Annotated in this window: 103 protein-coding genes and 6 pseudogenes (1 of these 109 running past the window's edge); 71 read left to right on the forward strand and 38 right to left on the reverse strand. The window is 55.2% G+C overall.

What is annotated here, in order from left to right:
- Nucleotides 1-129 (reverse strand): annotated as a pseudogene (locus tag ABKW30_RS20765) (EAL domain-containing protein); the annotation flags it as partial.
- A 23-nt stretch (nt 130-152) separates the two neighbouring features.
- Here ABKW30_RS20765 and ABKW30_RS20770 point away from each other — a divergent pair.
- Both ABKW30_RS20770 and ABKW30_RS20775 read left to right on the forward strand, forming a co-directional pair.
- Nucleotides 153-446 (forward strand): type II toxin-antitoxin system HicB family antitoxin, encoded by a 294-nt coding sequence (locus ABKW30_RS20770; RefSeq protein WP_348600835.1) that lies wholly within the window; start codon nt 153-155, stop codon nt 444-446.
- Between the two features lie 240 nt (nt 447-686).
- On the forward strand, nt 687-1,244 hold the full coding sequence (locus ABKW30_RS20775; RefSeq protein ID WP_348601099.1) for a lactate dehydrogenase: 558 nt from the start codon (nt 687-689) through the stop codon (nt 1,242-1,244).
- A gap of 275 nt (nt 1,245-1,519) precedes the next feature.
- On the opposite strand, the gene ABKW30_RS20780 is transcribed toward ABKW30_RS20775, so the two are convergent.
- Together ABKW30_RS20780 and ABKW30_RS20785 are read right to left on the reverse strand one after the other, a co-directional pair.
- The gene (locus tag ABKW30_RS20780; RefSeq protein ID WP_348600836.1) at nt 1,520-2,479 is read right to left on the reverse strand and encodes a 2-dehydropantoate 2-reductase N-terminal domain-containing protein; all 960 of its coding nucleotides are present in this window, start codon (nt 2,477-2,479) and stop codon (nt 1,520-1,522) included.
- Nucleotides 2,480-3,153: 674 nt separating this feature from the next.
- Entirely contained in the window at nt 3,154-4,080 is a 927-nt protein-coding gene (locus tag ABKW30_RS20785) for a LysR substrate-binding domain-containing protein (RefSeq protein WP_348600837.1), read from the reverse strand.
- A gap of 138 nt (nt 4,081-4,218) precedes the next feature.
- On the opposite strand from ABKW30_RS20785, the gene ABKW30_RS20790 reads away from it, so the two are divergent.
- Together ABKW30_RS20790 and ABKW30_RS20795 are read left to right on the forward strand one after the other, a co-directional pair.
- Nucleotides 4,219-5,472: an aromatic ring-hydroxylating dioxygenase subunit alpha gene (locus ABKW30_RS20790; protein ID WP_348600838.1), complete on the forward strand. Its 1,254-nt coding sequence runs from the start codon at nt 4,219-4,221 to the stop codon at nt 5,470-5,472.
- Entirely contained in the window at nt 5,462-6,541 is a 1,080-nt protein-coding gene (locus tag ABKW30_RS20795) for a hybrid-cluster NAD(P)-dependent oxidoreductase (protein ID WP_348600839.1), read from the forward strand. The genes ABKW30_RS20790 and ABKW30_RS20795 overlap by 11 nt, the downstream gene beginning before the upstream one ends.
- Here ABKW30_RS20795 and ABKW30_RS20800 read toward each other — a convergent pair.
- From ABKW30_RS20800 to ABKW30_RS20825, 6 genes are all read right to left on the reverse strand, one after another.
- Nucleotides 6,538-7,197, reverse strand: a complete 660-nt coding sequence (locus ABKW30_RS20800) for a dimethylsulfonioproprionate lyase family protein (RefSeq protein ID WP_348601100.1) — start codon at nt 7,195-7,197, stop codon at nt 6,538-6,540. The two genes, ABKW30_RS20795 and ABKW30_RS20800, sit on opposite strands and share 4 nt — an antisense overlap.
- Nucleotides 7,198-7,441: 244 nt before the next feature.
- Nucleotides 7,442-8,512: a glycine betaine/L-proline ABC transporter ATP-binding protein gene (locus ABKW30_RS20805; protein WP_348600840.1), complete on the reverse strand. Its 1,071-nt coding sequence runs from the start codon at nt 8,510-8,512 to the stop codon at nt 7,442-7,444.
- Complete coding sequence (locus tag ABKW30_RS20810; protein WP_348600841.1) at nt 8,505-9,392, reverse strand: proline/glycine betaine ABC transporter permease; 888 nt, start codon at nt 9,390-9,392, stop codon at nt 8,505-8,507. The genes ABKW30_RS20805 and ABKW30_RS20810 overlap by 8 nt, the downstream gene beginning before the upstream one ends.
- A 110-nt stretch (nt 9,393-9,502) precedes the next feature.
- Nucleotides 9,503-10,507, reverse strand: coding sequence for an ABC transporter substrate-binding protein (locus ABKW30_RS20815; protein WP_348600842.1), 1,005 nt, complete (start codon nt 10,505-10,507; stop codon nt 9,503-9,505).
- A 68-nt stretch (nt 10,508-10,575) separates the two neighbouring features.
- The gene (locus tag ABKW30_RS20820) at nt 10,576-11,370 is read right to left on the reverse strand and encodes a pyrroline-5-carboxylate reductase dimerization domain-containing protein (protein WP_348600843.1); all 795 of its coding nucleotides are present in this window, start codon (nt 11,368-11,370) and stop codon (nt 10,576-10,578) included.
- Nucleotides 11,367-12,011 (reverse strand): TetR/AcrR family transcriptional regulator, encoded by a 645-nt coding sequence (locus tag ABKW30_RS20825; RefSeq protein ID WP_348600844.1) that lies wholly within the window; start codon nt 12,009-12,011, stop codon nt 11,367-11,369. Before ABKW30_RS20825 ends, ABKW30_RS20820 begins: the two co-directional genes overlap by 4 nt.
- A gap of 141 nt (nt 12,012-12,152) precedes the next feature.
- Between ABKW30_RS20825 and ABKW30_RS20830 the strand changes: the two genes are divergently transcribed.
- Nucleotides 12,153-14,189, forward strand: coding sequence for an NADH:flavin oxidoreductase (locus tag ABKW30_RS20830; RefSeq protein WP_348600845.1), 2,037 nt, complete (start codon nt 12,153-12,155; stop codon nt 14,187-14,189).
- A 381-nt stretch (nt 14,190-14,570) separates the two neighbouring features.
- Here the strand turns inward: ABKW30_RS20830 and ABKW30_RS20835 are convergent, their stop codons facing one another.
- On the reverse strand, nt 14,571-15,437 hold the full coding sequence (locus tag ABKW30_RS20835; RefSeq protein WP_348600846.1) for an NmrA/HSCARG family protein: 867 nt from the start codon (nt 15,435-15,437) through the stop codon (nt 14,571-14,573).
- A gap of 91 nt (nt 15,438-15,528) precedes the next feature.
- On the opposite strand from ABKW30_RS20835, the gene ABKW30_RS20840 reads away from it, so the two are divergent.
- Nucleotides 15,529-15,945, forward strand: a complete 417-nt coding sequence (locus ABKW30_RS20840) for a helix-turn-helix domain-containing protein (RefSeq protein WP_348600847.1) — start codon at nt 15,529-15,531, stop codon at nt 15,943-15,945.
- 547 nt (nt 15,946-16,492) lie between these two features.
- Here ABKW30_RS20840 and ABKW30_RS20845 read toward each other — a convergent pair.
- Together ABKW30_RS20845 and ABKW30_RS20850 are read right to left on the reverse strand one after the other, a co-directional pair.
- Nucleotides 16,493-17,275: a DeoR/GlpR family DNA-binding transcription regulator gene (locus tag ABKW30_RS20845; protein ID WP_348600848.1), complete on the reverse strand. Its 783-nt coding sequence runs from the start codon at nt 17,273-17,275 to the stop codon at nt 16,493-16,495.
- Nucleotides 17,276-17,675: 400 nt separating this feature from the next.
- The gene (locus ABKW30_RS20850) at nt 17,676-18,794 is read right to left on the reverse strand and encodes an IS110 family transposase (RefSeq protein WP_348600849.1); all 1,119 of its coding nucleotides are present in this window, start codon (nt 18,792-18,794) and stop codon (nt 17,676-17,678) included.
- Between the two features lie 289 nt (nt 18,795-19,083).
- Here ABKW30_RS20850 and ABKW30_RS20855 point away from each other — a divergent pair, with 289 nt between their 5' ends.
- Together ABKW30_RS20855 and ABKW30_RS20860 are read left to right on the forward strand one after the other, a co-directional pair.
- The gene (locus ABKW30_RS20855) at nt 19,084-20,025 is read left to right on the forward strand and encodes an endonuclease/exonuclease/phosphatase family protein (protein ID WP_348600850.1); all 942 of its coding nucleotides are present in this window, start codon (nt 19,084-19,086) and stop codon (nt 20,023-20,025) included.
- A gap of 150 nt (nt 20,026-20,175) precedes the next feature.
- On the forward strand, nt 20,176-22,770 hold the full coding sequence (locus tag ABKW30_RS20860) for an autotransporter domain-containing protein (protein WP_348600851.1): 2,595 nt from the start codon (nt 20,176-20,178) through the stop codon (nt 22,768-22,770).
- Nucleotides 22,771-23,097: 327 nt separating this feature from the next.
- Here the strand turns inward: ABKW30_RS20860 and ABKW30_RS20865 are convergent, their stop codons facing one another.
- Entirely contained in the window at nt 23,098-23,457 is a 360-nt protein-coding gene (locus ABKW30_RS20865; protein WP_348600852.1) for a nucleotide-binding domain containing protein, read from the reverse strand.
- A gap of 26 nt (nt 23,458-23,483) precedes the next feature.
- Here ABKW30_RS20865 and ABKW30_RS20870 point away from each other — a divergent pair, with 26 nt between their 5' ends.
- The 4 genes from ABKW30_RS20870 (at nt 23,484) to ABKW30_RS20885 (ending at nt 25,502) form a co-directional block, all read left to right on the forward strand.
- The gene (locus tag ABKW30_RS20870) at nt 23,484-23,903 is read left to right on the forward strand and encodes a hypothetical protein (protein WP_348600853.1); all 420 of its coding nucleotides are present in this window, start codon (nt 23,484-23,486) and stop codon (nt 23,901-23,903) included.
- A gap of 263 nt (nt 23,904-24,166) precedes the next feature.
- A complete protein-coding gene (locus ABKW30_RS20875) occupies nt 24,167-24,430 on the forward strand; it encodes a hypothetical protein (RefSeq protein WP_348600854.1) in 264 nt (87 codons plus the stop codon).
- Between the two features lie 9 nt (nt 24,431-24,439).
- Nucleotides 24,440-25,339, forward strand: a complete 900-nt coding sequence (locus ABKW30_RS20880) for a ribokinase (protein ID WP_348600855.1) — start codon at nt 24,440-24,442, stop codon at nt 25,337-25,339.
- A complete protein-coding gene (locus ABKW30_RS20885; protein ID WP_348600856.1) occupies nt 25,329-25,502 on the forward strand; it encodes a hypothetical protein in 174 nt (57 codons plus the stop codon). The genes ABKW30_RS20880 and ABKW30_RS20885 overlap by 11 nt, the downstream gene beginning before the upstream one ends.
- Nucleotides 25,503-25,543: 41 nt before the next feature.
- Here ABKW30_RS20885 and ABKW30_RS20890 read toward each other — a convergent pair whose 3' ends face one another.
- On the reverse strand, nt 25,544-26,434 hold the full coding sequence (locus ABKW30_RS20890; RefSeq protein WP_348600857.1) for a LysR family transcriptional regulator: 891 nt from the start codon (nt 26,432-26,434) through the stop codon (nt 25,544-25,546).
- A 105-nt stretch (nt 26,435-26,539) separates the two neighbouring features.
- On the opposite strand from ABKW30_RS20890, the gene ABKW30_RS20895 reads away from it, so the two are divergent.
- Together ABKW30_RS20895 and ABKW30_RS20900 are read left to right on the forward strand one after the other, a co-directional pair.
- On the forward strand, nt 26,540-27,655 hold the full coding sequence (locus tag ABKW30_RS20895; RefSeq protein WP_348600858.1) for an aldo/keto reductase: 1,116 nt from the start codon (nt 26,540-26,542) through the stop codon (nt 27,653-27,655).
- 28 nt (nt 27,656-27,683) lie between these two features.
- Nucleotides 27,684-27,920, forward strand: a complete 237-nt coding sequence (locus ABKW30_RS20900) for a hypothetical protein (RefSeq protein ID WP_348600859.1) — start codon at nt 27,684-27,686, stop codon at nt 27,918-27,920.
- 223 nt (nt 27,921-28,143) lie between these two features.
- Here ABKW30_RS20900 and ABKW30_RS20905 read toward each other — a convergent pair whose 3' ends face one another.
- A complete protein-coding gene (locus tag ABKW30_RS20905; RefSeq protein ID WP_348600860.1) occupies nt 28,144-29,055 on the reverse strand; it encodes a LysR family transcriptional regulator in 912 nt (303 codons plus the stop codon).
- Between the two features lie 108 nt (nt 29,056-29,163).
- Here ABKW30_RS20905 and ABKW30_RS20910 point away from each other — a divergent pair, with 108 nt between their 5' ends.
- The 4 genes and pseudogenes from ABKW30_RS20910 (at nt 29,164) to ABKW30_RS20925 (ending at nt 33,094) form a co-directional block, all read left to right on the forward strand.
- A complete protein-coding gene (locus tag ABKW30_RS20910; protein ID WP_348600861.1) occupies nt 29,164-29,418 on the forward strand; it encodes an Atu4866 domain-containing protein in 255 nt (84 codons plus the stop codon).
- Between the two features lie 110 nt (nt 29,419-29,528).
- Nucleotides 29,529-31,070 (forward strand): NAD-dependent succinate-semialdehyde dehydrogenase, encoded by a 1,542-nt coding sequence (locus ABKW30_RS20915; RefSeq protein WP_348600862.1) that lies wholly within the window; start codon nt 29,529-29,531, stop codon nt 31,068-31,070.
- On the forward strand, nt 30,967-32,055 hold the full coding sequence (locus tag ABKW30_RS20920) for an MFS transporter (protein WP_348601101.1): 1,089 nt from the start codon (nt 30,967-30,969) through the stop codon (nt 32,053-32,055). The genes ABKW30_RS20915 and ABKW30_RS20920 overlap by 104 nt, the downstream gene beginning before the upstream one ends.
- A gap of 405 nt (nt 32,056-32,460) precedes the next feature.
- Nucleotides 32,461-33,094, forward strand: a pseudogene (locus ABKW30_RS20925) (transposase).
- Here ABKW30_RS20925 and ABKW30_RS20930 read toward each other — a convergent pair.
- A complete protein-coding gene (locus ABKW30_RS20930) occupies nt 33,095-33,958 on the reverse strand; it encodes a LysR family transcriptional regulator (RefSeq protein ID WP_348600863.1) in 864 nt (287 codons plus the stop codon).
- Between the two features lie 253 nt (nt 33,959-34,211).
- Here ABKW30_RS20930 and ABKW30_RS20935 point away from each other — a divergent pair, with 253 nt between their 5' ends.
- Together ABKW30_RS20935 and ABKW30_RS20940 are read left to right on the forward strand one after the other, a co-directional pair.
- Complete coding sequence (locus ABKW30_RS20935) at nt 34,212-34,763, forward strand: amidohydrolase family protein (protein WP_348600864.1); 552 nt, start codon at nt 34,212-34,214, stop codon at nt 34,761-34,763.
- A 346-nt stretch (nt 34,764-35,109) separates the two neighbouring features.
- Nucleotides 35,110-36,585 carry an alginate export family protein gene (locus ABKW30_RS20940; RefSeq protein WP_348601102.1) on the forward strand — a complete coding sequence of 492 codons (1,476 nt, stop codon included), beginning with the start codon at nt 35,110-35,112 and terminating at the stop codon, nt 36,583-36,585.
- On the opposite strand, the pseudogene ABKW30_RS20945 reads toward ABKW30_RS20940, so the two are convergent.
- Nucleotides 36,577-37,392 (reverse strand): annotated as a pseudogene (locus ABKW30_RS20945) (aspartate/glutamate racemase family protein). The gene ABKW30_RS20940 and the pseudogene ABKW30_RS20945 sit on opposite strands and share 9 nt — an antisense overlap.
- Nucleotides 37,393-37,515: 123 nt before the next feature.
- On the opposite strand from ABKW30_RS20945, the gene ABKW30_RS20950 reads away from it, so the two are divergent.
- From ABKW30_RS20950 to ABKW30_RS20965, 4 genes are all read left to right on the forward strand, one after another.
- Nucleotides 37,516-38,106 carry a TetR/AcrR family transcriptional regulator gene (locus ABKW30_RS20950; protein ID WP_348600865.1) on the forward strand — a complete coding sequence of 197 codons (591 nt, stop codon included), beginning with the start codon at nt 37,516-37,518 and terminating at the stop codon, nt 38,104-38,106.
- 72 nt (nt 38,107-38,178) lie between these two features.
- Nucleotides 38,179-38,808 carry a hypothetical protein gene (locus ABKW30_RS20955; protein ID WP_348600866.1) on the forward strand — a complete coding sequence of 210 codons (630 nt, stop codon included), beginning with the start codon at nt 38,179-38,181 and terminating at the stop codon, nt 38,806-38,808.
- Between the two features lie 105 nt (nt 38,809-38,913).
- Nucleotides 38,914-39,768 carry a cytochrome b/b6 domain-containing protein gene (locus ABKW30_RS20960; protein WP_348600867.1) on the forward strand — a complete coding sequence of 285 codons (855 nt, stop codon included), beginning with the start codon at nt 38,914-38,916 and terminating at the stop codon, nt 39,766-39,768.
- Nucleotides 39,765-40,541, forward strand: coding sequence for a molybdopterin-binding protein (locus tag ABKW30_RS20965; RefSeq protein WP_348600868.1), 777 nt, complete (start codon nt 39,765-39,767; stop codon nt 40,539-40,541). The genes ABKW30_RS20960 and ABKW30_RS20965 overlap by 4 nt, the downstream gene beginning before the upstream one ends.
- Nucleotides 40,542-41,338: 797 nt before the next feature.
- Here the strand turns inward: ABKW30_RS20965 and ABKW30_RS20970 are convergent.
- The gene (locus ABKW30_RS20970; protein WP_348600869.1) at nt 41,339-42,427 is read right to left on the reverse strand and encodes a preprotein translocase subunit SecY; all 1,089 of its coding nucleotides are present in this window, start codon (nt 42,425-42,427) and stop codon (nt 41,339-41,341) included.
- Between the two features lie 288 nt (nt 42,428-42,715).
- Entirely contained in the window at nt 42,716-43,615 is a 900-nt protein-coding gene (locus tag ABKW30_RS20975; protein WP_348601103.1) for a LysR family transcriptional regulator, read from the reverse strand.
- Nucleotides 43,616-44,132: 517 nt separating this feature from the next.
- On the opposite strand from ABKW30_RS20975, the gene ABKW30_RS20980 reads away from it, so the two are divergent.
- The 6 genes from ABKW30_RS20980 (at nt 44,133) to ABKW30_RS21005 (ending at nt 50,149) form a co-directional block, all read left to right on the forward strand.
- A complete protein-coding gene (locus tag ABKW30_RS20980) occupies nt 44,133-44,384 on the forward strand; it encodes a DUF1427 family protein (RefSeq protein ID WP_348600870.1) in 252 nt (83 codons plus the stop codon).
- 43 nt (nt 44,385-44,427) lie between these two features.
- Nucleotides 44,428-45,117 (forward strand): hydrolase, encoded by a 690-nt coding sequence (locus tag ABKW30_RS20985; protein WP_348600871.1) that lies wholly within the window; start codon nt 44,428-44,430, stop codon nt 45,115-45,117.
- Nucleotides 45,118-45,223: 106 nt separating this feature from the next.
- Nucleotides 45,224-45,694 (forward strand): DoxX family protein, encoded by a 471-nt coding sequence (locus ABKW30_RS20990; protein ID WP_348600872.1) that lies wholly within the window; start codon nt 45,224-45,226, stop codon nt 45,692-45,694.
- 63 nt (nt 45,695-45,757) lie between these two features.
- The gene (locus tag ABKW30_RS20995) at nt 45,758-47,698 is read left to right on the forward strand and encodes an amidohydrolase (RefSeq protein ID WP_348600873.1); all 1,941 of its coding nucleotides are present in this window, start codon (nt 45,758-45,760) and stop codon (nt 47,696-47,698) included.
- Nucleotides 47,699-47,801: 103 nt separating this feature from the next.
- Nucleotides 47,802-49,394, forward strand: a complete 1,593-nt coding sequence (locus ABKW30_RS21000; RefSeq protein WP_348600875.1) for an MFS transporter — start codon at nt 47,802-47,804, stop codon at nt 49,392-49,394.
- Between the two features lie 485 nt (nt 49,395-49,879).
- Nucleotides 49,880-50,149, forward strand: a complete 270-nt coding sequence (locus ABKW30_RS21005; protein WP_348600877.1) for a hypothetical protein — start codon at nt 49,880-49,882, stop codon at nt 50,147-50,149.
- Nucleotides 50,150-50,153: 4 nt separating this feature from the next.
- Here the strand turns inward: ABKW30_RS21005 and ABKW30_RS21010 are convergent, their stop codons facing one another.
- From ABKW30_RS21010 to ABKW30_RS21050, 9 genes are all read right to left on the reverse strand, one after another.
- Nucleotides 50,154-51,587, reverse strand: a complete 1,434-nt coding sequence (locus ABKW30_RS21010; protein ID WP_348600878.1) for an MFS transporter — start codon at nt 51,585-51,587, stop codon at nt 50,154-50,156.
- Nucleotides 51,588-51,697: 110 nt separating this feature from the next.
- The gene (locus ABKW30_RS21015) at nt 51,698-52,726 is read right to left on the reverse strand and encodes an aliphatic sulfonate ABC transporter substrate-binding protein (protein WP_348600879.1); all 1,029 of its coding nucleotides are present in this window, start codon (nt 52,724-52,726) and stop codon (nt 51,698-51,700) included.
- A gap of 36 nt (nt 52,727-52,762) precedes the next feature.
- Nucleotides 52,763-53,635, reverse strand: a complete 873-nt coding sequence (locus ABKW30_RS21020) for an ABC transporter permease (RefSeq protein WP_348600881.1) — start codon at nt 53,633-53,635, stop codon at nt 52,763-52,765.
- Nucleotides 53,636-53,656: 21 nt separating this feature from the next.
- Nucleotides 53,657-54,493, reverse strand: coding sequence for an ABC transporter ATP-binding protein (locus ABKW30_RS21025; protein WP_348600882.1), 837 nt, complete (start codon nt 54,491-54,493; stop codon nt 53,657-53,659).
- Between the two features lie 11 nt (nt 54,494-54,504).
- Complete coding sequence (locus ABKW30_RS21030; protein ID WP_348600883.1) at nt 54,505-54,834, reverse strand: ferredoxin family protein; 330 nt, start codon at nt 54,832-54,834, stop codon at nt 54,505-54,507.
- A complete protein-coding gene (locus ABKW30_RS21035) occupies nt 54,831-56,462 on the reverse strand; it encodes an FAD-binding protein (protein WP_348600884.1) in 1,632 nt (543 codons plus the stop codon). The genes ABKW30_RS21030 and ABKW30_RS21035 overlap by 4 nt, the downstream gene beginning before the upstream one ends.
- Nucleotides 56,463-56,533: 71 nt before the next feature.
- Nucleotides 56,534-57,121: a thioredoxin family protein gene (locus ABKW30_RS21040; protein WP_348600885.1), complete on the reverse strand. Its 588-nt coding sequence runs from the start codon at nt 57,119-57,121 to the stop codon at nt 56,534-56,536.
- Between the two features lie 663 nt (nt 57,122-57,784).
- A complete protein-coding gene (locus tag ABKW30_RS21045) occupies nt 57,785-59,161 on the reverse strand; it encodes a sulfatase-like hydrolase/transferase (protein WP_348600886.1) in 1,377 nt (458 codons plus the stop codon).
- Nucleotides 59,162-59,209: 48 nt separating this feature from the next.
- Nucleotides 59,210-60,151, reverse strand: a complete 942-nt coding sequence (locus tag ABKW30_RS21050; protein WP_348600887.1) for a LysR family transcriptional regulator — start codon at nt 60,149-60,151, stop codon at nt 59,210-59,212.
- Between the two features lie 160 nt (nt 60,152-60,311).
- Here ABKW30_RS21050 and ABKW30_RS21055 point away from each other — a divergent pair, with 160 nt between their 5' ends.
- The 11 genes from ABKW30_RS21055 (at nt 60,312) to ABKW30_RS21105 (ending at nt 71,442) form a co-directional block, all read left to right on the forward strand.
- Complete coding sequence (locus ABKW30_RS21055) at nt 60,312-61,667, forward strand: extracellular solute-binding protein (protein WP_348600889.1); 1,356 nt, start codon at nt 60,312-60,314, stop codon at nt 61,665-61,667.
- A 10-nt stretch (nt 61,668-61,677) separates the two neighbouring features.
- Nucleotides 61,678-62,595: a sugar ABC transporter permease gene (locus tag ABKW30_RS21060; RefSeq protein ID WP_348600890.1), complete on the forward strand. Its 918-nt coding sequence runs from the start codon at nt 61,678-61,680 to the stop codon at nt 62,593-62,595.
- Nucleotides 62,595-63,425, forward strand: a complete 831-nt coding sequence (locus tag ABKW30_RS21065; protein WP_348600891.1) for a carbohydrate ABC transporter permease — start codon at nt 62,595-62,597, stop codon at nt 63,423-63,425. Before ABKW30_RS21060 ends, ABKW30_RS21065 begins: the two co-directional genes overlap by 1 nt.
- A gap of 36 nt (nt 63,426-63,461) precedes the next feature.
- Nucleotides 63,462-64,949, forward strand: a complete 1,488-nt coding sequence (locus ABKW30_RS21070) for a sulfatase (protein ID WP_348600892.1) — start codon at nt 63,462-63,464, stop codon at nt 64,947-64,949.
- 131 nt (nt 64,950-65,080) lie between these two features.
- Nucleotides 65,081-65,527: a BA14K family protein gene (locus ABKW30_RS21075; protein WP_348600893.1), complete on the forward strand. Its 447-nt coding sequence runs from the start codon at nt 65,081-65,083 to the stop codon at nt 65,525-65,527.
- Between the two features lie 492 nt (nt 65,528-66,019).
- The gene (locus ABKW30_RS21080; protein ID WP_348600894.1) at nt 66,020-66,907 is read left to right on the forward strand and encodes an ABC transporter ATP-binding protein; all 888 of its coding nucleotides are present in this window, start codon (nt 66,020-66,022) and stop codon (nt 66,905-66,907) included.
- A complete protein-coding gene (locus ABKW30_RS21085) occupies nt 66,904-67,938 on the forward strand; it encodes an ABC transporter substrate-binding protein (protein ID WP_348600895.1) in 1,035 nt (344 codons plus the stop codon). The genes ABKW30_RS21080 and ABKW30_RS21085 overlap by 4 nt, the downstream gene beginning before the upstream one ends.
- A complete protein-coding gene (locus tag ABKW30_RS21090) occupies nt 67,938-68,813 on the forward strand; it encodes an ABC transporter permease (protein ID WP_348600896.1) in 876 nt (291 codons plus the stop codon). The genes ABKW30_RS21085 and ABKW30_RS21090 overlap by 1 nt, the downstream gene beginning before the upstream one ends.
- 33 nt (nt 68,814-68,846) lie before the next feature.
- Complete coding sequence (locus tag ABKW30_RS21095; protein ID WP_348600897.1) at nt 68,847-70,187, forward strand: LLM class flavin-dependent oxidoreductase; 1,341 nt, start codon at nt 68,847-68,849, stop codon at nt 70,185-70,187.
- Nucleotides 70,188-70,257: 70 nt separating this feature from the next.
- A complete protein-coding gene (locus ABKW30_RS21100; RefSeq protein WP_348600898.1) occupies nt 70,258-70,425 on the forward strand; it encodes a hypothetical protein in 168 nt (55 codons plus the stop codon).
- A 174-nt stretch (nt 70,426-70,599) separates the two neighbouring features.
- On the forward strand, nt 70,600-71,442 hold the full coding sequence (locus ABKW30_RS21105) for an aldo/keto reductase (RefSeq protein WP_348600899.1): 843 nt from the start codon (nt 70,600-70,602) through the stop codon (nt 71,440-71,442).
- Between the two features lie 238 nt (nt 71,443-71,680).
- Here ABKW30_RS21105 and ABKW30_RS21110 read toward each other — a convergent pair whose 3' ends face one another.
- Nucleotides 71,681-71,872, reverse strand: a complete 192-nt coding sequence (locus ABKW30_RS21110; RefSeq protein WP_348600900.1) for a hypothetical protein — start codon at nt 71,870-71,872, stop codon at nt 71,681-71,683.
- A gap of 407 nt (nt 71,873-72,279) precedes the next feature.
- Here ABKW30_RS21110 and ABKW30_RS21115 point away from each other — a divergent pair, with 407 nt between their 5' ends.
- From ABKW30_RS21115 to ABKW30_RS21135, 5 genes and pseudogenes are all read left to right on the forward strand, one after another.
- On the forward strand, nt 72,280-72,750 hold the full coding sequence (locus ABKW30_RS21115; protein ID WP_348600901.1) for a mobile mystery protein A: 471 nt from the start codon (nt 72,280-72,282) through the stop codon (nt 72,748-72,750).
- Nucleotides 72,747-73,340, forward strand: coding sequence for a mobile mystery protein B (locus ABKW30_RS21120; RefSeq protein WP_348600903.1), 594 nt, complete (start codon nt 72,747-72,749; stop codon nt 73,338-73,340). The genes ABKW30_RS21115 and ABKW30_RS21120 overlap by 4 nt, the downstream gene beginning before the upstream one ends.
- A 411-nt stretch (nt 73,341-73,751) precedes the next feature.
- Nucleotides 73,752-74,819 (forward strand): IS110 family transposase, encoded by a 1,068-nt coding sequence (locus tag ABKW30_RS21125; RefSeq protein WP_348600904.1) that lies wholly within the window; start codon nt 73,752-73,754, stop codon nt 74,817-74,819.
- 223 nt (nt 74,820-75,042) lie between these two features.
- Nucleotides 75,043-76,065: pseudogene (locus ABKW30_RS21130) on the forward strand (IS110 family transposase); the annotation flags it as partial.
- Between the two features lie 27 nt (nt 76,066-76,092).
- Nucleotides 76,093-76,344, forward strand: a pseudogene (locus ABKW30_RS21135) (GntR family transcriptional regulator); the annotation flags it as partial.
- A 37-nt stretch (nt 76,345-76,381) separates the two neighbouring features.
- On the opposite strand, the pseudogene ABKW30_RS21140 reads toward ABKW30_RS21135, so the two are convergent.
- From ABKW30_RS21140 to ABKW30_RS21150, 3 genes and pseudogenes are all read right to left on the reverse strand, one after another.
- Nucleotides 76,382-76,827 (reverse strand): annotated as a pseudogene (locus ABKW30_RS21140) (transposase); the annotation flags it as partial.
- A gap of 113 nt (nt 76,828-76,940) precedes the next feature.
- A complete protein-coding gene (locus ABKW30_RS21145) occupies nt 76,941-77,471 on the reverse strand; it encodes a GNAT family N-acetyltransferase (protein ID WP_348600905.1) in 531 nt (176 codons plus the stop codon).
- Between the two features lie 2 nt (nt 77,472-77,473).
- Nucleotides 77,474-77,749 (reverse strand): DUF1778 domain-containing protein, encoded by a 276-nt coding sequence (locus ABKW30_RS21150; RefSeq protein WP_348600906.1) that lies wholly within the window; start codon nt 77,747-77,749, stop codon nt 77,474-77,476.
- A 1,442-nt stretch (nt 77,750-79,191) separates the two neighbouring features.
- On the opposite strand from ABKW30_RS21150, the gene ABKW30_RS21155 reads away from it, so the two are divergent.
- The 11 genes from ABKW30_RS21155 to ABKW30_RS21205 all read left to right on the forward strand — a co-directional run bounded on the left by ABKW30_RS21155 (nt 79,192) and on the right by ABKW30_RS21205 (nt 90,552).
- Nucleotides 79,192-80,412, forward strand: coding sequence for an MHYT domain-containing protein (locus tag ABKW30_RS21155; RefSeq protein ID WP_348601104.1), 1,221 nt, complete (start codon nt 79,192-79,194; stop codon nt 80,410-80,412).
- A gap of 173 nt (nt 80,413-80,585) precedes the next feature.
- Entirely contained in the window at nt 80,586-81,449 is an 864-nt protein-coding gene (locus tag ABKW30_RS21160) for a xanthine dehydrogenase family protein subunit M (protein WP_348600907.1), read from the forward strand.
- Between the two features lie 12 nt (nt 81,450-81,461).
- Nucleotides 81,462-81,974, forward strand: a complete 513-nt coding sequence (locus ABKW30_RS21165; protein WP_348600908.1) for a (2Fe-2S)-binding protein — start codon at nt 81,462-81,464, stop codon at nt 81,972-81,974.
- Nucleotides 81,971-84,400, forward strand: coding sequence for an aerobic carbon-monoxide dehydrogenase large subunit (locus ABKW30_RS21170; RefSeq protein ID WP_348600909.1), 2,430 nt, complete (start codon nt 81,971-81,973; stop codon nt 84,398-84,400). The genes ABKW30_RS21165 and ABKW30_RS21170 overlap by 4 nt, the downstream gene beginning before the upstream one ends.
- The gene (locus ABKW30_RS21175) at nt 84,401-85,291 is read left to right on the forward strand and encodes a MoxR family ATPase (protein ID WP_348600910.1); all 891 of its coding nucleotides are present in this window, start codon (nt 84,401-84,403) and stop codon (nt 85,289-85,291) included.
- The gene (locus ABKW30_RS21180) at nt 85,288-86,496 is read left to right on the forward strand and encodes a VWA domain-containing protein (RefSeq protein WP_348600911.1); all 1,209 of its coding nucleotides are present in this window, start codon (nt 85,288-85,290) and stop codon (nt 86,494-86,496) included. Before ABKW30_RS21175 ends, ABKW30_RS21180 begins: the two co-directional genes overlap by 4 nt.
- Before the next feature lie 11 nt (nt 86,497-86,507).
- A complete protein-coding gene (locus ABKW30_RS21185) occupies nt 86,508-87,356 on the forward strand; it encodes an XdhC family protein (RefSeq protein ID WP_348600912.1) in 849 nt (282 codons plus the stop codon).
- Entirely contained in the window at nt 87,353-87,823 is a 471-nt protein-coding gene (locus ABKW30_RS21190; RefSeq protein ID WP_348601105.1) for a carbon monoxide dehydrogenase subunit G, read from the forward strand. Before ABKW30_RS21185 ends, ABKW30_RS21190 begins: the two co-directional genes overlap by 4 nt.
- A gap of 67 nt (nt 87,824-87,890) precedes the next feature.
- Nucleotides 87,891-88,229, forward strand: a complete 339-nt coding sequence (locus ABKW30_RS21195) for an XdhC family protein (RefSeq protein ID WP_348600913.1) — start codon at nt 87,891-87,893, stop codon at nt 88,227-88,229.
- Nucleotides 88,230-88,234: 5 nt separating this feature from the next.
- Nucleotides 88,235-88,945, forward strand: a complete 711-nt coding sequence (locus ABKW30_RS21200; protein WP_348600914.1) for an XdhC family protein — start codon at nt 88,235-88,237, stop codon at nt 88,943-88,945.
- Nucleotides 88,942-90,552 (forward strand): molybdopterin-binding/glycosyltransferase family 2 protein, encoded by a 1,611-nt coding sequence (locus ABKW30_RS21205; protein ID WP_348600915.1) that lies wholly within the window; start codon nt 88,942-88,944, stop codon nt 90,550-90,552. Before ABKW30_RS21200 ends, ABKW30_RS21205 begins: the two co-directional genes overlap by 4 nt.
- Before the next feature lie 45 nt (nt 90,553-90,597).
- Here ABKW30_RS21205 and ABKW30_RS21210 read toward each other — a convergent pair whose 3' ends face one another.
- Entirely contained in the window at nt 90,598-93,495 is a 2,898-nt protein-coding gene (locus tag ABKW30_RS21210; RefSeq protein ID WP_348600916.1) for a Tn3 family transposase, read from the reverse strand.
- Between the two features lie 95 nt (nt 93,496-93,590).
- On the opposite strand from ABKW30_RS21210, the gene ABKW30_RS21215 reads away from it, so the two are divergent.
- The 3 genes from ABKW30_RS21215 to ABKW30_RS21225 all read left to right on the forward strand — a co-directional run bounded on the left by ABKW30_RS21215 (nt 93,591) and on the right by ABKW30_RS21225 (nt 99,655).
- On the forward strand, nt 93,591-94,202 hold the full coding sequence (locus ABKW30_RS21215) for a recombinase family protein (protein WP_348600917.1): 612 nt from the start codon (nt 93,591-93,593) through the stop codon (nt 94,200-94,202).
- Nucleotides 94,203-94,398: 196 nt separating this feature from the next.
- Nucleotides 94,399-95,367, forward strand: a complete 969-nt coding sequence (locus tag ABKW30_RS21220) for a GAF domain-containing protein (protein WP_348600918.1) — start codon at nt 94,399-94,401, stop codon at nt 95,365-95,367.
- A 283-nt stretch (nt 95,368-95,650) separates the two neighbouring features.
- Nucleotides 95,651-99,655 (forward strand): autotransporter domain-containing protein, encoded by a 4,005-nt coding sequence (locus ABKW30_RS21225; RefSeq protein WP_348600919.1) that lies wholly within the window; start codon nt 95,651-95,653, stop codon nt 99,653-99,655.
- A gap of 346 nt (nt 99,656-100,001) precedes the next feature.
- Here ABKW30_RS21225 and ABKW30_RS21230 read toward each other — a convergent pair whose 3' ends face one another.
- Nucleotides 100,002-100,232: a hypothetical protein gene (locus tag ABKW30_RS21230; RefSeq protein WP_348600920.1), complete on the reverse strand. Its 231-nt coding sequence runs from the start codon at nt 100,230-100,232 to the stop codon at nt 100,002-100,004.
- A gap of 30 nt (nt 100,233-100,262) precedes the next feature.
- Entirely contained in the window at nt 100,263-101,147 is an 885-nt protein-coding gene (locus tag ABKW30_RS21235; RefSeq protein WP_348600921.1) for a LysR family transcriptional regulator, read from the reverse strand.
- 105 nt (nt 101,148-101,252) lie between these two features.
- Here ABKW30_RS21235 and ABKW30_RS21240 point away from each other — a divergent pair, with 105 nt between their 5' ends.
- Together ABKW30_RS21240 and ABKW30_RS21245 are read left to right on the forward strand one after the other, a co-directional pair.
- The gene (locus ABKW30_RS21240) at nt 101,253-102,143 is read left to right on the forward strand and encodes an NmrA/HSCARG family protein (RefSeq protein WP_348600922.1); all 891 of its coding nucleotides are present in this window, start codon (nt 101,253-101,255) and stop codon (nt 102,141-102,143) included.
- Between the two features lie 5 nt (nt 102,144-102,148).
- Nucleotides 102,149-102,397 (forward strand): DUF2798 domain-containing protein, encoded by a 249-nt coding sequence (locus tag ABKW30_RS21245; RefSeq protein ID WP_348600923.1) that lies wholly within the window; start codon nt 102,149-102,151, stop codon nt 102,395-102,397.
- A gap of 219 nt (nt 102,398-102,616) precedes the next feature.
- Here the strand turns inward: ABKW30_RS21245 and ABKW30_RS21250 are convergent, their stop codons facing one another.
- Nucleotides 102,617-103,531: a LysR substrate-binding domain-containing protein gene (locus ABKW30_RS21250; protein WP_348600924.1), complete on the reverse strand. Its 915-nt coding sequence runs from the start codon at nt 103,529-103,531 to the stop codon at nt 102,617-102,619.
- A gap of 126 nt (nt 103,532-103,657) precedes the next feature.
- On the opposite strand from ABKW30_RS21250, the gene ABKW30_RS21255 reads away from it, so the two are divergent.
- The 3 genes from ABKW30_RS21255 to ABKW30_RS21265 all read left to right on the forward strand — a co-directional run bounded on the left by ABKW30_RS21255 (nt 103,658) and on the right by ABKW30_RS21265 (nt 107,238).
- Complete coding sequence (locus ABKW30_RS21255) at nt 103,658-104,818, forward strand: FAD-dependent monooxygenase (protein WP_348600925.1); 1,161 nt, start codon at nt 103,658-103,660, stop codon at nt 104,816-104,818.
- Nucleotides 104,775-105,695 carry an alpha/beta fold hydrolase gene (locus tag ABKW30_RS21260; RefSeq protein WP_348600926.1) on the forward strand — a complete coding sequence of 307 codons (921 nt, stop codon included), beginning with the start codon at nt 104,775-104,777 and terminating at the stop codon, nt 105,693-105,695. Before ABKW30_RS21255 ends, ABKW30_RS21260 begins: the two co-directional genes overlap by 44 nt.
- An 85-nt stretch (nt 105,696-105,780) precedes the next feature.
- Nucleotides 105,781-107,238 (forward strand): MFS transporter, encoded by a 1,458-nt coding sequence (locus ABKW30_RS21265; protein ID WP_348600927.1) that lies wholly within the window; start codon nt 105,781-105,783, stop codon nt 107,236-107,238.
- Nucleotides 107,239-108,234: 996 nt separating this feature from the next.
- Here ABKW30_RS21265 and ABKW30_RS21270 read toward each other — a convergent pair.
- Both ABKW30_RS21270 and ABKW30_RS21275 read right to left on the reverse strand, forming a co-directional pair.
- Entirely contained in the window at nt 108,235-108,717 is a 483-nt protein-coding gene (locus ABKW30_RS21270; RefSeq protein WP_348600928.1) for a DUF4143 domain-containing protein, read from the reverse strand.
- A complete protein-coding gene (locus ABKW30_RS21275) occupies nt 108,714-108,947 on the reverse strand; it encodes a hypothetical protein (RefSeq protein WP_348600929.1) in 234 nt (77 codons plus the stop codon). Before ABKW30_RS21275 ends, ABKW30_RS21270 begins: the two co-directional genes overlap by 4 nt.
- A gap of 220 nt (nt 108,948-109,167) precedes the next feature.
- On the opposite strand from ABKW30_RS21275, the gene ABKW30_RS21280 reads away from it, so the two are divergent.
- From ABKW30_RS21280 to ABKW30_RS21305, 6 genes are all read left to right on the forward strand, one after another.
- On the forward strand, nt 109,168-110,208 hold the full coding sequence (locus ABKW30_RS21280; RefSeq protein ID WP_348600930.1) for a LacI family DNA-binding transcriptional regulator: 1,041 nt from the start codon (nt 109,168-109,170) through the stop codon (nt 110,206-110,208).
- A 628-nt stretch (nt 110,209-110,836) separates the two neighbouring features.
- Nucleotides 110,837-112,051, forward strand: coding sequence for a CaiB/BaiF CoA-transferase family protein (locus tag ABKW30_RS21285; protein ID WP_348600931.1), 1,215 nt, complete (start codon nt 110,837-110,839; stop codon nt 112,049-112,051).
- Nucleotides 112,051-112,869 carry a 3-ketoacyl-ACP reductase gene (locus ABKW30_RS21290; protein ID WP_348600932.1) on the forward strand — a complete coding sequence of 273 codons (819 nt, stop codon included), beginning with the start codon at nt 112,051-112,053 and terminating at the stop codon, nt 112,867-112,869. Before ABKW30_RS21285 ends, ABKW30_RS21290 begins: the two co-directional genes overlap by 1 nt.
- Before the next feature lie 94 nt (nt 112,870-112,963).
- Nucleotides 112,964-113,920: a dihydrodipicolinate synthase family protein gene (locus ABKW30_RS21295; RefSeq protein WP_348600933.1), complete on the forward strand. Its 957-nt coding sequence runs from the start codon at nt 112,964-112,966 to the stop codon at nt 113,918-113,920.
- A 31-nt stretch (nt 113,921-113,951) separates the two neighbouring features.
- On the forward strand, nt 113,952-114,758 hold the full coding sequence (locus tag ABKW30_RS21300) for an enoyl-CoA hydratase-related protein (protein WP_348600934.1): 807 nt from the start codon (nt 113,952-113,954) through the stop codon (nt 114,756-114,758).
- Between the two features lie 252 nt (nt 114,759-115,010).
- Nucleotides 115,011-115,343, forward strand: partial view of a transporter substrate-binding domain-containing protein gene (locus tag ABKW30_RS21305; RefSeq protein WP_348600935.1) — the start only. It continues 453 nt past the right edge of the window; the window shows 333 of its 786 coding nt (coding positions 1-333); it begins with the start codon at nt 115,011-115,013; the stop codon falls past the right edge of the window.

Genomic DNA, 115,343 nt, shown 5'->3' on the forward strand with positions numbered 1-115,343 from the left:
TCCGGTTTCTTCGGCCAAGGGGATAAACTCGTTCGGAAGAACGAGCCCAAGCACTGGATGTTGCCAACGCACCAGCGCTTCCACTGCGAATATCCGTCCGGATTTCAGGTGTATCTGTGGCTGATAATGAGCATGATGGCATATAAAGGTTAATGTTCTTCGGTCGGATTGCGGCTATTTCCGATATGATCGGTTTTCATGGACAAAGCGTTGTAGAACTCAAGCAGGCTTTTCATGAGGCCGTTGATGATTACATTGCAACTTGTGCCGAGATTGGCAAAGAACCTCAGAAGCCATACTCGGGCAAAATGATGTTTCGTGTCCGCCCGGAAACACATCGCCGCGCAGCTGTTGCTGCTGAGCTTTCCGGCAAGAGCCTAAATCAATGGGCGGAAGAAACACTTCAGGAAGCTGCAGAACACTACGAAACCAGAATGCGAACGTAGTTTCTAATACTGTTTCTCTGTCCTCCAAAGAGATTTGGAAGCCCGGCCCTGCGCCGGGTTTTCTTTTAGGTCTGCCCTTGCCCTTCTCGGCGACGGTGCCGAAATGCCGTAAAAAGGATTGTAGAATTCCAGGAACCGATTGGATTCGATGGAAAGTCCGCCATTACCGGCATTTTCAAAGGAACGTTTATCAGCCCGTTTTGGTTTGACCAACACCGACTCAAAACGGGTAATGATGGTATCGAGGAAGCGCGCACCTATCTCGCATCCCGTTTTCCATCGCAGTATGGCGGCTATTTCGAATGTACAAAAAAGGAAGGCAAGGCGGCTTTCCTCAATCGCTTCGCGGTCGGCGGCTCGATCGTGCGCTATCGCTCGATCCACCCGAAGACGGTTGAGGACATCGTTGCGCTTGACGTCGCTCTACCGCGCAATACCATCGACTGGTTCGAAAGTCTACCGTCCGACATTGCCCAGAAAATTGACTTCACGATGTATTGCGGACATTTCTTTTGCCATGTCATGTACCAGGAATATCTGGTCAAAAAGGGCGAGAATTGTGACACCGTGAAGGACGCAATCCTGTCTCTTCTCAAGGCGCGCGGCGCGGAGTATCCGGCCGAGCACAATGTCGGCCATCAGTACGAGGCTGTCGACAGCCTGAAGAATTTCTATCGCAAACTCGATCCAACCAATTCCTTCAACCCGGGAATCGGCAAGACGTCGCTGCAACTAGATTGGAAGGACGCACGACACTATACCGGGGAGCAAGGAAATTCTCAGCCCTCCAGTTTGTGAATCAGGGCTATCACCTTGTTTGAATTAAGGCGCGGAGGGTGCCGCTCCGGTTCTCAGGCGAGTTGCATGCACGCGGGAAACCCATTACGAATGGGCTGTGGCGGAACCCGTTTTTCGAGCCCGAAAGATAGATTTCGGCTGCTTTACTTTGCGCAGGATCCTGCAACCGCAGTCGCGGACCCCCTTATTCGTGGCCGGTTTGGGGGAAACCCGTGGATGGATACCGGCAACCAATTTCGAGGTTTATCACCGCACATTCGGCTGCAACTTTTGTCCTACTTTTGGCAAAGTTCTTCGAGTACCTGCATATTCTTTGCGGACTTCGGGCTCAATTGACCATTGGCAAGTTTTTCAGACATGGTGCAAAGCGCGGAGTTGTAGGGGGTATCAATATTATGAAGACGCCCCAAAAGGACGATCTCTCCATTGAGATAGTTTGTTTCGAGAGAACCGGTTCCACGAACTAAACTCTGCAGCGTGGAGGAGCCTATTCGTTCCTGCCCAGGAATTGTGGTCATGTTCATCTCGCTGCGGGCCGATGCATCAGAGGCATCCCATTCTATGCCGGCAGCCAACAGAACGCCTTCGGCTTCAGCGCGTACCTTCGCGTAGAATTGTGTTTCTGTTGGCGTATCAAATGCTGCGTCAATAATGTTGTGTAGATTGGCGAGCAGTTTTCGATACTTGCTTTTCATCACGTTGCTTCTGGCATTTGCCACGAAGCCAGAGGAATTGAGAACGTGACACAAACTTTCCACCGCTACATCAATGCCTCCGGGGAAACGTCCAATATCAAAGATTCCGGTTTTGGGAACACAATAGGCTGCGACTTCACCGGGCCTTTCGAAATCAGCCGGCAGCATAACTGTGACCCCATAGACATTCTTAAAAAAACGAAGTGCAGCGGGTTCATTGGCTACGCCGTTCTGAAAACAAAATATGGGCTGATCGACAACGCCGGCGGACTTGAGCTGAGATAGCGCCTGCGCTGTATCCTGGCCTTTCATCGCCAAAAGTACGATGTCGCCGCCGTTGAAAGTAATTTCCGCTGGATCGGCGTGTACTGGGAAAGTCGCTGTCTTCCTTCCATCCGGTCTGAGCAGGACGAGGCCAGATCGACGTACGGCTTCGAATTGTGCGCCTCGGGCGATGCCAATGATTGAATGTCCCGCCAAGCTTAGTTGAGCAGCGACAACACCGCCAATTGCTCCCAGTCCAAAGACGATAATTCGCATTTGATGTCCTTGATATCGATGATTGTTTTGGTGGCATTATTGTATCGCCAAGGTCAGTACGCCGACTCACGATACCCGGGAAATGATTAGTGGCATTTAACAACGATATCAAACTTGAGGCCGACGACCACGAAAAATTCGTAATGTTGGGCTTTGCCTCAGTTTAATTTCCCCGGTAACTGCTTTGACCGAATTTCTGAATTCACTTCCCTGTGTCGCGTGATATGCGCTCAAACTGGAGCTTCGGAGCAATTTCTTTACTGGAATGTTTCAAAGACGCTGTCGGAATGAAAGTTTGAGGCAAATTTGCCCTCGCACTCCGGCCGCAAGGGTACTAAATGCCCATACACATGGGACATCGGCATCGGTTTTCCGTAAGGGGTAGGGACGCCTTTAGGTGGGCTGTGGAGATCATCCTTCACCACCCAGCTAAGTCACCAATGCTTCGCCTGTGAAGGAGTTACGTCATATTCAATCCGTGTGAAGCCCCAGCACATCCACCATCCCTACCGTGTGTGCACCTTGGTTGCAACCTGCGGCAGCGCTTCCACCATGAATGGTTCTATGACCGGAAAGACCGCCCGATACGGGGAGACAAGTGATTTTTGCCCTGTCGAGACTAAGAATAGTGGCTACCTGACGGTTCGCCAGTGCGTTTTCTAACCTCTTTCCCATTATCCAGATGATCTTGCAGTCGTTTGCTGCGATGCAATATTCAGCCATTCAAGAAATAATCTTGCGGCTTCCTTGTTATGTTGTCTCGTCGGAACGACAACGAAGTAAGCCCCGCGGGGTTTGATTGCAGCGTTTGTCAGACGAACCAGCCGCCCTTGCTTTAACAAATCTTCTACAAGATGTGTCCAGCCCAGCGCGATTCCCTGACCGTTCAGTGCGGCATAAATAGCTTCGGTGTAAAAGCTGCAACGGAATCCCGGCGTCTTTTTGGGAACCACGACGGAAAAGGCTGACAGCCACTCGTTCCAGCCAGTCCACATTGGATCGTCAGTCTCGTTGGAGATAAGGGGGCATGACACCAGATCTGCAGGCATGTTAATACGACCGGCCGTTCGTGCGTACTCAGGGCTACATACGGGGAATACTTCGTCTTCAAACAGCGCTTCTGCATGTCCATCCGGCCACATGCCGTTGCCGAATCTGATCGCGACATCCACCTCTCCCCGTTTAAGGTTTGGCATATCGTCCTGCGTAACGATGCGCAGATTGATATGGGGATGGGATCGCGAAAACTGTGAGATTCTCGGCACAAGCCAGAAATGTGTAAATGCGACTGTCGCGGAGATCGTCAATTCGGTGCTCGCCCCGTCCTTGCGGAGATCTGCAATGGTTTCAGCGACAAGGTTGAATGCGTCGCTGGTGGCCGCGGAAAGCGCTTTGCCTTTTTCCGTTAATGCCACCCGTCGGTGCAGCCGCGTAAAAAGAGGGCAGCCGAGGTCCTGCTCAAGGAGGTGTATCTGACGACTGACGGCGGCTTGGGTGACGCCGATTTCCTCAGCAGCTCGCGTAAAGCTTAGTAACCGTGACGCGGCTTCGAATACCGTAAGTGCCGTCAATGGGGGTAGCTGTCTTCTCAAGCTTTTCACGGTCTCTCCAGGTCGCAAACCGGCAGATCAACGGCGCGATCTTTGCATTACTTGCAGTAATGTCAAGTGTGCACATTTGTGCAGTTGTCATATTGCCAGGAACTGCAATTCTTTAGACAACCATCATGAGGCAGGATTATGCTAAACAGGCTACAATCATCAATCTCGTCCCTGCTCGACGCTCGCATCAAGGGACACTCTCTTCCAGCCGGGCTTTACACGCGCGAAGACGTATTTCACGCGGATCTGGATGTTTTCTTTGCCAATCAATGGATCTACGTTGGACTGGAGTGCGATGTTCCGGAGGCCGGCGATGCTGTAGTCATTGATGTAGGCACCACCAGCCTGATCCTGCTGAGGGATGATGACGATGAAATTCGGGTCGTTCGCAACGTATGCCGACATCGCGGCGCACGGCTGCTGGACGCAGGGCCAACTGTGGTATCCAAACTGGTTTGTTCCTATCATCAATGGACTTACGAGCTTTCGGGGGAACTGAGCTACGCCCCACATATGGGCAAGGATTTTGATAAAAGCTGCCGAAGCCTCAAGGCTGTAAATTTCAAGTCGATTGGCGGTCTGATCTATGTTTGTCTTGCCGAGAACGCTCCTCCAGACATAGAACGGCTTAAGGAAATTATGGAGGAGCGCCTCGCACCCTATGACATCCGTAACGCCAAGGTCGCACATCAAGTGGACGTCATCGAGAAGGGCAACTGGAAACTCACGATAGAAAACAATCGAGAGTGCTACCACTGCTCGGCAAACCACCCTGAGTTGTGTGTATCGTTTGTCGATCTTGATTTCGGTTACGATCCCGAAAGTCTAAGTCCGGAGGATCGGGACGAGGCGGAAGCGCATGTTGCAATGTATAGCGAGCGTATCAAAAGTTGGGAAGCCGATGGGTTTCCATCATCCGCCATCGAACAGGTAAAAAACTGTAATACCAATTTTCGCACCCAGCGTCTCATCATTGCAGGGGCGGGCGAATCTCAGACCGAAGATGCAACCGCCGCATCGTCCCGATTTCTTGGACAGGTCACGCGAAGTGATCTGGGAGACATTCATCTTTGGGGACACAACAGTTGGAACCACTTCATGGGTGACCACGCTGTGACAGCAATTGTAATACCTCTGTCTGCGGATGCGACATTGGTTCGCACGAAGTGGCTTGTCCATAAAGACGCGGTCGAAGGCGTTGATTATGATCTCGGAAAGCTCACACACGTATGGGTAGAAACGACAAATCAGGACGCTGAACTTGTTGCCCGTGCTCACGCCGGCGTTCAGGATTCTGCTTATGAGCCTGGTGTATACTCAAAGTTCAGCGAAGGCGCTCTCGATGACTTTGCGAGCTGGTACGTTGATCGGATGCGTGCCCATGGGTATTGATCTGCTCGTCGAAGCGATGCCGACGGCGGCTGGGTTTTGGGACCCGGAAACTGACGAGGAGCTCCTTTGTGTTGACGTCCATGATGAAACGCCCGACGTGAAAAGTTTTACCTTCGTTTCGCCCGCGCGGAAACAATTTGACTTTCGCGCCGGACAATATTTCAAATTCGAGCCAGGCCTCGACAATGAAGACGACGGGCGGTGCTACAGTATATCGTCCTCTCCGCTGCGCAAGAATGCGATCACCATCACGGTAAAGCGTGTTCCGGGTGGAAAGGTGTCGAACTGGCTGCACGACAATCTGATCCCCAATATGGTGGTTCGTGCATCGGGACCGCTGGGACGCTTCATCCGGCCGGTAGCCCAAAAGTTTCTGTTTCTGTCGGGTGGCTCCGGAATAACGCCAGTCATGTCCATGGCTCGGGAACTTGCTGACACAGTAGCGTCGACAGATGTTGTCTTCGTGCATGCGGGAAGAAGTCCGAAAGACCTCATATTCCGCGATGAGGCTGCAGAACTCGCTCGACGCACGAGAGGTTTCAGACTTGTACTGCTTCCGGAAGACATAGAAAACGAGCTTTGTTGGCCAGGTATATCTGGCCGGATATCCAGGGAGTTTCTGTCCCTGGCAGCACCGGATATCGCTGATCGCATTGTCATGTGCTGCGGACCTGCACCTTTCATGGCAGTCGCGAGAAATATCAGCGCCGAACTGGGTGTCTCGCTATCCAACTACTACGAAGAAAGCTTCGATGCCGCACTCGTCGATGAGTTTGCAATGCCACTTTCCGAAGCTATCGAAACGAAATCGTTCCGCGTGGAGTTTTCAAAACAGGGAAAATCTGTCGAAGTTCGCGCGGATCAGACTGTTCTTTCCTGCGCTAAAAAATCAAGTGTCAGAATCCCTTCTTCCTGTGCCAACGGCATCTGCGGAACCTGCAAGTCCAGGCTCCTGAGTGGAGCAGTCGACATGAAACACGAGGGAGGGATCAGGCAAAGGGAGATTGACGCCGGTTTCTTCCTGCCGTGCTGCTCCAAACCGTTAAGCGATCTGGTCATCGAACGCTAGCTTACATTTGTCAGCACGAGATAACGTTGTTCGCCCCAGTCGCGCCTTTCTCGATGTTGAGCCTGATCAGGAAGAAGTGCCCATAAGGTAAACAGAGGCTTATCGCCCGACCGCATGGCGTGCTTTATGCCGGCTGGATTATAGAACGATCCCCCAATGCCCGGGGAAAACCAAATTTCTTCTTGCATGAATTCTCCTTCGGATAAGGCAAGATAGGTTTCTTCCGGGGCGTGGTCGTGATCGGGATAACGCACATGCGGTGCCAACAGGCTGACACCGAGCCAAAGGTCGCCGCGGTCTTCGACACCGTCGGGTCCTGCAATCATCGCGTTGGCGTGTCCCATAAGGAAGTTCTTACTCGCGGAATTGTCGTACGTGGAACGCCAGTTCCAGTGTAGTGACGGTTCGATCGCCCGGAACCGCGTAACGACGGACCGGAGTACTGTGTGTTCGGTTTCCACGGCCAGAGCGTCATCAAGGTATCGGGTGCAAACCGGAAGGCGTTTGCCGGACCTTGTTCCCCTTGCTCCGGCAACTTCCAGTAAAGCGAAAATACGCAAGATTGAATCACGCGAGCGTAGATCTTTCGCAAAACGGTCGAACGCCACGAACGTCGCGTCCAGAAAGAGTTGCAGAGCCTCGGTTCTTTCCATAATAATAATTTCCCTTAATCCATGCGAGATGCTCCGCATGAGGTATTTTGCCAAAACGGGCAGAGTGACGTGTGCCATTCGAGATGATGCAAACAGGTCAATCATCGTTGAATGTGTCCAGCGCTCGGGAAAACGCGGCATTTCAAACACTGTAGAAATGTTGCGCACAAGCAGCTTGTTGTAAGACTCCGTTGCAATGGATACCAAACCGCACGACTAATGGAAGCGCTCTCATGTGTCGTATGATTTATTCGGCGGCTGCAGCGGTCAGATGACTGATCGGAGTAACCATAGCTTGAATGAGATTGTTCATGCTCAGCACGCCGACCGATTTCCCATTCTCGTCGACGACTGTAGCATATTGCTGATTGGCGTCAGTCATTGTTTTGGCGGCTTCTTCAAGGGTGGTGCCGCTGGCAACCGTTACATTTCCCGCATCTGCTGGTGCACCGGATTTTGTCGCAATGGTATCAACCATGATGACGCGTCCACGGTTCACTTCTTTTACGAAGCTCGAGATATATTCATCAGCGGGCTGCAGGACGATATCCTGTCCGGTTCCCTGCTGGACAACCTCGCCGTCGCGGAGAATTGCGATCCGATCACCAAGGCGCAGTGCTTCATCGAGATCATGTGTAATAAAAACAACTGTCTTTTTGATTTCCTTTTGGAGATCAAGAAGCACGGTCTGCATATCCATGCGGATCAAGGGATCGAGCGCTGAGAATGCTTCATCCATAAGAAGGATCGGCGCATCGTTTGTTAGTGCACGAGCAAGTCCAACACGCTGTTGCATGCCGCCTGAGAGCTGATTCGGATAGTTATCTTCGAAGCCCTTGAGGCCAACACGTTCAATCCAGCGGCGTGCTTGCTCTTCCTGCTTTTCGCGGGAAAGCCCCTGAATTTCCAGGCCATAGACCGTGTTGTCGAGCACTGTTCGGTGAGGCAGGAGTGCAAACTTCTGGAAGACCATTGCAGTCTTGTGCCGACGAAACTGGCGCAAGTCACTCTCGTTCATCTGGCAGACATCGGTGCCGTCAATGATGACTTCGCCTGCCGTCGGATCAATCAGGCGGTTGATATGCCGGATGAGGGTAGATTTACCAGAACCCGATAGCCCCATGACAACCTGAATTCCACCCGCGGGCATATCAATATTGATATCACGTAGACCAAGCACATGGTGATGCTTTTCATTGAGCTCGGTCTTGGTCATACCTTTCTTCACTGCTTCGACGTAAGCAGATCCGCGCTGGCCAAAAATCTTGTAAAGATTCTTGATCTTGATGCCTGCGCCTTGAACGTTTTGATCAGCCATGGACGACCTCCTGATGCTTTTGAAGACGCTTGCCATAGGCCTGACTAACGCGGTCGAAAATTATGGCGATGCCAACGATGGCAAGGCCGTTGAAGAGACCAAGGGAGAAGAACTGACCATTGACTGAACGGAGCACCGGTTGCCCCAGTCCCTGTACGCCGATCATGGAGGCGATAACTACCATTGCCAATGCCATCATGATCGTCTGATTGATGCCCGCCATAATCGTTGGAAGGGCGAGGGGAATCTGGACATTTTTCAATCGTTGCCAGCTGGATGAGCCGAACGCATCGGCTGCTTCAAGGACGTCCTTGTCGACTAGCCGGATACCCAGGTTGGTCAGACGTATCATCGGTGGAATAGCGTATATAACGACGGCAATAAGACCCGGTACCTTGCCAATGCCCAGCAGCATGACAACCGGGATGAGATAAACAAAGCTTGGCATCGTCTGCATCACGTCAAGGATTGGATTGACAATCCGCTGAAATCCATCCGAGCGGGCCATGATAATGCCGATGGGAATGCCGACAACAATCGAGACTACCGTGCCGACAAAGATCATCGCGATGGTTTTCATCGCGTCACTCCACATGTCGAAATAACCGATCAGGAGTAGTGTAACTATGGTGCCGGCAACGATTTTCCAGTTGCGGCTGGCAATCCAGGCGATCCCGGCAATAAGAAGAACCATAATGGGCCATGGCGTGCCTGTCATGAACCTCTCTGCCTGAATCAGAAAGTACTGCAAGGGCTGAAAGAATGATTCAATGATGTCGCCATATTCTCGCGTGAAAGCCTTGAAGCCTTCGTCCATGGCTTTCTTAAGGTTGCGTAGCGTCTCATCATTCATATTCGGGAATGAGTAGAACCAATCCATGCGTTGGTACCCCCTTCTAAAGTTATTCCAAGGGCAGAGTTCTTGAATGATCCAGGCAGTCAACAAACGAAGTGGAATACGGCGAAACGCTGTTTCGCCGTATGTGCCAATTATTGGATGGCGGCTTTTACCTTTTCGGCGGCCTCCGGAGAAACCCACTTGGTCCAGGTTGCCTCGTTGTTCTTCAGGTAGTACTTGGCACCATCTTCGCCGGTTGCCTGATTGTCGACCATCCAAGCAAGCAGTTTGTTGAATTCCTCGGTTGAAAGCTGCCGCTTGTTTAAATAATCCAGCGCCGGGCCCGCGCTGTCAGCAAATTTCTTGGTGACAACGGTAAAAATATCAGATTTGGACCATGCGTTAGGCTTCGGATCCGGGCAATCGGCAATGACGTTGCAACGGTTCCATTCCTTTTCGTCCCATGCAACGCCGTTATCAAGCTTGACCATTGGGTATTTGCCGAGAATTGCTGTCGGCCCCCAGTAGTAACCGAGCCAAGGCTCCTTGCGTTCGTAGGCTTTGGCGATTGAACCATCTAGACCAGCGGCGGAGCCTGTATCGACAAGCGTGAAGCCATTCTTGTCGCCTTCATAGGCCTTGTAGAAGTTGGTCGTCGTAATCTGGCAAGCCCAGCCCGACGGGCAATTGTAAACAGCGCCTTTTTTCGGGTCTTCCGGTGACGGGAAAAGTTCAGGGTGTTTCATTGCATCAGCAACGGTTTTGATCTCCGGATGAGCCTCGGCAAAATACTTGGGCACCCACCAGCTTTCAGTGCCGCCCTCAGTAATGGCCGGGGCTGCATAAACCAGCTTGCCTTCCTTCACTGCCTTTTCGAGAGGCTCGCGAACAGTGTTGAGCCAGCCTTCCGGTGCAATGTCAGGCTGGCCCTTCTCGATCATTGACGTGAAGGTTGGTACTGTATCGCCAGCGACCAATTCTGCATCGCAGCCATAACCTTCCCCAAGAACAATTTTATCGAGATTGGCCAAGGCTTCGGCTGAGGCCCAGTTCATGTTTGCGATGGTAACTGTACCGCATTCCGCGGCGCTGGCGAATGATGCTCCTCCCAGCAGGCCGAGCATCAGGCTTGTGGACGCAATTAATATTTTCTTCATTCTCGTTCCCTTTTTTGCGGTCTCCAAATATCGAGCGGGGGGTGCCGCGGACACCCGCTCGCCGTCTTTCAGGGAGTCTCTCCCATGCTCACCGATTTTCTGAACGCTGCCTGCAATCCCTCTGCGATCGCGTCATCGAAACCTGCAGTGCGCATATGCTCGATGGCCGCTGCGGTCGTACCGCGGTAACTTAGAAATGCTTCCACAATTTCGTTGGGGCATTGATCTCCGTGCTCAAGAAGCCGTCCAGCGCCCAGCAGTACGGTGGTGACGCCACGTCGGGCGATATCGTTCGGCAATCCATGGGCGACGGCGTCCTTCATCATTGCTGCTGCCAATAAAGCCGGGAATGCAGGGCCAGAACCCGTTAGTCCCGTAAGATAGTCGATATCATTCTCACGCTCGACCTCGTCTTGCGTTCCGCATGCATTGAAGATCGCCCGGACGATCGCGCGATCTCCCTCGCCGACACCAACTGAACCGATCCAGGGCGTATAGGACCTTCTGACTTTGGCTGCAGCGTTTGGCAGAGTTCGCACCACTCGATCTGTCTTGTGTCGCTCGGACAGCGCAGACAATCGTATTCCCGCCATCACCGAAATAACAAGCTTTCCCTTGGTGTGGACTGAAAGGGCAGTCCAATCTTGCGGGCGCACACACAGCACGACCACATCGGCACGCTCAACAAGTGCTTGATTGTCGCTCGTCCAAAAAGCATCCGGAAACTGTCCTGATTGCTGACTACGATACGACAACGAGAGAGATGAAGAAGTGGTCAGGCCGGCTTCGAGAATCGATTCAGCGATAGCTCCACCGAGCCATCCAGCTCCGCCAACAATGCCAATCCGCAGTGGTCCTTTCATTTCACTGGCCTGTGCAACGGTTTATAGCTGTGCCTTGAAAAGAAGCGATCAAGTTCTCTTTGCTGGGGAACCTCGCCGGTGTAAACTGCGATGTACTCGGGGATACGCTTCATCCGTGTGGCGAGATCTTCGTCGGACTGCATGGAGATATAACCGATCTGCACCAAATAGGCCGTTCGCGCGCGCACATCGGCGGTCATTTCCGAATGGCCGAAACGCATGTTCATCTGTTTTAGCGCTTCAAGGCGCACCTGATCAGCCAATTGAACCTCATCGAGAATTTCAGGTGACTGCAGGGCCCAACTGCGTACTGCAAATTCGAATTTGGCATCGAAGAGGTCCTTGTTCAGCCAGCAATCAAAAACATTCAGCATAGCTTCTGCCAAGGTTTCTGCATAAGCTTGCGATTGCTTGACAATATTTCCCGTGTTCTTCTTACGCCATCTCGCAACGAGAACGGCGAGCAATTCCTCACGATCCCGAAAGAACCAGTAGAAACTCGTGCGCGATAGACCAAGCTTTTTCGCAAGCGATAGAATTTTTACTGAATCCACGCCTGATTCCAGCAAGGAATAGTAGGCCGCCTCCAGCCAACCTTCCTGTGAGCCACGCCAGCCGGTATCGTTAACAGTCTGATCCATGAAATATCTCCTAACAAAAAGCAAGGAGCTGCACAACTAAAATGTACACATATGTCAATGAGAAAAACAGTAATGTTCTTTTTATTGACATATGTGTACATTTGGCATTTGTATTGATGTTTCTAATCCCGAGGCAGGCATATGTCGAACGATCCCCTTCTTCAGCCCTACCAACTCAAGCACCTGAAGCTCCGCAATCGAATTATCGTAACTTCCCACGAGCCGGCTTATCCGGAAGACGGGATGCCTAAGGAACGGTACCTTGCCTATACCGTCGAGCGGGCAAAAGGTGGCGTTGCCCTCACCATGACAGCAGGGTCCGCGGCGGTATCGAGGGATAGCCCCCCGGTTTTCAACAACCTCCTTGCCTACAAAGATGAAATCGTTCCATGGATCAGGAAGATGACTGATGCGGTTCACGACGAAGGTGCAGCGATCATGATCCAGCTGACCCATCTAGGGCGACGTACGCGCTGGGATAAGGCTGATTGGCTTCCCGTGGTTGCTCCGTCGCATCATCGCGAGGCTTCACATCGCGCATTTCCAAAGAAGATTGAAGACTGGGATATCGAGCGCATTATCAAGGACTTTGCCGACGCCGCGGAGCGCATGAAGGCTGGTGGTGTGGATGGTGTCGAGCTAGAGGCTTATGGTCATCTCATCGACCAGTTCACCTCTCCGCTCACAAATGAACTGGATGGGCCATATGGAGGCTCACTTGAGAACCGCATGCGTTTCTGTTTCGACGTGTTCAAGGCAATGCGGCAGCGGGTCGGCGACGATTTCATCTTGGGTGTGCGCTATACAGCCGATGAGCGTCTGTCAGGTGGAACTGGTAAGGCAGAAGGCATCGAAATATCGATGCGACTCAAGGAAAGCGGCCTGATTGACTATTTGAATGTAATCCGCGGCCATATTGACACAGATGCGGGTCTGACTGACGTGATCCCGATCCAGGGTATGGCAAATGCGCCACATCTTGATTTTGCGGGCGAGATACGCGCATCCACAAACTTTCCGGTTTTCCACGCGGCGAAGATTCCGGACGTTGCAACCGCCCGCCATGCGATCGCAACCGGAAAGGTCGACATGGTCGGAATGACACGCGCGCACTTGGCGGATCCGCATCTCGTTCGAAAAATCATTGAAAAACGTGAAGACGACATCCGACCTTGCGTTGGCGCGAACTATTGTCTCGATCGCATCTACCAAGGAGGAGCAGCGTACTGTATTCATAACGCAGCAACAGGTCGCGAACTGACCATGCCGCATATCGTCAAAAAGGCGAAGGTTCGCAAAAAAGTCGTCATCGTAGGAGCGGGTCCTGCGGGTCTTGAAGCTGCGCGAGTGGCAGGTGAACGGGGCCACGAAATCGTGGTGTTCGAGGCGGCGGGGCATCCTGGCGGCCAGATCAGGCTAACCGCGCAAAGTGATCGCCGCCGTGAAATGATCAGTATTATTGACTGGCGAATGAGCCAGTGCGAGAAGCTGGGAGTGACGTTCAATTTCAACACTTGGGCAGAAGCAGACCAAGTGCGTGCCGAATACCCCGACGTCGTCATTATTGCTACAGGCGGCATACCGCATACCGAGGTTCTTTCAAAAGGTAACGAACTGGTCGTCGCGGCTTGGGACATTATTTCCGGCGACGTGAAACCTGGTACGAATGTTCTTGTTTTTGACGATGCTGGCGATCATGCCGGTCTCCAGGCTGCGGAATTTTTAGCCAGGGCCGGAGCCAAGGTCGAGATCATGACGCCGGATCGATCGTTCGCGCCGGAGGTTATGGCAATGAACCTTGTACCTTATATGCGTTCCCTGCAAAAGCTCGACGTGACTTTTACTGTCACCTACCGGCTGGAGTCGGCAGAGAAGAGGGGTAATCAAATTGTCGCTCATGTCGGGAGTGATTACGGTGGCGTCAACAAGCAGCGGATGGTCGACCAGATCGTTGTTAATCATGGAACGATCCCGCTGGACGACATCTATTTTATGCTCAAGCCGCTCGCCAGAAACCTCGGGGAGATATCGCACGACCAGCTTCTCTCCGGCAAACCTCAATCAGTTACTCGGAACCCGGAAGGCAAGTTTCAACTGTTCCGCATTGGCGATGCGGTGGCTGCACGCAATACGCATGCCGCTATCTATGAGGGCCTGAGGATTGCGAAAGATATCTGACTTTAGTTTGTCGACTGCTTACCTTACATTTCACAAAGTGCTGTTATAACCGACATGCGCAAACTATGGTGCCGGTTCAGATAGAAGTTTGGTCTGGCGTCCGGCTGGTGGTTGCACCAATGTGCATGCTGCGGATTTGGCCGCGGTTTACAAGTCTTTGGATGAGGCTAGGCTTCGATGTGGTGCCGATCCTGGATCTTTCGCGAGTGGAGAAAGAAGATGGCCACCATACGATCGACAATGGCCGAAAATATCCTCGCACTACGGGCATGCTGCACGGCCGATCAAAGCTCTGCCGATTCTGTTGAATGATGCACCACTTGATGAAGATTTTTCATCGACCCGGCTGCAGGTTGTTACTTCGAAACTCTACGCGGTTCTTCACCAGTAAAGAGCGCTGCATCCGCTTGCAGCAAGCCAGGACCTGAATGAAACGATCTCCGGGTTGATTTCACGCATGGCATTCAGATCGACATGTTTCGCAAGCGGACCCTGGTCCAGGCTGGCAGCCAGTTGCCCGAGATCAGGATTGGACGCCAAAAGCTCATCCGGAAAGCGCATATAAGTGATAGGACGACCAGCGGCTTCGGAGAAGATGACTTCCAGTTCGCGACCGGTCACTGTATCGCTCGCGATCTTCAAGGTCTGACCACCGAACCGCTTCTTATCGGCAAAGATTGCTGCAACAAACTTTCCAATATCCTCGACAGCAACGAGCTGCATCGACTGGTCCAGTTTTAGAAAAAATGTGTACCGATCCTCTTCTAGACCAAATCCGGGTCTCACCAGCATCTCCATAAAGATCATCGGCCTGACAATAGTGGCAGTCACGGGCAAACTCCGGACGTACGCCTCAATGCGGGACTTGGCGTCGAAGCGTGCAACGCCAGTCGGCTTCTCCCCGGCGCTGGCACCTGAGGAATACACGAAATGTTCTATGCCAGTTTCGGTGGCCAGATCTGCGATCATACACCCGAGGCATACTTCTTCTTCTTCGGCTAAACTGCCGGGCAGAACGCTGAAGACGCCATGGGTACCCTTCATGGCGGCACGGATTACGTCCATGTCTGCGAACGAGCCTCGCACAAGCTCGACGCCCGCATTGCGGAGGGTATTGGACTTTGATGTAGCAGGATCACGCACCAGCGCGCGCACTGGCCACTGCGCACGCAGCAGTGCGTTGACAACAGATCCACCCTGTTGTCCGGTAGCGCCGAAGACCAGTATCGGAAGTTTATCATTGGACATTGGATTACCCTCGTGTTGAACAAGGGTTATCCATATATAATGATCTGCATGCTGCCGGAAGACAGCACATTTTCCAGCCTCAGGCACAAGGATGATACCCTTGGACAAACTGATAAATCGCCAATCCAACAATGAAGAAACCACGGCCGGCCGCCAATTCAAACCGTCTCCATCAAATGGCATTTGCGCCCGGCTTGGCGATAAATGGACTGTCCAGGTCCTCTGGCGTCTCTCGCTCGCAAATGAACGCCGTCTTCGCTTTTCGGCGCTCAAGGGCGAGATTGATGGGATTACCCAGCGCATGCTGACGCTTACGTTGCGAAATCTGGAACGGGATGGTCTCGTAGTGCGTCATTACTTTCCCGAGGTGCCGCCGCGGGTCGAATATGAAGTGACGGAGATGGGTGCAGACATGTTGCGTGCCCTTGAGGGCCTAAATTTTTGGATCAGGGACAACTTGCCCCGTGTCGAGAAGCATCGCCGAGCTTATGACTTGGCAGTTAAATAAAAGAGCCCGCTAACTGCCGCAGCATTCTTCTTCACCCGCGCTTCTTTGCCAGGCAATTGGCGACCCGAAGGTTGATAGATACTTGGGGAGATCGAAGACAAGGCTGTTTGAGTTTCTGGTTTCCTGAGCGCAGGTTCTTGCGTTACCTTCCGCTGGTTGTCCAACCGGGGTTTCTGAAAAGTTGAGCGGCTCGCGGTCTCAACCGGCCAACTCTTCTCTTGTCTAATGCACAGGAATGGGATCGTGATTCGAATGCGCCGTGAGTATGAAGATTGGGCCGCGATCCTGCTTATATTCCGCGGACTGAACGGATAAGTACACGCGAGGAATTAACGCGTTTCAGATGGTTTGATATTCCCACGCTACTATTATGGTGCAGAAACATTTTGTACGAGGTCAATATTACCAAGTAATTCGGCTGAAGCGAAAGCGAACAATATCTCTCGATAATGCAGACAGGGCCTATCCCATGAAATGCGGATCGATGGCTCATCTACCAATGGCGCGGTATAATTCAGTTCATTTTTTTCAGGTTGTTTGATGGAAATCATCCAGTCGGAATATGGACGTCCAGGTCATTTTTACTGAAAATTGGGTGGAATTCTTCAGGTGGCATGCGCTCACACACAATCATATCGACGTCCTTGACAGAACCCAGCTGCACCATGCCTGTGTGGCCGAACTTGGAGTGGTCGACAGCAAGAATAGTCTTTGCCGATTGTGCCATCGCAGCCCGAACGGTCGAAACTTCTCCGGGTTCATCATCGCCCATATTGCCGTCAGTGTCCACGCCGCTGACCGAGACGATTGCATAATCGAATTTGAAACGTTTGATGAAGTCGGGCGTATTCTCGCCATACACACCGCTATCGCCAGGACGGACAAACCCGCCCGGAATGGCAACAACGAAATCAGCATTATTGCAAAGAATATTTGCTGATCGCAGGCTATAGGTCAAAACCCGCAGTCTCGCGTGGCCGGAAAGAGCTGCAGCAACCGCTTCACAAGTCGTCCCGGTATCCAGAAACAGGGAAGCATCCTCGGGAATGAGCCTTGCCGTGACCTGAGCGATTTTCTCTTTGGCAAGCGCATTGTCAACGCGTCTCTGCTGCAGCGTAGACAATGAGATGGACCGGGCAATCGTCATGCCTCCATGCAGGCGGCGCGCATGGCCGCCTTGTTCGAGTGCAATAATGTCACGACGCGCAGTCTGCGCATTCACACCGTAAAGCTCGACGATGTCCTCAAGTGACAAATAGGAGTTTGCCTCGAGACGTCGCAGGAGGTCTCTCTGCCGCCGCTCCTTCTTGCCATCTGCAATGTCGTGCATGTTCCATCAGGCCTTCGTTTCTCGATTCTTGCATTTTCTCACGTCTGCATATCGGGAGCAAATTCCCAATCCTTTAGCGCTATTACTCTTATGTTCGTTTGCAAGCTCTTTAGTCGAGACTCTTTCCTTTCCGGCCTTGAGGACGAAAGCACATACGTGAAGCCGTTGAACAAAGGAGGAGACAGGGCATTTTGACGACGGTTGGCACACTCTTATGCGCGGGTTGGTTACCGCATTTCCGTATGTTCGTCTGGGTCTGCCTCTGTCTAAAATCGGGCATGGATTTCTCCGCCACATAGTAATGTCGAGGATTCCCCACCGGAGCCCTGCCTCCATCTTTGTCCAACAGCAGATGTTTCGATGTTCGGGTTATGCGGCTCTTTCCAAGTGCATGTTAGGGTTAGCTTTTTGCTGTGGGCGCGACCTCCTGTCCGATTGCCCACAGGAATGCTGCCATTTCCCGAGCAATGGCGGTGACCGTGACGACCTTCGGCTTGCCCGCTGCCATCAACTTTCGATAGCGCGCGCAAAGCCGTATCTGTCCTTTCCAGGCAATCTCGCGCACAGTCCTCGGCAGGCCCTCCAGCCGCGTCTGGATCGTCGGACTTACACGCGCCGGAAAGCGATATGTCCAAGCACCTTCGATGAGCACTCTTCTGGCCCTTGCGTTGCCTGCCTTGGTGATCCCTGAACGTTTGACCCGTTCGCCCGTTGAGCTTTCCGATGGCACCAGACCGAGATACGCCATCAACTGACCAGGATTATCAAAGCGCCTGACATCACCGATCTCGACCACGAACGTGACTGCTGTCATGAACGCAACGCCGCGCATTGCTTGATAGGCGGCCACGACCGGGGCCATCGACCAAGTTGCCGCGGTCTCCACCACCAACTTGGTCAGCCTATCCAAACGCATGCCGGCATCCTCGATGGCCTGACAATATTCCGCCAACAGGATTTGATGGGTGGGATGATCGAATGCCTGGCATGCCAGCCATCTTGTATGGGCGCGCGACCATGGCGTGCGCCCGGTATAGATCCGACCGTGTCGCAGTAGAAAAGACTGAAGTTGCTGACGTGCCTGTTTCAAGGCGTCGTTGGCAGCCTCGCGAGCCCGCACCAGATCGCGGATCGCCTCATGGCCTTCATCCGGAACCCAGACCGCGGTCAGCTCGCCCGCGCGATGCAGGCGCGCCAGGCTTACGGCATCCCGGCGGTTTGTCTTCACTCGGTCGCCCGCACGCTTGGGAACCAGCGACGGTGCCACGACCACGCATTCATGCCCCAGTTCGACAATCTGGCGATAAAGACCGTAACCCGTCGGACCGGCCTCGTAGCAAAAGTGAAGCTTGGCTCCGCGCTTTGAAAGTTTGTTGACCATCGATGCCACCGACGCCGGATCAGAGGAGATGTCACCGAAAAACCGCACCTCGCCATTGCGCAGTCCATCCGCAACCGCCACCGAAATCTTCAGCTTGGACGTATCCAAGCCGATGAAAATTACGCTATCTTCTTTCATGGTTCGCCCTCGCTAAGCGTGGGGCTCGGCTCCGGCCTATCCAGAGCAACCCCCGAATTCAGCTTACCGCGGGGGCGGGCCACCTTCTTCCACGAACATACGGTCTAATTTTGTTGACATGAATTTAAAGCTGCGCACTAAATGTCATATTACTTACATTTAATGCCCCTAATCTCCCATAATCCAAACCATAAGGGGAGCGGATGTGAAGGCAGTCCGATAAGGAACGTCTGCATCATTTCGCTACCTGCATCGCTACCTCCAACATTTTGCAGAGAAGAGTCGACAGATGGCGTCAGGAAACACCAATCGCAGCGGAAGACGAATTCTAGGTTTGAGCAGCCGTTTATTGTGTGGGGTGGCACTTGCAGGATCGGTGGTGGCGCCGGGCCGAGCTGCCGATAGAGATGACTTGCGCATCATGACGCTCAACATCTGGAACAAGTTCAAACAGAACCCGGAAGTGACAGCTGACTTCATGGCCGCTGCCAATTTCGATGTGCTCGGGATGCAGGAAATCAACGGCAGCCGGTATGTTACCGATATACCGGGATTTCTCAGCCAGGCAGGGCGTGGCACCTATGGAAACATACAGGTTGGCGATGTCGGTATCATTTCCCGCTTGCCCGGCACCTACGGGACCATCAATCTGGGTGGAGGAATTACAACCCAGGGTCGCTATGTCAGCTATACACAAGTTGATGCCAAGGCTTCCCGTCCCGGAACCTTGATTGGCACCGTTCACCTTGACTATGGCGATGCCGCGACGCAGCGCGTCAAGGAGGCCAAGGCGCTCAATAATTGGGCTGGCTCCATCAAGCAGCCGGTTATTCTTCTCGGCGATTTCAATGCCGGCGATGTTTCCGAACGGGGCCTGCACCATATCGAAGCCCAGATCAGACTTATTCAGAATGTCAGCGGCAATAGTTTTTACCGTGATCTTGCGTGGGACTATATTCGTGATGGCAACGAAGCCACTTTACGGTCGGTTATTCAGGACGCCTATCCCGGGCGAAATATCGATGATCTGTCCTGGAAGGAATGGGGTGATGCGCTCGACGCGGCCCGCAAGGCAGGTAAGGACGTCGGACTGAAGGAAGAAACCTATCCGGTCGCCAATAACATCCCGAATACGATGAATGTGCTGAAGAAGCAGTACATGATGCTCCAGACCGATGCCGGCCGTGAAAGTTTCAAGCCGCACGATCTGAATGATGGCAGTGGAACATGACCGTCAGCAGGTGAAGACGCCACCAATACCTGGCCAAGCTGGGATCGCGCGAAGATTGACCACTTCCTCGTCTCGCGTCCGTTCGGAAAATGGTACACGATCGTTGACGACCCGGACAATCCCTATACGGGCGTTATCAAAGATGTCTACGTGACGACGCCGGATGGAACGAAGGCACCAATATCCGACCATGAGCCCGTAGCCCATGACTTTCGCTGGGTCGGACCTCAACTCCAGACATATGCGGATGGCGACACGGAAAAGACGCGGCTCATATGGGGCAGGGATGCCCACAACTTCGACGAGCACAACAAGGAATTCCACCTGACGCGCAACAACAATCGCAACGATCTGTATCTCGGCCAGATAGCCGACACGGATGGCAATCCCACACTGGCGGGCCTGACGCTTGAGGAAAAGAAAACACTCCTCGATTGCAAGAGCAGCGACGGCCGGTTTCAGCAGGCAATCAAGGATTACTGCATCGATGATCATTCGTTCATCGGTGAAACACTCGTTACAGATGGCGGCACAATCATTGTCGACGAGGATGCGGCCCTGGGTGGAAGCGCAGCCGCGCTGCGGCTTGCCAATGGTGGACTGAAGGTCGAGGGGCTGGCCATGGGCAGCCTCGACCGGAAAGTCATGCTCGATCAGGCGGGATGGATCGATGTCGCCGGGTCCGGCAGCACTGTATCGGCTTATCAGGGCGTGACTGGAGCGGGCAGCCTGACCAAGAAAGGTGCCGGTACGCTGGTCTTTTCGGCTGCCAATAACTACGCCGGGGGAACATTTGTCGATGCAGGCGTGCTCCGAACGGCAGTTGCGGGCGGCTTTGTCGACAATACCATCTATTCGGTCGACGGTGGCACGCTCGACCTGAACGGATTTGATCTGACGGCCTCGGTACTTTCCGGCAAGGGCGGCACTGTGCAGCTTGGTAAAGGAACGCTTACGGTAAACCAGAGTGTCAACACGCGCTATGATGGTGCTGTCAAGGGAACCGGCGGCCTGACAAAATTCGGTGCCGGTGGTCTCGTTCTCAATGGACAGAACCGCTTCAGCGGCGCAACACTGGTTAAGGAAGGCACCTTGATCGTTGGTGACAGCGATCATCCGGAAGCCAGCCTTGCAGGTGCTGTCACACTTGACGAGGGCACTACACTTGGCGGTATAGGCACGCTTGGCGGTCTGACGGTTCGTGCTGGTGCAATCCTGTCGCCGGGTAACTCGATAGGAACCTTGAACATCAATGGCAATCTGACGATTGACAGCGGTTCCGTCTATGCGTTGGAAATTGCCGGCAATGGCACAAGCGATATTGCCAATGTCAGCGGTGTTGCAAACATCAACGGCGGTGATGTGGCTGTTGCTGCCCTTGATCCGGAAACCAGTTATCAAAATGGTAAAAACTATACAATCCTGACAGCACAAGGTGGCGTCAACGGTGCGTTCACCAGCGCGATAACGCAATCAGCTTTTCTAGATCTTGATCTGCTCCACAGCGAAAAAGACGTTAAACTGAAGATCGGCCTCAAGGGGATGGAACCGGAACTGCCGGTCGTTGAACCAGAGCCAGAGCCCGAACCCCCGGTGGTTGAGCCGGAACCGGAAACGCCGGTTGTTTTTGAGACAACAGCGATTTCGGATAACCAGATTGCAACAGCAAGGGCGCTTGATACACTTGCACAATCCGGTCCTTCGCTTGCTTTGTACAACAAGCTGCTGGTTCTCGGCGAGGCCGATTCGCGCATTGCTTATGATGCGCTATCGGGGGAAATTCATGCCTCCTTGAAAGGCGCGCTGACCGACGAAAGCCATTTTACGCGCGATGCTGTCAATGACCGCATTCGCTCGGCTTTCGGCGATGCCGGATCTCCATCCTTCCCGGTTCTCGCCTATGGGCCGGACGGCGCACAAACAGCTCCGGCCGATACGGATCGGTTTGCCGCATGGGGCAGAGCATACGGGGCGTGGGGATCCAGTGATGGTAATAGCAACATTGTAAAGCTTGAGCGCGATGCAGGTGGTTTCTTTATCGGCGGGGATGCACCTGTCGGCGATATATGGCGAATTGGCGTTTTGGCTGGCTATGGCAACTCGTCGTTTGACGCCGACGGACGTTCATCATCTGCCGATATAGACAACTACACGGTGGCGGCCTATGCCGGTGCCAAGGTGAGTGATATTGGCCTGCGTTTCGGTGCTGCTCATAGCTGGCATCGTATCGACATCTCAAGAAACATCGAATTTGCCGGCTTTGCCGATCATGTTTCGTCATCTTATGATGCGCGATCAGTGCAGGTTTTCGGCGAAGCCAGCTACACTGTCCACACCGGAAGAACTACCCTCGAACCCTTCGCCGGGATTGCGTATATCAACCTTCGCACTGATGGTTATGACGAAGACGGAATTGCCGGACTTCACGGCGATGGCAATACCACCGACGTAACTTACACAACACTCGGTCTTCGTGCTTCCACCGCAGTTGAACTCGGCAGCATGACCGGCTCCCTGAACGGGATGCTCGGCTGGCGGCATGCTTTTGGTGATACCGAACCGCTTGCAACGCATGCGTTCAATGGCTCCAACGCCTTTGCGGTTACAGGAACTCCGATCGATGAAGACACACGCTTGTCGAAGCCGGGTTTGACTGGAATATCAGCAGTGCGACCAAGCTCGGTGTTTCCTATCAGGGGCAGATCGGCAACAATACCCGGCAACATGGCTTCAACGCGAAACTAGGGGTGGCATTCTGACGGTCGCGAATGGTTTAGAATATTGTGTTAATACATTGAAATCATTTCGGACTTTGCAAGGGCCCTGGACTCACAAAGAGGCCGGTATTACTATCGACTACAGTGCTGCGTAGCCTGGTGAGGACGTTGGCAAAGTTCACGGTTATGCTGACCGAACAAATCAGACCCTATGTGTGAACGATGGGTACTTTCGTGCCTGGACAATCTGCCACGACTGTGCACTTCGCATCGAGCTGTTTTGCATGGCATCAACAATCCAGTTCCGAGGCACGGTTTCCTGTGTTTGGCATCGGTTGGAAAACCGACACCATTGTCACTCACTGACATTGCCCATGTCGCATTTTCGGAGCGATAGCGACCGTAATATTGCCGTCTCGGTGTCCGGGAAATGCCTGTTTGAGCGCGTTAATGACGAGTTCCGTGACGGTAAGGCCAAGGCTACGCCAGGATCGATTTCCAGTCCCACCTGCATGCTTGCGATCTTCAGCGCTTCGACAATCGCGCCCAAAGTTTCACTGCCGCCAACGACGAGGCGCTTGGTGCCGGTGTTGGCAAGATTGTCGGCGATCCCGGCGAAGATTGCTCGATCCTGGCAGTTTCGGCCTCTCGGCCGAAACGCGTGTGTGCCTTCGAAACGGGCCTGTGGTTCCGTGGTCGAACAGATGATCGGCACTTGGCCGCTGGTTGCGGATCCATGCGGTGGCGCGCTCGACGTTCATCTTGTCAGCCATCAGATTGCCCGGGTTAATGGCGAGCGAGAGATCGGCTGGAGGCAGTGGAGCAGGAACCGCTCAACACTATGGCGTGACCCTGCGCAACGGGCAGCGGGACAGCCTTGGCCGCAAGTCTACCGTGAGCCCGGAAATTTGCTGGCAAGCCCCGGGCGATACCGGAGCCGCCTGTGACCAGCTTGTGGTCGGCAATGGCTGCGCCGATCGCCAGAAGATCGCTGTTATCGATTGCGGCGGTTATGCGTTACCAGCCGGCAAAATCATTCGATGCGCGCTGATTTACCTTCTCCGAAATGCCACCGAACCCAATGCAGAATCTCTGGCCATAGTTCAGGAAAAGCGGTTGAGATTGGCGCACCATATCGTTGAACAACAATTTCTTCAGTGATGCCGCTCTCGATCCAGGTGCCACCCCGGTTAAGAAGGTTAGAGATCAAGGGCTGGATTCTATCAATAGCTCGCGCAAACTTCGCTTCTTGCGTTTTACCGCATTCGAACTCCATCCACGACCAGATCAAGTTCCTCACCGACAAGTTGGAGTAGGCCGGCAAGACCGCGCCCTATTATCATGCCGAATCGCGGCCGCAGCTCGTGGAGCGGGAGGCGACACACCGCGCCACCGCCCATGCCGAACTGGCCGATGTGCCCGTCATGATCGTTCATGTCCCGGAGAAGGGTACCATCGCGATCGGGTCGGATGCCGATCTCACGCTATGGGATCCGGAGCGGAAGGTGACCCTGACGCAGTCGCTCATGTATCACGGCAGCGACCATACGCCGTATGAAGGTATCGAGGTGACCGGCTGGCCTGTGACGACAATCTTGCGGGGACAGATCATCTTCGATGATGGTCAGCCAGCCGTCACAAAGGGATTTGGTCAATTCATGACGCGCCAGGTCACGGGTCGTCTATAGGTGGGTTGCATGATCGTCGTGCTCGGGTCGGTTAACATCGACATTTGCCTTGAGGTCGAAAGCCTCCCGCGTGCTGGCGAAACCATCCATGCTCGCGACCGGGGTTACTCCGGCGGGGGCAAGGGTGCCAACCAGGTTCTCGCGGCAAAGCGTGGGGGTGCCGAGGTTGCATTCTTCGGCGCCGTAGGGTCCGACCGCCACGCCGAGGAGGCGCTTTGCGACATTGTCGAAGCCGGTATCCCGATTTCGGACATCGCAGTCGTCCAGGAGGAAACCGGATCAGCAAACATCTATGTCGATCGGCACGGAGAAAACTGCATCGTCGTGGTGGCAGGAGCGAACGGACTTGTCGGCGCCGACGCGGTGGCGGCGGCGGTAAAAAGGGCAAGCGACGGATTTCTGGTCTTGCAACAGGAAATACCGTTTGCCACGACGCACCACGCCCTGAAACGTGCGCGGGCAAGTGGCACGAGGACAATTCTCAACGTCTCTCCTTTTGACAAAACGTCTGCTGAATTGTCGCGGCTCGCCGATATCGTGATTGCGAACCAGCACGAATGGTCACAACTGAGCGGTGGCGCCGAGACTTGTGCTGCAATGCAGGAATGGAGCCGCCGTCATCGACAGACAATCGTCGTGACAAAAGGGGCAGGCGGCGTCGCCGTAGCCTCGCCATCGGAATATTTCGAAGTCGCTGCACCAACCATCCAGCCAATAGATACGGTCGGCGCGGTCGACACTTTCTGTGGATATTTGGCAGCGGAGCTGGATCGTGGCGGATCGCTTCGTGAGGCTACTGAAATTGCCGTAACAGCGGCCAGCATCGCATGTCTGAAGGCTGGCGCGCAGGCGTCCATTTCTGTCAAACATGAAGTCCTCAATGCACGGGAACAGCATCATGCCAGCTAGTTTCGGATCGCCGCTGCGCGCTGATTTCACGCCACACAAGGCAGAGCGCCGCCACCGCTTCTTTGATGGCGATAGCTCGGAAAGAAGCGAAAATATGGAGGCTGAGAGACGAGAGTCTATCGCGAACTCGACACTCTTTTCATCGCGTTCCGCAATGCTGTAGGTGCAATGGACGTTTCGCGAAGGCGAGGGCGGATTGCCTGGTTATCTGATGCGAAGGGCAGCGATGAGTGCTCGCAGGGCAGGCGGCGATTGCCGTCTGCTTGGGTGGTACAGGTGAAAACCTGGGAACGCTGGACACCAATCCGCTAAAACCTGCACCAACGCTCCGGTGGCGATTTCCCCCGCAACATCCTGCTCCATCATGTAGCCGAGCCCAACACCGGCTCGCACAGCGGCAGCTGGCAACTCGCCATCGTTGACGATCAGCGGGCCTCGCGTCCTGATCTTGATCTCCTTGCCGTCCTTTTCGAATTCCCACGGCAAGAGGCCGCCCGATGTTGTCAGCCGATAGCCTATGCAAGCATGATGGTCGAGGTCGTGTGGGGTCCGGGGCTTTGGATGCCGCTCGAAGTAAGATGGTGCGCCGACGACGACTGTCCTGAGGTCGGGGCCGAGCTTGATAGCGATCATGTCTTTGCTGACAGTATCCCCGAGCCTTATTCCGCCATCGAAACCGGCAGCGACGATATCGGTCAGGCGATCGTCGATATTGACTTCGACCTGAACGTCCGGGTGAGCGAGCAGAAAGGCTGGCAGCTTTGGCAGGAGGACCTTTCGTGCAGCATAGGCAAAGGTTGTGATACGGACAGTGCCGGATGGATTGTTGCGCCATTCGGCAAGCGCCTCAAGGCCTCCCTCGATGCCCGATAAGGCAGGGTTGAGTGATTGCAGCAAACGCTCGCCAGGCTCGGTGGGGGCGACGCTGCGCGTCGTGCGCGCCAAAAGCCGCACTCCAAGCCGCTCCTCGAGCCCCCGCATCGCATGACTCAGCCCGGACGGCGACATGCCGAGGACGGCGGCAGCGCGCGTAAAGCTGCGCTCCCGGGCCACTGTGGCAAATGCAAGAAGATCGTTCAGATCGCTGCGCTCCATTGCTGCATCGTGCTCACAACTGCATGCAGCGTGCAAGCATTATTCCTGCGCCAGAGCGTTGCTACATCAGGGCGAGGACAGCCGCCACAAAGGAAGGAAAAGCCCATGACTTTCACAGCCTATCGGACACTTGGAAAATCAGGCCTCATTGTCAGTCCCCTCGCGCTCGGCACCATGACCTTTGGCGCGGGTCGTTGGGGTGCGAACGAACAGACGTCGCGTGCGTTGTTTGATGCCTATGTCGACATGGGAGGCAATTTCATCGACACTGCGGATATCTATTCGGGTGGCGAGAGCGAGCGGATGCTCGGGACTTTCCTCGCTGACAGCAAGTCGCGTGACCGCCTGGTAGTTGCCACGAAGGCCGGCTTTCCACGCGAACAGGGAATACCGTTGTCGGGAGGGAACGGAGCAAAGAACATCCGGCTCGCCATCGAAAGATCGCTTCAGCGGCTGAAGACCGACTATATCGACATGTACTGGATGCATGTCTGGGATCGTACGACGCCGGCGGAAGAGGTTCTCCAGACGCTGACGGATGCGGTGCGGGCCGGAAAGATTCTGCACTATGGCTTTTCCAATACGCCGGCATGGTATGTAGCAAAGATTGCGACACTGGCCGCAGTTCACGGTTTGCCTGGACCAATCGGACTTCAATATGCCTATTCACTGATCGACCGTGGCGTTGAACTCGACCTTGTTCCTGCCGGACAGGAATTCGGCCTCGGGCTCGTGCCGTGGGGGCCGCTCGCTGCCGGCTTGCTGACCGGCAAGTATGGACGGGAAAAATTGTCCGATGCCGGCCGTGCGACCGGTCTGCCGGACAAAGGCTCCGAGGTGGGCGACGGCGCTGGCGGCGGACGGTTGAACGGCGACAATCCGTACGGCGGAATGCTGTTTACCGAGCGAAATTTCGATGTTGTCGATGCACTGAAGCAGGTTGCTGCCGAGGTCGGGCGTTCGCCGGCTGAGGTGGCCCTTGCCTGGGTCGCCAATCGCCCCGGCGTTTCGTCCGTGCTGATTGGCGCAAGCCGGGTTGAACAGCTCACGCAAAACGTTGCTTCGCTGGACATCCGACTCACCGAGGCGCAGCAGACGGCATTGGAACGCGCAACGGCCTTGCCATTGCTCAACCCCTATTTCATTTTCAATCTGCCTACGAGCCGACTGTTCGGCGGCCAGCACGTCAGCGCCTGGGGTGGGCCAGCCCCAACCGCTTGATGCTTGCAAAAACCTGGCGCCGGCCCTGATGGCAGATCGTCGATGGCCGCCAGGCAGGATGCATACCATCACAGAGGCCGTCGGTATCGGCCTTGCACTATCGGCGCGCGTGGATCAACGCCCGGGACCTCAAGGCTTTTCGGTAGAAACCGGCCGCTGGGCGAATATGGCGTGGGATCAGGTCGAGGAAGGCATTCAATTGCCGGGCAGGCGGGTTGACCGCTTTGGCAATGACGCTGAGCGTCCAGGAAATATTGGCATCTGAAACAGGAACAAGCCCAAGGTCCCGCTCATTTCTCCTGATCAGCTCGGGAGGCAACAAGGTCACGCCGAGGCCGTGGGCGACATAGTCTGGAACCGTGGTCAGATCGGCTACCTCAACCACCACTGCCCGCGTGAGCGATTGCTGAGCGAATGCTTCGTCAATGACGGCGCGTTGCCCAAAGCCAACAGGCTGACTGTGGCTCCAGCTCCGCCGCCAACAAGCATCATCGATCGTTTTGCATTGACTTGCTCCTGATGTTTGCCCGTACCTGCTCTCTAAAATTTCGCGTGACGACGGAATGATCGTCGGGATGAGTCGCAAGGGCGAGCCGGGCACGTGGCGCGTCCCCGACGAGCGGCAGGAAGACTACTCCCGGTACGTTGACGTTGGACAAGGGGGCAGGGACGATGGAAACGCCGAGCTCGACCGCGACCAGGTTTGCAATCGAGGTGATCTGCGGCGAGACCTGTCCGATGATCGGGTCGAAACCGACCCGTCGACAAGCGTCAATGATCTCGTCATATAGATCAGGTCCGAGCGCGCGGGAATGCAGGACCAGAGGCTCATCCTTCAACGCGTTGAGGGGGATCGCGTATTCGCTCGCGAGTCTGTGCCCAGAGGGGACCACCACCATCATCGCGTCCTCTGGCAGGGAAGTAACAGTCAGTCCTTCCGGCGCCTTGGGTCCTGGACGGATGAAGATGGCGTCGATCGAGCGATGCCTCAACTGTTCCAGCAACTGCACCGTGTTGAGTTCAACAAGCGTCAGTTCGACCCTTGGATAAGCGCGTCGAAACGATCGTATGATTTTGGGGACCGCGTCGTTGAATGCCGCTGATCCCGTAAACCCTACCCTCAACCGCCCGGATTCGCCGGCGGCCCCCCGCAGCGCCATCTTCTTCGCATATTCGATTTGTCCGAAGACAACCTGCACCTCGGACAGGAATGCCTCGCCCGCCTCGGTCAGCGCGGCGCCTCGTGGCAGCCGGCGAAAAAGCTGCGCGCCGACGTCTTCTTCCAGGTCCTTTATCTGGCTGCTGAGCGGAGGTTGGGCAATTCCGACCCTCTCGGCCGCCCGGCGGAAATTACCTTCCTCCGCCACGGCAATGAAGTAGCGCAGGTGCCTCAGCTCCATCGAGCATCTCCTCCTAACTGATACATAAGGGATATCACAATAAACATACGATATATTGGAAGTGTTTTAGATCGAGGCGCATATTCCGGTCAACAGAAAGGATTGGACATGCACACGACAGATAGCAAAGCCTCACATCCTTTTGTCGGTATGTGGGTTACGGAGGATGGCTACATCCGCCAGGAATTGCTGCCCAACGGACGCTACGACGAAGCACGCGGCAGCAAGAAGAACGCTTACCAAGGGCGTTACGAAATCACCGGCAATCACATCGAATACTGGGACGATACCGGCTTCACGGCAGACGGCGAGTTTGTCGATGACGTCCTGCACCATGTCGGAATGCGATTTCACCGCGAGTAATACCGGCTCCAAACCCGTCGAGCTGGCTTCAGCTCACCCTTAAACCCGAGGCAATATGCGGACCGGAGGTCGGCCGATGCTTCGGGTCAACTCCAGAAAGAGAGATTATAATGATCAAGGTATATAACCCTGCGGACGGCAGCCTTGTTGGCGAAGTTCCTCATCATTCCGTTGACGAAGTAAAAGCTGCAATCGACCGCACCTGCGAGGCTTTCCCGGCATGGTCTCGCAAGCTTGCAAAGGAACGCGGTGACCTGCTGCGTCGCTGGTTCGAACTGGTGCGAGACGACAAGCGTGGGTTCGCAGAAATCATGGTCAAGGAGAACGGCAAATGCCTCCCGGAAGCCATGGGCGAGATCGACTACGGCCTCGGCTTCATCGAATGGTATGCCGAGGAAGCCAAGCGCGTGTACGGCGACACGATCCCCTCACATGCGAGCAACGCGGCGGTGCTGGTGGTAAAGGAGCCGGCTGGTCCGACTGCGTCGATCACACCGTGGAATTTCCCGTTCATGATGATTGCCCGCAAGATCGCAACCGCACTGGCGGCCGGGTGCACGATGATCATCAAGCCGTCCGAAGAAACCCCGCTTACCGCCTACAAACTGCTTGAATACGCTCGCAAGGCCGGTATTCCGGAAGGTGTCTTCGAGATGGTCACCGGCGACCCGCGCGAAATCGGACCGCTGTTCACGGGCGACGATCGCATCCGCAAGATCTCGTTCACCGGCTCTACCGCCGTCGGCAAGCTGCTGGCAGAAGCCAGTGGCAAGCACCTGAAGAAGATGACGCTCGAACTGGGCGGCAACGCGCCGTTCATCGTCTTTGACGATGCGCACTTCGACGATGCTGTTGCCGGCGTCGTTGCCGCCAAGCTGAGAAACTCGGGGCAGGTGTGCATTTCGCCGAACCGTATCTACGTCCACGACAGCATCTACGACAGGTTTGTTGCAGCGGTCACGGAACGGGTTACCAGGATCCGCGTTGACCAGGGCCTGCAGGATGAGTTCGTTGTCGGACCGCTCGTCAACAAGATCGGCTTCGACAAGGTCGCTGGCCTGGTGGAAGAGGCAAAGGCTGCAGGTGCACGTGTTGTGCTTGGCGGCAAGGCCCACGGGAAGGGCGGCCTGTTCTACGAGCCGACGATCCTGGCTGAAGTCACGGACGAGATGAAGGTGGCGCAGACGGAAATCTTTGGACCGGTCTTCCCGATCTATCGCTTCGAAAGCGAAGACGAAGTGGTTCGTCGTGCCAACAGCTCCGAGTACGGCCTTGTGGCTTATGCCTACACCAAAGACCTTGCCCGGGCCTTCCGTCTGTCGCGCAATATCGAGGCCGGCATGGTCATCCTGAACTCTCCATCCGTCGGAACCGCTTCCGTGCCGTTTGGCGGTGTCAAGCACTCCGGCTTCGGCCGCGAGGGTAGCTATCATGGCATCGAGGAATATGTCGAGGTCAAATACGTCCTGATGGCAAGTGCTGGCCATGGCCGTAACCACGGGCGTGACGATTGCGAATGTCTATTACTGCCAACCGATCCTGTCGCAGATCCGCGACTCCCTTCTGCTCACCGATGCACAAATCGGCAACCTTCCGGTGTTGACCCAGGTGGGCGTCGGTCTTGGCCTCCTTTTCCTGGCGCCTTTGGGTGACATGATCGACAGAAAGAAGCTGGTGATCTGCCTTGAGCTTTTTCTCATACTGGCGTTGATCGGCATGTCAGTCTCCAGCAATCTGACCGCCATCTATGTCGCGAGCTTCGCGATTGGCATATTCGCGGTAGCGGTGCAGATCGTCGTACCGATGGCAGCCTCGATGGCGACACCCGAAACAAAAGGGAAGGTCGTCGGAACCATCTTCACAGGGACCTTGACCGGCATTCTCCTGTCGCGGATCGTCAGCGGATATCTCGCCGATTGGCTCGGCTGGCGCGGGGTCTATGGCTCGTCGGCAGCGCTCGCACTACTTGTCACTCTGCTCATCCACGCGGTCTTTCCAAGCCAGCCCGGCAAACACAAGGGCAGCTACGGCGCCCTTATGGTTTCGACGCTCTCCCAGTTTTCCCGCTTCGCAAAGCTTCGACGGCTCTCCTTCCTGGGGGCGCTCGTATTCGGCGCCTTCTGCTCATTCTGGACGACCCTGACGTTTCATCTCAGCACAGCGCCGTTCTCGTTTAATAGCAGCCAGATTGGTCTGTTTGGCTTCGTTGCGATCGCAGGAACCCTTGTTGCTCCCATCTTCGGACGGCTGGCGGATCGCACTAGTCCTGAACGCATGCAGACACTGACGATTCTCATCATCATTCTTGGTGTCTTGTGCGGCAAGTGGTGGCAGCACTCCACTATCGCCCTTGTTGCCGCAACCCTTCTTCTGGACATCGGCGTGCAGGCAACCCAGGTCAACAATCTTGCGCAGATCTACAAACTCGACGAGACCGCCCACAGCCGCATCAACACAGTCTTCATGGTCATTTTTTTCATCGGCGGCGCGATTGGATCCTACTGCGGTGTCTGGGCCTGGCGTGTCGGCGGGTGGCCTCTCGTTAGCAATCAGCTGCTGGTCTTCGGCGTGGTCGCACTGCTGGTTTCGATTCTCAACCTGTCCGCATCGCGAGACCGCGCTGTCGCGCGCACCTAAGCACACAGAGCCTTATGGCGCCGGCAGGCGTCGTCGTTTTGCCTCGACCTCGCCCGGACGGAAGCGGACGATCATTTGGGAGAAGACACCGTTGTGGATGGCGAGGCGGTGAACGAGACGCCTTCGTTAAGCTGTTCGTGACCAGAGACCGGAAGGGGGGCACTGCCTTTTTGAAAAGCGTTGCCCGTCCGGACGGACGGTGGATTTCGTTGCCTGTTCCTGGGTGAACCAATCTGGAAATGCCGGATAGCTTACGATCACCTGGTCAAGATGATCGATGGGCCGCAAGCGTCCACGGGGGACATTGTCTGGGGCCAGGACTGTTAATTTCGTTTAAGATGTGATTCAGAGCCTCCGTTGAAGGAGATTCTGACGGGTGATTTATTCCTGCCCAGCGAGCGCCAGATGGCTCGAATATCTCCGCATTTTCCGCTTTTCTCATGGAGTTGCGCAAGTGGACGACCGGCGCGTCGTCAGTGACATCGTCTATGCAATCCGCAATGGCCTGCAGTGTTGGGATGCACCTTCGCAGTATGAGGCCCATAAGACACTCTACAACCGCTTTATTCGCCGGAGCCGACTCGGCATGTTCGACAGGATTTCGCCGCTTTGGCCAGCGAAGGCCACCAGCCCGAATGCATCATGATAGATGCAACACATCTGAAGGTCACCGCACCGCAGCCAGCCTTCTAAAAAAGGATATTCTCCGTCGTATGGGCCGAACCAGGGACGGGCTGAACTCGAACATCATGCCGTCTGCGATGGTGACGGCCGACCGATCATCATGCTGCTCTCCGAAGGCCAGATGAGCGACCACAACGACAGCACCTGATTCCGCGAAGAGCTCGTCGCCAGGGAAATCGAGCCGCCGGAAGAAACTATACGTCTATGACAAAGCTTTCCATCGTCGCAGACCACAGGTCAAGAACCTATTCACCAACCCTAAGGATTGGAGGCGCATCGCAACACGCTATGCCGATTTGCCCGCACCTTCTTCTCGGCAATCTGCATCGCAGCTTCGGTCATCTTCTGGCCGTGATTAACGAGTTCCAAATCTTTCGATAAGCATCTCGGTGAGGGTTCGCACTTTTCGAGAGGGATACCGGCCGGGCGGTCTCACGACGAAAATGCCGGCTGGCGGAATCGGATGGCGCGTCATGATTGGCACCAGTGCACCCGAATAAATATGGTCCGCGACAAGCGGTTCTGGCAGATAGGCGACTCCATCCAGAGCGGCCGCTACGAGGGACATTGCGTTATCAGCTATGAAGCGCCCCTGGGGACGCACCGTGACAATCTCGTCGCCATCCATGAATTGCCACTTCTCTGCGTCCCGCATAACGACTTGGTGATTCACAATTTCGTCCGGTGTTTCGGGGGCACCGTGAGCCTCGATGTAGGCAGGACTCGCAACCAGCTTGCCAAAGATTGGTCCGATACGTCTTGCGACGAGGTTCGAGTCCGACAGATGCCCCAGCCAAATTGCGCAATCAAAACCCTCTCCCACGAGATCTACGAAGCGATCAGTATAGGACGAAAGGATTTGTAGTTGCGGGTGTCGGCTAGCCATCCGGGAGAGGACGGGAGCAAAATAGGTCGGACCAAATGACAGTGGCGCGGCTACACGCAAGCGGCCTCGAAGCTCTCCGGCGGGCAGCATCGATTCGCGCACCACATCCAAGTCAGCAGAAACCCGTGCTGCGTAATCTCTGAAAATACAACCTGCTTCCGTGAGCGCTATACCACGGGTCGTCCTTGCAAATAGCTGTGCGCCGAGTTTCGCCTCAAGCCTGGTGATCCGCCGACTGACCATCGACTTGGAGATGCCCAGTCGCAGCGCAGCAGACGATACTCCGCCCGCATCAGCAACTTCGACAAATATTCTTAGATCCTCAAGTTCCACAAAGCGTTCCTTATTTTGCAACACGGCTTCACACGACAGAGGACTACCAAGGCAAAGAAGAGAATGACAACTTCGCTGCGGCTGACTCTCCCATGAGGGCATCCTTGCAACCTGCCTCACGAACCGCCAATATAGGATGTATTCCATAATCTTTCCAACAGCTTCAACTCATTTCCTCGTCCATTGTATGCATCCGTAAGGCGCCGGCTTGCGCATGACCGCAATTCGTAAAAATCATTCGAACGAGGGTAAAATGATCAGAAAAATATTCATCGCGTTTGTGACAAGTTTTTCTTTCTCTGCAGTTCAGGCACAAACGACGCAGGAACAGTCCGGCGCTGATCTAATCGTTTTCAACGCAAAAATCTTCACCGCCAGCCAAGCTCAACCCGAAGCTTCGGCTTTGGCGGTCAAGCAAGGCCGCATTTATTCCGTCGGTTCTGATGTGGACATTCTCGGTCTGAAGGATTCCAAAACCGAGATTATTGATGCTCGCAGCCGCAGACTCATCTCCCGCGCTGAGGCGCTGAAACTGTTCACCAGTGGGGCAGCCTGGTTCATGAATGCAGAAGCCGAGCTGGGCATAATCGCCCCCGGAAATCTGGCAGACTTCGCCGTTCTCGACAGGGATTACTTCGCCGTGCCGGAAGATCAGATCAAATCCATCTCTTCTGTGCTCACTGTCATGGACGGAAAGGTAGTGCTTGGTGCGCAGGACTATAGCGCTCTATCGCCAAGACTGCCCGAGATCCTTCCGGCTTGGTCACCCGTAAAATACTTCGGCAGCTATCATGGGGAAAAATGAACCCGGCGGAAAGGTTTTCTCCGCTTTCCCCAATAGTTTCGTTGAAGAAGCATGTTGGACTCCGCATCCGCCGCATGGCCGTATCCTGCTGCGGCGGGAGCACCATCACCTGAATGTAGAATCAGCAGTTGATCGAGTTGCGAGGGCCGGTGGCCAAAAACTCTTGATGTTCAGAAGTAGAGTTGATGAGGTCTTGGAAGAGGCGTCTCGAAAAGTCACGCTGTGTCCAGCCTCGTCATCTCGTCTCAAACGCCCTCATACTTCGCCGTACCAGCGACAGATGGCTGCGATCACTCTTGGAAAGCTGACGCAGGATGTGGGCATGGGCCGAAGGCTGAAAGGTAAGATGATTGACCGACAGGGATGTGCCGCCTCGCGTCGTTCAATAGCGCTTAGTCTTCAGTCCGCATCCAAGGCCCGGGCACTCCTGCTTTCGCTTGTCGCCCTTGTCTTTGCTCAATGGGACTACCGACCAGCCCTGGCAGATGATTTTCGCTTGAAGCAGGAGAGGCCGTCGATAGAGGCCGACCGGTCGCGGGAGGACTGGTCGCTTCTCGCGGATCCGAAATTGAAGACTGAACCGCTGGACAGTCTCAAATACATTCCGTTGTTTTCCTCCAATCCCAACAGCTACATCTCGCTCGGGCTCAATCTACGCGAAATCTTCGAAGTCAGTGATGCGCCGGCTTTTGGAACCGTGCGTGCGAACCCCAGAGACTCCTACTGGTTACAGCGCGCGCAGTTCCATATTGATGCCCACCTGAATGAAAATTGGCAATTGTTCACGCAGTTCGAGGATGTGCGTGCGTTCGACAAGACAGTGGTCGGCCCTAACGACGCAAACCGGTTTGATCTTCGGCAAGCATTCATCGGCTATACGCAGGAGACTGAGGCCGGAACGTTCAGGGCAAGGGTCGGCCGCCAAGACTTTGCGTTTGACCTGGAGCGGTTCGTTTCGACTCGCGATGGGCCGAATGTCCGCCAGTCGTTCGATGCTGTCTGGGCAGGGTGGGAGACGGATGCATGGCGCTTCTATGGTCTTGTTAGCCGGCCTGTTCAGTATCGCGATGACCGCCCTTTCGATGATCGATCGACCGGCGATGCAATGTTCAGCGGGGCCCGCGTGGAGCGGCAACTTTCGCCGACGATCGAGGCCTCCACCTATTACGCGCTTTATCAGCGCAAGGACGCCACTTTTCTCTCCGCGTCGGGTGAGGAGGACAGGCATATCCTCAATATCCGGACGGCCGGCAAATATGCGGGTTTCGACTGGGATGCGGAAGCGATGGGACAGGTTGGCAAGGTCGGCTCAGCCAACATTTTGGCTTGGGCCGTCGGTGCGAGGACTGGTTACACCTTCGAGAAGCTCACCTGGTTGCCGCGGATCGGTATGCAGTTCGACCTGGCGTCCGGCGACCGGGACGCAAGTGATGGCACGCTTGGCACCTTCAACCCACTGTTTCCGAACGGCTTCTATTTCTCGCTTGGCGGCCATACCGGATATGCGAACCTCATTCACCTCAAGCCGTCGATTACCGTCCAGCCGACAGAAGACCTGACCCTATTGGCCGGGGGCGGATTGCTTTGGCGGCAGACAACACAGGACGCGGTCTACACCCTGCCAAGCATACCCGTCGCTGGCACGGCGGGTAAGGGGACGACATGGACCGGAGGCTATTTGCAGGTCAGGGCGGACTACCGCTTCAATCCCAATCTCACGGGGTCGCTGGAGGCTGTTCATTACCAGGTCGGCTCGGCGCTTCGCGACGCCGGAGGCCGTGACAGCAACTATGTTCGAGCGGAATTGAAATACTCATGGTAGCAGATGCACAGCCATACGCACCAATGCCGGCCTTCCATCGTGCGAAACCTCTTTTCTCGTTAGAAACCACCCATTCCACATCAAGTCCACCGACGTGTTTTGAGTCCTGTGCGCGGAGAAGGTTTTTGCCTTCCTCTGATTGAGCAACATCCCGACCTCCGTGCAGCCGAGAATCAGGCAATCCGCGCCGCGGTCAACAAGGCGTTGGGCGATGGCGACAAAGGCAGCCTCGCTCTCCCTGGTGACAACATCGCAGCAAAGTTCCTCGTAGATAATACGATGCGTTTCGGCCCGGTCGGTTGTTTCCGGTATGATCGGCGTAGGGCCGGCGGCCACGAGCCGCTCAATTTAGAAAGATTGCTCCATCGTGAAGGCAGTTGCCATGAGCCCCTGCGAGCGCAAGCCTTGCTGATGGATGCGGGCGACGGTGGCGTCGGCAATGTGCAACAATGGAATGGAAACGCCCTGCATCATCTGATCGGCGAGTTTGTGCATTGTGTTCGTCGCGAGGATCATGAAATCTGCTTTCCCGCGTTCAAGAGCTCTTGCCTCCCGGTTCAGAATCTCGCCGACCCGTTCCCACTTGCCCGCCACCTGCAAGGCTTCGATTTCCGCAAAATCAAGAGAGCGAATGAGCAGTTCAGGAGAATGCAACCCACCCGGACGCTCCGGGGTCCGGTTGCAATGCTCGCGATAGTAAATTTGTGTAGAAGCGGCGGACATGCCTCCAAGGATTCCGATTGTTTTCATGGGCCTGCTTTCAAGGTGCTCGCTGCCGCAAATATCCCGCACTATACCCTTCTTCATGTTACCTCATATTGCATGGCGCGTGTAGCATCCACCGGAGCACCGATGCCTTCGGCAAAACCCAACGCGATACGTTCGACAAATTCAGCTTGACAATCTCCCTACTGGAAGGTAGATACGTGTATGGGCAATCTTTTGACGAAATCCGACGAAATCCTGGCCTGTGCCCGAACACTGATCATGAACGGTGGATACAATGGCTTTAGCTACGCCGATATTGCGAACGTCGTCAAGATTCGCAAGGCCAGCATTCATCATCATTTCCCGACCAAGACCGATCTGGTCCGTACGCTCGTAACGCGTTACCGGGAAGACGCCGAAGCGACGGTCGCCGTTCTGGGTGAGAACGTGCAGGACCCTTTCGAGGTTCTTAAAGTTTATGCGGGTCATTGGGCGAGCTGTATTGAGGATGCAAGCAGGCCGTTTTGCGTCTGTGCTATGCTTGCGAGTGAAACCCCAGCGTTGGCACCGGAGGTCGCGGTAGAGGTGAAAGCTTTTTTCCGCTTCCTGTCGACGTGGCTGACCTCCGTCATGGAGCGCGGTGCCAGGGAAGGCTCCTTAAGCCTTTCAAGCGAACCTGCCGTCGAGGCTGACGCATTCATGGCATCGGTGCATGGAGCGATGCTTTCGGCGCGGGCCTACGGAACCCCTGAAGTATTCGGCACCATCCTGGCGCCCACCTTGCAACGGCTGTCTCCAACCGTCGCTCAATAACGCCTTTGGGGCCGAACCAACGGTCCCGAAGGCATAAACATTCGTTCAGTAACTACCAACTAGTAGGAAGACATGATGAAGAATATTCTCTTTGCACTGCTTATCGGGGTCTCCGGCATTTCCTCTGCGGTCGTGATTGCGGCACCGGCTCACGCCGAAGAGGTCAGGGGCGAACGGATCAATGTCAGGGGCAGCATCGTCAATTACAGCGGATCTACACTCAAGGTGAAAACCCGTGAAGGCGAGACCCTCGATATCAGCCTTGCTGACGGCTGGCAGGTCTCCAGCGTTGCAAAGGCACAAGTGACGGATATCAAACCCGGTGACTTTGTCGGCATTGCGTCCCTGCCTAAGGAAGGTGGCGGTGACGGTGCGCTTGAAGTGCTTATCTTGCCGCCGGCTTTGAAGGGCGCGGGTGAGGGCAACTACAGCTGGGACCTCAAGCCGGACAGCAGCATGACCAATGCGACAGTCGCGGACGCGGTCAAGGATGTCGACGGCCGGACCGTTACAGTCTCCTATCATGGCAAGGAAAAGAAGATTTCCATTCCCGATGGCACGCCCGTCGTGACCCTTGCCCCGGCGATCAAGGACGATCTGCTTCCTGAGGCCGTCGTCTTCATCCCCGCCGAGAAAACTGCGACCGGCCCCGTTGCCCGACAGGTTCTTGTCGGGAAAAATGGCGTGGTTCCGCCCATGTGACCACGTTGTGCCGGTCGGATTCGGGTACCCCCTCCGACCGACCGGCGACTACTTGAAAAAGCTGCCGACGTGAAGCTGATGGATGACAGGACGAAGGATGCCGTGATGAATGAGCATGCAAGCGATAACGATGTTCGATATTCCCGGACGATATTCATACGGCGTCACTCCCTGGTGGCGCGGCTCACCCACTGGCTAAACGCGCTTTGCCTGAGCTTCCTTCTGCTGAGCGGGCTGCAGATATTCAACGCCCATCCCGAGCTCTATTGGGGGCATTATGGCGCAGACGGCGATCCTGCCATCTTGACGATTGGCTCTGAGGGACGAGCAGGCGGGACGCTTGGCTTCGTGCGTGTTGCTGGTGTCGAATTCGAAACGACCGGCGTGCTTGGCGTTTCGGAAATCGATGGTCAGGCGACTGCGCGGGCCTTTCCCGCCTGGGCGACCATTCCTTCATTTCAGGATCTCGCGGCAGGGCGTCGCTGGCATTTCTTTTTTGCCTGGTTGTTTGTCCTCAATGGTCTTCTTTATTTTGGCTTCAGTGTAATTAGCGGCCACCTAAAAAGAGACCTGGCGCCAAAGGTCGAGGAGCTTTCACCGCGCCACCTTTGGCATGAAATCATTGATCATGCACGCCTCCGGTTTCCCGAAGGCGAAAAGGCCAAACGCTACAATGCTTTGCAAAAGCTGACATATCTTGCTGTCATCGGTGTTCTCCTGCCGCTGATGGTCGTGACCGGCCTGACAATGTCACCCGGGATCGATGCTGTCTTTCCCTGGCTGGTCGATGTCTTCGGCGGACGGCAATCAGCACGAACGATCCACTTCATAACAGCATCGCTCCTCGTGCTCTTCGTCATCATTCATATAGCAATGGTCGTGCTGTCAGGGACCTGGAACAATATCCGGTCAATGATCACCGGCCGCTATGCCGTCAAAGAAACGGGATCGAATTCATGAGCCGCTTTCTCACCCGTCGCCGGTTTTTGATCGGCAGCACGCTCGGCGCCAGTGCCTTTACCCTTGCCGGTTGTGATGTGCTTGATCAGAATCCCGACGTTACCAAGGTTATTCACTCGGCAGAGAAACTGACGATGAAGGCTCAGCGTTTGCTTCAAGGGCGAGATGCCCTGGCGCGTGAGTTTTCCGAAGCGGATATCTCGCCGTCTTTTCGGGTCAACGGTACAAGTGCTCCTGACAGTGAAGAATATGCTGAACTTGTCGAGGGCAAGTTCGCGAGCTGGCAGCTGAAGATTGACGGTCTTGTCGACCGACCACTCCAGATATCGCTTGCGGACATCAGGAAGCTGTCGGCGCGGACGCAGATCACCCGCCATGACTGCGTCGAAGGGTGGAGTGCGATCGGCAAGTGGACGGGTGTGCCCCTGGGGACGCTCCTCAAAGCCGTCGGGCTTCGGCCGACAGCCAGGTTTGCGGTCTTTCACTGTGCTGATGAACTGGAAAAGACGCTCGACGGGAGCGGCCGCTACTACGAAAGCATCGATCTGATCGATGCGTTTCACCCGCAAACTATCCTTGCGTATCAGTTGAACGGACAGGATCTCGGCGTCGGTCACGGCGCCCCTCTGCGGCTCAGGGTCGAACGGCAGCTCGGTTACAAGCAGGCCAAATACATCATGCGGATTGAGATCGTCGACGACTTTACCGGGTTGTGGGGTGGAAACGGTGGCTTCTGGGAAGACCGCGGATACGAGTGGTACGCGGGTATCTGAGGCTAAAGCGCTCTTGAGCTCGGGCGTCGATATTCCGGAGACAGGTGATCGCGAACCGGATTTGAATCTTCAATACACGGAATGCCGAGTGGCCAGCGCCTGGAATGGAGACCCGAGTAGAGGTTTTATGAGCAGACGCAGACCAGACAGGATCGCCGGCCTCGGCGAAGGCGCCGTCAAACCCGGCAAGTATGTGCCAGACAAGTTCGATTCCGACGGATCCGGATGGCGAATGAGTTGCGGCCAGGCAATCGTAAAGACACGGCGAGCGGACACGGCAAAGTCAGAACGGGACTTATCGTCAGATTGCAACCGGATACGCGAACATGCTGACGGGACCGATGGACACGTCAGTCCTGTTGCTCGAAGCTGCTGCGCAAGAATAGTGTTTGAAGCCCCCAGTGAAGTTCACAATCCTGTCGTACAGGTCCGAGAGAAAACAACCGTACCATTTGCTTGCGGAGCAAGCTGATCAATTGCTTCGTGATTACGGTCATGAGTCCAGGATTGTCGATGCCAGACACCAACCCCTCAATCTTTCGATGACCTGAATGTGTATCAAGACGAGAATTTCGAGCTTCTTTACAATGCTGTTAAAAAATCCAATGGCCAATTCATAGGCGGGTCGCTCCATGCGATTGTTGGATCATGAACACCGTCAATACGCAACGCAATGACGATAAATCTTGCCATGAAGCTTTTCTGTTTATGGACGATCCAAAAAGATTTGCGGATCGACCAGGCCCTGAATCTCAATCGTAACGTCCTGATAGCGGATGCAGTCCAGCAACCGGTTACTACATTGCCACCGTCTCCGGTAGCACTCGCCCTCGTGCCAGCGTGTTTCGGAGCGCCAGCATCACCACAACACAGGCGATAAGCGTTCCACCATCCGGGATTCCTGACAAAGGGAGAACCCGATTCAAAACGCCCATCCCCAGGCAGACGACCGCCTGAACTCCAGCCACCGCCAGCAGAATTGATTTGATGTCGCCTCGTCGCACTGCCTCAATCCGATCGAGGGCGAACAGCCGATAATAGCCAAGCACGAAAAGCGGAATGAGTAGGGTGCTCAGTACAAGGGCTGCTGCATCCATGAACCATGGTGCGTTGGAGAACAGTTCGGGAGCGAGGACAAAAAATACAGCGACGAGATAGCTTCCGATAATATTGGCCAGAAACGGCGGCCACAGCAAAACCGCCGATGATATCTGCAGGTCTGACTTACGAGGACTATAGCTTCGCGAAAGCAACATACATGCAAGAACAGTCATGGCAATTGCAACCGTAACTGAAACGCAAACAACCAGCGATTCCAAAACGGAGATTGCGCCGGAACGCATCAGTTCAACCAATGTAACCACTTCATGCGGTAGTGCTCCAAGCATTGGTATGGTCAAGAGCAACCAGACACCATTTCCCATACCGGGAAGGCGCACGATATCAGCCAGCCAGATCATCACTGCGGAAGCGCCGATAAACGATGCAATCCCTGCGACCAACACGCTTGCAGAGCCATCCAAGATCGCCATCGAGGTTAGTGCCCTTATCATGCCGTACCCTTGAATGGCGGTAAGAGTAAGCACGAGTATTTTGACAATGAGGCTCATCCTTGAAGAGCCCGCAAAGGACGCTTGCCATTTTGCTAAGGAGGGAACGATGAGTTTTGCGATCTCCATATAGGCAAGAATGGTAAAAAGGGGAAATGCTCCCAGCGCAAAGATCGAGAACCGCGCCATGGCTTGATTTGGCGAATAGGAAATTTGTTTAGACAGGACATGGAGGTCGATGCCGGGTACAGGAATTCGGGAGCCAAGCAAAATGGCGATGAACGCCAACGCAATCCGGGCCCATGGTGGGTTCAGCATTCCTGTTGATTGCGGCACTCAACAACCCTATCGTTTACTGTAAAGCCTTCATTTGCGTATGCTCCTGAAAACCCGAAGATGCACCTTATAGCAAGAACCGCACAGTGGACCAGGAATCGATGCAACAGCCCACGAGTTACAGAGGCGGGAATTTACCGGGAATGCCATCATGACCGTCGATTGATGGCAGCAGGCAGGCAGAAGCGGGCCGGCCAGAACCGCATCTCGCCCATCAATCGGCTCATTCAAAGCTGCCTCAAAGCCATGAGTCAGAACTGGATTCTCGCTCGAGCCTGGCCTCAAGCGCTAAACCAGCGCAGTAACAAGCCTTGGAATTTCACGCTCAAAAAAATTCGAGAAGGCTGCAATTCGTGGCGGCAGCTTCTGATAGGGCGGATAGTAAAGCGTCAGCCACAATTGGGGCGGCTTCCATTCGGACAAGACAGGTACCAGTCGGCCGCTCCTCAAACATTCAGCAACAATGAACTCCGGCAGCAGCGCTACCCCCAAGCCATCGGCTGCCATATTGGCCAGAACATCACCATTGTTCGAGCTGACAGCCCGGCCAGCAAGTATGTTGACGCTGACATGTCCATCCGAAAGCTGCCAACTTTCACGGCGACTCTCAAAATTATAGCCAAGGCAGGCATCAGCAGGTAATTTGTTCGGATGATTGACGGAAGCACAGGCGCTCCCCGGAGCCGCGACGAGGATACGGTTGATCTGACAGATTTTCCTCCAGATTGTAAATTTGTTTGATGGCGGCTCAGAAATTCGGATCGCAAGATCGAATTCTTCACCAACCATGTCGAGCAGCTGGTCGGTCAGCGAAATCTCGATATCAATCTTCGGATAAGACTCGCGAAAACTGCCCATAATTTGCGGTAATACACGTTGGCCGAACGACATTGGCGCATTAATGCGCAACCTTCCCTCATCAGCCTTGTGCGCATTGTTCAGCTCTGTAAGAGCACTCTCAAGTGCTTGCATAGCCGGCTCAATCCTTGCCGCGAAGACGGCACCATCGGATGTAGGCGAAACCTGTCGGGTAGTCCTGACAAAGAGCTGCACTCCGAGTTCGCTTTCCAGCGCAGCAATGATCCGTGTGACTGCAGCAGGTGTCATGTCAAGTTCGCGCGCGACCTGCGCGAAGTTGCGTTTTTCTGTCGCGAGCAAGAAGGTCCTGAGGGCTCTGAGTTCACTCAACGCCATAATTACAACCCTCGCAATAGACATCAGAGGTTTCACGCAATTATTGACAATTATAACCTTTGACCCCTGGAGGGCAACAGCATTCTCATAGGAGCAGCTCATCGAAGCTATCAATTTCCCATCCAGTGAACGCAACAGTCCAGCGGGCGTGTTGAACACAATGAGGATCAGTATTTCGCTTAGCCGAAACTACCCCCAAACAATCAATCGCTTGCCATAATTACGAATTTCACAATTCAGTATAAACACTTTATGCAATTATCAATAATTATAACCTGCGATATATAGGGGCGGTGAGAAACGTCAGGCGGCCGCCTGGGCTATGGAAAATTAATTCCATTGCCCAGTCAGACCAAAGGCTCGCACCCCGAAACCTCAATCGGGACGGATGAGTGCCACCCCGTTCTTGAGGATTTGCCGATTCTCACAGCTCGGGCCCAAACGACCCGGTCCATAAATTCTAGCCTGCGAAGCTTGAACGTCTTCAGGAATTTCTACGAGAGACCAAACCATGACCCAGCTTCAACCCTATATCATCTCACTTGTCGTCGGCCTCGGCATCGGTGTGATCTATGGCTTTGTTTCAGTCCGGTCGCCGGCACCTCCGATCATCGCTTTGCTCGGACTTCTCGGCATGCTCGCAGGCGAAGCCACGGTCCAGTGGCTGAAAGGCCATACGAACATTGTGCAGGCGTGTCTGCATGAAAAATCCTTCGCACTGAGTGCCTCTGACAAGACATCCAGTAAAAGCGATGCGGCCTGAGGCACATCATTTGCTTTTCTAAAAACCCTGCAGGAGAATCCCAATGTCCGGTAAACTTGGAGTACTAACCCCCCAAAACAGCCAGCTCATCTTCATCGATCAGCAGCCGCAGATGGCATTCGGCGTTCAGTCGATCGATCGGCAGGTCTTGAAGAACAATGTCGTAGGACTCGCCAAGGCGGCGAAAGTGTTCAATATACCAACAACCATCACCACTGTGGAAACGGAAAGCTTTTCCGGCCACACTTTTCCCGAGTTACTCGCGGTGTTTCCCGAGGCTCCCCTGCTCGAACGTACCTCGATGAACTCCTGGGATGATCTCAAAGTGCGAGAGGCTCTGGCCGTCAACGCAACTGAGGGACGCAAGAAAATCGTCGTCTCGGGCCTCTGGACCGAGGTGTGCAACAATACTTTTGCTCTTTCCTGCCTGGCCGACACCGATTACGAGATCTACATGGTGGCCGATGCTTCCGGCGGCACCTCGGCCGATGCGCATAAATACGCCATGGACCGTATGGTACAGGTGGGCGTTGTTCCCATGACCTGGCAGCAGGTTCTTCTGGAATGGCAGCGTGACTGGTCACGACGCGACACATACGACGCCGTTCTGCAAATCGTGAAGGAGCATTCCGGTGCCTATGGCATGGGTGCCGATTATGCATACACCATGGTGCATAAGGCTTCCGAGCGCGTAACGCATGGCCCCGTCCTCGCCCCCAAACCTGCAATCTGACCTCCACCACGGGATGGCTGATTCGGCGATGATATCGGACCAGCCGTCAGACCTGCGCGATGGTTGAGCAGAAGTCCGGGTGCTCTTGACTTAGGGAACTGGTTCAATGTTACTGAAAATTGAAAAGCATAGCCCTGCTTCAAAGATAATGCGCTTTGTCGCATATCTTGGCCTTTGTGCGGCTTACCTGCAAGGTGGCCTGGTCAAGCTCAGCGATTTTCCTGGCGCTATCGCTGAGATGACGCATTTCGGCTTGACGCCACCCCCACTGTTTGCCGTTCTGGTTATTGTCTTTGAGATTGTAGCTTCCGTGATGATCCTCACCGGATTTTTGCGTTGGCTCGCAGCACTTGCCCTTGGCGGCTTCACTCTCCTTGCAACGCTAATCGCATTACGGTTCTGGGAAATGCCCGCCGGACACGAGAGATTCATGGCCGCCAATTCCTTCTTCGAACATCTCGGTCTGGTTGGTGGTTTCATACTCATCGCCTGGCTCGACCTGACTGAAAAAACGTCTCACACCGTCAAGCAAAACCAAAGGAGATGGCATGACGCAGATCCGACGGGTCACTCGTAGTTTGAAGCCCACAGTTCACCAGCCTTTCCAGGCTCCGCGCAGTGCGGTCATATAGGAGGCACCATGGCCCAGACCACCCGCCGACAAATCATCGTAGGTGCAGCAGCAGCAACCCTCTTTTCATCAAGCCGGTCGCGCGCAAAGGAGAATGCAGTGCCTGTTAACGATCTGATCATCGTCAACGCCAGGGTGACGACCCTTGACCAGCAGAACCCGTCCGCAGAGGCAATCGCTATTCGGGACGGGCGATTCCTGATCGTAGGCAACGAGCCCGAGGTCCGTGCCGCTGCGCCGGATGCGAAGATTATCGATGTCAAAGGACGCCGTATCATTCCAGGTCTCATCGACAGCCACACCCACATCATTCGTGGCGGGCTGAACTATAATATGGAGCTGCGCTGGGACGGTGTGCCGAGCCTTTCCGACGCCATGACGATGCTCAAGGCTCAGGTCGACCGCACGCCCGCGCCGCAATGGGTGCGCGTTGTGGGCGGCTTCACCGAGCACCAATTCGCGGAAAAACGCCTGCCGACCCTGGATGAAATCAATGTTATAGCGCCCGACACGCCCGTTTTTATTATGCATCTTTACGACCGTGCATTGCTCAACGCGGCAGCGCTACGTGTTGTCGGCTACACGAAGGACACTCCCAATCCGCCCGGTGGCGAGATCGTTCGCGACGCCGCCGGCAATCCTGCCGGCCTCCTCCTGGCGCAGCCAAACGCCTCGATTCTTTACTCGACGTTGGCCAAAGGGCCATCGCTGCCCCCCGAGTACCAGATCAATTCGACGCGACACTTCATGCGTGAGCTCAACGCGCTCGGCGTGACAAGCGTGGTCGACGCTGGCGGCGGCTTCCAGAACTATCCAGACGATTACCAGATCATCGAGAAGCTGCATGCCGATGGCGAGATGACGGTGCGCATCAGCTATAACCTGTTCACCCAGAAGCCCAAGGAAGAGCTTGCGGATTTCTCCTCATGGGTGAAGCAGGTTTCCCCGGGCCAGGGTGACGACATCTACCGTCATAACGGCGCCGGCGAGATGTTGGTTTATTCTGCCGCCGATTTCGAGGATTTCCGCGTCGAACGACCCGAGATGCCGTCGAATATGGAAGCTGATCTCGAACCGGTTGTCCGCCTCCTGGCGGAGAATCGCTGGCCATGGCGACTGCACGCCACCTACAACGAAACAATCGATCGCGCGCTGGACGTGTTCGAGAAGGTCAACCGCGACGTCCCGCTGCAGGGCATCAACTGGTTCTTCGACCACGCCGAGACAATCAGCGACCGCAATATTGATCGGATCGCCGCGCTCGGCGGCGGCATAGCCGTACAGCATCGCATGGCGTTTCAGGGTGAGTATTTTGTTGACCGATATGGCGCGAAAGCCGCCGAACGTACACCGCCGATCCGCCGCATGATGGAAGCCGGCGTGCCCGTGGGTGCCGGGACCGACGCAACCCGCGTGGCTAGCTACAATCCTTGGGTTTCGCTCTCCTGGCTGGTCACCTCGAAGACCATTGGAGGTCTTACGCTTTATCCGCAGCATGCGCGCCTCGACCGCGAGACAGCATTGCGGTTATGGACTGAAGCCAATACCTGGTTCTCTAATGAACAGGGGAAGAAGGGACAGGTCAAGGCAGGGCAACTTGCCGATCTTGCCGTGCTTTCCGACGACTATTTCTCAGTGCCGGAAAGCGACATCGTCCACCTGCGGTCCGTCCTCACTGTTCTCGGAGGCAAGGTCGTGCATGGCGAAGGCGACTACTCACCGCTCGCGCCAAACCTTCCCGCGGCGATGCCGGACTGGTCGCCGGTCGCAACCGTCGGCGGTTATTACAAGACCAGGGAGGCTCGTGCAAAGCTGACGCTCAATTGCGGTTGTGCCAACAACTGCGCGGTGCATGGGCATGACCATGCCGCGGCTGTTGGAGCGCAAGTACCGGCTTCCGATACGCGCACATTCTGGGGGGCGCTTGGATGCGGCTGCTGGGCGGTCTGACACTGACCGTTTAAAGACACAACATGATGCGCGCCGACTGGCCTGCGACGCGCCATAAAACCCTTTAGAACTTTGTCTGCCAGGGGTGGACGAAAGGAGTATCGTGACCGAGGCACGACAGGAGAATATAAACAACACACGGGGCCCGCTGAGCTTCCGGGTCTTCCGGGCGTTATGGATCGCGACAATCGTGTCCAATGTCGGCACGTGGATGCATGACGTCGGAGCGGGCTGGCTGATGACCTCGCTGTCGCCAAGCCCGCTGCTCGTAGCACTCGTTCAGACGGCAACGACGCTGCCGATGTTCCTGCTTGCCCTTCCTGCCGGCGCGCTGGCAGACATCGTTGACCGGCGCAAAATGTTGCTTGCAGCTCAAGTACTTGGCTTGCTTGCTGCTGCCGCACTCGCGATCCTGACCCTGCAGGGGCTTACAACGCCGGAAGTTCTGCTGGCCTCGACCTTTGTGCTCGGCGTCGCTGCGGCACTCAGCTCTCCCGTGTTTCAAGCGATCGTACCAGAACTGGTGGACAAACAGGCTCTGCCGGACGCTATCGCATTGAACAGTCTTGGGGTAAACATTTCCCGGGCAATCGGGCCAGCGCTCGGTGGTATCATCGTCGCTTTTGCCGGAACACCGGCCGTCTTCGCTTTGAACGCGATTTCTGTTGTGGCAGTGCTGGCAGTGCTGTTCTTCTGGAAGCGCCCTCAAACCACTCACAGCCTACCGCCAGAGCATTTCTTCGGTGCGTTGAAGGCAGGCTACCGTTATACCCGCCATTCCCCTGCAATGCGTCTCGTTCTCATCCGGGCAGTAGGCTTCTTCCTGTTCGGAAGCGCGCTCTGGGGGATGCTGCCGCTGGTCGGTCGGCGCGGGCTTGGACTTGACGCAGCCGGCTACGGAGCCCTTCTCGGATCTATGGGAGTGGGAGCGGTGCTTGGCGCAATCCTGCTAAAGCAGTTGCGGAAGAGGATTTCCGCCAACGCAATATCCATCGGCGCGACCTTGCTCTTTGCGCTGGCCACACTGGCACTTGCCCTCGTTCCCAGTATCTGGATTGCCGGATCGGTCATGTTCCTGGCGGGCCTCGCATGGATTGGGATGTTGACCTCACTGAACGTCGCGGCCCAAATGGCCTCACCGGGATGGGTGAAAGCGCGGGCGCTTGCCGTATACCTGCTTGTCATGCAAGGTGGAATGACCGGTGGCAGCCTTCTATGGGGCACCCTTGCCAGCAGCACAAGCGTCAAAACCGCACTGACGGTCGCAGCCATCGGACAGGCCGCGGCTTTGATCCTCGCTTTGCGATGGCGTTTGCCGCAGGACTTGTCGACCGATCTGGCGCCATCAAACCACTGGGCGGAACCCGTCGTGTCGGTTCAGCCGGCGGACGACCGTGGTCCGGTCCTCATCGAGATCGAATATGAAGTCGAGCCTGCAAGGCTTGCGGAATTTGTGAAAGCCCTGCGGCTCTTCCGTTCCCAACGATATCGCGATGGCGCCATCCGTTGGGATGTATGGGAGGATGTCGCTGAGCCGGGTCGAGTTATCGAAAGCTTTGTCGTCGAGAGCTGGATCGAGCATCAGCGCCAACATGCAAGGGTAACACATGCTGATCAGCTCGATCAGCAAACACTTCATAAATTCCATAGAGGCGGAAAGCCTCCCGTCGTGCGGCATTTTCTGAGGTCACTGTGATCAACCGGACATGATCGCAGATGGACATCCCGCCGTACTTCGTGTTGCCGATATTGGGCTCTGAGCGCACTCCGGAAACCGTGCAGTCAGGTCGCCTTTTGAAGAGGAACGGTTCGAGAAGCTCTTGCGCCAGTTCTGCTCCGAGCCCCTTTCGGCAGGCTTGTGGACATGATGTGGAGTCCAATCCGCGTATCACCATACCGGCCCCCGCCATGTTGTGGCTGCACCCTGGAGGTCTCAAACGTGTACCCACCCGATCATTCGTTCACGCCGTCAAAAAAGTCCTTGCATGAACTGGGCATCCATACATGACCCGCCTGTTCTTTATGGTTAGGGTCTTGCCCCGGACCAAAGTTATCACTTGGTAGTCAATGGGGGCAAAAATTGTCTCACCAGAACATTCACATTCGAAGATGCCATCCACACTCCTCTCGATGAATGCGACTGGCAAACAGAGAAGCCTGCCCTGGAAGCATGGGGGCGATATGACGATCAACTTCGACCGTGTAATGGATAGTGTGCGGGTTGAAGGTGGTATCGCGATCGCTGAACCGGACGAACAACTACCCGGAGCGCTGTCTTTGGATCAAAGTGGGCGTGCATTGGAGTTCCAACCGAGTAACCCATGGCGCATTGGATCATATGAAGTACGGTTTTCCAAGCGCCTGGAGAGGACGCGAGCGGCAACAGGCCTGCCGAAGCGTTGGATAAAACTCACGGGCTTTAAGTTCAGCACTGAATTTTGGGGCTTTTGATTGATCAAACCTTGAGTACATGCCCGGAAACCTCTGCGCCGGCGTTGCTTTCCAGTCTGAGGAACCTCAGTGCAGATACCACGCCGATAAAACCCATAATGAAAAAGGCCGTCCGGAAATCTGTCAGGGACGTCGTGAGATTGCCATGAACAACCTGCGACAGGTTCAGAACGAAAGCGGAGAGGGCGACCCCCAGCAGCATCGACATCTGCTGCAGCATGCTTGAAAGCGTTGAAGCCGAACTGCGCAGCCCGGCATTGATGTCAGCGAAGGTCAATGTGTTCAGCGCAGTAAACTGCATCGACCGCGATAGACCGGCGACAAGCAAAAGTCCAAACGTTGCAAACTCAGGTGTGGTTGCAGACAATAACGAACATGCAGCGAGCGACAGGGATGCTATCAGCCCGTTGAAGCAGAGGATGGAGCGGAAGCCAAAACGACGCAAGAGCGGCGTGGTAACGACTTTCATGCCGAGATTGCCAGCGAAATATACGAGGATGAAAGTTCCCGTCTTGATGGCACTGAAGCCAAATCCTACCTGAAACAGCAGAGGCAGCAAAAATGGGGCGGAGTTTATCGACACTCGACCTGCTGTTCCAGCCGTGGCGGTAGCGAGAGCGAATGTCCGGATACCAAAAACCGACAGGTCAAGCAGTGGGTATCTCGTCCCAAGCAAGTGTCGTGCCGCTAACACCGATAGCGTTCCACCTGCAACCAGCATGACACTGGCGATGTATGGTTCGCGCATACCATGAGCAAAGGACTCCAGACTGGAAAGGAGCAGAGCCAGCCCTGCCGCCGAGAGCGCAAAACCTTTCCGGTCAAACTTTGTGGCAGACGCATCCCGATAGTCCGGCACGAACTTCAACATCAGCAAAATACCAATTACGCCAAGCGGAATGTTGATGAAAAAGTTCCAGTGCCAGCTGAACCACGTAGTGATGAAACTCCCAAGAACCGGGCCAATGACAGGTGCGAAGAGCGCTGGCCAGGTAATCAGGGCGATGGCGGATACGAGCTCGGATTTTTCAGCGTTGCGAAGTACAATCATGCGGCCAACCGGAGTCATGAGGGCGCTGCCGATACCCTGAACTGCCCGTGCGCCGACGAATTGCCATAGGTTGTCCGACAGGCCGCACGCAAGCGAAGCTATCGTGAAAATGCCGATCGCTGTAATAAACACATTGCGCGAGCCGTAACGATCGCCAAGCCAACCTGACAAGGGAATGAACACCGCCATCGACAGCATATAAATCGTGATGCCGACACTCATCGCTACTGGTTCCACGCCAAACGACAGCGCCATTTGGGGCAAGGAAGTCGTAATTATCGTCCCATCAAGCATCTGCATGAAAAACGCTACCGCAACGACGAGGGCAACAAGGCGAGGTTGTCGCGTTGCGGCGGTGTTTGCGCCCTCCGAAAGTGTCGTTGTCATTTCATAGCCTCAATGCATCCGTGCTGCATGGCCATGAATTTACGTGGCCCATGAAAGTATGTCGGGCCCGTAACTCGGGCCCGGGAATTGTTTTGTCAATTCATAACGGTCTATTGGTTTGCGTCGGCTTCTTTATAGGCGGCATCAAGATAGCTCGTATTGACCCATTTGCTGTAGTCGATGGTACCTTTCAGCAGCTTTGCCTCCGCCATAAATTTTTCTTCTTCCTTCAGCGAATTCAGCGCTTCGTCCGTAATTTTTGGATCCTGATAGAACAAGCCGTCCTGATAGGTCTTTCGCACGGATTTCTCAGATGATTTGGTCTCGTCGACAAAAATCTTGATTGTTTCGTCAGGATGCGCATCTGCCCAACGTGAAATCTGGATATCAACCTTCAACAGACGCTGGACGAGATCAGGATATTTTGCAGCAAAGGGTCCATTTACCGAAATGACGTTTGGAACGGCCCATTCAGGATGTTCGGATCCATCCAGTAAAATGCGCGCCTGACCCGTATCTACCAATTTGGCCGCCGTACTGTCTGTCTCTACGATTGCGTCGATGTCTCCACGAAGCAACGCGGGACCAGATGCCTCGAAGGGGAGGTTCAAAGACTCGACGTCGTCTGTCTTCAGACCTGCGGCCTTCAGGGCTTTGCTGAAGTTCGAATGGCGGACTGTCCCGGCGAGGTACGCAACCTTTTTGCCTTTGAGATCCCCAACGGTCTTCAGAGGTGAATTCGTTGGAACAATAATGGCCGATCCGCCACTTTTGACAAAACTGGAAAGACCGATGAGCTTTACGTCAGCGCCGGAGGCCGCGACCCGCAGGGCCGGGTTGTTGCCGGTGTAGGTAAATTCAATTGCACCCGTTGCGAGGGCAGTTGTTGCTTCGGAGCCGCCACCGGTAAAGGTGACCAGATCGATTTTGATGCCGTCCCTGGCAAATTCTTTCTCCAGCCAGCCGTCATGCTGGGCCAGAATGAATTTCAAATGTCCGGGGGCCGTGCTGCCGATACGGATTACGTCGGGCTTATCCTGTGCAATGGCAGGAAAAGTCAAACTCGCCAATCCCACCGCGGAAGCCGCAATGGCCCTGATGAGAGTTCGGCGCAGAACGCCATTGATTGAGTTTGTCATGATGGTTCCTTCGTTGGCGTGTTAAAGAAATAAAAATCAGTGGGTTGATGTGTCGGATTGGCCTTTCCAGGCGGTCGCCCAGCGTTCGAACCACACAAGGAGATAGTTCACGATCAAGCCGATCAGGGTCATGGTGAGAATGCCCGCATACATGTCGCCGGTTTCCATCATCAGCTGTGATTGCTGGATGAGAAAGCCAAGGCCGGATTTTGCGGCCAGCATCTCAGCGCCAATGACTGCAAAGATGGATGATTTCACAGCCAACCGTGCGCCCGCGACGATGGATGGAATGCTTGCCGGGAGGATCACTTTCCTGAACAGATCGAAGTCGGACGTGCCCATCGAGCGTGCGGCTTTCAAGAGCAGGGGATCAACAGCTTTGACGCCGCTGATCGTATTCACCAGAAGGAAGAACACGGAAGAGTAGAATGTGATTGCGATCTTGGAGGCCTCGCCTATGCCAAGCAAGAGAATAAAAACTGGCAGCAGTGCAAATTGTGAAGTGTTGCGAAGGGTCTGCACCAGCAGATCGGATACTTTCTCGAAGAGCGAATATCGCCCCATCAAAAAACCCAGCGGAACGGCCACAATCGTTGCCAGCCCAAAGCCGATTGCTGCCCGTTGAAGACTGATGCCGATATGTTTTGCCAGGACGCCGCTTTCGGCCAATCCTATCCAGGAGCGGCAAACATCGCTGAGCGGCGGAAAGAATATCGGGTTCAGCCAGCCAAGTCGTGGCGCAATTTCCCAAAGCAGGAAGAACAGCGCAAGCAAGGGTAGTCCATAGCTGAAAGTGCCGTCTCCGCGCGAAATTTTCTGCTTTCTGACAGTTCGCACCGGAGCAGAGGGGGGCCGTTTTTCGGGTGCAAGCCTGATGCCGATGCCAGGTTTTTCGCTGATGTAGGCCATTTTTTCCTGTTCCCTCGTTCATTAACTGGCATAGGCCGGTGACAACGCCCAGTCCTTTTGTGCCTTGTTGACTTCGTCCTTCAACGCTTCCCAAACCCGGGCACGATGCGCATTGAATTCAGCGCTTGACCGGATATCGCCGTCGCGGGGCCTTGGCAGATCGATGTCAATGATCTCTTTCACCGTGCCAGGCCGTGCCGTCATCACAACGATGCGATCTGCCAGATAGATTGCCTCGTCGATGGAGTGGGTAACAAAGATCACGGTGGTATTGATCTTTTCCCAGATCTTCAAAAGTTCGCTCTGCAGTATCTCTCGAGTCTGCGCATCGAGAGCCGCAAACGGTTCATCCATGAGCAGTACTTCGGGATTACTCGCCAGAGCGCGCGCGATTGCCACGCGCTGCTGCATTCCACCAGAGAGCTGGTTGGGGTAGCGATCCTCAAAACCTGAAAGACCAAACAAGGCCAAAAAGTAACGGGCGCGATCGGTGCGTTCACGCTTGGACACGCCTTTTACTTCCAACGCATATTCGATATTCGACAGCGCTGTGCGCCACGGGAAGAGCGCGTACTGCTGGAAAACATAGCCCGTCTTTGGATCGGGCTTGGTGATGGTGGTACCATCCAGTTGCACAACGCCCTTTGTTGCTTGCGTCAGTCCGCCAATAATATCGAGCAACACTGACTTGCCACTGCCGCTCGGGCCGACGAGTGTAATGAACTCGCCCTTGCGGATGTTCAGATCGACACCGTCAAGAACGGTAACCCGGTCAGTCTCTAGTCCATCGACAGCAACATATTGACCCGGCTTGAGCTGGAATGTCTTCCTGATGTCTGAAACAACGATACGGTCCATGTCTTTCTCCTTCAGACGGCCGCGACACGTATGCGGTGTGTCGGATCATTTTCGGTTCCACCGGCCTTGCCGCGCTTCCACCCCAGCGCCCGTGCATAGCTTCCAAATAAATTGCGCTGCTCAACTTCCGCCTCGGTGATCGAAAGTGGTCCGTCTGCCCGATGCGCGACATACAGTGCATCGGCAGGGCAATAGATTTCGCACAGATAGCAGGTCTGGCAATCATCCTGCCGGGCGATGATCGGTGCGGAATCCGAGACAGCGTCGAACACGTTAGCCGGACAGATTTTCACGCATATATCGCACTCAATGCAGCGGGTTTCAGAGATGATCTCGATCATGACGCGATCCCCTCGCGCCCCGGTTCGGACCGACTGATGCTGAGATTGTCCACGCCTCCAACAATGATCCGGCGTGCAAATGATAAATCATTACCCGGACGGTCCAGGCGCCTGTGCATGCCGCGGCTTTCATCCCGGGCAAGAGCAGAGGCAACCGACCACCGCGCAGAGGCTGCGATCGATGCTGCTTCCCGACTGCGCACGCGCTCCGGGCCATCTGCGTAAAGGTGCTGGCGGACATCCTGCCAAAGGTTTTCCAGACGCTCGCCACTGGTTTGCAAAGTTGTACCTTGTCTAAAATAATTCTTCTCAAGCGGAATGACTTCGGCGCGAACAGCATCGATAATATCAGCGCTCCGCAGATCACGGCGCGCATTGCCGGAAGGTCGCAATCCGGCTTCCCCCAATGGTTTTGATACGGAACGAAAAGCTTTCCGGGCGGATTTGCGTGAATGAGTGGCTGCGCCTTTTCCGGACCACCAGCCACTGGCAATCGCCCATGAAGAATTGACCGCACCTCCGCCTGAAACCGCGCCTGTCATGTTCTCCCGGCTTGCTGCATCTCCGGCAACGTAAAGCCCCGGTACTCCTGTACCACAATCAGATGTGGCAAGCATGATGCCCCCCGTGCCACGCACTGTGCCTTCTGCCCGTAGCGTTATGCGAAACAAATCCTTGAACGGATCGATGCCAGCTCGGTCGTGGGGCACGAAACAATTGGGCTGGCCGCGGCGTAGCCAGTCCTGCAGAGCGGACTCAGCTTGATCCAGACGGGCATATACAGGGCCTTCGATCAGGGCTTTCGCTATATCTTTTTCTCGTTCTCCAATTCCATTGGAGACCTGGTCGCCATTGGCATCCAGCAGCGGCGACCCGTCTTCCCGATAGAAGGTAGCCCATCGATAGGGAAGTCCCTTGTTAAGCGATGTTTCAAACGGGGCAAGCGTGTATTTGCCCGTGAATTCCATGCCGGAAAGATTTGCGCCGGCCTCCGCGGCCATGAGATAGCCATCGCCGGTCAAGCCGGTCGCCCCAAGAATGCGTTCGTGGAAGGCGCAGCCTCCTGTCGCAAGAACGACTGCCTTGGCCTCGACACTCCAATTGCGGTTGCGTTGCCGGTCAACACCGCTTGCTCCTGTGACGGCATCTCCGTCTGACAGGAGCTCAAGCGCCGGGTGGTGATCAAGGACAGTGACGCCAGCCTTCAATACCCTCCTGCGCATGAAACGCATGTAATCTGGACCACGAAGATTGGCGATGTAAAGCTGACCATCATCTTCATGCGGAAAGAGATAACCCCATTCGGACAACTTCAACAGATTGTCATAGGCCTGATCAACACAGCGAAGCATCCAGCGTTGATCTGCCAGACCGCCGGTTCGCTGCCAGCGACGCTCGACGGCCTGACCGCGGTTCTCACCAGGCGGCACACACCATGTTCCTGTATTGGATGGAGCGGTTGCACCGCTTGTCCCAAGGTATCCCTTATCGGCAAGGATTACACGTGCGCCGTCCTCGGCTGCCGCCAGCGCAGCCCAGGCGCCGGATGGTCCACCGCCCAGCACCAGCACATCAGCCTGCAGCTGCAGCGGATCGCTGCTCGCCGATTTTACCAGATTGGGTGACATGAGAATTCCAATAATTTGACGCGGCCAGCCTTGCCTGGTCGCCAATCCTGCCGCGTCATGCCAGACAGCGCTCAGGCGGCATTCGAAAGCGAGGAGGGCTGGTTGCCTTCGATCCATTTGATGTTGCAGCCGATTGATGCAACCTGGTTCGGCAAAGGTGCTTTTCCTGACAGGACTGCGTCTGCTGCCGCTCTCAGATCCGCGCCCGTTACGGGCTTGCCATTTCCCGGGCGGGCATCATCGAACTGACCATGATAAACCAGACGACGGTCCGCATCGAAGAGAAAGAGGTCTGGGGTGCATGCCGCCCCATAAGCTTTCGCAACCTCCTGTGACCCGTCTTTCAGATAAGGGAAGGAATAGCCAAAATTTGCCACTTCCTCGCCAATGCGCGCGACGGATTCCTCTGGATGATTGTCAGCGTCATTGCTGTTTATGGCAATGATCTGCAGTCCTTGCGGTGCGTAATCGCGTCCAAACTGTGCCAGTGCGTCACGGATGAGAACAACGAATGGGCATCGGTTTGAAATGAAGGCGACAAGAAGTGCCGGCTTCTGCGCAAAGCTGGAGAGCTCGACAATGTGGCCTTTGGAGTCAGGCAGTTTGAAATCAGCTGCTTGTGTCCCAAGCACGATCCGGTTCGATTCTGTTTTAGGCATGCAAGCCTCCCAGTTGAATGTGAAAATTGCTGACGGGGCTCGAATGCGAGCCAGCGTTGCAATACACTACTCAACCGGTAGAGAATTGGGAGGAATGATTTTCTTGTATTCGTACAAGTTATGGTCGCATAGTCCAATTCAAGGAGAATAGTTGAAATAGCTGGCAGCGCGTGAAGGAGTTTTCGAGACCAAGCGGGCAAGGAGGCCAATCCGAGGAGCACCTCCGCGCTTCGTCAATCAAGCAATACTTTACTTTCATTGATGCGGGTTAACATCAGAGCTCGATGGCAGCCGATTGATTTCGCAAAAGCGGCATTGACCGACGGTTTGGCGCTTCCATACCGACCCGATGAAAACATAATACAAAGCTCACTACTAAACAGACCTGGCGCAGTTTATGCTGGTCCCTGAACCTGAAACCGATGTTCCCATGCGCGAGAACTTCGGCACGATGCGGCATTTCAGACAGCGTTGTATGTACAACTCGCGGACCTCGTCAGCGGCTGGCCGACAATGCTCTCCAGGTTGCAAAGCATGCGGTGCTTTGGCTTGCCGAGGTAGAGGAGCCACGGCAGAATCAATCGTAGATCAAACCCCTGCCTGAAAAATGACATCGGCGCGGCAAGCCGGTAGAAGAACTTGATCTTCAGTGGCGACTGCCAACTATTCCAAGGGGTCTATTTCTCGCTCGCGATCGACGGCATCAATCAGATCGGTGGCATTCAAACGATATTGTCTGGGAAAGCGTGGCCTGGCATCCCGGATTTCAGGAACGTGCCCGTCTTCGATTTCACCAATCCATCGCAGCAGCCGATTTTTCAAATCATCTGCAACTTCGCGAAAGGAGGTCAACCCGACAAGATTAACCATCTCGTACGGGTCGTTATCGAGATCGTAGAGATAATGCTCCCGGTAAATATCTGAACGCGGCTGGTCCTTGTCATATTCGGAGGTGACCCCATATTTCCAGCGTTGCGTTCGCAATGCCCTGCCTGTTTCGGTTTCCGATATCTGGAAGAAAACATCGTCACGCCAGGGAGCTCTGTGATCGCGAATAACCGGAATAACCGACTTGCCGGTCATAACTCCAGGTATCTCAAGACCGGCGGCGTCAATGAGAGTCGGTGCAACGTCAACTGTTGAAAACAGCGCACGCACCTGGCCTCCGCCCATAAATCCGGGACCCGTAATCATCGTCGGAACGCGTACGGCGCTTTCGTGACAGGAACGCTTGTATTCGCTGTTACGCGTCTTGAAATGACATGCGTGATCGGACGTAAACATGACGATGGTGTCATCAAGCAGATCCAGACTTTTCAATGCGTCGACAAGCCGGCCGAACGCTTCATCGAGCCGTTTCACCATCCCGTAATAACCGCCGAGATGCCACGTGCTCGTGCCTTTGAGCGTTGCAAGATCTGGTGGAGTCCACAAATTGGCATCCATAGCTTCACGATATCCGTCAGGAGCAGGGTAGGCATCAGTGTGATTTTGGTGGTGCGGCTCCAGGAAGGAGACAAAAAGAAAGAATGGATCATCCGAATTTTCGTCGCAGTACCGAATTGCAGCGTCAGTCAGCGCGTCAACCCTGTAGCCCGGCAGCTTCTTCTTTCGGTCGTCGACGTCGTAAACAACAGTGTCGTACGCGTCTGAAGTAAACTCCAGAAGGTTTGCGGCCAGCCAGCTCTGATAGCCGCCGCGCTCTTCCCTGGGCACCGGATCAGACCCACCCAGGTGCCACTTGCCGATGTAACCGGTTTTGTAGCCGTTTCGAGCGAAAACCCTGGCCATCGTCTCGGCATTGTCCGCCAGCGGGATGCCGTTGCGGAATACGCCGGTTTGTGTCGCGAACTGCCCCGTCTGCATCGAGGAGCGGGCCGGCCCACAAAGCGGTTGGCTGGTAAAGGAGTGGTAAAGGTGTGTTCCGGATAGGGCAAGGCGATCGAAATTGGGGGTGAGTCCCATCGGGTTGCCGTGAACACCCGTTGTGTCGTGGCGTTGCTGATCGGTAAAAAATACGATGACATTTGGCTTGCGCATGAGTGTATCACTTTCAATTTTGGCAGAACCATAGAAACTTCAGTCCGTTCAGGGAAATGACTTTCGGGCCGCTTTGTCATTACCTTCCGGAATACCGGGAGACGCATAGCTCGCCAGTTCCGGCAGCAGATCAAGCGCACGACGCATAATCGGGAACTCCCGGGAAGATTGTCGATACCACGCGCCGGATGGAAACGACCAGATAGGCGATGCCAGACGCAAAGGCACGAGATCGAATTGCGAGGCGACCTTCGTCAAGGAAAGAGGCGCAGCGGTAAGATAATCAGTTCCGCTGACGATCCGGAAGCTCGCGGCCAGCGCCTCGACTTCCATGGCGATTTCCGGCGGTGCGAGACAGCTATCGCTGAGATATGTCGATAGTCTCGATACAATCATGGCATCGCGGCGATAAATGACCCATCTTCGGTTGGCCAGGTCGAAGGGGTGGATACCATCTGACCGCGCCAATGGATCGTGCCGCCAGCAATAGGGTACAATCTCCACATTCATAATTTCGGCGGTTTCGATGCCTTCGGGTGGCCGGTCATGCAGTGCACCGAGCATCAAATCAACCTTCCCGGCAACAAGGCGGGGAAGCGTGAGCCCTGCTACATTGAAATCGAGGCGCAGCTTTGTTTCCGGAAACTCTTTGCTTAAATGCCTGGTAAGGTCCGGCGCGATTTCCATATGAAATGCCGCGCCCGCGCCAATGGAAAACCGAGACACCGAGCCAGTCACCATAGAACGAATCTCTTCGCGCGACTGGCGGTAGTGCAGGTCAATGCTTCTCGCACGTTCCTGGAGCTTTGCGCCTGCGCGTGTCAGCACCATGCCGCGCGACGTTCGCTGGAAGAAGGGGGTGCCGTACTCTCTTTCAAGGCGGCGGATGATTTTCGTCAAAGCGGGCTGGGTCAGGCCCACACGGCTGGCAGCGGATGTCAGATTGCCCTCTTCGGCGACCGCCAGGAAAACAATCAGGTTTTTCTCCACGATATTCCTCCAGGTTATAGGAAAAGAGAGATAGCATGCAGTTTGAGGCTGACAAGCGACATGCGTTTCCTTTCATTGCTCGGTAATAGAAAAGTTTTTCTTTCAAGATGACCGTTTTGTCCATTTACTCTGCCGGAAACAATTCCATGTGGAGGAAGCGATGAGCCTGAAGCAATTTAGCCTTGGTCTGGCGGTCAGCGCAGGAATGATCTGCGCATCTCAGGCGAGTGCCCAGGAAAGCTTCCTGGACGTGGGTGAACAAGAGCCCATCACGATCCTGATCAATGCATCGCCATGGTATAAAGGTTTCGAGAGTGTTGTCGCGCTTTACGAAGAGCAGACAGGCAACAAAGTTGAGCTTGAAGTGACCCCTTTCGATGGAATGCTCGAAAAAACCCGTTCGGCAGTACGTGGAAGTGGCGCAAGCCCCTATGACCTTGTGAACATCAACGGTAGCTCCACCGTGGAATTTTACCAGGGTGGCTTTCTGCAGCCGTTGAATGAGATCGATCCGGAATTCAAAGTGCCGAGCGAAGTCTATGCCTATGGCGATAGCGGCTGCTGGGACGACGCCAGGAAGTTCCGGACTTGCGCCTCAGGCAAGCTCATGGGGTTCTCACCCAATGGCAATGTGCAGCTTTATTATTATCGCGCGGATGTTTTTCAGGAGAAGGGGTTGAAAGTACCTGCAACATTCGATGACGTGCTTGCAAACTGCAAGGTTCTTCAAGACCCCCCCCAAACCTATGGGTACCTGCAGCGAGGCGAAAAGGGCGATGGCATCTATTACGATTGGATGGCCTATCTTCTGGGTTACGGTGGCAGGATCGAGGCCGATGCAGCGAACGGCGATTACACCGTGACCATCAACAGCCCGGAAGCAAAAGCAGCACTCGACAAGTACATCGAGGTTGCCAAAGCCTGTGGTCCGGAGAATTACGCCTCACTGGGCCAGGGAGATCTCATTCAATTGATGCAGACCGGCAAAGGCCAGCAGGCCCATGCAGTCGTGGCTGCTTTTCCGAACTTCGATAACCCGCAGAAATCAGCGGTGGTGGGTAAGATCAATGCTGCGGTGTTGCCCAAGGCAAATGCTGAAGCCAGGCCCGGGGTGGCCATCGGCAACTGGGTTTTATCAGTACCCGGGAATGCGTCTGATTCCGGTAAAAAGGGCGCGCTCGCATTCTCCAAATGGTTCCTGACCTACAAGGCGCAATACGCTTACGCAGAAGCTGGTGGTATTCCTGTCCGCGAAGATGTGTTTTCATCCGATCTTAAGGATAGACCGGAGTTCCGCTGGATGCCTGCTTACCAGGAGGAAATCAAATACGGTCAGCAGATGCTCGGTTATGCGGAAGGTCCAGCGGTCAATCAGGTGCTCGGATTGCGTCTGAACCAGGCTTTGATCGGTGAGTTGAGTTCCGCAGCCGCGCTCAACCGGGCCGCGAAGGATATCGAGGCGCTCTTCGGCAAAAGCGGGCGTAAGACAGGCTCATTACCCCCGCTCGCCGAATAGCCCGACATTGATGGCTACGCCAGTTCCGTCCACAAATCGTCAGCGGCCGGTTTCGGATTTTATCGACCGCCACTTTCTTTGGCTTGCGCTTGCTCCGGCAGCACTTTTCCTGATCGCGCTCACTGTTTACCCGTTTGTCAGTCTTGTCTGGATGTCACTTTCGACGATCACCTTTGATCGTGCTGCCGAGATTTGGCAATTCACCCCTTTGGCGAATTTTCGCGAGCTGGTCGATGATGATCTTTTCAGGATTGCCTTGTGGAATACGGTCAGGTTTGCGGTGGCAGGCGTTATTGCTGAAGTCGTATTAGGGCTGGCCCTTGCTATCCTGGTATCTTCGGTAGGAAGACTGAAAGGCATTCTGCGCACAATACTCATAATACCGATCCTTATGCCTCCCGTCGCAATCGGCTCGATGTGGAAACTGATGTACAGTCTGGACTTCGGGGTCTTGAACCAGGCCATCACTGCGCTTGGTCTGGCACCGGTCAACTGGCTGGGATCGACATCGCTCGCGCTGATATCGGTCATTATCGTAGATATCTGGCACTGGACGCCGTTCGTTTTCCTGATCCTGTTTGCCGCCGTCGAAGCAATCCCTGCGGATATTATGGAAGCTGCACGCATGGACGGTGCACGCAATCGGTCTGTTGTTTTCCGGATTATCATCCCTTTGGTGTGGCCGACGATAATCGTTGCGCTCTTCTTCCGTGCGATCCTGGCATTCAAGGTGTTCGACCAGATATTCCTTTTAACCTCCGGTGGTCCGGGGACATCAACGGAAGTGGTCAGTCTTCACCTTTACAAAGTCTATTTCCAGCAGAATGAACTCGGTTACGGGTCGATGTTATCTCTCGCCATTATCGCCGCTACGGTTTCCTTTTTATGGGTAAGCCATCGCGCCAGCCGTATGCTGGAAGCACGCTGATGCTGGATCTTCGAGGTTCAAACAAGGTGATCGGGTTCGCTTTTTTGGGCCTGGGTGTGTTCATAATTATCTTTCCGTTCTTTTGGGTTTTCCTTCAGTCTCTCAAATACGAGATCAACATATTGCAGGGGTCGTGGGTCTTTGAACCGACGGCCTTCAACTACTCCGATGTTCTTTATTCCAGGCGTTCGGACTTTCCCTCCAATCTGTGGAACAGTCTGGTCGTTGCAACGGCATCGACCATGGGCGTGCTCCTGATTGGCACACTCGCAGCATATTCACTCGTACATTTCAAATCGAGGGCGCTGATCACAAGGATCTTCCTTGGATGGACTTTGATCTTCAACATGATCCCGCCGCTGACGCTGGTTGGCCCATGGTATCTGATTTTCAGAAACGTTGGACTTTCCGAAACACTGAGCGCTGTTGTCCTTACGCATATCGCCCTTAATCTTCCGATGACGATCTGGATGATGATGGTCTATTTCAGGGAGATTCCCCGGGAGATCGAAGAGGCTGCGCTCATCGATGGCTGCCGAAGGCACGACATCTTCCTGAGAATAGCCTTGCCGCTGGCCGTGCCAGGTTTGATCGCCGCGGGTGTACTGGCCTTCGTCTTTTCCTGGAATGAGTTTGCGGTCGCCCTTACGCTGACAGGTCGTCACACGGCTACTGTTCCGGTGGCAATTTCCCGGTTCGCCCAGCAGTATGAAGTACAGTATGGCCAGATGGCCGCGGCCTCCATCCTGTCGACTGTTCCGGCTTTGGTCATGATGTTCTTCGGACAACGCTTCATCGTGCGAGGTCTCACCGCCGGGGCAGTCAAATAGTCCTGGTCTTTGTCGGAAAGAATTGGCAGGTATGCTTTGAAAACCGTATTCGTTCTCTTTGACTCCCTCAACCGGCACATGCTTGGGGCCTATGGCGGTACCCGGATACCAACACCCAATTTTGACAGGTTGGCCGCTCGCACAAGTGTCTATGAGAAACACTACGTCGGTTCGCTGCCTTGCATGCCTGCAAGGCGTGATCTCCTGACCGGTCGCCTCACATTCCTGCACCGCAGCTGGGGTCCCCTCGAACCGTTCGACAACGCCTTTCCGGAATTGCTGAAGACAAAGGGAGTGCACTCGCACCTCATTACCGACCATTACCACTATTGGGAGGATGGCGGCGCGACATACCACAACCGCTACAGCACGTTCGACTTTATTCGCGGCCAGGAAAGCGATCCCTGGAAGGCGATGGTACAACCGCATTGGGAACGACTACGTGAAAAGTATCATCACAATCAGACAGCCAGCGGTCCGATCAGCAAATACAACCCTTACATGATCAATCGCGAATTCATCAAAAGGGAAGAGGACTTCCCGTCGGTCCAGTGCTTTGCACGCGGACTAGAGTTCCTTGATCTCAATCGAGACGCCGATAATTGGTTACTGCAGATTGAAACCTTCGATCCGCATGAGCCTTTTTTCGCGCCGGAGCGGTTCAAGGAACCCTTCAAGACCGCGTGGAATGGTCCCATCCGTGACTGGCCGAGATATGGCCGCCTGGATGAATTGCCGGAGGAAGCGGATGAGCTGCGTGCGAACTATTACGCGATTGTCTCTCTTTGCGATTTCCTGTTGGGCCAGCTGCTTGATTATTTTGATGAAAATAATCTTTGGAAGGATACCGCACTCGTTGTCACGACGGATCACGGGTTCCTGCTTGGAGAGCATGATTTTTGGGCCAAGAACCGCATGAACATGTACGAGGAGATCGTGCATATTCCGCTTTTCGTCCACGATCCCCGTAACCCCGGTGCACGCCGGATAACGCGCCTGACCCAGGCGATCGATGTGGCTCCGACTTTCCTCGACCTTTATGGAGTTGAGCCACCGTCAGAAATACAGGGTAGCTCCCTGCTTCTTCAACAAGACACGGAAGCACTGTTGTTCGGATATTTTGGAGGTGCCGTGAATGTGACGGACGGACACTTTACGTATCACAGGTTCCCGATTGACATCGAAACGCAGGAAATTTTTCAGTACACGCTGATGCCTGCCCACATAACGCAACCGTTTACCCCTGAGGAGCTTGCTGCGTCGACGTTGTCCCCTCCGTTCGGCTGGACGAAAAGCGCTCCGCTCTTGAAAGTACCGGTTACGAAGCGCTCCCCTATGTACGCAAACTATGGTCCAGGAGCGCTGCTGGAAAAAGAGAACCGTCTCTATGACCTGCACATTGATCCGGGCCAGAATACACCGTTGAAAGACCTCGTAACAGAACGGGACATGATCCGCCACATGCAAAAGCTGATGAGGGCAAATGAAGCCCCTCCGGAAGCATTCGAGCGACTGGACATCTAGCTCTGTGTCAGCCGGCCTCATCGATCAAGCCAGGCACATGTGATCGTACCTGGTCGTGGTGGAGAGGAGCTTGGGTTCAGCACGTCTTTGTGATGGCAAGCGCAGGAACGAATACGGCGGTACGATGTTCAATGACTGACGCACTTTCAAAAGGAAATACGATGAAATTTCTCGCCATCATTCTGCTTTCGATAACGACAGCATTCTCAAGTTATACACCGGCGCTTGCTCTTCCCATGAACGGTTCGGGCCTTCAAAATCAAAAGTCAACCAATCTGTTCGAAATACGTGATCGTCGCGAATTCCGTCGCAATAATAATCGGCGTGCAGACCGTCATCACAAGAGATGGAGAGGCGATCGAGATCACCGGCGATATGGACGTGACCGGCGTCACCGTAATAATGCCGGCGCAATTATTGGCGGGCTGGCAGCAGGCGCGATTATTGGAGGAGTTTTGAGCTCGCAAGCAAATTCAAATAACTCCCACGTGCAAAATTGCTATGACCGTTATCGTTCATATCGAGCTTCAGACAACACATATCAGCCAACAAACGGACCGCGCCGTCAGTGTAATTAGAGAACCGGCTTCCGGAACAGTTTACAGCTATCATAAGCCGTTTTAGCGGGCAGTTTGCGATCGGGCCTTTCCTCGCCCGATCAGGCTGTCGAGTATTTTCATGCTGTCTGGTGTTGCCCGGCCGGAGATGGTTATCCAGCTATCCCAAAGCCGTCGCGGAGACATGCAGTTTTTCAGGCCCCCGAGGGCTGCTTTCATTGCAGTCAGCGCTATCGGACTGCTTGCAGTTTTATAATTCCTTCGATTGGCACCCGATGCCGGAACAAAAATATCCCCATCACGATAACCTGTTGGTCAGGGTGACCGGCCAACATCACTCATCCTGGCGTCCTGGCTTAAGCACGACGCAATATTGAATGCCCGCTACCCCCTTCCAGGCGAGCAGTATTTCTTCATTCAAGATGAAATTTAGAACCAACATGCTATCCAAACCCTACAGAATGGGTCGAGTATACATCCCGTCAAATACTTGTGGAAAGTGGAGCGCAGAAGATGCCTTTGGAAGCGGTTGCCCGACATGTTCCCAAGATCGAAGTTCGGATTGGGCAGCACAGTTTTCCCGTCAGAAACTCCAAATCCGGGTTAATTGAGGAGTTCACCGCGATACAGGACCTGCATCTGAAAGTTCAGGCAGGCGAGTTCCTGACCATCGTTGGCCCTAGTGGTTGTGGTAAAACAACGCTGCTGGATATCATGGCTGGACTTTCCACAGTTACTGACGGCTACGTTAGTATCGATGGCGTCAAATCCAGGGGCCCCAGCCTCTCACGCGGTATCGTATTTCAGCAGTATGCACTCCTGCCGTGGCGAACAGCCTTGGCTAACGTAGAATTTTCCCTTGAAGCCAAAGGCGGATTGAGCCGAAGCGAACGGCAAAGCCGAGCGCTTGCTTGCCTTTCCCTGGTCGGGTTGGATGGCTTTGAAACACGGTATCCGCATGAATTGTCTGGCGGCATGAAGCAGCGCGTTGCTATCGCCCGCAGTCTTGTTTACGAGCCCGACATTTTACTGATGGATGAGCCGTTTGGTGCACTCGATGCCCAAACAAGAGAACTCTTGCAAGATGAGTTGGTGGACCTGTGGAAGCGCACAGGCAAGACCATTGTATTCATAACTCATTCTATCGACGAGGCAGTGCGGCTCGGAGAGCGTGTCGCAGTCATGCGTTCCAAACCAGGTAGCATCGAGACAGTCATTGATATCGATTTGCCGCAAATCGTTTCAGGCAATGAAGTCCGTGCTCACCCAAGTTTTTCGAAGTACCGGAATGACATCTGGTCGCTGCTGCGTACTGACGATGCGAAATCTGAACACGTACGAAATCCAATCCCGATGCGGCGTCAGTCCGTGTCTCAATCGACGAGGAGTTTCATCCAATGATCTTGCAGCGACTTATCGGTTATTGTGCACTGATACTGATAACCACCATCGCGACTTATCCCGTTCTGGCTGAGAACCAGATTGGATTGGAGGTCGAATCCATTCGCTATCAGTCAAGTACGGGTTCTGACATCAGCCCATTGGAGTTGGCAGACGCCCTGGGCTATTTGAAGCCCCTGAAATTGGAGCGGGTAGGGGACGTTCAGGGAGGTCCGGCTGCCCTTCAGGCAACGGCTACCGGACAAAGTGATATTGCCGCAGCGTTCAATGGCGCTGTTCTAAATATCGTGGCGGCGGGAGCGCCGCTTACTGCAGTGGTCAGTTGGCGGGGGACGAACGAACTGACTACTCCGGGTCTGTATGCCCTTGATAACGGAGAGATCAACTCCGCCCGGGATCTCATAGGCAAGAAAATCGGCGTCAATACACTGGGGGCAAACCAGGAGGCGGTAGCCGATATATATCTTGCCAAAGGTGGCTTGACTCAAGACGAAATAAAACAGGTTACCTTTGTACCGCTGCCTACGCCCAACGTTGAGCAGTCGCTGCGCAACAAGCAGATAAGCGCTGCCAGTTTGGGCTTCACATTTCGCGACGCCGCTTTGGCGCGCGGAGGCATCAAGGCTCTTACCCGAAACGTCGATCTCATCGGTGTCTATAGCGACAATACCGGGGTAATGCGCAATGACTTCGTAGCGAAGAATCCAAACGCAACCCGACATCTCGTTGCCGGTATCGCGAAGGCGATAGCCTGGACGCAGGAGCGCGAAAAGAACAGGCGTGAAGAAGTCATTGACGTCTACACCAAATATCTTGAGCGCGAAGGCCGCGGGGGGCAGGCAGCGCCGCTGAAGTACTGGCAAAGCCTTGGCATCGCCACGGAAGGCGGCTGGATAAAAAAGAGCGATTTCGAAATGTGGGTTGCCTGGTTGGACTCTCGTGGTGAAGTGGATGCAAAATCCATAGACCTGTCCAAAATCTACACTAACCAGTTCAATCCCTATTCTGCCGAAGGAAAGGGAACCCAATAATGTCCGTTGGTACCTACGATCACGCGCGAACAACGCGATCTGCTTTGAAAACAGGTAAATCCGTACGCTCGTTACCCAGGCTGGACAACGCATTGCGGCAAAGCAAACTCGGCAAGAGCGTTTTATCTTCTGTCTGGCGATCTGCATCGCTTGTTGCAGTATTCGCTACATGGGAGTTTCTGCCGCGCTTCGGGCTCGTCGATCAAGTCTGGTTCCCACCGTTGAGCCAGGTGATTGCAGTGATATGGCAAATGCTTCTCAGCGGAGAGCTGCAAAGCCATATTCTCGGGAGCCTGTCCCGCTCCGTGACAGGTTTTGCGCTGGCTGTTCTCCTTGCTGTTCCGCTTGGTCTCTCCATTGGCTGGTATCCGCATGTGCGGTCATTTCTAACTCCCGCACTCGAGTTCTTCAGAAACACCTCGGCGCTGGCACTGCTTCCGGTCTTCATCCTGTTCCTCGGAATAGGAGAGTCATCCAAAATCGGAATTGTCATGTTCGCTTGCTTCTTTCCTATCCTGCTTAACACGATTAGCGGTGTTGTCACGGTAGACCCTCTTCTCATCAAATCGGCGAGATCCCTCAATCTTCCAGCGCACAAAATATTTTTGAAGATTGTTTTGCCATCATCGGTTCCGTCTGTCTTTACAGGCTTTCGGCTCGCGGCCCAAAGTTCAATTCTGGTTCTGATTGCAGCCGAAATGGTCGGGGCAACCCGGGGCCTCGGCTATTTAATAAACTACGCCCAGTTTAACTTTCTAATCCCCAAAATGTACGCAGGGATATTGACGATCGCTTGCCTGGGTCTGGCAATAAACTACCTGCTGGTCTGGTCCGAGCGTCGGTTATCGCGCTGGCGGATTCCCGTTTCCGGCTAATCAACGACATCCTCAACCCAGAAAGGAATGAAAATGGCCAAGCGTCCAAGACAGCTGCATTTCAATGCTCATGTATCGACCGGAGGCAATCATGAGGGAGCGTGGCGACATCCCAAATCCGACAAGGTTGAACTGACAACGCTTGCCTATCAAAAGAAAGTTGCAGCTATCGCTGAACGGGGAAAGCTTGACGCGGTATTTTACGGAGACTCGCCGTCGCTGTCTTCAAATGTCAAGCTGCGGCCGGTAGAACAATTCGACCCCATTGCCTTGCACGGCGCACTCAGTGCCGTGACAACTCATATTGGCCTGGCCGCAACAGTGTCCACTTCCTTCAACGAGCCCTACAATGTCGCTCGAAAGATTGCTTCGCTCGACCGGCTGAGCGGTGGCCGTGTGGGCTGGAATATAGTGACAACCAGCAGTGCTGATGCCGCACGCAACTTTGGACTTGACGATGTAACCGCGCACCAGGAGCGTTACCGTCGAGCCGAGGAATTCGTGCAGGTGGTCAAAAAGCTGTGGGGATCATGGGAAGAGGATGCCATTCTGCACGACCGCGACAAAGGCATTTATGTCGATCCTGAGAAAATCCACAAGATCCTGCACGATGGGGAATTCTTCAAGGTGCAGGGACCGCTTAACGTACCGCCATCACCGCAAGGACGCCCTGTGCTTATTCAGGCTGGCTCATCTGATACCGGGGTCGACTTCGCTGCGCGCCATGCCGAGATTGTGTTCACTGCGCAACGAACCCTTCAGGAGGGGCAGGCCTTTTACAACAAGTTGAAAAAGAAAATTGCCGAGAATGGCCGTGATCCTGAAGAGGTGAAAATAGTCGTTGGACTCAGCCCTGTAATCGGCAGCACCGAAGCGGAGGCCAAACGACTGGCCCAGGAACTCGATGAACTCCTCAATCCGGAATACGGACTGAGGCAACTGGCCAATGTTAGCGGTGTCGATTTGACTTCGTTTCCCCTCGACGGACCCTTTCCATTTGGCGCTTTCCCGGATGTGACGACCATTGAAGGACACCGCAGCCGATCTGCTTTGGTGCTTGAGTTGGCTCGTCGCGAGAATCTGACCCTTCGGGGCGTTCTGCAACGTTTGGCTGGCGCCAGGGGTCATCAAACAATTGTTGGCAGTGCGGAGCAGGTAGCGGATCGAATTGAAAACTGGTTCAATCACCGTGCCGCGGATGGTTTCAACTTTATGCCTGCATATCTTCCCGGAGGACTTGAGGACTTCGTGGACGAGGTCATTCCGATCTTGCAGAAACGTGGCCTGTTCCGTCGAGAATACGAAGGATCAACATTGCGAGATCATTATGACCTCCAACGCCCGGAAGCTGCATCAAAACGGATAGCAGCCTGAACCGGATACGGCCCCGTTCAGTGCCAAGGGCCCTTCAGTTCTTCATGAAGGGCCTTATGGGTACAATCTGATGTTTCCGCTGCTTCCTAAAGACCGGTTGAATTTCATTGACAAGGTGGTTCCGGAATTTCAGAGGCGTGGGCTGTTCAGGGCAGAGTACGAATCGGGCACGCTACGTGACCGTCCGGAGCTGGCACGTCCGGAAAATTCCTTCTCCCGTCCGCCCGTCGCTGGCTGACTGATTGTAACCCGGCGTTGAGAATGATTACCGGGCAATTCAATACTGGAACGCAATACAATCTGAACTGTGTCGCTGCCGCAATCATCGAGTTGTTCTGTTTGGTTCAACGGCGAGGTGATATGGATCAAAGATTGCTGTAGGATCGTGTCTTTCTGGCAAGAGTGATGCATTATGAAAAATATACCCACAATCAAGCTGTCCTCCGGGTTCAATGTACCCAACCTCGGACAGGGTACATGGTATATGGGCGAAGATGCCCGGGACCGACGCGCGGAAGCAGACGCTTTGAGAGTTGGAATTGATCTCGGAATGAGCCTTATCGACACGGCAGAAATGTATGCGAGCGGCGGCGCTGAAGAAGTCGTGGCGCAAGCAATACAAGGACAGCGCAACAATGTCTTTTTAGTCAGCAAGGTTTTACCATCCAATGCCTCGACCGATGGCACCATAAAAGCCTGCGAGGAAAGCCTTCGCCGGTTGCAGACCGATGTCATTGATCTCTATCTTTTGCATTGGCGCGGCGGCTATCCCCTGGATGAAACAGTCGCTGCCTTTGAAGCGTTGATCAAAGCGGGCAAAATCCGCAGCTGGGGCGTAAGTAACTTCGATGTTGATGACATGGAAGAACTGGCGACCGTCGCAGGAGGTTCCGCTGTTGGCGTCAACCAAGTTCTCTACAACCTGAAACGGCGGGGCCCCGAGCTGGCATTGATGCCATGGTGCTCAGCGCGAAATATTCCCATAATGGCTTACTCGCCAATCGAGCAGGGGAGATTGTTGAACTCCCCGGCGTTAGCGAGCATAGCGCGGGAGCTGGAAACAACTGCAGCGTCCGTGGCGCTTGCATGGGTGTTAAACCAAAAGGGCGTCATCGCCATTCCAAAATCCAGTAACCCGGACCACATTCGCCACAACCGGAACGCCGCAGATATTAAATTGACATCAAGCCAGCTGGATGCGCTGAACAACGCGTTCGAGCCTCCCGATCGTATTTTACCGCTGGAAATGCTGTGACCTTATTTTCAACGCGTAACTACAAACCATTCAGCACGTTACAACACGAATGCATTTGACGAACAGCAGAAACAGCGGGCCATTGCTTCATTCGCGCGACATTCAGCTTTTTTAAACTATTTCTTTGAACGCGCGGAAAGAACTGAAGCTGAGAAGATCGGATGTTCGTATTGCATACGCCTTTTTAAGTCGATTGGGGTCGTAAAAACGCTGAGTTTATTATCTCACAAGCTGGCAATCAGTTTCGGGAAGGGTCGCTTTCAGCGCTTGTCACGGATGCCCCTTCGAACTTATTGCGTGTTTTGTCCGGCCCAAACTGAGCTCCGGTTGTCTGGCCCGAGGATTTATGCCTGTCTATGCTGCGTTCCCGCGTGACAGCAATCGCGGCCAGGATTCCAACATCGCGGATACCCTGGTCGAAGAAAGTCATGACTGTTCGTGCAAGCCGGTCGCTGTGTTCGTGATTCTTGTGATGGCGTCTAAGCGAGTGCGATACCAGCATGTGTGCTTCGTGCATAAGCAACCAGTCTTCGGAGGTATATTGTGTAGCTTTGCGTCGGCGCAATTCTGCGAACTCTGAAATTGACTGACTGCAAGGATGTGTTTTTGATCGACGCTCGGAATGACAACAAGCCTTCCGGCTCGAAAGCATAGCAACTGGAGTTCCAGTTCTGCACTATGTGAGTCTCACTTGCAGATATCGCCCATGCCGGAGCAGCGTCAATGTACCTATTGACAAAAAACCGGAGCAGTAAACCAATATATTGACATTAAGCGATATTTTGTATAGAAAAATATTGACTATAAGACAATATTGTCAATATATTGGTTTACATAATGAACGTAAAAGCAACTGCAGCCAGGCAATATCGAGCGATCGTCGATCGCGCCGCCGTATCGATCGGGAAGCAGGCAAACCTGCCAGGTGAGGGGTGGATTGCAACTGCTCGCAAAGCACTCGGCATGTCTGCTGCGCAACTCGCGCGCCGGCTTGGTGTCACGCGCTCTCGCATTTCGCAAGCCGAACAGGCGGAACTTTCCGGGGGCGTGACGCTAAAGACGATGCACGCGACCGCACAGGCAATGGGATGCCGCTTTGTCTATGCGATTGTGCCAATTGACGGGCGCATCGAGGACATAATCGTGGCGCAGGCCCGCAAAAAAGCTCAAGCTCTCGTCGGGAAGGCAAGCGGCCATATGGCGCTGGAACTCCAGTCCTTGCCGGAGGAGAAAAACAGGGCCGAGGTGGAGAGGATCACCGATGACCTTGTCCGCACCATGTCGGCCGATTTCTGGACTAGTAAATGATTGTCGTCGCAGACGAACCCGACCGCGCAACGCCACTTCATCCAGATGAGTTGGACGGACTAAGATTCAAGCACATCACAACGCGGGGTGAATTGGACGAACTGGAACAGGTCAATATCGAAAGCGGTCTTGCCTGGCTCAACCGACGCCGCAAGACGGACATGCTGACGGAGCAGTTCATGCGAACGCTTCACCGTCAGATGTTCGGTGACGTATGGAAATGGGCGGGCCAGTTTCGCCAAACCGAAAAAAATATCGGGATTGATCCAGTTCAGATCGCAGTACAGCTTAAGATGCTGCTTGATGATGCTCGTTATTGGGCTGACAATCACACATTTGCGCCCCTGGAAGCAAGTGCTCGCTTTCACCATCGGCTAGTCCAGATCCACCCTTTTGCAAACGGAAATGGTCGGCATGCCCGGATTGCCGCCGACACTTACATAGCGGACCGTTTTGAACATGCACCAATCGACTGGACGGCTGGTCACGATCTTCAACACACCAACGATCGCCGCAATGCCTATATCGCAGCACTAAGAGCTGCTGACGCGGGCAATTACGAACCGCTGCTTGCATTCGTGAGTGCGTAGGCGGAAAGCGTCATAAACAGTCTGCCTCTAGACATGCCGGTGTAGCGTAGTTGAGTCTGACGCCAACGCTTGTGCCGTCGTGGTTTGAGGCATTGTAGACATTCAGGCTACAATCTGAATTGATAGAAAATCGGCCATTATCGGCATTTTCAAACATGGGTAATCGCGGCGCGATCGTCCCAGGTCAGTTATGCAATGATGGCTGGTAATGGTGGTTGCCCCCGATAAGATGGAAATACGGGCTCACGATTAGCACCGGGCCCAAACATCAAACGGAGATGGCATGAAAGAGGCGGCGCCCGTTGAGAGAACGGATTACTGAGATGCAAATCATGATCGAGGGACAGCCACACCTCCAGCTTCGGCTTATCCTGTTGGGGTTTTGCAGATCTCAACAAGGGAGTTGGAAGCATGACTGCCTGTTATGATTACCATATCGGCGTCGACTACCACAAATCTTACAGCCACCTGGTGATTCAGGACAGCAGCGGCAAGACGCTCCGATCCGGCCGGGTGAAGAACGACCGCCAGTCGCTGGGCGGGTTCCTGGAACGGTATCGCGAGAACTCGCATTCTGTTGTCGAGGCAACGCGCAACTGGATGGTGATGTACGACTGGCTCGACGACATTTGTGATGATGTCGTTCTCGCCCATCCGTTGAAGGTCAAGGCGATCGCCGACGCCAGGATCAAGACCGACAAGATCGATGCCACGGTGCTGGCGCATCTGCTGCGGGCTGATCTGGTGCCGGAAGCCCGGGCACCAACCGAGAGGTCGCGAGACCTTCGCGTCGCGCTGCGTGAGCGGATGTTTTACGTGCGGTTGCGCACGATGACGAAGAACCGGATCGTCACGGTGTTTGATCGTTATCCGGAGCAGACAGCACAGTTGAAGAATCTCGGCGATCTGTTCGGCAAGGCCGGCCGCATCCAGCTTGCCGAAGTGAACGTCTCGGACATTGACCGTATCCAGATCGATCGCGGCCTCGAGTTCATCGGCGACATCAATGAATGGATCAAGCAGTCGGAATCAACGATCCGGGCGATGACAAAAGCCAACACCAATGTGAAGCGGTTGAAGACGATCCCCGGCATCGGCAAGTTCGTCGCCCGATTGATCGATGCGGAGATTAACGACGTCAGCCGCTTCCGCAATGCAAAAAAGCTTGCCGCCTATGCCGGGCTTGTGCCCTCGACTTATTCCTCCGGCGGCAAGTCCTGGCATGGCAAGATCATCAAGCAAGGCAACAAGTGGCTGCGCTGGGCTTTCGTGGAAGCTGTCGCGCCGGCCATCGCTACCGATCCGCAGCTTCGAGCTCAATACGACCAACTGAAGATCAGAGGAACAAACAAGGCGCGGGTTGCCATCACGCGCAAGCTTTTGACGATTGCCTTCCAGATCCTGCGTGACCAGCGCGCTTATGAGCCGCGCGACACCAGCACCACGGAAGGCGCGTCGACGATATCCCGGTTGTCCTGATGGTTGTCTGGCGAGCCCGGCAGGACCGGGCTGCGCTCCAAGGGAGAATGGGGAAGCCGGGAGCCGAACGCCACTCTGTGACCGAAGCCGAGAGGCATCAGGATCACGAACTGGAGAATGGTTCGAGAACCGAAGGACATCTTTGTCCTGCGGAAGTGAGACGTTTAACCGATCGGCCAAAATGCCGGTCAAATAACAACTGAACCCAAGGAAAAGCCCGCAAATGCTGGTGTTTTACCCCTTGTATTCTTTCATTTTAGGCAACCATGTCGAATATATAGGGCTTGATGTTTCATTGAAAGAGACCGCCATCTCGATCCGAAAGGACGGGAGGCGGATCTGGCGCGGCAAGTGCCCCTCTGAGCCAGAAATTTTGGCGCAGATGATCCGCAAACACGCCCCGCACGCCAAGCGCGTTGTATTCGAGACAGGGCCGTTGTCGACATGGTTCTGCGCTAACAGCCGAAGGGGTTCCAGCAATCTGCATCGAAGCGCGGCACCCGCAAAAGGTTCCTGGACGAGACGCTCGACAAGACCGACGCCAATGACGCGGATGGCTTGGCCCATTCAGCCGAAGCTGGGTTCTGCAAGGCCGTCCGGGTGAAGGCTTTCGATAGCATACTGACGCGCACACTGGTGGCGGCTCGCAATCAGCTTTTGACTATCTCGACCCAGCTCAGCAATCAAATCCGGGGCCTGATGAAGACATTCGGTCTTATTGTCCCGAAAGGGAAAGGTCGGATATTTGATGGGAACATCAGGCAATTGCTGCGGTCTGGGAAAGATCATATTGCCTCTGCTCGAGGCATGGCGCGACACACGCAGGCGCGCCGACGATCTTGATCGGCAGTTGCTCGCAGCGGCGCGGGAGAGCCAGGAGACGAAGCTTTTGATGACGATCCCGGGGATCGGCGCCGTCACCGCCATCTCGTATGTCGCAGCGATCGAAGATCCGGAAAACTTCAAAACGTCGCGCTCGGTTGGCGCTTGGCCAGGGCTGACAACGCGGCGGTACCAGTCCGGCGAAGTCGATTATGACGGCCACATCTCACGCAGAGGCGACAACCATCTGCGGGGCTTGCTTTATGAAGCAGCGACGGTACTCCTTACAAGAACCAGTGCCAGAAACGAAAACAGTCTCAGGAGCTGGGGACTTAAACTGCGTTAGCGGCTGGGCTTCAAGCACGCCGCAGTGGCAGTCGCCCGAAAACTCGCCGTTATCATGCATAGCATGCTCAAGACGGGGGAAGTGTTCAACGCATTGGCTGGTGCTACGAAACTGCGGCAGGATCACATCGCGGAGGAATTTGGCGCAAGCCACGTGCCGGTCCGTAAAGCGTTCCGCAAACTGGAAGCATAGGGACTGGCGGTCAGCGAATTCCGCCGCGGTGTGCGCGTCGCTTCCTTTGATCTGAAGGAGGGACTTGCGCTTCGCCACGCTGCCCTACATCTGACGTCCTCAATTCTTGACGCGGCTGAAGAGGCAACTGTTGCCGGGGACAAATCGCGCGACGTGCGCTCCTGGTAGGAGGCAAACCGGCGGTTTCACCGGTTGATCCTTGCCATTGGCCAACGCCGTAAATCTTCATTCCAGTGCTATCAACGATAACATGAAGGGGCTCATTGTCTGCGTTCACCTTGTCATGACGCGTTGCCTCGCAAACCACGAGTTTAGTACAGCGTCGGCTTAGTGTCGTATGATCAGGCACAGGCAGATCAATGTTGAGTAACTTCAACAACGACGTCATCAAACCTTCGGTCTGGCGCAAAGGCTGATTGAGAACGATACCGCATATCAGGGTCGTTTCGATGGCCGGATCGGAATAACGCCGTTGGCCCCACGCGTCTTGCGTCGTGGTGCAGACCAGCCAGAAATCGCTACATCGCTGATCCAGAAGGTGATGCTGCCACGCCGACGCAAGCCTGCTTCATACTCTGCCCAATTTGTGACTTTGAACTTCTGCCTGGGTATCCGGTGACGACGAGCTGCATTGTATTTGAAAGGCATGGCCGTGATCCAAAATCAGAACAAGCCCGCAGCTTACAAACCAATTCTATAAGATTATTAAACCCGAAAAGGCATTCGTGCACCAACGTCGCGTTACTCGCCTCGTATGTTCATTACGCTATTTTGTCTTCGGACGGCATCGCTTCCCGCATCGATGCCATTATTCCTTGTGTCGGCAGAAGGAGCGTTCCTTCGATTCCCTTGGCGTCCAAAAAACCAAATTTCCGGTAGAAAGTCTCTGATTCCTTATCAAGGGCATGTACCATCACAGCTCTGAATGCTACTGCTTGGGCAGCTGAAACAACGCTCAAAAGCGCATTTTTGAGAAGCGCCGCCCCCAAACCTTGGCCTTGATGCTTTTCATCGACCGCAAGTCGCGCCAGAAGAGCTACGGGAATCTGGGCTGGTGCTTGTTTCCCCTTTACTTGCCGGGGAGTGTCGTTTCGGCTTATCATTCCCGCACAAAGAGAGTGATAGCCGACGACCTCATTATTTTCGTCGGCGATCACAAACGTTCGTGAATAACCTTGCTGTTGGTTGTAAAGAGCCATGTCACGCAACCAATCATCCAGCATCGGTTTCCCGCTTGAAAAGCCATCTAACATGTGGTCTTCAGCTAAGGGCGCAGGCTTGCGATATGGCACGTTTAGTCAATCCAACCGATATTACTCTTGAAGAGCTTGACCAACTCTTTGTTGGGTTTACCGTCTTTGGAAAGAAGTTCGTTAACATTGTCAAAAACCCTCGCATCGACGCCAATAAAACGTTGATCGAGCAGTTCCTTTTGCGCAGAATAGACGGCAGCCTCAGTCATAAACGCAGTGAGCGATTTGCCACAGATTTCGGCCGCTCTACTGATCGTATCATGAGCATCTGCATCCATGCGCAGATTAATTTTCTCGGTCTTTTTCAAAGCTGACATTTTACACCTCCACCAATCAAATCTATCTCAATTTGAAAGGGATCATTCCTTCTACAGGCTCTGTAGATAGTCTCATGTATGGACAATGTAAAGACAATCTAATAAATTTATCATGTAGACAATGGATGTTTTTGAAAAAAGCTTATTAAAAACAAATGCTTCAAACGAACTCCAACTTTAGGATATGTACGGCACTATTGAGCGCAACGACCTGTATCCTTGGAAAGCCAGCGTGAGTAGATGCTCCCGCGCGCTTCGCAAGCCTCAAACCGACTCGACGCCTCTCTCCATTTAAGGATTTGATCGATTTCCGATTAATGATCAAGCAAGCTTCAACATGTCTCTCTTCATCGTATTGAGCCTGAGAGTAACCAACGGAGCCCGCTCAAATCAAAACGACCATTAGTTCCTCGTTGTTGGCGGTGGCTCGGCACTTTCGTTTCGGCGAAGCGAACGGGCCATCAGAGTTGCCCGCTGTTGAACTCAGAACGTTGCCGTCTTCCACGTAGTCGGACTTCTCGCTCGTAGCCAGGCAAGAACAAGAACTGCTCGAAATCGTACGCTCTTATGACCAACATGGTGGGCAAGGTCGCATAGGCTCGCCACATCGAGGACATTGTTCCATTCATTCGCCTCCCATGGTGTCGGCAAGATGGAATACCTTCAATCGATGAGGCAAAAGCATATCGAACGGGTTTGACCTCGCCTGAGGGAGTCCTGCTCACGGTAATCCCGCGCGAATTAATCGGATTCAAAGTAGAATTTTCTCGGCAGTATGATCGAGGAGATGGCATGAATGGTGGGTGAGCGGCCAAGGGGCCTGATACTGTTATAGTATTGGGTAAGGCGGACAGGTTTCAGGTTGCATCTGCATTTCAGGGCTGTTGACCCTGTCGAGGAGATTACCCGTCGCCTGTTTCCGAACGACCATCTTGGGCCCCGGTGTCGATCTTCATAGCAACAGTTTTGCCGCCTGCCGTCTCGATCCGGATGGTGCGGAAACCTTGGCAACTTATCAGTTGGCGGAAGTTGACCTTGACCATTTCCGCGCGAGCCTGTCACCGGACGATGAAATCGCCGTAGAGGCGACCGGTAACAGTGCCTGGTTCCGCGAGCAGGTGCTCGGCCCGGTCAAGGTATTGAATTATAAAAATGCACACCACACAATCCTCATGGATGCTTTCATGTCTGGGTGGACCGCCCGATTGCAACAGGAAAGCATCGCCGTTCACAGCATCTTCACATCAAAGTATTCCAAGCCTTGTGATTCCGACGCTCACAGGATGCACGAAAGGGCACCGCTTTTGAGTAACGTTTGTCCAGAAGACTGCAACAATCTCAGTCTTTCCAGACCATGCGTTGTCAAGACCCGTCAAGTGCATGTAAAATGCGCCGCAGGGAGAAGGCGCGTCCGGGAGGAAATAGGCGTGCCCATACTTCAGATGTTCGCAGGACATAATCCATATCTCGTTGTGCTGTCGGTGGCCGTAGCTATTCTCGGCGGCTATACAGGCTTTGGCATCGCCACCAGGCTCCGCGGCACGCAGAGTATCAATCGACGCAAACTGCTTGCCTGGGCAGCTGGCTTCCTCGCGATCGGCATCTGGACGATGCATTTCATTGGCATGCTGGCGGCGCCAATTCCTGATGGCGCTACCTATCTCGTTCTTCCAACGATCATTTCGTTCCTTATCTGCGCGTTGGTTGTCGGCATATCCCTGTTCTTTGTCAGCATAGGTGAGCCGTCAGAAGTGCGTGTGACAGCTTCGGCGCTGCTTTTGGGCGTTGGGATCGTGTCGATGCATTATGTCGGCATGCACGGACTGGCAGGTGACTTTCACATAGAGCACAAGCCGGCCATCATATGGCTTGCATCTCTTGTCGCAGTTGGTACCGCTTATGGGGGCTTGAAAATCTTTCTTGCACAACACGTCGGTTCGCGTCTGGCGCTCAGCGCGGTTGCCTTCGGGGTCGCGGTGTCGGGCATGCACTATACAGCCATGTACGGCATGCGCTTCCGGTCTGTTACGGGTTTGCCTCACCATTCGGCGGATGGGCTCTCGGCTTCCCCGCAGGCGCTCGCACTGATCGTGTCTCTCCTTTGTTTTCTCATAATCGCCGGTTTCCTGCTTTTCCTGGTTCCTGAAACGAGGACGCACATTCGCCCCGCGCTTCCTGAAGCTGCCGTGGCCCGGATGTTCGGTCCAACTCTAGCGGCAGAGGAGGTCGACATCGTACCGGGAGCGATCTCGATCAAAGGTCAAAGGCCGCTGCCACTTGCTGGACTGGGTCAACCGCGTCCGGGGCCCGCCCTGCGCATTCCGGTCGAAGGCGCTGATGGCGTGCATTTCGTCGAAACGGCCGATGTTAGAAGCATAAACGCCGACGCACATTATACCATGGTGCACGATGGAACCCGCGAGCGGATGTCACCGTGGTCGATCTCCGAAGCAGAATCCCACCTTGATCCGGCGTTCTTCCTACGCGTCCATCGCAGCCACATTATCGCGATTTCACATGTCGCCTTCGTGCGTAAAGAAGGTGAGGGAGCCGTTGTTGAACTGGATGGGTCAGCGCCGCACCTGGTCCCTGTGAGCCGTGCCAAGTCCGCGGAACTCAGGGCCCGTCTCGGTCTCACGCGCCGACGCGCCCAACAAAGCTGACTGCTGCCAGGTCAGGATTGCTGACACAGTTCGTGTTCAGAAACCCGCCTTTTGTGCACGAATCTGACTTTTGTGAGACTTGTTGAGCGGTCCGCTTGCACAATGCGCCTGGCCTGGACAGCCTCCATCCAACATCCATGCCTGCACGTAGGAAAAAGGATGAAGGAGGAACCATGATACCCGGTCCTTTTACCTATCATCGCCCATCTTCGGTGTCCGACGCCATCAAACTGCTGGTCGACCTTGGGGATGAAGCGCGGCCGCTTGCCGGCGGCCACAGCCTCATTCCGATGATGAAGCTCCGGCTGGCAACACCCGAACATTTGATCGACCTTCAAGGCGTTGACGGACTGAAAGGCATCACCCGCGAAGACGATAATATCGTAATCGGCGCGATGACCACGCAGCACGATCTACTTGCCTCCGAAGTCATTGCCAGCTGGCTGCCCGTCCTGCGCGAAACCGCGCTTCTGATTGCCGATCCGCAAATTCGTTATCGAGGTACGATCGGTGGTAATGTTGCAAACGGCGATCCCGGCAATGACATGCCAGCCCTGATGATGATGCTTGGCGCAAGCTACCGGCTCGAAGGACCTGACGGCGTTCGAAACGAAGCAGCAACCGACTTCTACCAGGGTGCCTATTTCACGTCACTGGAGCCTGGTGAAATCCTGACTGCCGTCTCGGTGCCCGTACCAGCGACGGGTCACGGCTACGCTTACGAGAAATTGAAGCGCAAGATTGGGGACTATGCGACGGCGGCAGCGGCCGTGATTCTGACAATGGAGAGCTGCAAGGTCGTGACCTGCGCGATCGGTCTTACCAATCTTTCGGAAACGCCTTTGCTTGCCGAAAAGGCCGCAGAGGCGGTGATTGGCACCAGCCTCGATGAGGCAGCACTCAGAAATGCAGCGGCACTGGCTGAAGAAATTATGTTGCCGGCCGCCGATGGGCGTGGCCCGATCGAATATCGAAAAAGCGTTGGCGGCATCATGGTCATGCGCGCGTTGAAGCGAGCCGCTGCGAGGGTTGGATGAGGAGAAGAACCAATGGCAACCCAGGCTAAAAAAACCCAGGTGAGCATGACAGTGAACGGCGAACCAGTTGAAGGTTTCGTCGAGCCGCGCACGCTGCTTGTCCATTTCATCCGCGAGAACCTGTCACTCACCGGAACACATATCGGCTGCGAGACGACGCACTGCGGTGCCTGCACCATCGACCTCAATGGATTGTCAGTGAAGAGTTGCACCATCTTCGCCGTACAGGCCGACGATTCGGAAATTACCACTGTCGAAGGCATGGCTAACGCCGACGGCACCCTTTCTGCCCTTCAGGAAGGATTTCGGCAGATGCATGGGCTACAATGTGGCTTTTGTACACCAGGCATGATCATGCGAGGCCACCGGTTGCTTCAGGAAAACCCCAATCCGACCGAGGAGGAAATCCGCTTCGGTATTGCCGGCAATCTTTGTCGTTGCACCGGCTACCAGAACATTGTCAGGGCGATCCAATATGCCGCCGCCAAGATCAATGGCGTCGACTTTCAGGAGGCTGCGGAATGAACGACATGGCTCCCACGCGCGAACAACGCGAAGCGAAACTGGAAGGTATGGGTTGCAAGCGAAAGCGTGTCGAGGATATCCGCTTCACGCAAGGCAAGGGGCAGTATGTCGACGATGTGAAGCTGCCGGGTATGCTGCATGGCGACTTCGTGCGCTCTCCCTATGCCCATGCGCGTGTGAAGTCGATCAACACAGAGAAGGCGCTAAAGGTGCCGGGCGTGCTCGCCGTCCTGACCGCACAGGACCTGAAGGGCGTGAATCTCGCCTGGATGCCCACGCTCGCGGGCGACGTGCAGATGGTGCTGGCCGACGGCAAGGTGCTGTTTCAGAACCAGGAGGTTGCATTCGTCGTCGCCACCGACCGCTATACTGCCGACGACGGCATCAACGCTGTCGAAGTCGAGTACGAACAGCTGGAGCCACAGATCGACCCGTTCACGGCAATGGATCCCGGGGCACCTGTTCTGCGCGAAGACCTTGCCGGCAAGACTTCCGGCGCACACGGGCCGCGCAAGCATCATAACCATGTGTTTGAATGGACAGTCGGTGACAAAGATCTCACCGAGGCCGCTTTCAGCAAGGCGGAAGTTACGATCAAGGAAACAATCTCCTACCATCGCACCCATCCCTCGCCGCTGGAAACGTGCCAGTGCCTCTGTTCCTTTGACAGGGTAAAGGGGGAACTGACGATCTACGGAACCTTCCAGGCGCCGCATGTCGTTCGCACCGTGGTGGCGCTGATCGCCAAGATCCCCGAGCATAAGATCCATGTCATTGCCCCGGATATTGGCGGTGGCTTCGGTAATAAGGTCGGGGTCTATCCCGGCTATATCTGCGCGGCGGTAGCCTCGATCGTGACCGGAAAACCTGTGAAATGGGTTGAAGACCGTATTGAGAATCTGACATCGACATCGTTTGCACGCGACTATCACATGACCACGGAAATCGCGGCGACCAAGGAAGGCAGGGTCACTGGCCTGCGTGTCCATGTACTCGCCGACCACGGAGCCTTCGACGCCTGTGCCGATCCTTCGAAATGGCCTGCCGGTTTCTTTAACATCGTCACCGGTTCTTACGATTTCCCTGTCGCGCATCTCGCGGTTGACGGGGTCTACACCAATAAGGCGCCGGGTGGCGTCGCCTATCGCTGCTCGTTCCGAGTAACGGAAGCAGCCTATTGCATTGAGCGCGCCATGGATATCCTCGCCCAGAAGCTTGGCATGGATCCGGCGGAACTACGCCTGAAGAACTTCATCAGGCCTGAGCAGTTCCCTTACCAGTCCGCGCTCGGCTGGGAATACGATTCCGGCGATTATCACACCGCCATGAAGCAGATGATGGAGAAGGTGGACTACGCTGGTTTGCGCAAGGAGCAGGCGGCGAAGCGCGAAGCCTTCAAGCGCGGGGAGACGCGCGAGATCATGGGGCTGGGCGTCTCCTTCTTCACTGAAATCGTCGGTGCTGGCCCGTCGAAAAACTGTGATATCCTCGGCATCGCCATGTTTGACAGCTGCGAGATCAGGCTGCACCCGACCGGCGCCGGCATTGCCCGGGTTGGGACCAAGAGCCAGGGCCAGGGCCACGAAACGACCTGGGCGCAGATCATAGCCACCGAGATCGGCATCCCGGCCGACGACATCATGGTCGAGGAAGGCAACACCGACACTGCACCCTACGGTCTTGGCACTTATGGATCGCGGTCAACGCCTGTCGCAGGCGCTGCTATCGCCATGGCGGCCCGCAAGATCAAGGCCAAGGCGCAAATGATCGCCGCCTATAAGCTTGAAGTACACGAGGATGACCTCGAGTGGGACATTGATGGCTTCCGCGTCAAAGGGCTCCCAGAAAAGACACTTTCAATGAAGGACATTTGCTGGGTGGCGTATAATGCTCCGCCGCCCGGCATGGAACCAGGGCTCGAGGCCGTCAGCTACTACGATCCTCCCAACATGACCTATCCATTCGGCGCTTATCTCTGTGTCATGGAAATCGACGTCGATACCGGCGTTTACAAGATCCGCCGTTTCTATGCGCTCGACGATTGCGGAACCCGCATCAACCCGATGATCATCGAAGGCCAGGTGCACGGAGGGCTGACGGAGGCCTTCGCCATCGCGATGGGGCAAGAGATACGTTATGACGACACCGGCAATGTGATGACTGGCTCATTCATGGACTTCTTCATCCCGACGGCGGTGGAGACACCGCGTTGGGAGACGGACTTCACCGTCACCCCTTCGCCACATCATCCGATCGGCGCCAAGGGTGTCGGCGAAAGCCCGAATGTCGGTGGCGTGCCCTGTTTTTCCAACGCCGTCAATGATGCCTTTTCCTTCCTGGGCTCGACCCATATTCAGATGCCGCACGACTTCTGGCGTAATTGGCAGGCGGCCAAGGCGCTCGGCGTCGTTGGGAAGGAGCGGTAGATGACGGCACTTTCCCGCGACGAGATTGTTGCCCGTCTCGCAGGTGCCGGCTACATCGCCGACCAGGAGCTGGCGACTGCCGTGTCGATCATGCAATTGCTAAAACGCCCACTGCTCCTCGAAGGCGAAGCAGGCGTGGGGAAAACGGAGGTGGCGAAGGCGCTGGGCCTCGTGCACGCGACCGAGCTCATCCGTCTGCAATGCTATGAGGGACTTGACCAGTCGACTGCGCTTTACGAATGGAATTATCAGCGGCAGTTGCTCGCGATCCAGGTGCACAAGGCCAGTCCGGGAGATCCGGAAAGGGTCGGGATCGAGGAGAAAATCTTTTCCGAAAGGTATCTCCTGGAACGCCCGCTCCTGGCCGCGATCCGCCGTAAGACGCCGCCTGTGCTGCTGATCGATGAAGTCGACCGTGCGGACGATGAATTCGAGGCCTTTTTGCTGGAATTACTGTCCGAGTGGCAGGTATCCATTCCCGAACTCGGTACGATAAGAGCCTCCACTGTGCCGCATGTGGTCCTGACGTCGAACGGTACTCGCGAACTGTCGGACGCGCTGAGACGTCGCTGCCTTTATCACTACATCGATTATCCCGACGTTGACCGTGAGGCGCGCATCATTCTGGCTCGGATTCCTGGTGCAACAGCCTCGCTGTCATTGCAGATTGCCCGAATGGTCGAAAATATCCGTAAGGAAGACTTGCGCAAGATCCCGGGCGTCGCCGAGACGCTTGACTGGGCCGCAGCACTTGTTGGCCTCGACGTCACAGATCTACATGACCGGCCTGAGATCGTGCTCGAAACGATGATGTGCCTTCTGAAAACCCGTGAAGACAAGATGCACTTCAAACCGGAAGTTGCCGAACGACTATTGGGGAAGGTCGCATGAATGGCTGTCGCACGCCTTCGCTTCTTGATGAGATGGATACAGTTTCGCATCTCGTTTCGCACAAGCTTGCCGCATTCCTGAAAACCTTGCGTGACAACGCTTTCACAGTGGGGCTCCATGAAGGCCTGGATGCCGCGGAGTTGATGGCGTGCGGTTACGCGCAAAAGCCGGGACTTTTGCGCTCTGCATTCAAGCACTTGTTCTCGACCAGAAAGAACGATTGGGATAAGTTTGACGGTTTATTCGATGCCTTCTGGTTGGGCAAACACGTCCGTTCGCGCTCGTCATCGGCCAACTCATCGAAAGTGGTAGGCGAGCCGACTGTCAATAACCGGCAGGGTAGGGCTGCCAATGCAAACGGGCCTGCTGTGTTCGACCAGCTGTCTCCGCACGACGGTGCAAATGAAAGCGAACCATCCGGAGAGAGCTGCGCCGAGGGCGCCTCCTGCGCCGAAAATCTTGCAGAAATGGATTTCCGTAAGATCGCCGACCGCGTTCAGGTCGAGGAAGCGCACGCCGTCGCAGCCAAACTGGCGAAGGCGATGCGTACGCGATTGACACGCCGCGATCTCTCTCGCCGCTGCGGCTACCGGCTGGATTTACGGCGCACCATCCACCGCAACATCAGTCATGGCGGTGTGCCGATCGCTCTGGTGAAACGACAGCGCAAGCAAAAGCCACTTCGCCTCGTCGTCCTGCTGGACGCATCCGGTTCCATGAATATGTATACGGGCATCTTCCTTCGTTTTGTCCACGGCGTGCTGGATGAGTTTCGCGAGTCTGAAGCATTCCTGTTCCATACACGTCTCGTTCATGTCTCCAACGCGATGAAGGAACGCGATGCGCAGCGTGCGCTCGACCGGTTGTCGATGATGGCGCAGGGCGCTGGCGGCGGCACGAAAATTGGCGAGAGCCTTGCTACCTTCAACCGCTGGCACGCGGCACGAACAGTCCATTCGCGCACCTGTGTGATGATTGTCTCCGACGGCTACGAGACGGGTGACGCGACCCTTCTCGGCCGCGAAATGGAAGCGCTCCGGCGCCGCTGCCGTCGCATTGTCTGGCTCAACCCGATGATGGGCTGGGACGACTACTCGCCGGAAGCGGCGGGGATCAAGGCGGCCCTGCCGCATGTCGACCTCTGTGCCCCCGCCCATACGTTGAAGAGCCTCGCGGCCCTCGAACCCTATCTTGCAAAATTGTAACGGAGGTGACTGTGAACGCCCATGTCGATGTGCTTGATCTGGTTTCCCGCCTAAAGGACGCAGATGAACCCTTTGTCCTCGCAACCGTCGTGCGGACGGTTTCTGTCACCGCCGCCAAGGCGGGCGCCAAGGCAATCATTCGCCCGGACGGCAGTATCGAGGCCGGCTGGATCGGCGGCGGTTGCGCGCGCGGTGCGACCCTGAAGGCTGCGTGCGAAGCCCTTGCCGACGGTCAGTCCCGGCTGGTGTCCATCCAGCCGGAAAATCTGCTCGAAGAACTTGGGGTCAAGGCAGGTGATGACCGCGATGGCGTGAAGTTCGCCAAGAATATGTGCCCGAGCCAAGGAACCATGGATATCTTCGTCGAGCCGGTGCTGCCACGACCTGTTCTCATCGTCCTGGGCGCAAGTCCCGTTGCGCTTGCGCTGGCCGAACAGGCCAGGCCGCTTGGTTTCAACGTAACGCTTGCCGCACCCTTGGCCGATTTGATGGATACTCCCGAAGTTGACCGACTGATCGATGGTTTCGCATTCGACACTCCGCAAGCAGCACGCCTCTTCGTCGTCATATCCACTCAAGGCAAGGGCGATGAAGCTGCGCTGAAGGCAGGCCTGGCATTCGAGGCCGACTATTATGGTTTCGTAGGCAGTCGGCGAAAGATGGCAGCATTGCGCCAAAAGCTTCTTGATGAAGGTATCGCGGCAGCGACGATTGACTTTATCAAAGCACCTGCAGGGCTGGATCTCGGTGCCATTGACCCTGAAGAGATTGCACTCTCGATTCTTGCTGAAATCACGCTTGCGCGTCGCCGAGGGCAGCGCGTGCAGAAGGCAGAACCGCCCAAGAGAAACGGTAACTGATCATGGACATGACTGGAGAGGAGCGTATCGATGCTCCGCTAGAAACAGTATGGCTCGCCCTGAACGATGCGGAAATTCTCCGTCAGGCCATACCGGGGTGCGAGACGCTGGAGAAGCTCTCCGACACCGAAATGACTGCGACGGTGACGTTGAAGATCGGACCGATCAAAGCAAGGTTTGAGGGAGCAGTGGAACTTGTCAATCTTCAACCTCCTCACAGCTATACGATCAAGGGCGAGGGCAAGGGTGGCGTCGTCGGCTTTGCCAAGGGGGGAGCGGATGTCGAACTGCGGCCAGATGGGCCGGATGCCACGATCCTGTCTTATACGGTCAAGGCCGACGTTGGTGGCAAGATTGCCCAACTCGGCAGTCGGCTGATCGATTCCACCGCGCGCAAGCTGGCCACGCAGTTCTTTTCCAAATTTGGCGAAAAGGTCCGTTTACCAGCCTTGGCGCAGGAAAATTGATAACGCATCGGCAAGCTGACTCTGGCAACGGTTCAGATCTGCGCCGGACTGGTAGGGAGAGATTTGCATGGGAAAGACCCGAACGGTCAATGAAATCGCCGATCCGCTGATGGTCGCGGAAGTTTGGATGAAGGAGGGCCGGAACGTTGCCATTGCGACGGTTGTCGAAACGTGGGGTTCCGCGCCGCGTCCTGTCGGCAGTCATCTCGTGATCGATGTCGATGGCAATTTTCAAGGTTCGGTTTCAGGCGGTTGCGTCGAGGGCACAGTAGTTTTCGAGGCGGGCGACGTTATCGCCAGCGGCAAGCCACGCATGATGGCATTCGGAGTGACCGATGAGACGGCTTGGCAGGTCGGATTATCCTGCGGAGGCCGGATCAAAGTGTACGTCGAGCCATTGGGCTAAACGACATGGACCCGCTTGTCCTCGAACGTCTAAATCGAGAACGTCGCCACCGCCGGGCGGTGATTCTTCTGACTGATCTCAAGGATGGGCGCAATCGCCTGTTTTGCGAGGGCGAGATCGTTGCCTGCGCCGTGTTGAGCAACACCATCGAAACCGCCTTTCGGACCGGAAAGTCCTGCGTGGTTGACGTTTATAGTTGCACGTACTTCGTCAACGTTCATGTCCCGCCAACCCGCCTCGTTGTTATCGGCGCAGTGCATATCAGCCAGGCTTTGGCTTCGATTGCAAAAATCGCGGGCTACGATGTGGAGATCATCGATCCACGCACGGCTTTCGCCACGCCGGATCGCTTTCCTGATGTTCCTTTACACACCGAATGGCCAGAGAACGTTCTGAAGAACCAGCCATTGGACGCCTTTACCGCAGTCGCGGCGTTGACGCATGATCCCAAGATAGATGATCTACCGCTGATGGCGGCACTGGATGCGGGCTGTTTCTACATCGGTGCGCTGGGAAGCAGCAAGACCCATGTCAAGCGCGTTGAGCGTCTGCGAGCGCTCGGTGCGACATCCGATCAGGTGAGGCGGATCCACGCACCGATCGGGCTCGATATTGGAGCTGCGAGCCCAGCCCAGATCGCGGTTGCGGTGCTCGCACAGGTGATCAAGGCGTTTCATTTGCGTGGAAGCGACCGGGAAACGGAGAAAGCGGCGTGAGGTTCGGCCCGGTTTGCGTCAGAGACGCGGAGGGTGCGATCCTGGCTCATGCAACGGTCGCCGGCACAATCCGTCTACGCAAGGCACATCGCCTTACGGCCCGCGATATCGCTATGCTCGGCGAAGCCGGAGTGGAAGAGGTCATCGCAGCAGTACTCGATCGAGATGATCTCGACGAAGACACCGCAGCGTCGGCCATCGTCTCGGGGCTGGAAGCTGCGGGCGTTGAGGCAAAACCCGTGGCTACCGGTCGCGTCAATCTGCATGCCAGTCGAGACGGAGTCTTCACCGTCGACAAGACGCTGATCGACGCGCTCAACCGGATAGATCCTGCGATCACCATCGCTACGCTGGCCGACTATACCGCGGTCGAAAGCGGCCGGATGGTCGCGACGGTGAAGATCATTCCCTTCGCGGTTTCGGCGCCATTGATCCGAAAGACGCGGTCGCAACTACGAGGCCGTGAAGCATTCGCCGTCCATGCGTTTCAGCCTAAGAAGGTCGCACTTGTACAGACCGTGCTGCCGGGCACGAAGGATAGCGTGCTCGATAAGACGGCGCAGATAACCCAGGAGCGACTTGCGCGCTCGGCGAGCCGTATTGTTGTCGAGAAGCGCGTGCCGCATAACAGCCACGCGGTGGCGGAAGCGATCGGGAACCTCTCGCACCATAGTGACATGCTCATCGTATTCGGGGCTTCCGCGATGTGCGATTTCGACGATATCATTCCTGCGGCCATCCGAGCGGCCGGCGGCGAAGTGCATCGTGCGGGCATGCCCGTAGATCCCGGAAATCTCATCGTCACCGGTCGGCTCGGCGAAAAGCCGGTGCTTGGCGCACCCGGATGCGCGCGAAGCCCCAAGCTCAACGGCTTCGACTGGGTGCTCGATCGGCTGATCGCTGGCATCGACGTCGACAATGACATGCTCGCCGGCATGGGTGTCGGGGGTCTTCTCATGGAAATCCCGGCGCGACCGCAGCCCCGCGAACCGGCGCCGCCGTCGCGGCAAGGAAAAGTCTACGCAATCCTGCTTGCGGCGGGCCGGTCGATCCGCATGGGAGCCAAGAACAAGCTGCTCGCGGATTTCGACGGTGTTCCCCTGGTCCGCCGCACGGCGTCGCTGGTATGTGCAAGCAAGGTTTCGCGTGTTTTCGGCGTTGTTGGTCATATGTCGGAAAGGGTGCGACAGGCACTTGAAGGCGTGGACATGGAGCTTGTTGAAAATCCGCATTATGCCGATGGGCTTGCCAGTTCGATCAAGGCCGGACTTGCCGCGCTGCCTGAGGATGCAGACGGCGTGGTAATTATGCTGGCCGACATGCCGAGCGTGTCGGCGGCCGACATCGATCGACTGATCGCAAGCTTTCATAAGCGCGAAGGCCGGGCGGTGGTTCGCGCGACGCATGGCGGCAAGCGAGGAAATCCGGTCTTGCTGCCACGCACGCTTTTTCCCGAGATACGTAAACTGACCGGCGATACCGGCGCGCGCCACTTGGTGGAATCCGGTCTTGTCGACGTAGTCCATGTTGAGATAGGCACCGCTGCTGACAACGACATCGATACCGCAGAAGCGATGCTGCGCGCTGGCGGAGTACTGGTTGAGTGAAACGGACTTTTTGGGGTCGATTCCGGCAGGGGGCGAAATGACACCCTAAGGACTTACTTCCATGGCCCAGAGATATTCACCGGTCAGCAGGATGTGCGCCCAGCCCAAAGGAGAGATGTGGGCTAGAAGTTCTGGCGAGGCATCAAGACCGGCATTTCGTCGTTCGGCGACTGCATGGCCGGGATGGACAGTATTCCAGTAGATGATGATCGACGTGAGCAGGTTCAGTCCAGCGATCCGGTAATGCTGACCTTCTGTGGTCCGATCGCGGATTTCACCTTGGCGGCCAATCCGCAAGGCATTCTTGAGTGCGTGGTGAGCCTCGCCTTTATTAAGGCCGATCTGGGCCCGGCGCTGCATATCGCTGTCGAGAATCCACTCTATTATAAAGAGAGTGCGCTCAACACGCCCGACTTCCCGAAGTGCTGTGGCCAGATCGTTCTGCCGGGGATAGGAGGCAAGTTTCCGGAGCAACTGGCTCGGCCTTATCTTGCCGGCTGTCATGGTGGCAGCGCACCGGAACAGATCAGGCCAGTTTGCCATAATCAGTTCTTCGCGGATTTTGCCGCCGACCAGGCCGCGTAAATCCTTCGGCGTTGCTGCGGGGTTGAACACATAGAGGCGTTTCGACGGCAGATTGCGGATGCGCAGGATGAGCCGGTAGCCGAGCATTGCACTGGTCCCAAACAAGTGATCGGTAAAGCCCGCTGTATCAGCGTATTGTTCCCCAACCCGCCGACCTGCCTCATTCATCAGCAATCCGTCAAGGATGTACGGGGCTTCGCTGACCGTTGCGGGAATGGTCTGCGACGCGAAGGGCGCGAACTGGTCATTGACATGGGTGTAGGCTTTCAGACCGGGCTCGTTGCCATACTTCGCGTTGACCATGTTCATTGCCTCGCCTTGACGTGCCGAAGGGAAGAACTGGCCATCGCTTGACGCTGTGGTTCCCATGCCCCAGAATCGGGACATCGGCAGTTTCCCCTGCGCTGCGACCACCATTGCCAGCGCCTGGTCCATCGCTTCGCTCTCGACATGCCAGCGGGCGAGGCGTGAGAGCTGCCAGTAATCATGCGTATTCGAAGCTTCCGCCATTTTACGAAGGCCGAGGTTCAGTCCCTCCGCAAGCAGGACGTTCAACAAGCCGACCCGGTCGCTGCACGGGGCTCCGGTTCTCAAATGAGAGAAGGCGTCGGAGAAGCCGACCGCTTCATCGACTTCCAGCAAGATGTCTGTGATCCGCACCGGCGGCATTCGGCGATAGAGATCGAGAACCAGTTCCTCTGCGTTTTCGGGAACGTCTGCGGTGAGCCGGTCGATCCGCAACGTTCCATCTTGAATGCTGCTATGGGGAATGGTTCCGTCGCGAGCGGCACGCGCTAGCCGTTTCAAACCGTCCGCAAGACGGACTTTGCGATCTGCCAGCCAGGCGTGAGGATCAAGAGGAACTGCCAGCTTGGCGTTTGCCTGCGCCGAGCTCAACGGCACAAGGACTTGCTTGAGATCACCGTATCGGCGGGAATGATCGAGCCATATGTCACCCGATCGGAAAGCATCGCGAAGATGGAAGAGGACCGCAACGTCCCATAAACGATTGTCGCTCCCATCTTGCGCGCGGAGATGACGATGCCATTTCGAATTTGGTCGCAGGAACGACACATCAGTGGGTGTCGGCGCACGGGTTCCACCGATGGCTTTCGCAGCGACAATCAATGGCTCGGCTACCGGCGCGGCCTTCAGCTTCAAGCATCGTAACATCCTTGGCGCGTATCGACGGAAGCGATGATATCCTTGTCCAACATGGGCTAGTGGGTCGTCTGCCCACCTGTTGGTAAGCTGTGTCCCTGCTGCAACCAATTGTTCAAGCTGATGCCTTTCAACTGATTGCGCCAATACATTTTCCAGCGGAACGCCGTCGTCGCGGGCCTCCAGCAATGTGGCTCCCAATGCCGTGAAAGCGCGAAGCGTATCGGTAACGGCCCCTTTGGAACTGGCAATCCGCTCGTCATGGAGCCGTTTGGCTTCTCGCCAAGTTTTCCCGACGATACGGTCGTGGGTCTCGACGATGGCGTCAGCAATCGCGGCTTCCCATTCGACGGCGCAAACGGCGAGAACCGCCCACCTTCGATCCGAGCTGATGTCGCGCAAGCCATCAGTGAAGTAGCGCTCGCCTTGTCGAAGCAGGCGGGCGATACGGTGTGGCGGGATGCTGAAGAGAATCTGCGGATCGATTTCCAGACCGCGAAGGAATTCCAGCCGATCAAGTAAGCGGTTCGCCGATGCCGAATTGCTGCCAACCTCGAACTGACGCAGCCAAATGAAACGGCTAATGTTTCCGTTCACCATTTCGGTTAGAAGTCCGTCCAACCGCTCACGCGCCTCAAGGTCGAGCTGGTCGGCAATTCGTGTCTCGATGCGTCGCTCGGCAGCAACGAGAGCATCGGCACACAGGCGCTCTATCGTGGACACAGCTGGCAGGATCGTCGCCGTTTTCCTGCATTGCGAGACAAAACGCCGTGCCATATCTTCATTGGACCTGGCATCTTCGGCCTGATCGAAAAGCCAATCTCGCAAATCGCGAGCGCCGCGGCCCGCGAACGCCTTGTAACCGTAAATCTCGCGCAAGGCTTCCATGTGCTGCTGACGAGTCTGGCGGCGCGCGGCGTAAGTGAGAAGCGCATCAGCCGGAACGCCGAGCTGCGCTCCGATGAAGGACAAAACTTCTTGCGGGATCAGCTCGCCAGGTGTCAGCGCACGACCGGGATAACGAAGGGCGCAGAGCTGTAAAGCGAACCCGAGCCTATTTTCCGGTCTACGCCGTTCACGGATATGTTCCAGATCGTCGTCGGCCAATGTGTAATGCCTGAGCAGCGACAATTCGTCGGTTGGCAAATCGAAGAGTGCCGAGCGCTGTCGTTCGGTGAGAATATGTCGTCGTGGCATACCGGAATTGTCCCTATTGAGGTATAGTCTGTTTTGGACAACAATCGGGCCTTACAAATCAAGGCCTTCCGACAACAAAATCCATGAGGGTTCAATTGGGACAGCGCGCCGCCATCTATTGCCGCGTTTCGACTGCCGATCAGTCATGCGAGCGGCAAGAGCGCGACCTGACTGCATTCGCTGACCGAGCCGGATATGAGGTTTCCGCGATATTCAAGGAAACAGGCTCCGGCACGAAAATGGATCGTGTGGAGCGCAAGAAGGTGATGACACTCGCGCAGGCAAGACAAATCGATGCCATCATAGTCACGGAACTCTCCAGATGGGGGCGCTCAACAATTGATCTTCTCAACACATTGCGCGAGCTGGAAGGATGGAAGGTTTCTCTCATCGCCATGAACGGCATGGTGTTCGACCTTTCCTCACCGCACGGACGGATGCTGGCGACGTTTCTCTCTGGCATTGCCGAGTTCGAACGTGATCTCATCAGCGAGCGTGTCAGATCCGGGCTTGCCGCCGCAAAGGCGCGCGGGAAGAGGCTCGGCCGCCAAACCGGACAGCGCCCGAAATCAGATCGACTTGCCCCGAAAGTGATGGCATCGGTCGCAGAAGGCCGCAGCTATCGGTGGATCGCTCGTGATCTGGGCATCAGCAAGAACACCGTCGGCGACATCGTGCAGCGCCAGCGCCAGCAGCTTTCACAATGAGCACTGATCCGATGCATTCTACGCCGCAGATCGAAATCTGCGATTGGTCTCGCGAGTGGCCCGGTAAATTCGCTCGCAAACCGATCCCGTATAGGTTTTGCGGTTTGCGGGTGGGCGCTGCCTTACCACATTTTCTCGGCGAATGCCTGGCTGTTGCCATCATCGACTAATGGACGGTTTTCGGGCAGATACTAGAATGATGAAAGCCGCTTCAAAACCTGCCTACGAGATCACCGACCTGAATGAAGATGTCGCACGCGACGGCGACGGCAGGCGCGATGGCGCAGGCTGGGCATATCTGGCTGCGCAGGCCCTGTTGTCGATGCCGGTTGATGAAGCAATCTCGACGCTGCTGGAGCAGATCGGGAAGGATGCCAATGCCGACCGGGCCTGGTTGTTCAAATATGATGAAGCGCTGCTGCGCTTTCGCAATACCCATGAATGGAGCCGCGGTTCGATAAAGTCATATCTGCAGGACCTGCAGGACGCTCCGGTTACAATGATCGCCTGGCTGCATCAGTTCCTGGTCGAGAACCGTGCGGTGATGATCAACGATGTTAGCGCTTTACCGCGCGCCGCCCGCGATCTGCAGGCTGAAATGCTGCGCCAGGACGACAAGAGCGTCGTCAGCGTGCCGGTGTTCTCAGATGGCCGGTTGGTCGCCTGTGTCGGCTTTGATGCAACCCGGTCCCATCACCGATGGGGAGAAGACGATGTGCGGGCGCTGTCGCGTTGCGCCACCCTGATCGGGCTTTCGTTCGCCCGTTCCGCAACAACAGGGCGCGACGACCGATCGCGTGGCCGGCCTTTGGCATCTCCCTTTACGCCACTCATCTATCTGCGCTTGCATGGCGCGGTACGGGGTGTCGCAACCGAAGAGATGCTTGGGCTGCGTTCGGCGAAGGACTATACCCAGGTATTCCTGGTGGACGGATCGATCGTCCTCGACCTGCGGTCACTGACGGTGTGGGCGGGACTATTGTCACAGAGCCAATTTCTGCGCATCCATCGCACCGCGATCGTCAATCTGTTGCACGTCGAAACGCTCGACCGTCACGCGGGGACAAGTGGCGAGCGCTGGGATCTCAAGGTGCGAGCGGTCCCGCAGCGTTGGACCGTCGCGCGGGCGTATCGTGCGGAGTTGCGCAGCCGTCTTGGAATCTGATTCGCCACACAGTCTTCCGGCAACAGTCTGACCGACGATTTGCGGGCACATATGCACCGAGCCGGAGGACTATGTCGATCTGTCGAACCTGCATGTCGATTGAGATTATTTTTATTGCAAACCGGGACCGGCTTGCTACTACGATCAAGTCCATGATCAGGCGGTGCGCCCTTCGGCGGATCGGAGACGGAATTCCTGTTTATCGGAGATGGTTCAAACTGGAGCGGCTAGGTGAGGGGTCCGAGTGGCGCTTGCTTGCCGCAGTGACGAGGGGAATTGCGACATGGTCGAACGAAAGACAGCGTATCGCCGCACAGGTGGAATTTTGGGTTCTTACCTCAGCAAACTGAAATGTACTCTTGGCGCGGCAACCGCGCTGTCCGCAATTGATCGTGGCAAACACGCTGCTCTATGGCGAGCAAACACCTTTGCCTCCATTTTGGCAACAGGCTCTGTTCTCACTTTATTGCTCGCTTCCGGTTCCGCAGTTGCGGGAGGCGGAAACGGCGGCGGCGGCTATGGCGGAGCGGGCGGCGGCGTTGATGCCAGTCATATGGGGCAACCGGGACAAAATGGCCAGGGCTCGGCGGCGGGCGGCGGCGGCGGCGGACCGGGAGCCAATGGTGGCGATGGCAGGTACGAATCCGGACCGGGAAGTGCCGGGACCGGCGGCATTGGTGGAACCGTAGCGGGCGACGATGGAGCGGCCGGCGGCGATGTGACCGACACCACTTTTGCAGGTGGCGGTGGCGGTGGCGGCGGTGCACATGGATATATTGGTAACACGATCCCCTCGGGTACGGTCACTGGCGGAGACGGCGGCAGAGGCGGAAACGCACCAGGAACCGGTGTTGGTACTACGGGCGGCGATGGTGGAGGCGGTGGAGCTGGCGGCTACGGTGCAGTTGTAACCGGCGGTGGAGCGGGCAATGTATCAGCAGGTGACAGTCTGAGCGGGGGGCAAGGTGGAACGGGCGGTAACTCTGTTGTCTATGGGCCCGGCAATGGCGGTGATGGTGGGGCCGGACTGGCCTATCAAGGCACGTCCCTGATCGTCGAGGGCAACCTCAATGGCGGAGCGGGCGGGAATGCCGGGAACACCACCTTCGGCAGTGCCAATGGGGGGAACGGTGGTGTCGGCTTAATCTTCGATGCAGGAAGTCTGATTCAATCGGGCCATGTCAGCGGCGGCAATGGTGGCGGCAACGGCGCAGGCGGCGCGGGCATTGCCGGCTCCAATCTCACGATCACCAATTCGGGGACGATTTCCGGCGGTCTGTCCGGTGACAGCGTAATCCGCGCCAATGCGATCCAGTTTACCGGCGGAAGCAACCGGCTGGAGCTTTGGAACGGTTCCACCATCACCGGCAATGTCGACGCTACCGCCACCGGAACGAACGACACATTTGCCTTGGGCGGTGCGGATGGCGGCTCATTCGATGTCTCTACTATCGGCGATGCGCAACAATATCGTGGCTTTGAGGCATTCGAGAAGACCGGGGCCAGCACCTGGACGCTGACCGGAACGACCTCCGCGGTGACGCCCTGGGCGATCAAGGCCGGTACGCTCTCGATTTCATCGGATGATAGTCTCGGTGATTCAAGCGGCGGACTGACCCTGGATGGCGGCACGCTGCAGAACACGGCAACCCTCACCACGGCGCGCAACATTGCACTTGATGCGGGTGGCGGCACCTTCGATACCGATGTCGATACCGAGCTGACGGCCAATGGCGACATCTCCGGCACCGGGGCGCTCACCAAGACCGGATTTGGTACACTGACGCTGACCGGGACCAATAGTTTCTCCGGCGGTCTCAACCTTCATGTCGGCGCGGTCGAGGTTGATAGTGGCGATGCACTCGGGCAAGGGCCCATCACCTTCGAGGGCGGGCGCTTGAGCGCCATCGGAAGTTTTGACACCAACAATGCATTCCGCAATGCCAATTATAGGGATGCAGCAATTTCAGTGGCCGACGGCCATGTGCTAGGCCTGACGGGCGACGTCGACGTCAACGACGCCTTTCTCTTCAAGCGTGGTGAAGGAACGCTGCGTCTTGCAGGCCCCGGCGCCAAGAATATCGATGCGCTCGCCGTCAACAGCGGAAATGTAGTCGTTGATGGTGTGGCAATTCCGTTCAGTGGCAACAACTATGTCTTTGCCGTCGGCATTGCGCAGACAGATCCGTTAGCGGACGCCGGCCTGAGCATCGTCAACGGTGGCAGTGTGGCAACCGGCTATACCATTGTCGGGGACAGCGCCGGCAAGGGGCGGCTTTCTGTCACCGGCGCAGGTTCACTCTATCAGACCACTTTCCTCGGCGTCGCCGATGGCGGGACCGGGGCAACCGGCCGCCTGACGGTCGCTAACGGCGGTGCCTTGCAGGTGACGGGCGTCCCGGCCTCGGCTTTGGTCCTCGGCGACGACAAGAACACGACGCTTGCGCGTCTGACTGTCGGGGCTGAAGTGGACGATCCTGCTAATCCGGCGGCGGCTGTCGGAGCGGGTTCCGTTGAGGCCGACCTGATCAGATTCGGTTATCAAGGCGCAAACCTTGTCTTCAATCACACCGGAATGGACTATCAATTTGGCTCGCCGCTCGAGAGCGCCGCGGAGGGCTTTGGCGTAATCGACCATTATGCCGGTGTCACCATCTTAACGGGTGATAACTCGGCCTTTACTGGCACAACGAACGTATTGGGCGGAACACTCGCCATCAACGGCACATTGGGCGGCACGCTTGATGTTTTGAATGGCGGTCGGCTCCACGGCATCGGCACGGTGGGCACGACCACAATTGCCAGCGGTGCCATAATCGCGCCCGGCAATTCGATCGGCACGCTGACCGTTGACGGCGACATCACCTTTGCATCCGGCTCGACCTACGAAGCCGAGATCACCCCGGCGCTCGCCAGCGATCTGATCGATGTCAGCGGTACTGCGACGATCGATGGCGGCACGGTCCATGCGATCAAGGCAGGTGGTGTCTATACACCGGACAGCCGCTGGACCATCCTTGGTGCCGATGGCGGGGTTACGGGCACGTTCGACGCCCTCACCCAGAACATGCCCTTCGTCAATCTGGCACTCGCCTATGATGCCAACCATGTCTATATCGACGCCACCCGCAATGCAGTGGCATTCTGCGACGTGGCCCGGACGCGTAATCAGTGTGCTGCGGGCAATGGTCTGGAAAGCACAGGTGCTGGCAATGCTCTTTATGATGCGCTTGCCGCCCTTCCGGATGAAGACAATGCCCGCTACGCACTCGATGCGCTTTCGGGAGAAATCCACGCTTCAGTCAAGTCTGCACTGATCGAGGACAGCCATTTTGTGCGCGATGCAGTCAATGCACGTATTGGCTCGGCCTTTAACGAGGCGACTGCAACGTCAACAACATCTTCCATGCCTGTTCTGTCCTATGGCCCGGATGGTGTAAGCCCGACCGCAGCAGCAAACAGCATCGGTCCGGTTGGCTGGGGACAGGCTTTTGGTGCATGGGGTTCGTTTGACGGCAATGGCAATGCTGCCGGTCTTGATCGTTCGACCGGTGGTTTCCTGACCGGTATCGACGGTGCGCTCAGCGCCAACACGCGGCTTGGTCTGCTGGCCGGTTACAGCCATTCCTCATTCCATGTCGATGACCGCAGTGCTTCCGGCTCCAGTGAGAACTACCATCTGGGACTTTATGGCGGTGGTCAGTGGAATGCCTTGCGGCTAAGCGGCGGCCTTGCCTATACGTGGCACAGTGTCGAGACCAATCGCTCGGTGATTTTTCCGGGTTTTGCGGACACGCTTGCGGCTGACTATGATGCTGGCACATTCCAGGCCTTTGGCGAGGCTGGCTATCGCATCGACACGACGCTTGCTTCGTTTGAACCCTTCGCCGGTCTTGCCCATGTCAGTCTCAAGACGGACGGGTTTACGGAGAAGGGCGGCCTTGCAGCGCTTCAGGCACGTGGTGAGACCACTGACACCACCTTCACGACGTTGGGACTGCATGCGTCCACCAATTTCAATCTGGGTGGTGTGCAAGCAAGGGCGCAGGGCACGCTTGGCTGGCAGCATGCCTTTGGCGACACCACACCGCTGTCGACACTGGCCTTTGCCACGGGAGATGGCTTTACCACGGCAGGTGTTCCGATTGCCGAAGATGCAGCGCTTATCCGTGCCGGTCTTGACTTCGACATCACTGAAAGCGCCACACTCGGCCTTTCCTATAGTGGGCAGATCGCAAGCGACGCCCAGGAGCATGGGTTCAGTGCGAAGTTTGGGGTGACGTTCTGACCGGGCTGAATCTTGATGAATCCCAATCACTGACAGGGTGGCCATTCGATCCAAAGGCGCTGCAGCGGCAGTGGCTTCGTGCTCAGCCGTTGCAAGATGCCTCCCCAAGGACATTGTACGGTTAAACCGCCAGACAACGCGCTGTCAGTCGTCGCGTAAACTCACCGGCGGGCCGCCCGGCCAAGCCTAAACGCAGGATTCAACACACAACCTAAACCGACCCCTAGTCTAGGGTGTCATTTCGTCCTGTACCGGAACTGACCCCTTTTTTCGGAACGTAACGAAGACTCCGCTTCGCCGCCTGGCACAATCTGCCACAATTCAGACGGTGGGCCTTTGGCGACCCTCACTCATCGTCAAGCGGCGCGGGGTGCTGCAAGCTCTCAAGCGCGTGATTGACGAAATGAGCAGTGTCGATGATGACTCCCTGCTTCGTATCCACGCACGAAAGATCCTCGATCAGGGCAATGCAGAATGGCCGATGTTCCCAGTTATAGAAGTCCGGACGCATCTGCGGATCGGATGACGAAGGGGCAGACTGATCAAATTGATGAAAGACTGCCCGGCCACCTGCCAAGGCGCTGATGCTTTTTCCCTAAAGAAGCGTTTACAGTCGCAACTGCCGCGCCAGATAATCAACAAATGCTCGAACCTTTGCAGGCGGAAATTTATTTTCCTGCCACAGCGCATGAATCGGCACGGGGTCGGGTTCAAAACGCTCCAGTACAATCTGAACCTCATCGTTCTCAACGAGCCGTTTGATTTGCCAGAGCGGTGAGTAGCCAAGTCCAATGCCGCTTCTAACAGCAGAATAAACTCCTGTCATAGTATTGGTTCGAAACGCCCCTCGTACAGAAACTGTGAGCGGTTTGCCTTCAGCTCGAAACTTCCACTGCCCGGACCGGTCATTGATAGTTCTGACAATGCAGGAGTGCCCCTTTAGTTCAGAGGGGTGAGCTGGCCGGCCATGTTGAGCAAAGTAGGCAGGCGATCCAAAAACGACGCGCCTCAATTCGCCAAGTCGTTTTCCCTGCAATCCGGAATCTGGCAGATCGGCAATGCGCAGGACGAGGTCAAGTCTGTCATCGGCAAGGTCTGAGAACGCATCTGTTAACTGAAGTTCCACCTCGATCTGCGGATTTTCGCGCATAAAGCCAGCGATCACGGGAACCAGATAATCCGGGCCGAACAGTACGGGAGCGCCAATCCGCAGTGTCCCTGACGGTGCAGAGCGGCGATCCATTGCCTCTGATTTCGCGCTCTCAATTTCCGAAAGAGCGGGTTTTATTTGCAAGAAGAATATCCGTCCGGCTTCGCTGAGGGTGGATTGCCGCGTGGTGCGGTGAATAAGTTCAATGCCAACTTCTGCTTCCAATGCAGCCAGCGACCGGCTGACAGCTTGCAGCGGGCGCTTAAGCGCCCGGGCAGCCTGTGTAAGGCTGCCATACTCTGCCACAGCGACAAAGGATTTAAGGTCTACAATCCGGGTCATGATTATCTCGATAAAAAGGATACTTTATCACTTACAGTGCTGATTGTTACGTTAGTCGAGATATTCTAAATTATTTTTATCAAGTTCAGCCAGAGGAAATATCAGATGGAATGCGCGAAACCAACGGTTCTTGCCATCGGAGCTACCGGTAAGTTTGCCAACCTTGTTGTGCCCGAACTGGTAAAGCGCAAGGCGACCGTACGGGCGCTCGTCAGAGACGATGAGCGCGCGATGATTGCCCGGTCTATCGGAGCTTCTGAGATCGCGTTAGGTGACCTTCGCAATCGCGACAGTCTTCTCCGGGCTGTCACCGGGGTCGATGCAGTATTTCATATCGGCCCCGCCTTTGCCTTGGACGAGGCCGCTTTGGGCGTTGCTCTGGTTGAGGCGGCGGAACAAGCGGGGGTCAAAAAGTTTGTATTCTCATCCGTTATCCAGCCGACAAACACTCGCCTCAAAAATCATGCAAGCAAGGTTCCCGTAGAGGACGCTATTTATTCGTCCAAACTACAATATACGATCTTGCATCCAGCAAACTTTATGCAAAATATCAGCTTTGCCTGGACGTCTATACTCGACAGGCACGCTTTCAGTGAACCCTTTCCTGCAGACGTCAAGATTGCTCGCGTGGATTATCGGGACGTTGCAGAGATCGCCGCGATAGCTTTGACGCAGGATACACTGGCGTTTGCTACACTCGAACTCAGCGCCGGAATGTACAATCGTGTTGAAATCGCAGCCGCACTTTCTGATGAATTGGGATATCCAATAGAGCCGCTTGAACCAAGTTTTGGTGAATGGGTAAAGGAAGCGCGACTTCCTTACAGCGATCACCAGATTCATCTGCTTTCGAAAGTGCACGAACACTATCGATCGTTTGGCCTTGGCGGAAATAGTTTGACGCTCAAGGCTGCGCTCGGACGAAATCCCCGCTCACTGCGCGAATACATTCGAGACCTGGTGAACGCCTCAACCAAACAAGCCAATAAAGGGTGATTGGAATGCCTGACAAACAAAAGCGGAAACTTCCTCAGCGCTACGCCCGTTTTGTAACGCCATTCATCCTTTCAATACTCATGTCGGCGATAGTTTCGGCGGTGGCAACGATCATGAGTGTCGGCTTCGGTCCAGAATTTGCAATAGGTTGGGCGAATGCGTGGGGTGCATCATGGCTCGTCGCTTTTCCCAGCCTTCTTGTAATGATGCCCGTCGTGCGCCGGATCGTTTTATTAATTGTGGAACAACCATAGTCGAAGACCCGCATCGCCGTGCAATCGAGAGTATGCACTGCAATACCGGGTCAGTTCCGAGCGGAAATCAACACCTTATGATCCCGGATATGAGATCGTTTTCTTGTTGTTGATGAAGGAGCGCGTGTTAGCTATCAACGTTGAAATGGGTACCAGCTTTCGAATTTCATGCATTATCGGTATTTTCAAAGGAAGGGTATGAAGTATCTAACTTCTCAATCAAGGGGTCGATTCAATACCAGCCAATTCGATGGTTTTGGCGATGAAGTTATTTACCAGGGCCAGCCTGTTATTCTTCCGATAAATTGCATAGAGCGGCAGGGGCGGCAGCGAGTGTTGCCACACTGGCCGGTAGATAACAGCCTCCCGGTGAAGCACCTGGATCGAAGCTGGCACCAAGGTCACACCCCGGCCCGCTGCCACGAGATTGATTGCCGCAATCAGGCGACTGACCTGATCGACGATATTGACTTTGATGTGCTCGGCATCAAGTGCGCGCGTGATTGCGTCGAAAATGCCCGGTCCATCGGCTCTGCGATAAATGACGAGATCCTGACCCGCGAGCATCGCCAGCGTCACCGGCTCCGATGGCTCGTTCGCTGCCAGTGGATGGTCGCGCGGAATAGCAGCCACCATGTTCTCTCGCGCCAATACCGTACTTTCCAAATCGGCAAAACCTTCCGAGGATATGTGCAGCAATGCCGCATCGATGCGCTTTTCCTGCAACGCGAGAATGAGCTCATAGGTTTCGCGCTCCTCGACCTCAATCTTCGCCAAAGGATATTCGTCACGGAACGTCCGCAATATCCTGGGTGTCAGCTTGTGAAGCGAGGCCGAGCTGGTAAAGCCAACGATTAACCGGCCTCGCTCACCACGATCAAACCGTCGAACATGCTCCATTGCCTCCCTGGCGCGGGCCAGAACTGCGCGAGCCTCTTCTAAAAAGACTCCACCGGCTGCATTGAGCATAATGCGCTTCGGCAGGCGATCGAACAATTGAACCCCAAGTTCTTCTTCCAGAAGCCTGATCTGTTGCCCGAGGGGCGGTTGTTGAATGTGCAACCGCTCTGCAGCTTTGGTGATACTCCCTTCCTCAGCAACGGCAACGAAATATCTTAAATGGCGCAGCTCCATGCAAACCTCCAGATCATTTTTATAAACATACAAAGTTTTAAAAACAGATAATATAAATATTTTACATACTTTTTGGAGTGGCATAGGAAATATCCGGCTCAATGAAGCATGAGGAGGATGTCAGCCATGACCAAACCTAAGCCATCAATCGCAATTATCGGAGCCGGTATGGGCGGCCTTGCCGCTGCAGCCACCCTGCGCCAGATCGGTATCGACGTAAATGTCTATGAGCAGGCTCCGAAGTTCGCCCGCATAGGCGCCGGCATCCAGATGCTGCCCAATTCGTCACGCGTGTTGCGTGGTATTGGCGTTGAGCAGAAGCTTCGTTCGATTGCCTTTGAACCCTACTCGCATTTGAATCGTGTGTGGGATACGGGGGAGCTCAAGCGCGAGCTGCCAATGCCTGAAAGCCTTTACGGTGCGCCATTCCTTTGTATGCATCGTGCCGACCTTCATGATGCGCTTTACTCGGTATTGCCACCGGAAATCGTGCATCTCGGCAAGAAGCTGGTTGGATTGGACCAGTCGGACAGCGGCGTCACGATGTCCTTCGCGGACGGGAGCAAAGCGCGCGCCGATGCCGTTATCGGTGCTGACGGTGTGCACTCGCTGGTGCGAGATATCATTGTAGGCCCCGACGAGCCCATTCATCGTGGGCGCATTGCCTACCGCGCGGTCTTCGATGCAAGCCTGATGAATGGCGGTGAAATTCGCCCCTCCCGCACCAAGTGGTGGGGTGTCGATCGCCATATTGTCATTTACTATACGGCCGCCGATCGCAGCTCACTGTATTTCGTTACCAGCGTGCCGGAACCTGCCGACTGGCTGACCAAGGAATCCTGGTCTGCCAAGGGCGATGTGCGCGAGTTGCGTGCTGCCTATGAGGGCTTCCACCCGGAAGTCCAGATGGTTCTCAATGCTTGCCCCGATTGTCATAAATGGGCGATCCTCGAGCGCGAACCGCTGCCGCACTGGAGCGTCGGGCGTGTTGCCCTTCTTGGCGATGCCTGCCATCCGATGACGCCCTATATGGCGCAGGGTGCGGCCACCTCTATCGAAGATGCCGCCGTTCTCGCACGTTGCCTCGATGGCGTCGATAACGACGATATCGAGGCTGCATTCCGACGCTACGAAGCCAACCGAAAGCCGCGTACCTCGCGTATCCAGGCGATATCGAGCGCCAATACCTGGATGTCCGGCGGTAACGAAGATACATCGTGGCTCTATGGCTATGATGCATGGAATGTCCCGCTTGTGGATGCCGACGATCTGGCATTGGCAGGCTGATATGGCAACCGCAGCGTTCAGGCCCGTCATGGATAGTGGTTCCGGCATGGCAGTCGAGCATCGGAAGGCGCGTATGAGAGACGGTGTCTCGGCCGCCTATTCCAGATACCCGAAGGCAATCGATAATTCTCCGCGTATCGTCCTCATTCATTCTTTGGCACTCGACAGAAGTGTCTGGGACGACGTTCTCCCAAGACTGACCGCCCATGGAGAAATTATCGCTGTCGACTGCCGCGGGCATGGTCTTTCCGACCATGCCCCGGGACCCTATTCCATTGAGATGATGGGGCATGATATCGCCGACGTGCTCGACGATGCGGGGTGGCATGAAGCTATCATCGTCGGCTGCTCGATGGGCGGCTGCGTGGCGCAGGCCTTCGCGGCACAATATCCGCAGCGCCTGCGTGGTCTCGGACTGATCGATACAACGGCATGGTATGGTACGGGCGCGCCGGCTACCTGGCGCAAGCGCGCCGCAACAGCGCAGGCGGAGGGGCTTCGGGGCCTTGCCGATTTTCAGGTGACACGCTGGTTCGGAGACCGTTTTCGCAAGGAAAATCCCGATCGCGTCAAGGCGGCAATGGAGGTCTTCACTGGTAATGATCTCGACTGCTATGCAGCGACTTGCGTGATGCTGGGCGATGCCGATTTGCGGCGATTTTTGCCAAAGATCAAGGCTCCTGTCGCGGTCATCGTTGGCGAGGAGGACTATGCTACGCCAGTCGATGCGGCTCGCGAGCTTCAGCACGCAATCAAGGATGCCACACTGACCGTATTGCCCGGAGCAAGGCATTTGACACCAATAGAGTGCCCGGATGCTGTGGCAGCAAAAATAGTGGACTTGATCGGGCGGGTATATGGAACCCATAGCCCCTAACCATTCCCGATGGAGAAATTCACGACGGATTAAGCTCTGTTTAAATTCAGAGAGAAGCCATACGCAAAACATCTGGGAGGAAAAAATGCGGGGCAACGAGATCATATTAGGCGCAAGCTCGCCCGTTCATATCGCAAAGGCCGACCGGTTACTCGCAGCTGATCATCCGACGCGCACCGACGACCTGATCAGCCGTTTTGAACGTATCCCGTTTTCTGGCTGGCACAGGCGCGCGCGCATAACCATGGGCACCGCGACATTCCTCGACGCATTTGACGCGCTTTCTCTCGCCTTCGTCCTTCCCGTTCTGGTGAAACTCTGGAGCCTGACACCTGCGGACATCGGCTGGCTGATCGCCGCAAGCTATATCGGGCAGCTTGTCGGAGCTTTACTGTTCAGCCGCCTTGCCGAAGCCTATGGCCGCGTTCCCAGTGCTGCAGCTGCAACAGCGATCATGTCGGTAATGAGTTTGGGTTGTGTTTTCGCCGGAAGTTTCCCGCTTCTGTTTGTCTGCCGCCTCATCCAGGGTATCGGCGTTGGCGGAGAGATGCCGGTTGCTGCAGCTTATATCAGTGAGCTTTCCCGGGCCGAGGGCCGGGGCCGATTCTTCATGTTGTATGAGATGATTTTCCCTGTAGGGCTTATGGTTACCGGGCAGGTGGGCACTATTCTGGTCCCCATGTTCGGCTGGCAGTCACTGTTCCTGATCGGTGGAATTCCTGGCCTCATCCTGGCCTTCATTCTGTTCCGCTTGCCAGAATCGCCACGCTGGTTGATTGCCAAAGGCAGGCTGGAGGAGGCAGATGCCGCCATCTCAAATGCTGAAAGGAGCGCAGTAAAAACATACCCGGATTTCAAGCCTCAGGCACCTTATACACCAGTAGTGCCAGAGTCTTCGGCATTGAAGGACACGCCAAATCCATCAGAAAGAGGCCGCTGGATGGAATTGCTTTCTCCGGTTTTCCGGGCGCGCACCGTAATAGCATGGGCATTGTGGGCCTGTGCATTTTTCGTCGCCAACAGCCTCAACAACTGGATGCCGACGCTTTATCATACAGTTTACAATCTCGATCTCGCCACGTCGCTTCGGGCAGCGTCCATGACCAACGTCGCTCAGGTTATCATCCTTTTGGTCTGCGCCTTCTGTATTGACAGGATTGGCCGCCGCAACTGGGCCGTAGCATCCTTCGTCATTGGGGCACTGTTGCTTGCGGCGCTGGCGTTTGGTGCAAAGGACAATCTTGTAATGGTAATTGTTTTGGCGACGCTCGCTTACGGGATCGTCGGGTCCGTCAACGCTGTCCTTTATCTCTACACTCCCGAGATATACCCGACGCGCATGCGCGCTCTCGGTACCGGGATTGCCACATCATGGCTGCGGCTGGCCTCGGCGGTCGGTCCGGCTCTGGTTGGTTATATGGTCTCCCGGGAGGGGATTGGCGCAGTATTCGTTATGTTTGCTATCGTCGCTGCTATCGGAGCACTGGCGGCTTCGCAAATGATCGAGACCCGTGGACGAAAGCTGGAGGACATAGCCAGCTAGACTTGAAGTTGCTGTAGTCCCAAGCGACCATTGCCGATCAAATGCGGAGACCGTGTCGTGTTTCCGCAGTCATGTTCGCCTTTGAAGTCCTCCTGCCAATCCACGCAGGAGTTCGGAAATTACCCGGGCTCAAAACATAAATTCCGGCGGTGTGAACATCAATCGCCATGAAGCTGGCCTGCGATCACAAACATCCTGGAAGCTGTCGCGAACATTGAACACCAGCTCGGCATGGCACAGGCTAAGTCAAGCAAGAGTCATAACAGCCGGCATGGAGCCAGTTTGGCCAGTGCGCTTTCAAGTGCACTCCTAACAGTCATCCACGCTAGCCGCGCACTGGACACCCTGTCTTGCATCGGTGCCAAGGGACAGTGGTGGCATTCCAGAGCATGGTATTGGCAAGATGCCCAGATAACTCAAGACATTGCATCCAAGCACGCGGGGCTGTCTCAATGCCGCGACGGCCACGTCTTTCACTTCCGCGATCGCACACAAGAGAAACCACTACGCACACCGTGCAGGGAGTTTTCCAACCTCAACGCAAGAGGTCGACAAAATCGTCCCCGCAAGGCATCGTACAGTGGAAAGCAGACTGCTGGCTAGGTGGCATTCATAGGCTGAATTCGTCGAAATCAGACTATCTGATTCAGCGCTTGGAGTTGGGCTTCGCCACTATGATTTGTCATCGTTATTTTTGGCGAACCGGACAAGCCTCTCCGAAGAGTTTAGTTTTCCTGGGGGGGTTGATTTGACTCAGCCAAATTTTGACGCAGCCAGATTCGAAACACAGTGGTTCATTGAAGCCTGGGTCAATTTCCATATGGCTGCCAACTATCCTCATTTACTGGAACCTCCCTTTCGAGATGCCTCAGACCCAAGCAATCTCCTCGAGTTGTAAATGCTTGTCTGTTCAGGCGTTGGACAAATTCGCCGTTCGGTAGCAAATGCCACCAGCCTGAGATTAACGGACTGACTTGACTTGGAAAGTGGCATTTCCTAAGCGCGAGAAGACGGTCGTAGATCTTGGATTGACCACAGCATCGACGCAGGCAAGGCGATCCGCCCTGGACCGAAAGACAATAGGTGCTCTCCGAGGTAGACGACAAATCCAACGCCACGATAGCCTTTTCCTGGACCTTCCGAGAGAAACCAATCGATGTGGCGAAAATCACCTTTATCAATCTTGGATGTTGCCTTCATTTCGAACAGCGCGATCAAGCGGCCCGGCGCTTCTGCAACGATATCGATCTCACGGACATCGGCGCGCCAGTGCCACAATGACCGGCGCTTGGAGAGAAATGGCAAAGTTTTCTCCAGCTCGGTGAAGAAGAAGGTTTCGAAAAGGGAGCCGAAGGCCGTCGGGTCGGCGTCGATGCCGAAGCTGTTGGAGTCCTCACCCCCGAAGGGCAGTGGCCAATCCGGTATCCTTGATATGAAGTCGGCGACTTGACTTCCCGTTTCGCTTTTGCGGATGATCAAGTACCAAGACGCAGGACGACGCCAAGTCGTGTGAGTGCGTCAAGATAATCGCTTACAGTCTCACGTCGGACGGCCAAAGCGCTCGCAAGCTTCCCGACATTGAGTTCTTGGCCAGTTCTCGAAGCCGCTTGATAGATCAACCGCCGCGCCGCGTCTGGCTTGCGGACGGAATGGACTGCGGAGACGTCGCGCTCAATGATGCTGTCAACATAGCTCGAACATCGATCCATCCGGTCGCAATCCGTAAATCGGCGCATATCTGGAAAGCCCCAGTATGAAAGTCTTTTGCCGTGAGAGGAGGATTCGGAGATACTATGGGTCCGGCGGTATGCAAGCGAAAGAAATCGTTTTCTTAATCAGCTGAATCGTGTAAATGAACAATTCGGCGTGAGAATCGGTGTGGCGATTGTTGAACCAAGCGCTGGGGCCGAGCGGTTTCGGAGGAATGCTTTGAGTAATGCCGACCGGCAAACGGTAAACGAATCCAAAGTCGTAAAATTGAAAGATGTGGCGCTCCGTGCTGGATGCTCCATTGCTACCGCTTCGCGGGTGTTGAACGGAAACCCGACCGTAGGCCAATCGGAAAAAGAGCGAGTGCTCGCCGCTGCAGCTCAGCTTGGATACACACCCAATACTTCTGCCAGGGCCCTGCGGTCACAGAGCACTCATCTGGTGGGTGTTATTATCCCCACCCTGGATCACGCAATTTACGCCAAGATGGTAGACGCTCTTCAGGAACGTCTTGCTCAGAGCGGCACCTCGGTGATCATTAATACCTCGGGTTACGACCTGGAACGTGAAAGCAAGCAGGCAAAGCTTCTTGTCAGTCGAGGCGTCGAGGCGATTGTTCTCGTGGGTTCTGAACACAATGCCGAAATGCTGGCCTATTTGCGCCGTGCAGGGGTAAGTCAGTTGTTTACCTATACCTGTGATTTCGGTGATGGAGATGCGGCAGTTGGGTTTAATAACAGGATTGCAGGCGCATCGGCAGCCAGTTTTCTCCTCGGTCTCGGGCATCGCCGGTTTGGCATGATTGCTGGCATCACCCGCGGCAATGACCGTGCAACCCAGCGTCGCGAAGGCTATCTCGATACTCTTGCCGAAGCGGGTATCGACCGGCAAAGTGTCGTGGTGATCGAGGCACCGTATATGATTGAACATGGCCGCGCCGCCATGCAGTCGCTTATGCAAACCCATCCAAGGCCCTCTGCAGTCTTTTGCGGCAGCGATATCCTCGCCGTGGGTGGTATAAAATACTGCAGGTCGGCAAATATCGGCATTCCGGACGATATTTCGGTCGTGGGTTTCGATAATCTTGAGATTGCCGAGCTAATTTCTCCTGAGTTGACCACGCTCGATGTGCCCGCACGCGAAATGGGCGAGGCTGCAGCGGAAGTGCTGCTCCAACTCAATGCCAAAAAGGAAGTCAACACGGTGACAGAGCTGCGTACGCGGCTGATTGTTCGGGGCAGTACCGGGCCCGCGGGGTAATCATGTTTCGAAGGCAAGAGCTGGTCCGGTTTCAACATTGCGATCCCGCGGGGATTGTATTCTATCCGCGCTATGTCGAGATGATAGATGCCACCGTTGAAGATTGGTTCGCCGAGCTAGTTGATATCAGCTTTGCTGACATACACTGCAAGATGAATAGCGCGGTCCCGGTAGCTTCGCTTTCAATTGATTTCCATTCACCCAGCAGGCTCGGTGAAGTGTTGCATCTCGATCTGGCCGTGTCACGCCTCGGAAACTCCAGCGCTAAACTTTTGAGTACCGCGTCTCCAGGCGATAACTTACGGTTCGAATCCAAATTGACTTTGGTGCATATTAACACAGAGGATTATAAATCGCGTCCATGGCCGGATGATATACGAAATGCAATCGTGTCGTTCTCGCCCTCGCTGATGCATTCCTCCGACATGGTTTCTTAAGCTCTCGATCATTCAGCAATCGTTTTCTGAGCCACACCCAAATCTAGAGCCGCCAGCGTCTTCCTCATCAATAATTTGGCCCGGAAACGCAAGCCTCCCCTTGACTTCGAGCAGGCGGGGTGAGAAAACGATTTCTCAGACATTGATTAGCGGCAAGTCCGTTTTGCCGTGTGAACAGCCAGGAGAGAATTGTGCTGCTTTCTGGGATTAAGGTCGTCAGCTTTTGCCACTTTTTGCAGGGCCCTGCGGGAGCGCAGTATCTTGCGGATATGGGTGCTGACGTTATCAAAGTCGAGCCCGTACTTGGTGCGCATGAGCGTCACTGGTCAGGCGCCGACGTTTTCATCGAAGGTGTGAGCGGATTTTATCTCTGCGCAAACCGCAACAAGCGTTCTATCGGTATCGATCTCAAATCGGAAGAGGGGCACGCGATAGCGTCACGCCTCATCACCGAGGCCGATGTCGTGATGGAAAACTTTCGCCCGGGGGTATTTGCACGATTGGGCTTCACCGATGAGGAACTGAAAAGGCTCAATCCGCGCCTGATCTTCGCATCGGCCAGCGGATATGGTTCGAGCGGACCCATGGCGGGAAAGCCCGGGCAGGATATTTTGATGCAGGCTGCCTCGGGGCTGATCAGCGCGACCGGGGCACCGGCGCGAGGTAACGCGGCTGTGGGGGCCGCCGTTGTGGATCAGCATGGAGGCGCATTGCTTGCCATGGGGATTCTGGGTGCTTTGCTCCGCCTTCAGCGGGAAGGCAAGGGCACAAGGGTTGAAGCAAGCTTGATCAACTCTGCCATTGATCTCCAGGGTGAAGCTCTGGTGAATTACTATGCCGGAGGGATCACGCAGGACCGTATGGAACGTGAACCCAGTCTTGCTACGTGGTTCCATGCAGCGCCATATGGTGTTTACCCGGCAAAAGATGGTCAGGTTGTTATCTCGCTTTGTAGTGATGAGACGTTAGCAGAAGCACTTGATAGCGAGGAACTTCGCCAGTTGATCGGTGTGGATCGGTACGTCGAGCGCGACCGGGTTGCACGGGCGGTTGCCGCTGCAACCGCGAACTTCACAGTCAAGGAACTGACGGAATGCTTCGACAAGCATGGCATTTGGTTTTCCCCCGTCAATAATTATGACGATCTGCTGAACGATCCGCAGATAGAACATATGAACATTTTCAGGAAAGTATCCGTTCGCGGCAGAACGGTACATCTGGTCAATCACCCAAACCGTTATGACGGGCAGGTGCCGGAGCTTCGCGTTCTTGCGCTGGAGATCGGCGAGCATACACGTGAGATCATGAGCGAACTTGGATATTCGCAGAGTGAGACTCAAAAGTTGATTTCATCGGGAGCAATTGCAGCCTCTCGCTTGGCCAATGAAATGGATGAGACCGTATAATGCATAATCTGGTCGAAGTTTCTCCGACGGACCGTAAAGCTGGGATCAATACACGCGGTGTAGCGCTGGTCACCGGTGGTCGCAGGGGAATTGGTCGAGCTGTCTGTCTGGAGTTGGCAGGTCGTGGATTCGACATAGGTTTTGTCGATCTTGCCCATGACGATAAGGTTGACGAGACACTTTCGCTTGTCGCCGCCACCGGGCAGCGCGTTGCGTTTTTTCCCTTGGACATTTCCCGTACGGATCAACATTCGGCCGTGGTTGAGCGTGTGACGCGCGATCTCGGTGCGATTTCGTGTCTCGTCAACAATGCCGGAATTCAGGTTTCCATTCGTGGAGATCTCCTCGATACGACCGAAGCCGAGTTTGACAGGCTTGTCGGCGTCAATCTGCGCGGAACGTTCTTTCTAACGCGGGAAGTTGCTCGCGCGATGATTGCTGAAGCACGTCCGGAAATGGTGAGATCGATCATTACCATCACCTCCGCGAACGCCCACCTCGTATCACCGGAAAAGGGTGCTTATTGCGTTTCTAAAGCCGGTTTATCGATGGCCATGCAGACATTTGCCGTGCGGCTGGCCGATGAAGGCATCCGGGTCCATGAAATTCGTCCTGGCTTGATAGAGACGGATATGACAGCCGATGTCTATGAGCGTTATTCGCCGAGCATTGAAAGTGGTGCGATATGCCCGCTTAAAAGTTGGGGGCAACCCTCCGATATCGCCGGCGCGATAGGAACGCTTGCGACCGGAGGAATACCCTACAGCACGGGCGACATTTACAACATTGGCGGTGGGATGCATATTCCACGCCTTTAGATTGGACACTTGAGAAATCGTTTTCTTACCTGCCATATTCGGCGCTGTTCAACATAAGACAGAGCAAGTTCCCATTCCAAAAAAGGAGACCAAAATGAGTGCTCACAGGTTTGAACCAAAAGGGGTAATCCCCGCGTGCCTGATGCCCTTTGATGCTGACATGGGCATCAATGAGCTCGCCTATCGCGCTCATCTCGCGGATATTGTCTCGATTGCAGGGATTGCGGGCATTACCATCAACGGTCATGCGGCAGAGGTTCACGCACTTACCATCGACGAACAGAAACGGGCGGTCGTGGTCACCAAAGACGCGCTGCAGAACCGCGTTGCAACGATTGTCGGTATCTGCACCGAATCAAGCCTTGAGGCAGGGCGTCTGGCTGCCTATGCGCAAAAAGAGGGGGCGGACGGCCTTCTGGTGTTCCCACCGGCATTCATGAGTCTCGGCGGGCATATGCGTCCAGAAATGATTTTTGAGCATTTGCGTCACATTACAGAGGCAAGCGATCTTCCCATCATTCTCTTCCAGTTTCCTTTGGGATCGCAGCTCTCCTATCCCGTCGAGACGCTGCTTGAACTTTGCCGGAAGTTCCCGACAATACGCGCTGTCAAGGATCAGATCGGCGACGGAAACCAGCATGAACGTCAGATCCGCGTGCTTCATGCGCTCGACAAGCCCGTCAATGTTTTGACGACACATAGCGCCTGGCTGCTCGGTTCACTCGCCCTTGGCTGCGATGGAATCCTTTCCGGTGCTGGCAGTATCATCGCCGATTTGCAGGTTGCATTGTTCAACGCCGTACAATCTGACGATCTGAAAACCGCGCGTTTAATCAATGACAGGATTTATCCAACGGTACGGGCGTTCTATGATGCGCCGCTGCTCGATATGCATAACCGCATGAAAGAGGCGCTCGTCTTGTTGGGTCGAATGAAGGAAGCGCATGTGCGTCCACCGCTTATGAAGCCGACGCCGCAAGAGATTGGTAAAATCAAGGAAATGCTGAAGCTTGCCGGGCTCACGGCGGAAACGGTCTATAAGGCTGCATAAATCAACATGATGGTTGAAGGAGAATTCTGGAATGCAGAACATTCGCGGCACCGCCGATATCGTCGATCAAGGCCTTGTTTTGGCCAATGTCCCGGTGTCGGGAGTTCTTCTTCTGACCCTCAACCGGCCCGCGAAGTTGAATGCACTGTCCAAGCAATTACTGGCTGAACTGCTGGCTCATTTGAATAATGCTGCTACCGATGATGCGGTGGGATGCGTTGTATTGACAGGTCATGGTAAATCCTTTGCCGCGGGCGCGGATATAACCGACATGCTCGAACGCGGGGTGGATTCCTATGCGGACCCCGAACGTATCTCCGTTTGGACGCAGATTGAACGCTTTCCCAAGCCAATCATAGCAGCAGTAAACGGATATGCCTTGGGAGGCGGGCTGGAGCTTGCTCTCCTCTGTGACATCGTTCTGGCGGCAAAGGGCGCGCAATTTGGAACACCCGAGATCAAGATAGGGTCTTTCCCGGGGGATGGCGGGACGCAACGCCTGCCGCGTGCGGTGGGGAAGTCCTTTGCGATGCAAATGATCCTGACCGGCATGATGATCGATGCCGACCTTGCCGAGCGTAAGGGTCTAGTTTCCGAAGCCGTCGATGCTGAAACACTGCTTCCCCGGGCTTTGGAATTGGCGTCGGCGATTGCCACCATGTCTGTTGCAATCACTCCTTTCGCCAAGCGCGCTGTCAACGCGGCCTTTGAGATGCCGCTTGAGCAAGGAATTAGGCATGAGAGAAAGTTAAATATAGAGGCTTTTGCCAAGGAAGATCGTATGGAAGGGCTGCGATCCTTCAAGGAAAAGCGGCCCCCAAATTTCAAGGGGAGGTAAATCGCGACGGGGGTCGCGGCGCTCCGGAACGCGCAAAAGAAATCGTTTGCTCAGAAAATCTAATTTTAGACAGTCAGGTCAGAAAATCCGATTAAAATCCTTGACAAACGAGCTAAAACTTAAGAAAACGATTTCACACATTGATCAAGAGAAGAAATTCGAGAGCTTTGTGTTTTGCCGGCGATGCGAGGCTTTCGCTGTCGATAATGACTGGCTCAGGGCCACTAACCTAGTGTTTTCGGGAGGAAAATTATGAACAGGTTAATACTTTCACTGATTGCAGGAATCGCCTGCTGCTTTGCAGCGTTTGGCGCGCATGCCCAATCCGTCAATGAAATCATTGCCAGCGGCAAAGTGCGGATTGGTGTCAATGCGGGCGCGCCGCCCTTCAGCATGGTCGATGCCAGCGGAGCAACGGTTGGATACGATGTCGATACGGCAAATCTTATTGCCCAGTATCTTGGCGTGAAGGCTGAGATCGTTCCCTATACGACCGCGGCCCGCATTCCGGCGCTGGATTCAAAAAAGGTCGATATCGTCGTTGCGACCTTGTCGCCGACCCCGGCACGTGCTCAAACGGTTATG

It is taken from the genome of Phyllobacterium sp. SB3, assembly GCF_040009165.1.
Classification (GTDB): Bacteria; Pseudomonadota; Alphaproteobacteria; order Rhizobiales; family Rhizobiaceae; genus Phyllobacterium.

Excerpts from the sequence above, each read along its gene's own strand:
- ABKW30_RS21170 (WP_348600909.1), top strand. The coding sequence starts at position 81,971 with ATGAACGACATGGCTCCCACGCGCGAACAACGCGAAGCGAAACTGGAA.
- ABKW30_RS20890 (WP_348600857.1), bottom strand. The coding sequence starts at position 26,434 with ATGGAGCGCAGCGATCTGAACGATCTTCTTGCATTTGCCACAGTGGCC.
- ABKW30_RS21085 (WP_348600895.1), top strand. The coding sequence starts at position 66,904 with ATGATCTTGCAGCGACTTATCGGTTATTGTGCACTGATACTGATAACC.
- ABKW30_RS20995 (WP_348600873.1), top strand. The coding sequence starts at position 45,758 with ATGGCCCAGACCACCCGCCGACAAATCATCGTAGGTGCAGCAGCAGCA.
- ABKW30_RS21015 (WP_348600879.1), bottom strand. The coding sequence starts at position 52,726 with ATGACAAACTCAATCAATGGCGTTCTGCGCCGAACTCTCATCAGGGCC.
- ABKW30_RS20955 (WP_348600866.1), top strand. The coding sequence starts at position 38,179 with ATGATGAAGAATATTCTCTTTGCACTGCTTATCGGGGTCTCCGGCATT.
- ABKW30_RS20820 (WP_348600843.1), bottom strand. The coding sequence starts at position 11,370 with ATGAAAGGACCACTGCGGATTGGCATTGTTGGCGGAGCTGGATGGCTC.
- ABKW30_RS20940 (WP_348601102.1), top strand. The coding sequence starts at position 35,110 with ATGATTGACCGACAGGGATGTGCCGCCTCGCGTCGTTCAATAGCGCTT.
- ABKW30_RS21105 (WP_348600899.1), top strand. The coding sequence starts at position 70,600 with ATGAAAAATATACCCACAATCAAGCTGTCCTCCGGGTTCAATGTACCC.
- ABKW30_RS21110 (WP_348600900.1), bottom strand. The coding sequence starts at position 71,872 with ATGACTTTCTTCGACCAGGGTATCCGCGATGTTGGAATCCTGGCCGCG.
- ABKW30_RS21180 (WP_348600911.1), top strand. The coding sequence starts at position 85,288 with ATGAATGGCTGTCGCACGCCTTCGCTTCTTGATGAGATGGATACAGTT.
- ABKW30_RS21125 (WP_348600904.1), top strand. The coding sequence starts at position 73,752 with ATGACTGCCTGTTATGATTACCATATCGGCGTCGACTACCACAAATCT.
- ABKW30_RS20950 (WP_348600865.1), top strand. The coding sequence starts at position 37,516 with ATGGGCAATCTTTTGACGAAATCCGACGAAATCCTGGCCTGTGCCCGA.
- ABKW30_RS21090 (WP_348600896.1), top strand. The coding sequence starts at position 67,938 with ATGTCCGTTGGTACCTACGATCACGCGCGAACAACGCGATCTGCTTTG.
- ABKW30_RS21120 (WP_348600903.1), top strand. The coding sequence starts at position 72,747 with ATGATTGTCGTCGCAGACGAACCCGACCGCGCAACGCCACTTCATCCA.
- ABKW30_RS21165 (WP_348600908.1), top strand. The coding sequence starts at position 81,462 with ATGGCAACCCAGGCTAAAAAAACCCAGGTGAGCATGACAGTGAACGGC.
- ABKW30_RS20840 (WP_348600847.1), top strand. The coding sequence starts at position 15,529 with ATGATACCCTTGGACAAACTGATAAATCGCCAATCCAACAATGAAGAA.
- ABKW30_RS21175 (WP_348600910.1), top strand. The coding sequence starts at position 84,401 with ATGACGGCACTTTCCCGCGACGAGATTGTTGCCCGTCTCGCAGGTGCC.
- ABKW30_RS20815 (WP_348600842.1), bottom strand. The coding sequence starts at position 10,507 with ATGAAGAAAATATTAATTGCGTCCACAAGCCTGATGCTCGGCCTGCTG.
- ABKW30_RS20825 (WP_348600844.1), bottom strand. The coding sequence starts at position 12,011 with ATGGATCAGACTGTTAACGATACCGGCTGGCGTGGCTCACAGGAAGGT.
- ABKW30_RS20905 (WP_348600860.1), bottom strand. The coding sequence starts at position 29,055 with ATGGAGCTGAGGCACCTGCGCTACTTCATTGCCGTGGCGGAGGAAGGT.
- ABKW30_RS21290 (WP_348600932.1), top strand. The coding sequence starts at position 112,051 with ATGCATAATCTGGTCGAAGTTTCTCCGACGGACCGTAAAGCTGGGATC.
- ABKW30_RS20935 (WP_348600864.1), top strand. The coding sequence starts at position 34,212 with ATGATCAGAAAAATATTCATCGCGTTTGTGACAAGTTTTTCTTTCTCT.
- ABKW30_RS21295 (WP_348600933.1), top strand. The coding sequence starts at position 112,964 with ATGAGTGCTCACAGGTTTGAACCAAAAGGGGTAATCCCCGCGTGCCTG.
- ABKW30_RS20915 (WP_348600862.1), top strand. The coding sequence starts at position 29,529 with ATGATCAAGGTATATAACCCTGCGGACGGCAGCCTTGTTGGCGAAGTT.
- ABKW30_RS21080 (WP_348600894.1), top strand. The coding sequence starts at position 66,020 with ATGCCTTTGGAAGCGGTTGCCCGACATGTTCCCAAGATCGAAGTTCGG.
- ABKW30_RS20900 (WP_348600859.1), top strand. The coding sequence starts at position 27,684 with ATGGCAGATCGTCGATGGCCGCCAGGCAGGATGCATACCATCACAGAG.
- ABKW30_RS21065 (WP_348600891.1), top strand. The coding sequence starts at position 62,595 with ATGCTGGATCTTCGAGGTTCAAACAAGGTGATCGGGTTCGCTTTTTTG.
- ABKW30_RS20960 (WP_348600867.1), top strand. The coding sequence starts at position 38,914 with ATGAATGAGCATGCAAGCGATAACGATGTTCGATATTCCCGGACGATA.
- ABKW30_RS21275 (WP_348600929.1), bottom strand. The coding sequence starts at position 108,947 with ATGGATCGATGTTCGAGCTATGTTGACAGCATCATTGAGCGCGACGTC.
- ABKW30_RS20790 (WP_348600838.1), top strand. The coding sequence starts at position 4,219 with ATGCTAAACAGGCTACAATCATCAATCTCGTCCCTGCTCGACGCTCGC.
- ABKW30_RS21020 (WP_348600881.1), bottom strand. The coding sequence starts at position 53,635 with ATGGCCTACATCAGCGAAAAACCTGGCATCGGCATCAGGCTTGCACCC.
- ABKW30_RS20810 (WP_348600841.1), bottom strand. The coding sequence starts at position 9,392 with ATGGATTGGTTCTACTCATTCCCGAATATGAATGATGAGACGCTACGC.
- ABKW30_RS21045 (WP_348600886.1), bottom strand. The coding sequence starts at position 59,161 with ATGCGCAAGCCAAATGTCATCGTATTTTTTACCGATCAGCAACGCCAC.
- ABKW30_RS20855 (WP_348600850.1), top strand. The coding sequence starts at position 19,084 with ATGGCGTCAGGAAACACCAATCGCAGCGGAAGACGAATTCTAGGTTTG.
- ABKW30_RS20875 (WP_348600854.1), top strand. The coding sequence starts at position 24,167 with ATGATCGTTCATGTCCCGGAGAAGGGTACCATCGCGATCGGGTCGGAT.
- ABKW30_RS20795 (WP_348600839.1), top strand. The coding sequence starts at position 5,462 with ATGGGTATTGATCTGCTCGTCGAAGCGATGCCGACGGCGGCTGGGTTT.
- ABKW30_RS20805 (WP_348600840.1), bottom strand. The coding sequence starts at position 8,512 with ATGGCTGATCAAAACGTTCAAGGCGCAGGCATCAAGATCAAGAATCTT.
- ABKW30_RS21010 (WP_348600878.1), bottom strand. The coding sequence starts at position 51,587 with ATGACAACGACACTTTCGGAGGGCGCAAACACCGCCGCAACGCGACAA.
- ABKW30_RS20885 (WP_348600856.1), top strand. The coding sequence starts at position 25,329 with ATGCCAGCTAGTTTCGGATCGCCGCTGCGCGCTGATTTCACGCCACAC.
- ABKW30_RS21300 (WP_348600934.1), top strand. The coding sequence starts at position 113,952 with ATGCAGAACATTCGCGGCACCGCCGATATCGTCGATCAAGGCCTTGTT.
- ABKW30_RS21100 (WP_348600898.1), top strand. The coding sequence starts at position 70,258 with ATGTTTCCGCTGCTTCCTAAAGACCGGTTGAATTTCATTGACAAGGTG.
- ABKW30_RS20895 (WP_348600858.1), top strand. The coding sequence starts at position 26,540 with ATGACTTTCACAGCCTATCGGACACTTGGAAAATCAGGCCTCATTGTC.
- ABKW30_RS20835 (WP_348600846.1), bottom strand. The coding sequence starts at position 15,437 with ATGTCCAATGATAAACTTCCGATACTGGTCTTCGGCGCTACCGGACAA.
- ABKW30_RS21155 (WP_348601104.1), top strand. The coding sequence starts at position 79,192 with ATGTTCGCAGGACATAATCCATATCTCGTTGTGCTGTCGGTGGCCGTA.
- ABKW30_RS20770 (WP_348600835.1), top strand. The coding sequence starts at position 153 with ATGTTCTTCGGTCGGATTGCGGCTATTTCCGATATGATCGGTTTTCAT.
- ABKW30_RS21115 (WP_348600901.1), top strand. The coding sequence starts at position 72,280 with ATGAACGTAAAAGCAACTGCAGCCAGGCAATATCGAGCGATCGTCGAT.
- ABKW30_RS21005 (WP_348600877.1), top strand. The coding sequence starts at position 49,880 with ATGACGATCAACTTCGACCGTGTAATGGATAGTGTGCGGGTTGAAGGT.
- ABKW30_RS21055 (WP_348600889.1), top strand. The coding sequence starts at position 60,312 with ATGAGCCTGAAGCAATTTAGCCTTGGTCTGGCGGTCAGCGCAGGAATG.
- ABKW30_RS20850 (WP_348600849.1), bottom strand. The coding sequence starts at position 18,794 with ATGAAAGAAGATAGCGTAATTTTCATCGGCTTGGATACGTCCAAGCTG.
- ABKW30_RS21220 (WP_348600918.1), top strand. The coding sequence starts at position 94,399 with ATGATGAAAGCCGCTTCAAAACCTGCCTACGAGATCACCGACCTGAAT.
- ABKW30_RS21250 (WP_348600924.1), bottom strand. The coding sequence starts at position 103,531 with ATGGAGCTGCGCCATTTAAGATATTTCGTTGCCGTTGCTGAGGAAGGG.
- ABKW30_RS21040 (WP_348600885.1), bottom strand. The coding sequence starts at position 57,121 with ATGCCTAAAACAGAATCGAACCGGATCGTGCTTGGGACACAAGCAGCT.
- ABKW30_RS21035 (WP_348600884.1), bottom strand. The coding sequence starts at position 56,462 with ATGTCACCCAATCTGGTAAAATCGGCGAGCAGCGATCCGCTGCAGCTG.
- ABKW30_RS21095 (WP_348600897.1), top strand. The coding sequence starts at position 68,847 with ATGGCCAAGCGTCCAAGACAGCTGCATTTCAATGCTCATGTATCGACC.
- ABKW30_RS20990 (WP_348600872.1), top strand. The coding sequence starts at position 45,224 with ATGTTACTGAAAATTGAAAAGCATAGCCCTGCTTCAAAGATAATGCGC.
- ABKW30_RS21030 (WP_348600883.1), bottom strand. The coding sequence starts at position 54,834 with ATGATCGAGATCATCTCTGAAACCCGCTGCATTGAGTGCGATATATGC.
- ABKW30_RS21265 (WP_348600927.1), top strand. The coding sequence starts at position 105,781 with ATGCGGGGCAACGAGATCATATTAGGCGCAAGCTCGCCCGTTCATATC.
- ABKW30_RS21150 (WP_348600906.1), bottom strand. The coding sequence starts at position 77,749 with ATGTCAGCTTTGAAAAAGACCGAGAAAATTAATCTGCGCATGGATGCA.
- ABKW30_RS21160 (WP_348600907.1), top strand. The coding sequence starts at position 80,586 with ATGATACCCGGTCCTTTTACCTATCATCGCCCATCTTCGGTGTCCGAC.
- ABKW30_RS20880 (WP_348600855.1), top strand. The coding sequence starts at position 24,440 with ATGATCGTCGTGCTCGGGTCGGTTAACATCGACATTTGCCTTGAGGTC.
- ABKW30_RS21025 (WP_348600882.1), bottom strand. The coding sequence starts at position 54,493 with ATGGACCGTATCGTTGTTTCAGACATCAGGAAGACATTCCAGCTCAAG.
- ABKW30_RS21255 (WP_348600925.1), top strand. The coding sequence starts at position 103,658 with ATGACCAAACCTAAGCCATCAATCGCAATTATCGGAGCCGGTATGGGC.
- ABKW30_RS21200 (WP_348600914.1), top strand. The coding sequence starts at position 88,235 with ATGGACCCGCTTGTCCTCGAACGTCTAAATCGAGAACGTCGCCACCGC.
- ABKW30_RS21060 (WP_348600890.1), top strand. The coding sequence starts at position 61,678 with ATGGCTACGCCAGTTCCGTCCACAAATCGTCAGCGGCCGGTTTCGGAT.
- ABKW30_RS21075 (WP_348600893.1), top strand. The coding sequence starts at position 65,081 with ATGACTGACGCACTTTCAAAAGGAAATACGATGAAATTTCTCGCCATC.
- ABKW30_RS21210 (WP_348600916.1), bottom strand. The coding sequence starts at position 93,495 with ATGCCACGACGACATATTCTCACCGAACGACAGCGCTCGGCACTCTTC.
- ABKW30_RS20980 (WP_348600870.1), top strand. The coding sequence starts at position 44,133 with ATGACCCAGCTTCAACCCTATATCATCTCACTTGTCGTCGGCCTCGGC.
- ABKW30_RS20780 (WP_348600836.1), bottom strand. The coding sequence starts at position 2,479 with ATGCGAATTATCGTCTTTGGACTGGGAGCAATTGGCGGTGTTGTCGCT.
- ABKW30_RS21240 (WP_348600922.1), top strand. The coding sequence starts at position 101,253 with ATGGAATGCGCGAAACCAACGGTTCTTGCCATCGGAGCTACCGGTAAG.
- ABKW30_RS20910 (WP_348600861.1), top strand. The coding sequence starts at position 29,164 with ATGCACACGACAGATAGCAAAGCCTCACATCCTTTTGTCGGTATGTGG.
- ABKW30_RS21225 (WP_348600919.1), top strand. The coding sequence starts at position 95,651 with ATGGTCGAACGAAAGACAGCGTATCGCCGCACAGGTGGAATTTTGGGT.
- ABKW30_RS21235 (WP_348600921.1), bottom strand. The coding sequence starts at position 101,147 with ATGACCCGGATTGTAGACCTTAAATCCTTTGTCGCTGTGGCAGAGTAT.
- ABKW30_RS21195 (WP_348600913.1), top strand. The coding sequence starts at position 87,891 with ATGGGAAAGACCCGAACGGTCAATGAAATCGCCGATCCGCTGATGGTC.
- ABKW30_RS20845 (WP_348600848.1), bottom strand. The coding sequence starts at position 17,275 with ATGCACGACATTGCAGATGGCAAGAAGGAGCGGCGGCAGAGAGACCTC.
- ABKW30_RS21245 (WP_348600923.1), top strand. The coding sequence starts at position 102,149 with ATGCCTGACAAACAAAAGCGGAAACTTCCTCAGCGCTACGCCCGTTTT.
- ABKW30_RS20965 (WP_348600868.1), top strand. The coding sequence starts at position 39,765 with ATGAGCCGCTTTCTCACCCGTCGCCGGTTTTTGATCGGCAGCACGCTC.
- ABKW30_RS21260 (WP_348600926.1), top strand. The coding sequence starts at position 104,775 with ATGTCCCGCTTGTGGATGCCGACGATCTGGCATTGGCAGGCTGATATG.
- ABKW30_RS20830 (WP_348600845.1), top strand. The coding sequence starts at position 12,153 with ATGTCGAACGATCCCCTTCTTCAGCCCTACCAACTCAAGCACCTGAAG.
- ABKW30_RS20985 (WP_348600871.1), top strand. The coding sequence starts at position 44,428 with ATGTCCGGTAAACTTGGAGTACTAACCCCCCAAAACAGCCAGCTCATC.